General features: G+C 72.3%; 77 protein-coding genes, 1 tRNA gene and 1 riboswitch (1 of these 79 running past the window's edge). Of the genes, 29 read left to right on the top strand and 49 right to left on the bottom strand.

The genetic code is table 11. The features are described from left to right. Positions 1–42 precede the first annotated feature (42 nt). Positions 43–1,314 carry an LCP family protein gene (locus tag ACZ4U1_RS11400; RefSeq protein ID WP_467902203.1) on the top strand — a complete coding sequence of 424 codons (1,272 nt, stop codon included), beginning with the start codon at positions 43–45 and terminating at the stop codon, positions 1,312–1,314. Positions 1,315–1,377: 63 nt separating this feature from the next. Here the strand turns inward: ACZ4U1_RS11400 and ACZ4U1_RS11395 are convergent, their stop codons facing one another. Then, on the bottom strand, positions 1,378–1,740 hold the full coding sequence (locus ACZ4U1_RS11395; RefSeq protein WP_467902202.1) for a four-helix bundle copper-binding protein: 363 nt from the start codon (positions 1,738–1,740) through the stop codon (positions 1,378–1,380). A gap of 166 nt (positions 1,741–1,906) precedes the next feature. Next, positions 1,907–3,064 carry an acyl-CoA dehydrogenase family protein gene (locus ACZ4U1_RS11390; RefSeq protein ID WP_365703170.1) on the bottom strand — a complete coding sequence of 386 codons (1,158 nt, stop codon included), beginning with the start codon at positions 3,062–3,064 and terminating at the stop codon, positions 1,907–1,909. 181 nt (positions 3,065–3,245) lie between these two features. Between ACZ4U1_RS11390 and ACZ4U1_RS11385 the strand changes: the two genes are divergently transcribed. Then, a complete protein-coding gene (locus ACZ4U1_RS11385; protein WP_467902201.1) occupies positions 3,246–4,589 on the top strand; it encodes a UDP-glucose dehydrogenase family protein in 1,344 nt (447 codons plus the stop codon). An 84-nt stretch (positions 4,590–4,673) separates the two neighbouring features. Here the strand turns inward: ACZ4U1_RS11385 and ACZ4U1_RS11380 are convergent, their stop codons facing one another. Then, entirely contained in the window at positions 4,674–5,180 is a 507-nt protein-coding gene (locus tag ACZ4U1_RS11380; RefSeq protein WP_467902199.1) for a CGNR zinc finger domain-containing protein, read from the bottom strand. Positions 5,181–5,266: 86 nt separating this feature from the next. On the opposite strand from ACZ4U1_RS11380, the gene ACZ4U1_RS11375 reads away from it, so the two are divergent. After that, the gene (locus ACZ4U1_RS11375) at positions 5,267–5,635 is read left to right on the top strand and encodes a VOC family protein (RefSeq protein ID WP_467902197.1); all 369 of its coding nucleotides are present in this window, start codon (positions 5,267–5,269) and stop codon (positions 5,633–5,635) included. 21 nt (positions 5,636–5,656) lie between these two features. Beyond that, positions 5,657–6,049 carry a VOC family protein gene (locus tag ACZ4U1_RS11370; protein ID WP_467902195.1) on the top strand — a complete coding sequence of 131 codons (393 nt, stop codon included), beginning with the start codon at positions 5,657–5,659 and terminating at the stop codon, positions 6,047–6,049. 4 nt (positions 6,050–6,053) lie between these two features. Here ACZ4U1_RS11370 and ACZ4U1_RS11365 read toward each other — a convergent pair whose 3' ends face one another. The 4 genes from ACZ4U1_RS11365 to ACZ4U1_RS11350 form a co-directional block, all read right to left on the bottom strand. Continuing rightward, the gene (locus tag ACZ4U1_RS11365; protein WP_467902193.1) at positions 6,054–7,157 is read right to left on the bottom strand and encodes a dipeptidase; all 1,104 of its coding nucleotides are present in this window, start codon (positions 7,155–7,157) and stop codon (positions 6,054–6,056) included. A 114-nt stretch (positions 7,158–7,271) separates the two neighbouring features. Then, positions 7,272–8,465 (bottom strand): dipeptidase, encoded by a 1,194-nt coding sequence (locus tag ACZ4U1_RS11360; RefSeq protein ID WP_467902286.1) that lies wholly within the window; start codon positions 8,463–8,465, stop codon positions 7,272–7,274. Positions 8,466–8,470: 5 nt separating this feature from the next. Further along, positions 8,471–8,995 carry a 5-(carboxyamino)imidazole ribonucleotide mutase gene (purE, locus tag ACZ4U1_RS11355; RefSeq protein WP_467902191.1) on the bottom strand — a complete coding sequence of 175 codons (525 nt, stop codon included), beginning with the start codon at positions 8,993–8,995 and terminating at the stop codon, positions 8,471–8,473. After that, positions 8,992–10,131: a 5-(carboxyamino)imidazole ribonucleotide synthase gene (locus ACZ4U1_RS11350; protein WP_467902189.1), complete on the bottom strand. Its 1,140-nt coding sequence runs from the start codon at positions 10,129–10,131 to the stop codon at positions 8,992–8,994. The genes purE and ACZ4U1_RS11350 overlap by 4 nt, the downstream gene beginning before the upstream one ends. 182 nt (positions 10,132–10,313) lie before the next feature. Between ACZ4U1_RS11350 and ACZ4U1_RS11345 the strand changes: the two genes are divergently transcribed. Continuing rightward, a complete protein-coding gene (locus ACZ4U1_RS11345) occupies positions 10,314–10,817 on the top strand; it encodes a GtrA family protein (protein WP_467902187.1) in 504 nt (167 codons plus the stop codon). Positions 10,818–10,865: 48 nt separating this feature from the next. Here ACZ4U1_RS11345 and ACZ4U1_RS11340 read toward each other — a convergent pair whose 3' ends face one another. Both ACZ4U1_RS11340 and ACZ4U1_RS11335 read right to left on the bottom strand, forming a co-directional pair. After that, on the bottom strand, positions 10,866–12,137 hold the full coding sequence (locus ACZ4U1_RS11340; protein WP_467902186.1) for an ATP-binding protein: 1,272 nt from the start codon (positions 12,135–12,137) through the stop codon (positions 10,866–10,868). 36 nt (positions 12,138–12,173) lie between these two features. Then, positions 12,174–12,851, bottom strand: coding sequence for a response regulator transcription factor (locus ACZ4U1_RS11335; RefSeq protein ID WP_189294696.1), 678 nt, complete (start codon positions 12,849–12,851; stop codon positions 12,174–12,176). A gap of 531 nt (positions 12,852–13,382) precedes the next feature. Here ACZ4U1_RS11335 and ACZ4U1_RS11330 point away from each other — a divergent pair. After that, positions 13,383–14,888 carry a peptide MFS transporter gene (locus ACZ4U1_RS11330; protein WP_467902184.1) on the top strand — a complete coding sequence of 502 codons (1,506 nt, stop codon included), beginning with the start codon at positions 13,383–13,385 and terminating at the stop codon, positions 14,886–14,888. A gap of 73 nt (positions 14,889–14,961) precedes the next feature. On the opposite strand, the gene ACZ4U1_RS11325 is transcribed toward ACZ4U1_RS11330, so the two are convergent. From ACZ4U1_RS11325 to ACZ4U1_RS11300, 6 genes are all read right to left on the bottom strand, one after another. Continuing rightward, a complete protein-coding gene (locus ACZ4U1_RS11325) occupies positions 14,962–16,266 on the bottom strand; it encodes a hypothetical protein (RefSeq protein WP_467902182.1) in 1,305 nt (434 codons plus the stop codon). Positions 16,267–16,268: 2 nt separating this feature from the next. Next, complete coding sequence (locus ACZ4U1_RS11320) at positions 16,269–17,408, bottom strand: hypothetical protein (protein WP_467902180.1); 1,140 nt, start codon at positions 17,406–17,408, stop codon at positions 16,269–16,271. Continuing rightward, positions 17,405–18,283 carry a COG1470 family protein gene (locus tag ACZ4U1_RS11315; protein ID WP_467902179.1) on the bottom strand — a complete coding sequence of 293 codons (879 nt, stop codon included), beginning with the start codon at positions 18,281–18,283 and terminating at the stop codon, positions 17,405–17,407. The genes ACZ4U1_RS11320 and ACZ4U1_RS11315 overlap by 4 nt, the downstream gene beginning before the upstream one ends. Before the next feature lie 975 nt (positions 18,284–19,258). Next, entirely contained in the window at positions 19,259–19,945 is a 687-nt protein-coding gene (locus tag ACZ4U1_RS11310; RefSeq protein ID WP_467902178.1) for an LPXTG cell wall anchor domain-containing protein, read from the bottom strand. 165 nt (positions 19,946–20,110) lie between these two features. Next, entirely contained in the window at positions 20,111–20,680 is a 570-nt protein-coding gene (locus ACZ4U1_RS11305) for an ATP-binding protein (protein ID WP_467902176.1), read from the bottom strand. Positions 20,681–21,096: 416 nt separating this feature from the next. Continuing rightward, the gene (locus tag ACZ4U1_RS11300; protein WP_014673130.1) at positions 21,097–21,474 is read right to left on the bottom strand and encodes an STAS domain-containing protein; all 378 of its coding nucleotides are present in this window, start codon (positions 21,472–21,474) and stop codon (positions 21,097–21,099) included. 248 nt (positions 21,475–21,722) lie between these two features. Between ACZ4U1_RS11300 and ACZ4U1_RS11295 the strand changes: the two genes are divergently transcribed. Both ACZ4U1_RS11295 and ACZ4U1_RS11290 read left to right on the top strand, forming a co-directional pair. Further along, positions 21,723–22,619 carry an RNA polymerase sigma factor SigF gene (locus ACZ4U1_RS11295; RefSeq protein WP_467902173.1) on the top strand — a complete coding sequence of 299 codons (897 nt, stop codon included), beginning with the start codon at positions 21,723–21,725 and terminating at the stop codon, positions 22,617–22,619. Between the two features lie 206 nt (positions 22,620–22,825). After that, on the top strand, positions 22,826–24,361 hold the full coding sequence (locus tag ACZ4U1_RS11290; protein WP_467902171.1) for a ricin-type beta-trefoil lectin domain protein: 1,536 nt from the start codon (positions 22,826–22,828) through the stop codon (positions 24,359–24,361). Positions 24,362–24,387: 26 nt separating this feature from the next. Here the strand turns inward: ACZ4U1_RS11290 and hutI are convergent, their stop codons facing one another. The 4 genes from hutI to hutU are packed head-to-tail and all read right to left on the bottom strand — an operon-like array spanning position 24,388 to position 29,796. Beyond that, a complete protein-coding gene (gene hutI, locus ACZ4U1_RS11285) occupies positions 24,388–25,563 on the bottom strand; it encodes an imidazolonepropionase (protein WP_467902169.1) in 1,176 nt (391 codons plus the stop codon). A 20-nt stretch (positions 25,564–25,583) separates the two neighbouring features. Next, positions 25,584–26,921: a formimidoylglutamate deiminase gene (locus tag ACZ4U1_RS11280; RefSeq protein WP_467902168.1), complete on the bottom strand. Its 1,338-nt coding sequence runs from the start codon at positions 26,919–26,921 to the stop codon at positions 25,584–25,586. Then, complete coding sequence (locus ACZ4U1_RS11275) at positions 26,918–28,135, bottom strand: allantoate amidohydrolase (RefSeq protein WP_467902167.1); 1,218 nt, start codon at positions 28,133–28,135, stop codon at positions 26,918–26,920. The genes ACZ4U1_RS11280 and ACZ4U1_RS11275 overlap by 4 nt, the downstream gene beginning before the upstream one ends. Next, a complete protein-coding gene (gene hutU, locus ACZ4U1_RS11270) occupies positions 28,132–29,796 on the bottom strand; it encodes a urocanate hydratase (RefSeq protein ID WP_467902166.1) in 1,665 nt (554 codons plus the stop codon). The genes ACZ4U1_RS11275 and hutU overlap by 4 nt, the downstream gene beginning before the upstream one ends. A 139-nt stretch (positions 29,797–29,935) precedes the next feature. Between hutU and ACZ4U1_RS11265 the strand changes: the two genes are divergently transcribed. From ACZ4U1_RS11265 to ACZ4U1_RS11245, 5 genes are all read left to right on the top strand, one after another. Further along, positions 29,936–31,324, top strand: coding sequence for a type III PLP-dependent enzyme domain-containing protein (locus ACZ4U1_RS11265; RefSeq protein WP_467902164.1), 1,389 nt, complete (start codon positions 29,936–29,938; stop codon positions 31,322–31,324). 178 nt (positions 31,325–31,502) lie between these two features. Continuing rightward, the gene (locus ACZ4U1_RS11260; protein WP_467902162.1) at positions 31,503–31,886 is read left to right on the top strand and encodes a roadblock/LC7 domain-containing protein; all 384 of its coding nucleotides are present in this window, start codon (positions 31,503–31,505) and stop codon (positions 31,884–31,886) included. After that, positions 31,883–32,782, top strand: a complete 900-nt coding sequence (locus ACZ4U1_RS11255; protein ID WP_467902160.1) for a transcriptional regulator — start codon at positions 31,883–31,885, stop codon at positions 32,780–32,782. The genes ACZ4U1_RS11260 and ACZ4U1_RS11255 overlap by 4 nt, the downstream gene beginning before the upstream one ends. 31 nt (positions 32,783–32,813) lie before the next feature. After that, positions 32,814–33,296 carry a roadblock/LC7 domain-containing protein gene (locus ACZ4U1_RS11250; protein WP_467902159.1) on the top strand — a complete coding sequence of 161 codons (483 nt, stop codon included), beginning with the start codon at positions 32,814–32,816 and terminating at the stop codon, positions 33,294–33,296. Between the two features lie 10 nt (positions 33,297–33,306). After that, positions 33,307–33,681 (top strand): roadblock/LC7 domain-containing protein, encoded by a 375-nt coding sequence (locus tag ACZ4U1_RS11245; RefSeq protein WP_356156195.1) that lies wholly within the window; start codon positions 33,307–33,309, stop codon positions 33,679–33,681. Between the two features lie 7 nt (positions 33,682–33,688). Here the strand turns inward: ACZ4U1_RS11245 and ACZ4U1_RS11240 are convergent, their stop codons facing one another. Further along, positions 33,689–34,273, bottom strand: a complete 585-nt coding sequence (locus tag ACZ4U1_RS11240; RefSeq protein WP_467902157.1) for a hypothetical protein — start codon at positions 34,271–34,273, stop codon at positions 33,689–33,691. A gap of 102 nt (positions 34,274–34,375) precedes the next feature. Then, the gene (locus ACZ4U1_RS11235; RefSeq protein WP_467902156.1) at positions 34,376–35,218 is read right to left on the bottom strand and encodes a MurR/RpiR family transcriptional regulator; all 843 of its coding nucleotides are present in this window, start codon (positions 35,216–35,218) and stop codon (positions 34,376–34,378) included. A gap of 130 nt (positions 35,219–35,348) precedes the next feature. On the opposite strand from ACZ4U1_RS11235, the gene ACZ4U1_RS11230 reads away from it, so the two are divergent. Beyond that, on the top strand, positions 35,349–36,761 hold the full coding sequence (locus ACZ4U1_RS11230) for a purine-cytosine permease family protein (RefSeq protein ID WP_467902154.1): 1,413 nt from the start codon (positions 35,349–35,351) through the stop codon (positions 36,759–36,761). 10 nt (positions 36,762–36,771) lie between these two features. Further along, positions 36,772–37,212: a hypothetical protein gene (locus ACZ4U1_RS11225; RefSeq protein WP_467902152.1), complete on the top strand. Its 441-nt coding sequence runs from the start codon at positions 36,772–36,774 to the stop codon at positions 37,210–37,212. 55 nt (positions 37,213–37,267) lie between these two features. Here the strand turns inward: ACZ4U1_RS11225 and ACZ4U1_RS11220 are convergent, their stop codons facing one another. Further along, positions 37,268–38,029: an SDR family oxidoreductase gene (locus tag ACZ4U1_RS11220; protein WP_467902150.1), complete on the bottom strand. Its 762-nt coding sequence runs from the start codon at positions 38,027–38,029 to the stop codon at positions 37,268–37,270. A gap of 146 nt (positions 38,030–38,175) precedes the next feature. Between ACZ4U1_RS11220 and ACZ4U1_RS11215 the strand changes: the two genes are divergently transcribed. After that, the gene (locus tag ACZ4U1_RS11215) at positions 38,176–39,024 is read left to right on the top strand and encodes a helix-turn-helix transcriptional regulator (RefSeq protein ID WP_467902149.1); all 849 of its coding nucleotides are present in this window, start codon (positions 38,176–38,178) and stop codon (positions 39,022–39,024) included. A gap of 288 nt (positions 39,025–39,312) precedes the next feature. On the opposite strand, the gene ACZ4U1_RS11210 is transcribed toward ACZ4U1_RS11215, so the two are convergent. Further along, positions 39,313–40,704 (bottom strand): cystathionine beta-synthase, encoded by a 1,392-nt coding sequence (locus ACZ4U1_RS11210; RefSeq protein ID WP_467902147.1) that lies wholly within the window; start codon positions 40,702–40,704, stop codon positions 39,313–39,315. A 157-nt stretch (positions 40,705–40,861) separates the two neighbouring features. Here ACZ4U1_RS11210 and ACZ4U1_RS11205 point away from each other — a divergent pair, with 157 nt between their 5' ends. The 3 genes from ACZ4U1_RS11205 (at position 40,862) to ACZ4U1_RS11195 (ending at position 44,360) form a co-directional block, all read left to right on the top strand. Beyond that, the gene (locus ACZ4U1_RS11205) at positions 40,862–41,881 is read left to right on the top strand and encodes an SGNH/GDSL hydrolase family protein (protein WP_467902145.1); all 1,020 of its coding nucleotides are present in this window, start codon (positions 40,862–40,864) and stop codon (positions 41,879–41,881) included. 141 nt (positions 41,882–42,022) lie between these two features. After that, positions 42,023–43,240, top strand: a complete 1,218-nt coding sequence (locus ACZ4U1_RS11200) for an acetyl-CoA C-acetyltransferase (RefSeq protein ID WP_467902143.1) — start codon at positions 42,023–42,025, stop codon at positions 43,238–43,240. A gap of 283 nt (positions 43,241–43,523) precedes the next feature. Then, positions 43,524–44,360 carry a hypothetical protein gene (locus tag ACZ4U1_RS11195; protein ID WP_467902141.1) on the top strand — a complete coding sequence of 279 codons (837 nt, stop codon included), beginning with the start codon at positions 43,524–43,526 and terminating at the stop codon, positions 44,358–44,360. A 10-nt stretch (positions 44,361–44,370) separates the two neighbouring features. On the opposite strand, the gene ACZ4U1_RS11190 is transcribed toward ACZ4U1_RS11195, so the two are convergent. Next, positions 44,371–44,652 (bottom strand): hypothetical protein, encoded by a 282-nt coding sequence (locus ACZ4U1_RS11190; protein ID WP_467902284.1) that lies wholly within the window; start codon positions 44,650–44,652, stop codon positions 44,371–44,373. 129 nt (positions 44,653–44,781) lie between these two features. Here ACZ4U1_RS11190 and ACZ4U1_RS11185 point away from each other — a divergent pair, with 129 nt between their 5' ends. Beyond that, a complete protein-coding gene (locus ACZ4U1_RS11185) occupies positions 44,782–45,012 on the top strand; it encodes a DUF4287 domain-containing protein (protein ID WP_189294721.1) in 231 nt (76 codons plus the stop codon). Between the two features lie 58 nt (positions 45,013–45,070). On the opposite strand, the gene ACZ4U1_RS11180 is transcribed toward ACZ4U1_RS11185, so the two are convergent. From ACZ4U1_RS11180 to ACZ4U1_RS11170, 3 genes are all read right to left on the bottom strand, one after another. After that, complete coding sequence (locus tag ACZ4U1_RS11180) at positions 45,071–45,946, bottom strand: Bax inhibitor-1/YccA family protein (RefSeq protein ID WP_467902138.1); 876 nt, start codon at positions 45,944–45,946, stop codon at positions 45,071–45,073. A 163-nt stretch (positions 45,947–46,109) separates the two neighbouring features. Continuing rightward, on the bottom strand, positions 46,110–47,285 hold the full coding sequence (locus ACZ4U1_RS11175) for a 4-hydroxybenzoate 3-monooxygenase (protein ID WP_467902136.1): 1,176 nt from the start codon (positions 47,283–47,285) through the stop codon (positions 46,110–46,112). Positions 47,286–47,439: 154 nt separating this feature from the next. Further along, a tRNA-Leu gene (locus ACZ4U1_RS11170) sits at positions 47,440–47,523 on the bottom strand. A gap of 391 nt (positions 47,524–47,914) precedes the next feature. Between ACZ4U1_RS11170 and ACZ4U1_RS11165 the strand changes: the two genes are divergently transcribed. Together ACZ4U1_RS11165 and ACZ4U1_RS11160 are read left to right on the top strand one after the other, a co-directional pair. Then, entirely contained in the window at positions 47,915–48,715 is an 801-nt protein-coding gene (locus tag ACZ4U1_RS11165; protein WP_467902134.1) for an ABC transporter ATP-binding protein, read from the top strand. Next, a complete protein-coding gene (locus ACZ4U1_RS11160; RefSeq protein WP_467902132.1) occupies positions 48,715–51,243 on the top strand; it encodes an ABC transporter permease in 2,529 nt (842 codons plus the stop codon). The genes ACZ4U1_RS11165 and ACZ4U1_RS11160 overlap by 1 nt, the downstream gene beginning before the upstream one ends. A gap of 106 nt (positions 51,244–51,349) precedes the next feature. Here ACZ4U1_RS11160 and ACZ4U1_RS11155 read toward each other — a convergent pair whose 3' ends face one another. Beyond that, positions 51,350–52,642, bottom strand: a complete 1,293-nt coding sequence (locus ACZ4U1_RS11155) for a class I SAM-dependent methyltransferase (protein ID WP_467902282.1) — start codon at positions 52,640–52,642, stop codon at positions 51,350–51,352. A gap of 301 nt (positions 52,643–52,943) precedes the next feature. Between ACZ4U1_RS11155 and ACZ4U1_RS11150 the strand changes: the two genes are divergently transcribed. Next, on the top strand, positions 52,944–53,606 hold the full coding sequence (locus tag ACZ4U1_RS11150) for a hypothetical protein (RefSeq protein WP_467902130.1): 663 nt from the start codon (positions 52,944–52,946) through the stop codon (positions 53,604–53,606). Positions 53,607–53,708: 102 nt separating this feature from the next. Here ACZ4U1_RS11150 and ACZ4U1_RS11145 read toward each other — a convergent pair whose 3' ends face one another. The 14 genes from ACZ4U1_RS11145 to ACZ4U1_RS11080 form a co-directional block, all read right to left on the bottom strand. Next, on the bottom strand, positions 53,709–55,088 hold the full coding sequence (locus tag ACZ4U1_RS11145; RefSeq protein WP_467902128.1) for an NAD(P)/FAD-dependent oxidoreductase: 1,380 nt from the start codon (positions 55,086–55,088) through the stop codon (positions 53,709–53,711). 445 nt (positions 55,089–55,533) lie between these two features. Then, complete coding sequence (locus ACZ4U1_RS11140; RefSeq protein WP_467902126.1) at positions 55,534–56,475, bottom strand: Ppx/GppA phosphatase family protein; 942 nt, start codon at positions 56,473–56,475, stop codon at positions 55,534–55,536. Beyond that, positions 56,472–57,008, bottom strand: a complete 537-nt coding sequence (locus ACZ4U1_RS11135; RefSeq protein ID WP_467902124.1) for a DUF501 domain-containing protein — start codon at positions 57,006–57,008, stop codon at positions 56,472–56,474. The genes ACZ4U1_RS11140 and ACZ4U1_RS11135 overlap by 4 nt, the downstream gene beginning before the upstream one ends. Positions 57,009–57,056: 48 nt before the next feature. Next, positions 57,057–57,533 (bottom strand): FtsB family cell division protein, encoded by a 477-nt coding sequence (locus ACZ4U1_RS11130; protein WP_467902123.1) that lies wholly within the window; start codon positions 57,531–57,533, stop codon positions 57,057–57,059. 119 nt (positions 57,534–57,652) lie between these two features. After that, a complete protein-coding gene (gene eno, locus ACZ4U1_RS11125) occupies positions 57,653–58,942 on the bottom strand; it encodes a phosphopyruvate hydratase (protein WP_467902121.1) in 1,290 nt (429 codons plus the stop codon). Positions 58,943–59,250: 308 nt separating this feature from the next. Next, complete coding sequence (locus ACZ4U1_RS11120; protein ID WP_467902119.1) at positions 59,251–59,934, bottom strand: transglycosylase family protein; 684 nt, start codon at positions 59,932–59,934, stop codon at positions 59,251–59,253. Between the two features lie 4 nt (positions 59,935–59,938). Beyond that, positions 59,939–60,114: riboswitch (cyclic di-AMP (ydaO/yuaA leader) on the bottom strand. A gap of 183 nt (positions 60,115–60,297) precedes the next feature. Then, a complete protein-coding gene (locus ACZ4U1_RS11115) occupies positions 60,298–61,365 on the bottom strand; it encodes a transglycosylase family protein (protein ID WP_467902118.1) in 1,068 nt (355 codons plus the stop codon). Positions 61,366–61,533: 168 nt separating this feature from the next. After that, positions 61,534–62,805, bottom strand: coding sequence for a cytochrome P450 family protein (locus ACZ4U1_RS11110; RefSeq protein ID WP_467902117.1), 1,272 nt, complete (start codon positions 62,803–62,805; stop codon positions 61,534–61,536). Then, positions 62,802–65,645 carry a hypothetical protein gene (locus ACZ4U1_RS11105; protein ID WP_467902116.1) on the bottom strand — a complete coding sequence of 948 codons (2,844 nt, stop codon included), beginning with the start codon at positions 65,643–65,645 and terminating at the stop codon, positions 62,802–62,804. The genes ACZ4U1_RS11110 and ACZ4U1_RS11105 overlap by 4 nt, the downstream gene beginning before the upstream one ends. A 42-nt stretch (positions 65,646–65,687) precedes the next feature. After that, positions 65,688–66,689, bottom strand: coding sequence for a nucleoside triphosphate pyrophosphohydrolase (locus tag ACZ4U1_RS11100; RefSeq protein ID WP_467902115.1), 1,002 nt, complete (start codon positions 66,687–66,689; stop codon positions 65,688–65,690). An 88-nt stretch (positions 66,690–66,777) separates the two neighbouring features. Then, positions 66,778–67,428, bottom strand: a complete 651-nt coding sequence (locus ACZ4U1_RS11095) for a SurA N-terminal domain-containing protein (RefSeq protein ID WP_467902114.1) — start codon at positions 67,426–67,428, stop codon at positions 66,778–66,780. 129 nt (positions 67,429–67,557) lie between these two features. After that, the gene (locus tag ACZ4U1_RS11090; RefSeq protein WP_467902280.1) at positions 67,558–69,072 is read right to left on the bottom strand and encodes a protein kinase domain-containing protein; all 1,515 of its coding nucleotides are present in this window, start codon (positions 69,070–69,072) and stop codon (positions 67,558–67,560) included. 17 nt (positions 69,073–69,089) lie between these two features. After that, the gene (locus ACZ4U1_RS11085; RefSeq protein WP_467902113.1) at positions 69,090–69,746 is read right to left on the bottom strand and encodes a hypothetical protein; all 657 of its coding nucleotides are present in this window, start codon (positions 69,744–69,746) and stop codon (positions 69,090–69,092) included. Positions 69,747–69,898: 152 nt separating this feature from the next. Continuing rightward, the gene (locus ACZ4U1_RS11080) at positions 69,899–72,364 is read right to left on the bottom strand and encodes an N-6 DNA methylase (protein ID WP_467902112.1); all 2,466 of its coding nucleotides are present in this window, start codon (positions 72,362–72,364) and stop codon (positions 69,899–69,901) included. 189 nt (positions 72,365–72,553) lie between these two features. Here ACZ4U1_RS11080 and ACZ4U1_RS11075 point away from each other — a divergent pair, with 189 nt between their 5' ends. Further along, positions 72,554–72,781 (top strand): hypothetical protein, encoded by a 228-nt coding sequence (locus ACZ4U1_RS11075; RefSeq protein ID WP_467902111.1) that lies wholly within the window; start codon positions 72,554–72,556, stop codon positions 72,779–72,781. A gap of 145 nt (positions 72,782–72,926) precedes the next feature. Next, positions 72,927–73,649, top strand: coding sequence for a hypothetical protein (locus ACZ4U1_RS11070; RefSeq protein ID WP_467902109.1), 723 nt, complete (start codon positions 72,927–72,929; stop codon positions 73,647–73,649). A 69-nt stretch (positions 73,650–73,718) separates the two neighbouring features. Here the strand turns inward: ACZ4U1_RS11070 and ACZ4U1_RS11065 are convergent, their stop codons facing one another. Together ACZ4U1_RS11065 and ACZ4U1_RS11060 are read right to left on the bottom strand one after the other, a co-directional pair. Continuing rightward, positions 73,719–74,462 carry a GNAT family N-acetyltransferase gene (locus ACZ4U1_RS11065; protein WP_467902107.1) on the bottom strand — a complete coding sequence of 248 codons (744 nt, stop codon included), beginning with the start codon at positions 74,460–74,462 and terminating at the stop codon, positions 73,719–73,721. Between the two features lie 60 nt (positions 74,463–74,522). After that, entirely contained in the window at positions 74,523–75,239 is a 717-nt protein-coding gene (locus ACZ4U1_RS11060; protein ID WP_467902106.1) for an HNH endonuclease family protein, read from the bottom strand. A gap of 118 nt (positions 75,240–75,357) precedes the next feature. Here ACZ4U1_RS11060 and ACZ4U1_RS11055 point away from each other — a divergent pair, with 118 nt between their 5' ends. Next, entirely contained in the window at positions 75,358–76,119 is a 762-nt protein-coding gene (locus ACZ4U1_RS11055; protein WP_467902104.1) for an SDR family NAD(P)-dependent oxidoreductase, read from the top strand. A 64-nt stretch (positions 76,120–76,183) separates the two neighbouring features. Here ACZ4U1_RS11055 and ACZ4U1_RS11050 read toward each other — a convergent pair whose 3' ends face one another. The 4 genes from ACZ4U1_RS11050 to ACZ4U1_RS11035 form a co-directional block, all read right to left on the bottom strand. Further along, complete coding sequence (locus ACZ4U1_RS11050) at positions 76,184–76,546, bottom strand: MerR family transcriptional regulator (protein ID WP_467902102.1); 363 nt, start codon at positions 76,544–76,546, stop codon at positions 76,184–76,186. Between the two features lie 28 nt (positions 76,547–76,574). Continuing rightward, complete coding sequence (gene mfd / locus ACZ4U1_RS11045) at positions 76,575–80,105, bottom strand: transcription-repair coupling factor (protein WP_467902101.1); 3,531 nt, start codon at positions 80,103–80,105, stop codon at positions 76,575–76,577. Positions 80,106–80,355: 250 nt separating this feature from the next. Further along, positions 80,356–82,935, bottom strand: coding sequence for an ABC transporter permease (locus ACZ4U1_RS11040; RefSeq protein ID WP_467902100.1), 2,580 nt, complete (start codon positions 82,933–82,935; stop codon positions 80,356–80,358). Beyond that, the gene (locus tag ACZ4U1_RS11035; RefSeq protein ID WP_467902098.1) at positions 82,932–83,720 is read right to left on the bottom strand and encodes an ABC transporter ATP-binding protein; all 789 of its coding nucleotides are present in this window, start codon (positions 83,718–83,720) and stop codon (positions 82,932–82,934) included. The genes ACZ4U1_RS11040 and ACZ4U1_RS11035 overlap by 4 nt, the downstream gene beginning before the upstream one ends. Positions 83,721–84,164: 444 nt before the next feature. Between ACZ4U1_RS11035 and ACZ4U1_RS11030 the strand changes: the two genes are divergently transcribed. From ACZ4U1_RS11030 to ACZ4U1_RS11020, 3 genes are all read left to right on the top strand, one after another. Continuing rightward, positions 84,165–85,661 (top strand): MFS transporter, encoded by a 1,497-nt coding sequence (locus ACZ4U1_RS11030; RefSeq protein ID WP_467902096.1) that lies wholly within the window; start codon positions 84,165–84,167, stop codon positions 85,659–85,661. 186 nt (positions 85,662–85,847) lie between these two features. Beyond that, positions 85,848–86,291 carry a DUF485 domain-containing protein gene (locus ACZ4U1_RS11025; RefSeq protein ID WP_467902094.1) on the top strand — a complete coding sequence of 148 codons (444 nt, stop codon included), beginning with the start codon at positions 85,848–85,850 and terminating at the stop codon, positions 86,289–86,291. Then, positions 86,288–87,922: a sodium/solute symporter gene (locus tag ACZ4U1_RS11020; RefSeq protein ID WP_467902092.1), complete on the top strand. Its 1,635-nt coding sequence runs from the start codon at positions 86,288–86,290 to the stop codon at positions 87,920–87,922. The genes ACZ4U1_RS11025 and ACZ4U1_RS11020 overlap by 4 nt, the downstream gene beginning before the upstream one ends. 18 nt (positions 87,923–87,940) lie before the next feature. Here ACZ4U1_RS11020 and ACZ4U1_RS11015 read toward each other — a convergent pair whose 3' ends face one another. Beyond that, a protein-coding gene (locus ACZ4U1_RS11015; RefSeq protein ID WP_467902090.1) for a DivIVA domain-containing protein crosses the window boundary here: on the bottom strand, positions 87,941–88,135 show its 3' portion. It continues 693 nt past the right edge of the window; 195 of the gene's 888 nt are visible here — the last part of the coding sequence; the start codon falls outside the window, past its right edge — the gene reads right to left on this strand; its stop codon occupies positions 87,941–87,943.

The raw sequence follows: 88,135 nt of genomic DNA, 5'->3' as shown, positions 1-88,135 counted from the left end.
TCCACCACAGATACCCCCTGTTACATAACCCCACCATAGCCATTGCACACTGCACCCCCGGGAGGGGTCTGCCCCGCCCCCTCCCCCAACCCCCCACCTCCCCCGCCACCCCCCCCCGCCCCCCGCTCGGCGTACGGCGAACCCGGCCCGGCGGCGCCGCCGTACGGGGCCGGTGTGCCGCGGCAGCCGTCGTACGTCGACGGCCAGGGGCACGAGGAGGGCGCCGGCTACGGCGACTACGACAGCGGCTACAACACGGGCCAGGTCTACGGCGCCCCCGGCGGCAGCGGACCGGGCACCCCGGCGGGTGGGTCCACCCGCTCCCCGCGCCCCGCGCCGAACTGGCGGCGCCGGATCAAGTGGACGGCGATCTCGCTGGCCACCGTGCTGGTCGTCACCTCGGTCGCGACCTACTTCTGGGCCGACTCCAAGCTGCGCCGCGAGGTGGACCTGTCGAAGGTCATCGACCGGCCGGAGGCGGGCGAGGGCACGAACTACCTGATCGTCGGCTCGGACAGCCGTGAGGGCATGTCCAAGGAGGACGAGAAGAAGCTGCACACCGGCGGTGCCGAGGGCAAGCGCACGGACTCGATGATGATCCTGCACGTCGGTGACAACGGCGACACGCTGATCTCGCTGCCGCGCGACTCGGACGTGGTGGTGCCGTCGTACCAGGGCTCGACGTCCGGGAAGACCTACCCGGCGCGGGGCCGGCACGCGAAGCTGAACGCGACCTACGCCGAGGACGGGCCGACGCTGCTGGTCCGCACGATCGAGGCCAACACCGGACTGCACATCGACCACTACGTGGAGATCGGCTTCCAGGGCTTCGCGAACATCGTGGACGCGGTGGGCGGTGTCGAGATCGACATCGACAAGGGTTTCAAGGACAAGTGGTCCGGCGCCGACTTCGAGGCCGGCAAGCAGACCCTGAACGGCCAGCAGGCGCTCGCGTTCGTCCGTACCCGGCACGCGTTCGCCGCGTCCGACCTGCAGCGCACCAAGAACCAGCAGAAGTTCCTGGCCGCGCTGGCCCACCAGGTGGCCACGCCGTCGACGGTGCTGAACCCGTTCAAGTTCTACCCGACCATGGGCGCGGGCCTGGACTCGCTGATCGTCGACAAGGACATGTCCCTGTGGGACCTGGCCTCGATGTTCTGGGCGATGAAGGGCGTCAGCGGCGGTGACGGCACCTCGATGAACATGCCGATCTCCGGCTCCTCCGGCGGCAACCTCGTCTGGGACAAGGCGAAGGTGAAGACGCTGGTGGACGAGCTGAACAAGGACGAGAAGGTCACCGTCTCCGGCAACTGACACCGTCACGCGCACCGGTCCGAGGGCACCCCGCGGGGTGCCCTCGGCCGTGTCGCGGTGGGATCACATGCTGGCGCCCGCCATCGCCCGGCAGGTCTCCGCGCAGCGGCGACACGCCTCGGCACAGCGCATCATCTGCTGGTCGTCCGGCATGGACATACACGCCTCGGCGCACATCTCACAGGCCCGCGCGCAGACGGCGCACATCTCGCCCGACATGGGCGAGCGCCGCATCATCATGTCGGCGCACATGCGGGTCGTCTCGGAGCAGTCCATGAGCGCGCGCATGACCTGCATCTGCGCCTGGCCGCCCTGCTGCATGCAGGAGCTCATGGTCTCCTCGCACATGTTGTGGCAGTTCATGCAGGCGTCGATGCAGTCCTGCATCTGCTGCGTCAGGGCAGGCATCATTCCGGACTGGGTCATGGCTCCTCCTGGGAGGCGATGGGACCCGGGGCGGGCCCCGTGTGCTTCCGTCCTACGACGGGGAGCGGTGTCCCGCATGTCGGGGGACGGCTGCCTGCCCCACGCCGGAACGGCGCCCGGCACGAAGAAGGCGCCCCGCAGGGCGCCTTTCCCGAAGCCCGGTGCCTTACGGCAGGTTGCGGGCCATGACGATGCGCTGGACCTGGTTGGTGCCCTCGTAGATCTGGGTGATCTTGGCGTCGCGCATCATGCGCTCCACCGGGTAGTCACGGGTGTAGCCGTAGCCGCCGAGGAGCTGGACGGCGTCGGTGGTGACCTCCATGGCGACGTCCGAGGCGAAGCACTTGGCGGCGGCGCCCAGGTAGGTGAGGTCGGCGTCGCCGCGCTCGGAGGCGGCGGCGGCCTGGTAGGTGAGGGCACGGGCCGCCGAGATCTTCATGGACATGTCGGCGAGCATGAACTGGATGCCCTGGAAGTCGGCGATCGGCTTGCCGAACTGCTTGCGCTCCTGGACGTAGCCCTTGGCGTAGTCGAAGGCGCCCTGGGCCACGCCGAGGGCCTGCGCCGCGATGGTGATGCGGGTGTGGTCCAGGGTCTTCATGGCCGTCATGAAGCCGGTGCCCTCCTCGCCGATCATGCGGTCGGCGGGGATGCGGACGTTGTCGAAGTAGACCTCGCGGGTCGGCGAGCCCTTGATGCCGAGCTTCTTCTCGGGGGCGCCGAAGGAGACGCCCTCGTCCGACTTCTCGACGACGAAGGCGGAGATGCCCTTCGAGCGCTTCGAGGGGTCCGTGACCGCCATGACCGTGTAGTACTCGGAGACGCCCGCGTTGGTGATCCAGCGCTTCACGCCGTTGAGGACCCAGTGGTCGCCGTCGCGGACGGCCTTGGTCTTCATGCCGGCCGCGTCCGAGCCCGCCTCCGGCTCGGAGAGGCAGTACGAGAACATCGCGTCGCCCTTGGCGAGCGGGGTCAGGTACTTCTTCTTCAGCTCCTCGCCGCCGGAGAGGATCACCGGGAGGGAGCCGAGCTTGTTCACCGCGGGGATGAGGGAGGAGGAGACGCAGGCGCGGGCGACCTCCTCGATCACGATGACCGTGGCGAGCGCGTCGGCGCCGGCGCCGCCGTACTCCTCCGGTACGTGCACGGCGTGCAGGTCGCCTGCGACGAGGGCGTCGAGGGCCTCCTGCGGGAAGCGGGCCTCCTCGTCCACCGCCGCGGCGTACGGCGCGATCTTCGCCTCGACCAGGGAACGGACGGCGTCCCGGAGCATGTCGTGCTCCTCGGACGGGCGGTACAGGTCGAAGTCAGCCGATCCGGCCACGGTCTCTCACGCTCCAAAGACGCAGTGATACTGAGGCTAATTACCGTTAAGTAACTCAAATTTTAGAGCCCTGGCCCTGACCCGCCTACGTGAGCTACACGACAGCGGGGAAATTGCCCGCCGAGGGGCCCGACTATGCTCAGGGGCCGCATCACCGACGTACCCGAGCTGGAGCGCATCCATGAGCCTGAAGATCACCGTGATCGGCACCGGCTACCTCGGCGCCACGCACGCCGCGGCCATGGCCGAGCTGGGCTTCGAGGTGCTGGGCCTGGACGTCGTACCCGAGAAGATCGCCATGCTGGAGCGCGGCGAGACACCGATGTACGAGCCGGGGCTCCAGGAACTGCTGCGCAGGCACGTCGCCGGGATCGAGGGGTCCACCGGGCGGCTGCGGTTCACCATGGACTGGGCCGAGGCCGGCGCCTTCGGCGATGTGCACTTCGTGTGCGTGAACACCCCGCAGAAGCACGGCGAGTACGCGTGCGACATGTCGTACGTCGACTCCGCGATCGCCTCCCTCGCCCCGCATCTGCACGGCCCGGCCCTCGTCGTCGGCAAGTCGACGGTGCCGGTGGGCTCCGCCGACCGGCTGGCCGCCTACCTCGCCGAACACGCCCCGGCCGGCGGCGACGCCGAGCTGGCCTGGAACCCGGAGTTCCTGCGCGAGGGCTTCGCCGTCCAGGACACCCTGCACCCGGACCGGATCGTCGTGGGTGTGCGCAGCGAGCGTGCGGAGAAGCTGCTGCGCGAGGTGTACGCCGGCCCGATCGGCGACGGCACGCCCTTCGTGGTCACCGACTTCCCGACCGCGGAGCTGGTGAAGACGGCCGCGAACTCCTTCCTCGCCACCAAGATCTCCTTCATCAACGCGATGGCCGAGGTGTGCGAGGCCGGCGGCGGTGACGTGGCGAAGCTCGCGGAGGCCATCGGGTACGACGACCGGATCGGCCGCAAGTTCCTGCGCGCCGGCATCGGCTTCGGCGGCGGCTGCCTGCCCAAGGACATCCGGGCGTTCATGGCCCGCGCCGGTGAGCTGGGCGCCGACCAGGCGCTGACCTTCCTGCGCGAGATCGACTCCATCAACATGCGCCGGCGCGGCGCGATGGTCGAGATGGCCCGGGAGGCGCTCGGCGGCGGCTCCTTCCTCGGCAAGCGGGTCGCGGTGCTCGGCGCCACCTTCAAGCCCGACTCGGACGACGTCCGCGACTCGCCCGCGCTGAACGTGGCCGGCCAGATCCACCTCCAGGGCGGCCAGGTGACCGTGTACGACCCGAAGGGCATGGACAACGCCCGCAAGGTCTTTCCGACGCTGGGCTACGCCGACTCGGCACTGGCGGCCGTCCGGGGCGCCGACATCGTGCTGCACCTGACCGAGTGGCAGGAGTTCCGCGAGCTGGACCCGGCCGCGCTCGGCGAGGCGGCGACGGCCCGGGTGATCCTCGACGGCCGCAACACCCTCGACCCGGAGCTGTGGCGGCGGGCCGGGTGGACGTACCGGGCGATGGGCCGCCCCACGGCATAGCCGTGGAAACGGGCGACGCCGGTTCGGCCGAGGCTCAGTCGGCCGAACCGGCGTCTGTTCGCATTCTGCACCACGCCGTGCGGCTCACGCGCCCTTCGCCCGGTACCGCCGCATCTTCGCGCGGGCGCCGCACACCTGCATCGAGCACCAGCGGCCGCGGCCGGCGGGACTGCGGTCGTAGTACGCCCAGTGGCAGGTCTCGGCCTCGCACGCCTTGAGCCTGGCCCAGGTGCCGGCCACCAGCGCCTCGGCGACGGCGGCGGCGACCCGGGAGAGCAGCGGGTCCGTGTCGGCGGGGGCCAGACGGGCCGAACCGTCCTCTTCGTCCACGGCGACGTACAGCGGGGCCCGCGCCAGCAGGGCGTTCAGCGGGGTCACCGCGCGGTGCGGCGGGTGGCCGGCGTGGGCGAGCAGCGTGGCCCGCAGCGACTCGCGCAGTTCCCGGGCCTCGGCCAGGCCGGCCTCCGTGATCCCGAGGCGAGCGCGGCCCTCCGGCGTGTCCAGCGCGTCGGCGCCCGTCTCGATGTCCAGCGTGTTCACCAGGGACTCGATCAGGGCCAGGCCGCCGGGAGCGGCCGATCTCTCGCTCATGCTTGCGACGTTACCTCCGATGCGGGAGTATGCAGTAACCGTTACCGGTTGCCCGCCTCTGCGGGTAACGCATGGAGGAGGTAGTCATGGCTCTCGCCAAGCTCGGTGCCGTGGTGCTGGACTGTCCCGACCCCCGCGCGCTGGCCGGCTTCTACGCCGGTGTGCTCGGCGGCACGGTGGAGGCGGACCCCGAGGACAGCGCGTGGGTCGACCTGAAGGTGCCCGGCGGGCCGACGCTGGCCTTCCAGCGGGCGCCCGGGTTCGTGCCGCCGCGGTGGCCCGCGGCGGACCACTCGCAGCAGTTCCACCTGGACGTGCTCGTGGAGGATCTGGACGCGGCCGAGAAGGGGGTGCTGGAGCTGGGCGCCCGGCCGCTGGACGCGGAGGACCGGGAGCGGACCTTCCGTGTCTATGCCGACCCGGCTGGGCACCCGTTCTGTCTCTGTGCCTGCTGACTCGTTCTGGAGGAGAACACCATGACGTCCGTGGCCCGGCTCCGTAACGTCGTGCTCGACTGTCCCGATCCGCACCAGCTGGCCGCCTTCTACGCGGCGGTGGCCGGAGGGACGCCGCAGCCCGAGGACGACGACTGGGTCACCCTCCAGGTCCCGGACGGGCCGCGGCTGGCCTTCCAGCGGGCCGAGGGCCACACCCCGCCGGAGTGGCCGCGCGCGGACCACAACGGCCAGCAGCTCCATCTGGACTTCGACGCGGGCCCGACCTGGGCGGACATCGACGCGGCCCACGAACGGGTGCTCGCGCTCGGCGCCCGCCCGCTGGACCTGGAGAACCGGGAGACGAAGGACTTCCAGGTGTACGCCGACCCGGCCGGGCATCCGTTCTGCCTGTGCCGGATCGAACGGCCGTGACGCCCTAGGAGCCGTCCAGCTCGGTGATGCGTGCGTTCGAGGCCTCCCGGCGTTGCTGCGCGGCCCGGGCCGTGAAGTCCGCGCTGCGCAGGACCCGCTGCACGTTCCGCCAGGTCAGGAGGGAGAGTTCGGTCTCGGACCAGCCGCGGCGGAGCAGTTCGGCGATCAGGTGGGGGTAGCGGGAGGTGTCGGCCAGGTCCCGGGGGTGGACGGCGCCGGAGTCGTAGGTGCCGGACAGGCCGACGCACTCGGGGCCGGCCACGTCGCGGACGTGGTCGAGGTGGTCGGCGACGTCCCGGACGGTCGGGCCGGTCTGCTCGGCGGTCAGCGGGACCATGCACAGCCCCTTGGCCTCGCCCAGGGCGGCGAGCAGCCCGTCGCCCAGGTTGGCCGGGTGCGGGCGCAGGGCCTGGGCGGCCGAGCGGCTGCACAGGACCGGGGTCTTGGACAGGGCGATGGTCCGCTCGACGGTGTCGGGTGAGGCGCCGGAGACGTCGGCGAGCACGCCGAGCCGGTTCATCTCGCGCACCACCTCCTCCCCGAACCGGGTCAGCCCGGACTCGCCCGCCCAGGCGGTGCCGGCGAGGGTGAGCACGCGCAGCCCGAGGGTGTGCAGGATGCGCAGGAGGCCGAGGGAGTCGTCCAGGGCGGCACCGGGCGCGGGGCCCAGCACCACGGCGACCCGGCCGCAGTTGCGGGCGTCGATGATCTGCCCGGCGGTGCGCACCAGCCGCAGGCCCTCCGGGTGGCTCTCGACCACCGTGCGCACCAGGTCCAGCTGCTCCAGGGCCGCCGTCACCGCACGCTCGGGGCCCGGCTGCTCGGGCAGGTGCAGCGACCAGAACAGGGCGCCGACGTGCCCCTCGCGCAGCCTGGGCACATCGGTGTCGATGGCGGCCTCGCCCAGCTCCAGGTCGTACCAGGGCAGATGGCGCAGTGCCCAGGGCAGGCCGCTGTAGCCGTCGGCGACCGGGTGGGCGTCGAGCAGGGCGTGCGCCCGCTCCAGCAGCTCGCCGTCCGGCTGCTGCCGGACGAAGGGGTCGTCCGGCAGGCCGTCGACCTCGCCGACCTCGGTCGTGGTGGGGATGTCGTCCTGGAGGTCGGCCATGGCGGGCTCCGTGCGTCGTCGTGGGCTACGGCGGGCTGTGGCTGGCGTACCGACACGGTCGCACGGAGCGCGGGGACCCTTCCTGGTGAGTGGGGCGTTCGGGGGTACCCCCGGTCAGCTGCCCCCGTCCGTGCCGTCCAGCGCCTCGATGGTGGCGAGGGAGGGCGCCCGGGTGGCCTGCAGATCCCGGGCCACGTCCTCCGCCGCACCCAGCACACGGGCCGCGTTCTGCCAGGTCAGCTTGGCCAGGTCGGTCTTGGACCAGCCGCGGTCCAGCAGCTCGGCGAGCAGGTTCGGGTAGCCGGAGACGTCGTTCAGGCCGTCCGGGGTGAACGCGGTGCCGTCGTAGTCGCCGCCGATGCCCAGATGGTCGATGCCGGCCACCTCGCGCATGTGGTCCAGGTGGTCCGCGACCGTGGAGACGGTGGCGACCGGGCGCGGGTTGCGCTCCTCGAAGGCGCGGTGGACCTTCATCGCCTCGGCGCTGGTGTCCAGGTGGTGCAGTCCGTGGGCGCGCAGGTTCTCGTCGGCCGCGGCCGTCCAGTCCACGGCGGCCTGGAGGACGAACTTGGGCACGAACGTGACCATGGCCACGCCGCCGTTGGCGGGCAGGCGCTCCAGGACGTCGTCGGGGATGTTGCGGGGGTGGTCGCACACCGCGCGGGAGGAGGAGTGCGAGAAGATCACCGGCGCGGAAGTGGCGTCCAGCGCGTCCCGCATCGTCGTCGCCGCCACATGGGAGAGGTCGACCAGCATGCCGAGCCGGTTCATCTCCCGGACGACCTCGCGGCCGAACGCGGACAGGCCGCCCACGTTCGGTTCGTCGGTCGCGGAGTCCGCCCAGTCCACGTTGTCGTTGTGGGTGAGCGTCATGTAGCGCACGCCGAGCGCGTAGAGGCCGCGCAGCGTGCCGAGGGAGTTGGCGATGGAGTGGCCGCCCTCGGCGCCCATGAGCGAGGCGATACGGCCGTCCCGGCGGGCCGTCTCCAGGTCCGCGGCGGTCAGCGCGGGCGCCAGCTCGGCCGGGTAGCGGTCCAGCAGCCGGCGGACGCAGTCGATCTGCTCCAGCGTCGCCGCGACCGGCTCGGGCTCCTCGCAGGGGACGTACACCGACCAGTACTGGGCGCCGACGCCGCCCGCGCGCAGCCGCGGCAGGTCGGTGTGCAGGTGCTGGTGCTGGTCGCCCGCGATGTCCAGGGCGTCCAGGTCGTAACCGGCCTGCTTGCGCAGGGCCCAGGGCAGGTCGTTGTGCCCGTCGACCACGGGGAACTCGCGCAGCAGCGCGTGGGCTTCGTCCAGGGCGGCCACGGCGGTCACTTCCCGAAGCCGAAGCCGCTGCCCGCGCCCTCGACCTTGGCGCGCAGCCGCTTGCCCTTCTCGGTGGCCTGGTCGTTGAGGTCCTGCTGGAAGTCGCGCATCTTGTGCAGCAGGTCCTCGTCGTGCGCGGCGAGCATGCGGGCCGCGAGGAGACCGGCGTTGCGGGCACCGGCGACGGAGACCGTGGCGACCGGGACACCGGCCGGCATCTGCACGATGGAGAGCAGCGAGTCCATGCCGTCCAGGTACTTCAGCGGCACGGGCACGCCGATGACCGGCAGCGGGGTGACGGAGGCCAGCATGCCGGGCAGGTGGGCGGCACCGCCCGCGCCCGCGATGATCACCTTCAGGCCGCGGTCGGCGGCCTGCTCGCCGTACGAGATCATCTCGCGGGGCATGCGGTGCGCGGAGACGACGTCGACCTCGTAGGAGATCTCGAACTCGTCCAGGGCCTTGGCGGCGGCTTCCATGACGGGCCAGTCGGAGTCCGACCCCATGACGATGCCAACAAGGGGGCTCATTCGGTGATGGTGCCTCTCAGATAGCCGGCTGCGTGACGGGCGCGCTCCAGCACGTCGTCCAGGTCGTCGCCGTAGGTGTTGACGTGTCCGACCTTGCGGCCGGGCTTCACGTCCTTGCCGTACATGTGGATCTTGAGCTTGGGGTCACGGGCCATGCAGTGCAAGTACGCGGAGTACATGTCCGGGAAGTCGCCGCCCAGGACGTTGACCATCACCGTCCACTTGGCCCGCGGGCGCGGGTCGCCCAGCGGCAGGTCCAGGACCGCGCGGACGTGGTTGGCGAACTGCGAGGTGATCGCGCCGTCCTGGGTCCAGTGGCCGGAGTTGTGCGGGCGCATCGCCAGCTCGTTGACGAGGACGCGGCCGTCGCGGGTCTGGAACAGCTCGACGGCGAGGTGTCCCACGACGCCGAGTTCCTTGGCGATGGTCAGGGCCATCTGCTCGGCGTGCAGGGCCAGGCCCTCGTCCAGGTCGGGGGCGGGCGCGATCACGGTGTCACAGACGCCGGCCACCTGCCGGGACTCCACCACCGGGTAGGCGACGGCCTGGCCGTGCGGGGAGCGTACGACGTTGGCGGCCAGCTCGCGGACGTAGTCGACCTTCTCCTCGGCGAGGACGGGGACGCCGGCCCGGAACGGCTCGGCGGCCTCCTCGGCCGACTCCACGACCCACACGCCCTTGCCGTCGTACCCGCCGCGGACCGTCTTGAGCACGACGGGGAAGCCGTCGCCCTCGGCCGCGAACCGGACGACATCCTCCGGGTCGCTGACGATGCGGTGCCGCGGGCACGGGATGCCGATCGCGTCGAGTTTCGCCCGCATCACGCCCTTGTCCTGGGCGTGCACCAGCGCGTCCGGCCCGGGGCGCACGGGGATGCCGTCCGCCTCCAGGGCGCGCAGGTGCTCGGTGGGCACGTGCTCGTGATCGAAGGTGATCACGTCACAGCCGCGTGCGAACTCGCGCAGCGTGTCCAGGTCGCGGTAGTCGCCGATGACGACATCGCTCACCACCTGCGCCGCGGAATCCTGAGGAGTGTCACTGAGAAGCTTGAACCTGATGCCCAACGGGATGCCCGCTTCGTGCGTCATACGCGCGAGCTGCCCCCCGCCGACCATGCCGACTACCGGGAACGTCACACCCCTAGCGTATCGGCCATGTGGAGGAGGCCGGATCGCGTCCCTCCCGCGATCTCTTACCCAGGGCTTCCCCGACTCTTTCCGACCTGTTTCCGGGCCGTGGCCCGGTCCACAGGCACGGGAGGGTCCGCACGGCTAGCATGGCAAGGTCGACAAAACCTACCGACGGGAGCTGCACAGCCATGGAACCTCGTTCCTCGGGGCTGCAACGGCTCGTACGCGAGGTGGTCAAGTTCGGGGCCGTCGGCGGCGCCGGCGTCCTCGTCAATCTCGGCGTGTTCAACCTGGTCCGGCACGTGTCCGACCTGCCGGTGGTGCGGGCCAGCATCATCGCGACCGTCGTGGCGATCGCCTTCAACTACGTCGGCTTCCGTTACTGGACGTACCGGGACCGCGACAAGAGCGGGCGCACCAAGGAACTGACGCTGTTCCTGCTGTTCAGCGCGGTCGGCCTGGTGATCGAGAACGGCGTGCTGTACCTGGCGACCTACGGCTTCGGCTGGGACAGCCCGCTGCAGAGCAACATCTTCAAGTTCGTCGGCATCGGCGTCGCGACCCTGTTCCGCTTCTGGTCGTACCGCAGCTGGGTGTTCAAGGCGCTGCCCGCCCGGGATGCCGTGGCCGGCGCGGAATCGATTCTCGAGCAGGAGTCGAAGAAGCAGGCGCCGCGGCAGCGCGTGCCGTAGGGCCGCGTGCCGTAGGGCCGCGCGCCGTAGGCCGTCGCCGGGTCCCGGCTAGCGGACCGTGGGCCGCTCCTCGTCCGCCTTGCGTGCCGGGGGCGTGCGCGACAGGAACAGGCCGAAGACCGGGGGCTGCGCCTGGAGCAGCTCCAGCCGGCCGCCGTCGGCCTCCGCGAGGTCCCGGGCGACGGCCAGGCCGATCCCCGTGGAGTTCCGCCCGCTGATCGTGCGCTCGAAGATCCGCGCCCCGAGGTCCGCCGGCACCCCCGGCCCCTCGTCGGTGACCTCGATGACGGCCTGGTTGCCGGTGACCCGGGTGCGCAGGGCGACGGTGCCGCCGCCGTGCATGAGCGAGTTCTCGATCAGCGCGGCCAGCACCTGGGCGACCGCGCCCGGCGTGCCCACCGCCTTCAGGTGCCGTTTGCCGGAGCTGACGATGGCCCGGCCGGCGCTGCGGTAGGCGGGCCGCCACTCGGCGAGCTGCTGCTGGATGACCTCGTCCAGGTCGAAGGTGACGGCGGAGCCGGTCCGCGGGTCGCGGGAGTTCGTCAGCAGCCGCTGCACGACGTCCGTCAGCCGCTCGACCTGGGTCAGCGCGATGGTCGCCTCCTCCTTCACCGTCTCCGGGTCGTCGGTGAGGGTGATCTCCTCCAGCCGCATGGACAGGGCGGTCAGCGGTGTACGGAGCTGGTGGGAGGCGTCGGCGGCGAGGCGCCGCTCGGCCGTCAGCATGCGTCCGATCCGCTCGGCGGAGGCGTCCAGGACATCGGCGACCCGGTCCAGCTCGGGGACGCCGTACCGCTTGTGCCGGGGGCGCGGGTCGCCGGAGCCGAGGCGTTCGGCGGTCTCGGCGAGGTCGGTCAGCGGGGAGGCGAGCCGGTTGGCCTGCCGTACGGCGAGCAGCACGGCCGCGACCACCGCGAGCAGCGCGACCAGGCCGATGATCAGCAGGGTCCGGCCGACCTCGCGGGTCACCGAGGAGCGGGGCTCCTGCACGGTGACCGTCTCGCCCTCCTCGCCGCGCTGCGTGGAGTGGATGGTGTCGCCCTCGGGCTTGCTGCCGATCTCGATGGGCGGCTTGCCGGGCATGCGGATGACCGCGTACTGGTCCTTGCTGACCGGGTTGCGCAGGACGTCCGCGTTGACGTTCTCGGCGGCGAGGAGCCGGCTGTCCACGATGCTGGCCAGCCGCACCGCCTCCGACTCCACCCGTTCCTGGGCGCTGTTGCTGATCGTCCGCGTCTCGACGATCACGAGGGAGACGCCGAATACCGCGATCACCACGAGGACGACGGCGAGGGTGGACTGGATGAGACGTCGGCGCATGGTCCGTTACCTGTGGGGAATCGCCGGGGCCCGGACTCAGCTCTTCTCGAAGCGGAAGCCCACGCCGCGCACCGTCGCGATGTACCGGGGGTTCGCCGCGTCGTCGCCGAGCTTCTTGCGCAGCCAGGAGATGTGCATGTCCAGGGTCTTGGTGGACGACCACCACGTGGTGTCCCAGACCTCGCGCATCAGCTGGTCCCGGGTCACCACCCGGCCGGCGTCCCGCACCAGCACCCGCAGCAGGTCGAACTCCTTGGCGGTGAGCTGGAGTTCCTCCTCGCCCATCCACGCCCGGTGCGACTCGACGTCGATCCGCACCCCGTGCGTGGCCGGCGGCTGCTGCGGCTCGGCGGCACCGCGCCGGAGCAGGGCCCGCACCCGGGCGAGCAGTTCGGCGAGCCGGAAGGGCTTGGTGACGTAGTCGTCGGCGCCCGCGTCCAGGCCGACGACGGTGTCCACCTCGTCGGCCCGCGCGGTCAGGATGAGGATCGGCACGGTGTGGCCGTCGGCGCGCAGCCTGCGGGCGACCTCCAGGCCGTCCATGCCGGGCAGGCCGAGGTCCAGCACGACCAGGTCGACGCCGCCCTGCATTCCGGCGTCGAGCGCGGCGGGTCCGTCCTCGCGCACCTCGACCTCGTAACCTTCCCGGCGCAGGGCGCGGGCCAGCGGCTCCGAGATGGACGCGTCGTCCTCGGCGAGCAGTACACGGGTCATGAGGTGATGGTAGACCGCCCGGGTGCGGTGCCGGGGTGTGATCGGTTCCCCTGCCTCTTACCTTCGCACGCTGCTGGTACGAACCATTGACCTGGGGATGCGATCGTAGGAGAGACCTTCGAATCCGGTCCCGTGGTTCCCGCGACACCTGTGATCCGCGTCTCAAGTCCTTCCATATCCGGCAGTGTCCTGCCGTATGGTGACCTGAACGCCTGTAGTACACCGGGGACCTTTGGCGGGCAGTGGACGCTGAAGGTCTCTTTCGTGTGCGGGCCGGTCAAGATCACCTTGATCGGCCTTGAAAGGAATGACCTCTGGCCGGGCTCCGGACGCACGTCGCGTCGAGGGGCGTGGATCCCGGTGGTCGCCGTCCGCCACTCCGTGATCCGGAGCGGACTCCCCCTGGGCGTGGGGGTGGACGACCGACCTGCCGGTGCCGGCCGCACCCCCACCGGGCGCGCACTCCCCCAAGCTCGGCTTCGCCGAGCAGGGGGACCCCCAATCGCGCGTCCCGACCAGCAAGGAACGACCATGGCGTCCAGCCTGACGAAGGACTCGGTCCGCCCGGGCACCCCCGGTTCCGAGAAGACCTTCTTCGGCCACCCCCGCGGCCTGGCCACTCTCTTCATGACCGAGATGTGGGAGCGCTTCTCCTACTACGGCATGAGGGCTCTTCTCCCGCTGTACCTGGTGGCCCCGGGTGGCCTGCACCTGAGTGCGGGTACGGCGAGCGCCATCTACGCGGTGTACCTGTCGCTCGTGTACCTGCTCGCCCTGCCCGGCGGCTGGTTCGCCGACCGTCTGCTCGGCCCCCGCAAGACGGTCGCCGTCGCGGGCGGGATCATCATGCTGGGCCACCTGTGCCTGGCGCTGCCGGCCGCCGCGAGCTTCTACGTCGGCCTGGTGCTCGTCGCCATCGGTTCGGGTCTGCTGAAGGCCAACATCTCCACGATGGTCGGCCACCTCTACAACGGCCCGGAGGACCCGCGCCGCGACGGTGGCTTCACGCTCTTCTACATCGGCATCAACCTCGGTGCCTTCGTCGCCCCGCTGGTCATCGGCACCGTCGGTGAGAACGTCAACTGGCACCTGGGCTTCGCGCTGGCCGCGCTCGGCATGGCGCTGGGCCTCGCCCAGTACCTGCTCGGCGGACGCCACCTGAGCGCCAGGAGCAGCGAGGTCCCGACCCCGCTGACGCCCGCCGAGAAGGCCGCCACCCTGCGCAAGGGCCTGATCTGGCTCGCCATCGCCGTGGTCTTCTACGGCATCGTCGGCGGCACCGGCCACTTCACCCTGAACTGGGCGCTGATCCCGCTCACCCTCATCGGCCTGATCGTGCCGATCCTGGTCATCTCCCGCATCCTGCGCGACAAGGACCTGGACACCGCCGAGCGGTCGAAGGTGTCGGCGTACATCTGGTTCTTCGTCGCCGCCGCCGTCTTCTGGATGATCTACGACCAGGGCGGCTCGACCCTGTCGCTGTTCGCCGAGAGCAGCGCCAAGAACTCGGTCCTCGGCTGGGAGTTCCCGGTCTCCTGGTACCAGTCGGTCAACCCGGTCATGATCATGGCCCTGGCGCCGGTCTTCGCCTGGGCGTGGCTGTGGCTGAACCGCCGCGGCAAGGAGCCGAGCACGATCGTGAAGTTCGCCTCCGGCCTGGTGCTGGTGGGTGTGTCCTTCTTCGTCTTCCTCGCCCCGCTGTCGATCGCCGAGGGCGGTCACAAGGCCGCGGCGATGTGGCTGGTCGCGATCTACTTCGCGCAGACCATCGGTGAGCTGACGCTGTCTCCGGTCGGTCTGTCCGTGACGACGAAGATGGCGCCGAAGAAGTACGCCTCGCAGATGATGGGCGTCTGGTTCCTCGCGGTGACCGCGGGCGACTCCGTCACCGCCCTGCTGTCCAACCCCGCCGTGGGGGGCGTCAACCTCGACAGGATGGGCTTCGTCGCCCTGGAGGCCGCGCTCGCCGTGGTCGCCGGTGTCGCGGTGTGGATGTACCGCGGCAAGGTGAAGAAGCTGATGGGCAGCGTCAACTAGTCGCTGGGACCTGGCCGGCGGAGGGCCACCGCATCCGTGGGATGTGGTGGCCCTCCGCCGTGTGCGGGGCCGGCTAGCGCGTCCTCCGTCGTGGCAGCAGCGTGAACACCGCGGCGCCCAGGAGGATCGCCGTGCCCGCGACCAGGCCGAGGGCCTTCAGGGCGCCGTGGTCGTTCGCACCGGTCTCGGCCAGGCCTCCGGAGCCGGAGGTGCTGGTGCCGCCGGCCGAGGTGGAGCCTCCTGACGTGGACGTGCCGCCCGCGGCACCGCCCGGCTGCCCGGTGGTGTCCAGGCTGAGCGAGACCTGCGTCCTGGTCGGCGTGCACGTCGTGGTCGTACCGAGCGCCTTGACCGTCAGCACGCCCGGGGACAGCGTCGAGGTGCCGCTCGCGCCGGGCTTGTAGGTGCCGGTGAGGTCGGGGATCTCGATCGGGTCGCCGGACTTGACCGGGTTCGCGTTCGTCGGCCCCTCCACATGCACGGTGCCCTTGTCGGCGCCGCCCAGCACCACCTCCATGGAGGGCTTCACGGAGTCCTTCGGGATCTCGGCGGGGCTGTTCATCACCGACTTCTTGAACTGCACCGTGAGGGCGTAACTCCCGCCGTCCTTCTTCGCGTTGATCTGTACCGGCGAGGTCGCGCCCTTGTCGCCGATCGGGGTCTTGCAGGCGTACGGGATCTGCACCTCCTTGCCGGTGAAGTCGGTCTGCCCGGTGCCGCCGGTGGCCGTGGGAGTGGCCGTCGCCGTGGCGGTGCTCGTCGAGGTCGCCGACTTGGTCGGGGTCGACGACTTGGTCGGGGTCGACGACTTGGTCGGGGTCGCGGTCGAGGTGCCGCCGCCCGCCGTCACCTGGATCGTCGCCGCCTTCGGCACGGTCTCCTTCGGCGCGCACCTGGTGTCGGTCGACATCGCGTTGACGGTGTACGCGTCCGGCGTCAGCGTCACCTCGCCGGCCGCCGTCAGCTCCAGGCTGCCCTTCATGTCGGACAGCACCATCGCGCCGCCCTTGGGGATCGCGGGGTTCTCCCGGGGGCCCCGCATCGCGATGTCGGCGGTCTGCGCGCCGGCCGCCTTCAGGACGCCGGACGGCTGGACCGAGTTCGCGGGCAGGTCGATGATGTCCGGGTTCTTGGACGCGGCCTGGACGAACTTCCACACGACGTCCACCGTGTCGCCCACCTTGGCCGTGGCCGGCGCGGTGATCTCGACCTTGGTGGTGCCGTCTACGGGGTCGATGCCGGCGGGCGGCACGCAGTGGGTGGCGTACGACACCTCGGCCGCCCGCGCGGGAGCCACCGCCGCGCCCAGCAGGACGCCCGCCGCACAGAACACCAGCAGGGCGCCCGTGCCCCCGGCCGCTGTGCCTCTCCTTCGCATGCTCACGTGGGTCCCTTCGTGGTGGGAGTCGTAGGACTCGTCGGGCTGTCGTCGTGCGGTGCGGAGGTCCGGCCGGCCGGGCCGCCCGGAGCGGAGTCCGGGGCGAACCACGGCAGGGTCGGAGTCGGGGCGGCCGAGCGGGCCGCGGGCGCTGTGGGGGCCGCGGGGGCAGTGGGCGCCGTGGCGGAGGGGGGCCCGGCGGTACGGGACCTCGGGAACGGCAGGCGCAAGGGTGACGGCAGGCGGGGGCGCGGGGCGGGCCGGTGGCGGGCACCGCCGGGGCGGCGCGGGCGGACACGGTCCACCACGGCCATGCCGACGCGGAACAGCGCGGCCGGTACGACCAGGCAGAGCAGGATCCAGAACAGCGTCACGCCCCACGGCCGGCTCACGCCCCACGGCTGCTCGGCGAGCACCCGGCCGCCGTACTTCAGCGTCACGGTGTACTCGCCGTGCGCCCCCGCCGACAGTTCGACCGGGAGCTTGACCTGCGCCTTCTTCCCGGGAGCCAGGGTGCCGTGCCACTGCCGCTCGTCCCACTCGGGGGCGAAGACGCCGTGCGCGGTGCCGACCTGGAACACCGGGTCCTGGATCGGGCTCGTGCCGGTGTTGCCGACGGTGAGGACCAGGGTGCGGCTCGGCGGCGCCCCGAACCAGGTCAGCAGCCCGCTCGACCCGGTGAGCCGGGTGTCGGACAGCACCGCGAGCCGGCCGGCGGAGCGCTCGGCGGGCAGCGGGGCCACGGGGTGCCCGGCGACCTCCAGGACGGCGTCCGCCTCGGCCTCGGCACCGGTGACGGTGGCGACGTGCACCACGCAGGGGCAGGGTACGGGCGGCTCGGCGACCGGCAGTCTCCGGCTGAAGGCACCGTCGGCGTCGGTGGTCACGGCCCGCCCGTCGCCGTTGGCGCAGGAGTTGGTGCCGCCGAGGACGCCCCGGGCCGGGGTGGCCCGCCCGCACACCAGCACCATCAGCAGCGTACGAGGCCGCCAGCCGCTGCCGCTGACGGTGACCGCCCCGCCGGCTCCGGCCTGCCCCGCCGACAACCGCACCCGCGGCCCGTCCGCCGCCCGCCCCACCCCGGCCGTCTGGGCCAGGGCCAGCAGCAGGACGACGACCACCAACGGCACGCCCCGCCTCACGACACCGCTCCCGCCGTGTCCGGCCGGTGCGCGGCGCGGGCACGCCGTCTCCGCAGGACTACGGCCGTACCCGCCGTCACCGCCGCCGCGCCGGCCACCGCGCCCCAGGGGACGTACGCGGCCGAGGTGCTCGCGGTGTCGCGCGCGCCGCCCGCCGCCGTGACCGTCAGCCGTACCCGTGCCTCACCCAGCAGCGGCCGGTCGGGCCACGGCTCGCTGAACGTGCGCCGGGCGCCCGGGGGCAGCCGGGCCGGCAGGGTGCGCGGGGCGCGGTCCAGGACCCGGCCGAAGACTCCGTCGGCACGCACCGCGAGCTTCGGCACGAGGACGGTCGTACCGCGGTTGACCAGGTCGTACGTGATCCGGTCGGCGTGTACGGCGAGGTGCTCGACGGTCAGCGCGGCGAGCGCGGGGCCGCCGACGCGCAGCCGGACCGGCACGGACGCGGTACGGCCGTGCGTGTCCCGCGCGAGGATCGCGCCGGTACGGTCGCCGGGTGCGGCGCCCTGCGGCACGGTCATCGTGAAGGGCACCTCGGCACGGGTGCGGGCCGGAACGGTGACGGCGGTCCGGGCGAGGGTCGCCGGCACACCGGTGCCGCGCAGCCGGACCGTGACCGGTGTCCGGCCGCGGTTGGTCACGGCCACCGTGTCCTCCAGCACCGCCCCGGGCCCGCCCTCGGCGTAGAACGCGGGGCGCGCGTCCCCCGACGGCGCCAGCGACCAGCCACCGGCCCCCGCGAGCGCGGGCGGGGCGGCGGCCGGCACCGCAGGCGGAAGACTCAGCAACAGGCTCGCCAGCGCGAGCGGCGTGCGCAGGGATGACGGTGACAGTCGGGGTGGGGGTACCCCGGGGACGCGGACGGCGGTCGGCATGGGCAGCTCCAGCGGTGGTGACCGGACGGTTCAACGGGGGCGCCGGGGCGGTGGGGTGGGGTGGGTGACTGGGGCGGTGACCGGGGCGGGTGAGCGACGGGCTGACCGGGGTGCGGTCTGCGGCGGGGGCTGACCGGGTCCGGTCTGCGGGCGGGGCGGGTCATGCGTGCGGGGTTGGCTCGAGGCGGGTCTCCCGGAGGGGTATCTGGCGTGGCCCGGGTCTGCGGCGGCGGGTCTCCCTCCGGGTGGATCTGCGGACGGGCGTCTGGCCTGGGCCGGGTCTGCGGCGGCGGGTCTCCCTCCGGGTGGATCTGCGGACGGGCGTCTGGCCTGGGTCGGGTCTGCGGCGGGGGGTCTCCCTCCGAGTGGGTCTCCGGACGGGGGCCTGGCCTGGGCCGGGTCTGCGGCGGGAGCCTCCCTCGGGTCTGCGGCGGAGCCTTTTCGGGGTCGGTCTGCGGCGGGCGTCTGACCTGGGTCGGGCCTGCGGCCGGCGGGTCTCCCTCCGGGTGGATCTGCGGACGGGGGCCTGGCCTGGACCGGGTCTGCGGCGGGGGCCTCCCCCCGGGGTCGGTTTGCGGCGGAGTCTTTTCGGGGTCGGTCTGCGGCGGGCGTCTGACCTGGGCCGGGTCTGCGGCCGGCGAGTCTGCCTCCGGGTGGATCTGCGGACGGGGCCTGGCCTGGACCGGGTCCGCGGCGGGAGCCTCCCTCCGTGTCGGTCTGCGGCGGGTCTCCTCGAGGTCGGTCTGCGGACGGGGGCCGGGGCTGCGGCGGCGGGTCTCCCTCCGGGCTGGTCTGCGGGGGCTGGGCCGGGCCTGTGGGGGCTGGCTCGGGCCGGGCCTGTGGGGCGTCTGGCTTGGGCTGGGTCTACGGCGGACGGTCTGATCTGGGTCAGGTCGGCGGGGGCCAGCGGGGTCCGCGGCGGGCGGTTCGTCCCGGGGCCGGTCAGACCTGCCGGGGCGGGCCGGCCCGGTCCGGTCAGCGGCGGGCCGGCTGTCCCCGTCGGGTCAGCCACAGGGCGCCCGCCGCTCCGGCGAGGAGGACCGTGCCGCCGAGTGTGCCGAGGGCGACCGCGGAGTCCGCGGGGCCGGTCTGCGGAAGCTGCCCGGCGGACTCGGTGCCGCCCGAGGACGAGGACGAGGAGGAGGAGCCGCCGGCCGCTTTCACTTCCAGGGTCAGGGACGGCTTCGGGCTGTTGGTCGGCGTGCACGTCGTCGTCGTACCGAGCGCCTTGATGGTGAGCGTGCCCGCCGTGAAGGTCACCTTGCCGCTCTTCTTCGGCGTGTACGCAGCGCTCAGGTCACTGATCTTGATCGGGGTGTCGGCCGGGATCGCGGCGGAGTTGGCGGGGCCGGTGACGGCGAGCGTGCCGCTGTCGGCGCCGCCCAGTTCGATGGTGGCGCTCGGGCTCATCGCCCCCTTGCCCAGCTCGACCGGGCTGGAGGAGACGCCCTTCTGCCAGGACATGGTGATCTTGTAGCCGCTGCCGCTCCTGGTGCTCTTGATGTCGATGGGCGAGACGGCGCTCTTGACGCCGATCGGGGTCTGACAGCGGTAGTTGACGTCGACGACGTCGGCATGCGCGGCCGGCGCGGCCAGCAGCACCGCCGAGCCGGCCAGGGCCGCGGCGGACGCGAGCGCGGCGGTTCGCTTCGGGTACGACACGTTCGGTCCACCCCATTCATTCCTGACGGCACATCAGATTCGGCCGTCAAGGTACGCCCGGGGTCGTGAGGAAGGAAGACACGGCGCACGCCGGAGTTGTGGCGATCCGGCGTGCGCCGAGGGGTGTTGGAGTGGAGACCGTGGCCCGGGTGGTCGTACGGAGCGTCAGGCGGGGGCGCCCAGCTCCGCCCAGACCGTCTTGCCCGGGGCGTCCGGGGCGCGGACGACGCCCCAGTCCAGGCACAGCCGCTGCACGATGAACATGCCGTGCCCGCCGGGGCGGCCGGCGCGGTGCGGGGTGCGCGGGGCCGGCTGGCCGGCGCCCCGGTCGGAGACCTCCAGCCGGATCACCTTGTTGTCGCAGGCGAGCCGCAGTTCGTCGGGCCCCTCGGCGTGCAGGCAGGCGTTGGTCACCAGTTCGGAGACCACGAGCAGCACGTCCTCGGCCGCGGCCCGCTGGTCGGCGCCGGCGGCGGGCAGCCAGCCCCACGCGTACAGCGCCTGGCGGGTGAAGTCGCGGGCGAGCGGGACGACCCCGCTCTCGCCTTCGAGGCGGAGTCTGCGGACCTGCCGCCCCCGCGCCTGGGGCGTGCCGTCGGCCGGCACGGTCGGCGCGGACGGCGCGGCTGCCCCCGTGGCTGCGCCGACAGCCGGCGCCTCCCCCTCGGACACCCCGGAAGCGCCGCTGGGCTCCGGGCCGCGGTCGCCCGGCGAGTAAGGCCGGGTGGTGCTCATCAGCGCTTCACCTCACCGATTCACCAGTTCACGATTCAATAGTCCGGTCAATTGTCCGGTCGGCAGCCCGGTGAGCGGTCCGGTCGGCCGTCCGGCCGGAGGGCCGTACGACGTCGGTGCCGGCCGGTCGTACGCCGTCCGCGGGTTGTGTGCACCCCGTCCGCCGCGGGCCGCCGCCCGGGCGAGGTCCCGTACCCGCCCGTCCGCCGGACGCGTGTTCCGTCCGGGTCGTACGTTCCGTCCAGGTCGTTCTCCGGCCTCCGTCGGGTTCCGGCGGCCGGTGGCCGGCGAAGGCCTCCTGCGTTCTTCTGCCCTCTCCTGCCCGGCCGATCCGGCGGAACACCCCCGTATTGGACGTGACGCACGCGACGCCCACGGGGGCCGGTGCGCGGACCGGTCCCGGCGGGGTCGGCGGATCAGTCGGCACCGTCGGCCAGGGCCGCCTCCAGGGAGTCATGGACGGTGAAGACCGCCTCGGCCCCGGTGATCTCGAACACGCGGGCGACGACGGGCAGCATCCCGGCGAGATGGACCCCGCCTCCGGCGGCCTCCGCCTTCAGCCGGGCGCCGAGCAGGACGTTCAGCCCCGTGGAGTCGCAGAACTCCAGACGTGAACAGTCCACCACGAGCCGCGAGAAGCCCTTGGCCAGGAGGTCGTCGAGGGGCTCACGCAAAAGATCGGCGGTGTGGTGATCGAGCTCACCCGCCGGTGTCACAACGGCGCTGGAGCCCTCTTCCCGCACCTCCACCAGAAGCCGGCCCGACTGTGCGCTGCCGACCGTCCCGTGGTCCATGCCGTCTCTCTCTCCCGAGGTCGTGGCTGCTGATGCCCTCGAACATTACGCCTTCTATGCGCACTCCGACACCCGAACATCCGCACACAATCGGACATATCACCACAGAACGCACTTGCGACCCGCTCGGTGCACCGGGTAGGGCTAGTAAGGACACACACCCCTACACGCCGGCTTCGGAGGCGCCGCACACCGCAGTGCACGTTCTGGCTTCGGCAGCCATATGCCGAGAACGATGGAGGACACCCATGTCACCCCGGCTCGACGCATCGCATACCCCGATCGCGACGTCGACACCCCCACCGGAACAACTGGATCATCCCATCGACACCCTCGACCTCTTCGAGGGACTCCCGGAGATCCCCCCGTACGACGAGATCGGCCCGGTCGACGCGCGGGCCCTGTCCAAGACCCTCTTCGAGCGCCTGGAGTCGCTGGAGGAAGGGACGCACGAATACTCGTACGTCCGCAACACCCTGGTCGAGCTGAACCTCGCGCTCGTCAAGTTCGCCGCCTCCCGCTTCCGCTCCCGCAGCGAGCCGATGGAGGACATCATCCAGGTCGGCACCATCGGCCTGATCAAGGCGATCGACCGCTTCGAACTCTCCCGCGGCGTCGAGTTCCCCACCTTCGCGATGCCGACCATCATCGGCGAGATCAAGCGGTTCTTCCGTGACACCTCGTGGTCCGTGCGCGTCCCGCGCCGGCTCCAGGAGCTGCGGCTCGACCTCGCCAAGGCCGGCGACGAGCTGGCGCAGCAGCTGGACCGCGCCCCCACGGTCGCGGAACTCGCCGAGCGCCTCGGCCTCTCCAACGAGGAGGTCGTCGAGGGCATGGCGGCCTCGAACGCCTACACCGCCTCCTCGCTGGACGCCCAGCCCGAGGAGGACGAGTCCGAGGGCGCGCTCGCGGACCGCATCGGGTACGAGGACCACGGGCTGGAGGGCATCGAGTACATCGAGTCGCTCAAGCCCCTGATCGCCGAACTCCCGCCCCGGGACCGGAAGATCCTCTCCCTGCGCTTCGTGGCGAACATGACCCAGTCGGAGATCGGCGAGGAACTCGGCATCTCCCAGATGCACGTGTCCCGGCTGCTGTCGCGCACGCTGGGACGGCTGCGCAAGGGGCTGACGCTGGAGGAGTGACCCTCCGTCCATGAGGCGGCTCGGCAGACGGCGCCGGGCCGCTTCGCCGTGCCCGGGGCCTGCCCCACCGGCCACCGGGTGCCCCGCGCCCCAACCGTTATGCGGTTACCGGCGGAAACCTCTTTGCAGCGCCCGCCCCCTCCACCACTATGGCCCCCCGAACCGGCTGGTATGTCAGCCGGTTCGGGGCAGCCGGAGGGGGTCGCATGGCCGAGGGGGAGCACGCCGGGGCGGGGAGCCACGAGGACGCTCCGGACGCACGGCTGACCGAGCTGCTGCGCTCCCCCACGCACACGGCGTACCCGGCGCTCCAGGAGCTGCGCCGCCGGCACCACCCGGCGGTCCTCGGCTACGCCCGGCTGTGCGCGGCGAGCGAGCCCGTGGCCCGCCGGCTGGCGGCGGAGACGTTCACCACGGCGGCCCGCGAGACGGCCAGGGGCGTCGAGCCGGCCGTCGCCCTGCGCCACCGGCTCCTGCTGCTCACCGCCCGGCTGGCGGCCGGCTGGGCGCGCGACGAACGCTCCGTGGGCGTCGACCCGGGTCTGCTGCTGGCCCTGAACGCGGCCGGCCGCCCCGAGGGCCCGACCCCGCCGCTCCTCCCCGCTTTCCGCTCGCTGCCGTCCCGCACCCAGGGCCTGCTCTGGTACGGCGTCGTGGACGCGGAACCCGCGGAGCGCGCCGCCGCCTTCCTCGGCCTGCACCCCGCTGACGTCGTCCACGGCACCCCGCAGGCCCTCAAGGTGCTGGCCCAGGCCTGTCTCCGGCACCGTCTGGCGGCCTCGGACGACCCGCGCTGCGCGGACTTCCGGCGGCTGATCGAGGAGGCGGTACGGCCGGACGCCCCGCGCCGCAGCGCCGGCCTGGACGCCCACATGGCGCACTGCCCGCACTGCACGGCCGCGTTCGAGGACCTGCGGGCGCTGCGGGACGCACCGCGGCAGACCCTGGCCGAGGGCCTGCTGCCCTGGCGCGGAACGGCGTACCTGCACCAGGCCGAGCCCCCCGCCCCCACCACGGCGGACGCACCGGAACGCCCGCCCCGGCGTCGCGTCCTGCTCGGTTCGGCGGCCCTGGGTGTGGCCCTGGCCCCGCTCCTGGTCCTCCTCCTGACCCCGTCGGACACCTCCGACCGGCAGCCGACGGCGGCGGCCCCCGCACCCCCGCCGGTGACGGTGACGGCAACGGTCTCCCTCACCCCGTCCCCCACCGCCGCGTCCCCGTCTGCGAAGTCCCCTTCCCCGAGGCCGACCTCACACCGCCCGGCCCCGAGCCCGACCCCCACGCCGACCCGCCGCAAGCCCCCGAGCCCGACGCCCCCACCCGTCCCGCCCGCCCCGCCGGGCACCGCCTACGCGCAGGTGGTGAACCTCGCCACGGGCCGCTGCCTGGACATCCGCGACGGCGACCTGTCCCAGGGCAATGACGTCGTCACGGCCCCCTGCGGCCCCTCCGCCACCCAGCGCTGGCGCGTCGACCCCTACCTGAGCGTCCTCCGCTCGGCGGCCGACGAGGACTACTGCCTGGACAGCCGGGGCTCGGCCGACCGGGGCGTGGGCATCTGGGAGTGCGACTCGGTCTACGGCCGCAACGGCGTCAACCTGCGCTTCACCGTCGACCCCGACGGCACGATCCGCCCGTACATCGCCGTCGGGCGGGCGGTGACCCCGGACGGCCGGCAGGGGGTGTCCCTGGAACCGCTGGACGACGACGTCGACCAGCGGTGGCGGGCCGGGGCGGGGTGAGGTGGGGGGAAGTGACGTGGGACCGCTCAGACCACCCGGACCCCGCGCCGCCACACCCCGCTGACCAGCGGAACGCCCGGGCGGTAGGCCAGGTGGACGTGGCTGGGGGCGTCGAGGAGGGTCAGGTCGGCGCGGGCGCCCGGGGTGAGGCGGCCGATGTCGGTGCGGCGGAGGGCGGCGGCACCGCCTGCCGTGGCCGACCAGACGGCCTCGTCCGGGGTCATCCGCATGTCGCGGACGGCCAGGGCGATGCAGAAGGGCACGGAGGAGGTGAAGGACGAGCCGGGGTTGCAGTCCGTGGAGAGGGCGACCGTCACGCCGGCGTCCAGGAGACGGCGGGCGTCCGGCCACGCGGCGCGGGTGGAGAACTCGGCGCCGGGGAGGAGCGTGGCGACGGTGTCGCTGTTCGCGAGGGCGTCGACGTCCGCGTCCGTGACGTGGGTGCAGTGGTCGGCGCTGGCCGCGTCCAGTTCGACGGCCAGCTGGACGCCGGGGCCGTACGAGAGCTGGTTGGCGTGGATGCGGGGGTGCAGGCCCTTCGCCTTGCCCGCCGCCAGGATCGCGCGGGCCTGGTCGCCGTCGAAGGCGCCCTTCTCGCAGAAGACGTCGATCCAGCGGGCGTGCGGCGCGCAGGCGTCCAGCATCTCGCCGGTGACCAGGGCGACATAGGCCGCCGGGTCGTCGGCGTAGTCGGGGCTGACGATGTGCGCGCCGAGGTACGTCACCTCGTCGGTGTGCTTCGCCGCGAGGCGCAGGGCGCGGAACTCGTCCTCGACGGTCAGGCCGTAGCCCGACTTGGTCTCGAAGGTGGTGGTGCCCTGGCGGAGGGCCTCGGTGAGGTAACGGGTGAGGTTCGCCTCCAGTTCCGCGTCGCTCGCGGCCCGGGTGGCGGCGACCGTGGTGCGGATGCCGCCGGCTGTGTAGGAGCGGCCGGACATGCGGGCGTTGAACTCCTGCGTCCGGTCGCCCGCGAAGACCAGGTGGGAGTGCGAGTCCACGAAGCCCGGCAGCACCGCCCGGCCGCCCGCGTCGACCCGGTTGTCAGTGGCGGGTGCTTTGCTTGACTCACCGGTCCACACGACACGGTCGCCGTCGATGACGACGGCCGCGTCCTGGATCAGACCGAGAGGGGAGCCGTCACCGAGGGAGGGGTCGTTGGTGACCAGCGTGGCGATGTTGGTGATGACGGTGCTGCTGCTCATGGTGTCCTCGTGGGTGATCGTCAGGCGCGGAGGGCTTCGACCGCCCGCGCGAGGGCGTGCGGCACGTCGGGTACGAGCGTGTGCGCCCCGTCGCGTACGACATGCCGGCCGCCCACGACCGTATGCCGCACGTCCGCCGCGCTCGCCGCGAATACGGCCGTCTCGGCGCCCAGCCCGGGCAGCGGCCCGGCCGTCCTGACCGAGTCCAGGGCGATCGTCGTCAGATCGGCGAGCGCGCCGGCCTCGATGGTGCCGGCCTCGTCCCAGCCGAGGGCGGCGTGGCCGTCGGCGGTGGCGGCCCGCAGCAGGGCGGCGGCCGTCCAGTGGCCCCGGGTGCGGGTGCGCAGCCGCTCGTTCAGCTCCATCGCGCGCGCCTCTTCGAACAGGTCGATGACGGCGTGGCTGTCGGAGCCGAGGGAGAGCGGGGAGCCGGCCCGCTGCAGGGCGACGGCCGGTCCGATGCCGTCGGCCAGGTCCCGCTCGGTCGTGGGGCACATGCAGGTGCCGGTGCCCGAGCCGCCGAGCAGCGCGATGTCCTCGTCGGTGAGGTGGGTGTTGTGCACCCCGGTGGTGCGCGGTCCGAGGACACCGTGGTCGGCGAGCAGCCGGGTGGGCGTGCGGCCGTGTGCGGCGAGGCAGGCGTCGTTCTCGGCGGTCTGCTCCGACAGGTGCACGTGCAGCGGGGCCCGCCGCTCCTGGGCCCAGCCCGCCACGGTCGCCAACTGCCCCGCGGGCACGGCCCGTACCGAGTGGATCGCCGCCCCGATCCGCGCGTGGTCCCGCTCCTTGAGAACTGCACAGCGTTCGGCCCAGGCCTCCGCGCTGCCGTCGGAGAACCGCAGCTGGTGGGTGTTGGGCGGCTCCCCGAAGCCGGAGGAGAGGTAGCAGGTGTCGAGGAGGGTGATCCGGACACCAGCCTCGGCGGCGGCCGCGATCAGCGCCTCGCCCATGGCGTTGGGGTCGGCGTAGGGGGTGCCGCCGGGGGCGTGGTGCACGTAGTGGAACTCGCCGACACAGGTGATGCCGGCGAGGGCCATCTCGGCGTACACCGCGCGGGCCAGGGCGTGGTAGGTCTCCGGGGTGAGGTGGTCGGCGACGGAGTACATCACCTCGCGCCAGGTCCAGAAGGTCCCGGAGCCGACCTGGACGGTGCCGCGCAGCGCCCGGTGGAAGGCGTGGCTGTGGGCGTTGGCGAGCCCCGGCAGCGTGAGCCCGCGCAGCACCTCGGCGCCGGGCGGCGGGGTGGGCACGCCGGTGCGGACGGCACTGATCCGCCCGTCCGCGACCTCGACGGCCACGCCCGGCTCGACGTGCGTGCCGAGCCAGGCGTGCTCCAACCAGTAGGTCCCCTTGGTCACCTGCAGGCCAGCCCTTCCAGTACGTCGGCGAGTGCGCGCACCCCGGCCACGCAGTCGTCCTCGGCCGCGAACTCGGCCGGGGAGTGCGAGACACCGGTGGGGTTGCGCACGAACAGCATGGCGGTCGGGATGCTCCCGGACAGGATCCCGGCGTCGTGTCCCGCACCGGTCCCGAGGACGGGCACCGTCAGGCCGGTGTCCTTGCCCAGGATGCGGCCGAGTTCGTCCCGCAGGGCGTGGTCGAACTCGACGACGGGGGTGAAGGACTCCCGGACGACGTCGAGGTCGATGCCGTGGGCGTCGGCGTACTCCCGGGCCGCCTTCTCGATGCCGCCCACCACCGTGTCCAGGGTGTCCTGGTCGGCGGCGCGGGAGTCGAGCCACCCGCGCACGAGGGACGGGATCGCGTTGACCCCGTTGGGCTCCACGGCGATCTTCCCGAAGGTGGCGACGGCACCGGCGAGTTCGGCCTCGCGGCGGGCGGCGAGCACGGTCTCGGCGTACGACAGCATGGGGTCGCGCCGGTCCACCAGCCGGGTGGTGCCGGCGTGGTTGGCCTCGCCTCGGAAGTCGAACCGCCACCGGCCGTGCGGCCAGATGGCGCTGGCGATACCGACCCGGTCGCCGGACAGGTCCAGCGCGCGGCCCTGTTCGACGTGCAGCTCCACGAAGGCGCCGATCCGGGCCAGCCGCTCGGGGTCGGGCCCGATGGCCTCGGGGTCGTATCCGGCGGCTTCCATGGCCCGGGGCAGGCTGATCCCGTCCCCGTCGGTGAGCCGGTGCGCCTGCTCCACGGTCAGCTGCCCGGCGGTGAGCCGGGAACCGACACAGGCGAGCCCGAAGCGGGCCCCCTCCTCGTCCCCGAAGTTGACGATGGCGAGCGGCCTCGCGAACTCCGCTCCCCGGCCGCGCAGTTCGTCCAGCGCGGCGAAGGAGGACACGACGCCGAGGGGCCCGTCGAAGGCCCCGCCGTCCGGCACGGAGTCCAGATGCGACCCGGTGACGACAGCGTCCCCGGCCGCCGGGTCACCGAGCCACGCCCACTGGTTGCCGTTCCGGTCGACCTCGTAGGCCAGTCCCCGGTCTTCGGCCTGCTGCCGGAACCAGTCCCGGCAGTCGGCGTCGGCCCCGGTCCAGGCGTAGCGACGGTAGCCGCCGGAGGCGGAGCTGCGGCCGATCGGCAGCAGCTCCGCCCACATGCTGTGGAAGGTCACGCCTGGTCACCCTCGCGCATCGGCACCCGGACCCCGCGCTCCTGCGCCACCGACTCCGCGATGTCGTACCCGGCGTCCACGTGCCGGATGACGCCCATACCGGGGTCGTTCGTCAGCACCCGCCGGATCTTCTCGCCGCCCAGCTTCGTGCCGTCGGCCACCGTCACCTGGCCGGCGTGGATGGACCGCCCCATCCCCACGCCGCCACCGTGGTGGATGGAGACCCAGGACGCACCGGAAGCGACGTTGACCATGGCGTTCAGCAGCGGCCAGTCGGCGATCGCGTCGGACCCGTCGAGCATGGCCTCGGTCTCCCGGTACGGAGAGGCGACGGACCCGCAGTCGAGGTGGTCGCGGCCGATGGCCAGCGGCGCGGCCAGCTCTCCGCTCGCCACCATGTCGTTGAACCGCTCGCCGGCCTTGTCCCGCTCGCCGTAGCCGAGCCAGCAGATGCGCGCGGGCAGCCCCTGGAAGTGGACGCGCTCGCCGGCCATCTTGATCCAGCGGGCGAGGGACTCGTTCTCGGGGAACAGCTCCAGGATCGCCTTGTCGGTCTTGGCGATGTCGGCCGGGTCGCCGGACAGGGCCGCCCAGCGGAAGGGGCCCTTGCCCTCGCAGAACAGCGGGCGGATGTAGGCGGGGACGAAGCCGGGGAAGGCGAACGCCCGGTCGTAGCCGGCCAGCTGGGCCTCGCCGCGGATGGAGTTGCCGTAGTCGAAGACCTCGGCGCCGGCGTCCATGAAGCCGACCATGGCCTCCACGTGCCGTGCCATCGACTCACGCGCGCGCGTGGTGAAGCCGGCCGGGTCCTTCGCTGCCTCGGCGGCCATGTCCTCGAAGGCGACGCCCACCGGGAGGTACGACAGCGGGTCGTGGGCGGAGGTCTGGTCGGTGACGATGTCGATGGGGGCGTTCATCGCGAGCAGCTGCGGGACCAGCTCGGCGGCGTTGCCGAGGACGCCGATGGAGAGCGGGCGCCGGGCGTCGCGGGCCTCGACCGCCAGCTGGAGCGCGTGGTCGAGACTGTCGGCCCTGACGTCGAGGTAGCGGTGCTCGATGCGGCGCTCGATGGCGCGCGGGTCGCAGTCGATGCAGATCGCGACGCCGTCGTTCATGGTGACCGCGAGCGGCTGGGCACCGCCCATGCCGCCGAGGCCGGCGGTCAGGGTGATGGTGCCGGCCAGGGTGCCGTCGAACTTCTTCGCGGCGACGGCGGCGAAGGTCTCGTAGGTGCCCTGGAGGATGCCCTGGGTGCCGATGTAGATCCAGGAGCCGGCGGTCATCTGGCCGTACATGGTCAGGCCGAGGGCCTCCAGACGGCGGAACTCCTCCCAGTTGGCCCAGTCGCCGACCAGGTTGGAGTTGGCGATGAGGACGCGCGGGGCCCACTCGTGGGTCTGCATGACGCCGACCGGGCGACCGGACTGGACCAGCATGGTCTCGTCCTGCTTGAGGGTCCTCAGGGTGCGGACCATGGCGTCGAAGGAGCGCCAGTCACGGGCGGCCTTGCCGGTGCCGCCGTAGACGACCAGCTTGTCGGGGTGCTCGGCGACCTCCGGGTCGAGGTTGTTCTGCAGCATGCGCAGAGCGGCTTCCTGCTGCCATCCCAGAGCGCTGAGTTCCGTGCCGCGCGGTGCTCGTACGGGGCGGGGTCCCGACATCGTCTGCCTCCTCCTGTGCCTACGTCTATTCACATCCTGTCGGTCTGAATAGAGCTAGTCAATACATCGGCCCGGCCACGTCCGCGCGCGGACGGTGTTTGGCTGGAAGCACCGGTAGCCGAGACAGGACGGAGAAGCCGTGGCGGAGATCGAGACGGTCGAGGACATCGGCAGCGGGGCCCGGGGCCGGGCGGCGCGGCGGGACCGGGCCGTGCGGGCGGCCGTCGCACAGGGGCTGCTGGGCCCGGACGCGGCCGTGGTGGGCCTGCTGGACGTCACCGGCATCCGGGAGTCGGCGGCGGCGCTGCGGGCGGCGTTCGAGGCGGTGACGGCGCCCGGCACCCCGGTGCTGCACGCCTTCGCGGTGAAGGCGACCCCGCTGGTGCCGGTGGTGCGACTGCTGCACGAGGCGGGCGTCGGCGCCGAGGTGGCGAGCCCCGGGGAGCTGGCCCTGGCCCGGGCGGCCGGGGTGCCGCCCGCCCGGACCGTGCTGGACTCGCCCGCGAAGACCCCGGCGGAGCTGCGCGAGGCACTGGCCCTGGGCATCGCGGTGAACGCCGACAACCCGCAGGAGCTGGACCGGCTGGACGCCCTCGTCGGCTCCGGCCCCGCCCGGTCCCCGCTCGGGCTCCGGGTCAACCCGCAGATCGGCGCCGGCGCGATCGGGGCGACCTCCACGGCGACGCGGACCTCGAAGTTCGGGGTGGCGCTGCGGGACGAGGGGGCGCGGGAGTGGGTCGTACGGGCGTACACGGAGCGGCCGTGGCTGACCCGGCTGCACGCCCACACCGGCTCGCAGGGCATCCCGCTGCCGCTGCTGGCGCGGGGTGTGGCGGAGGTGTACGCGCTGGCGGAGGAGATCAACGCGGCGGTCGGGCGGCGGCAGGTCGACACGGTCGACATCGGCGGCGGGCTGCCGGTGAACGTCGCGTCGGAGGCGACGGCACCGACGTACGCCGAGTACGCGCGCATGCTGGCCGATCAGGTGCCGGGGCTGTTCGACGGGCGGTACGGGCTGGTGACCGAGTTCGGGCGGTCGCTGCTGGCCAAGCACGGGACGGTGGTGGCCCGGGTGGAGTACACCAAGAGCGCGGGCGGGCGGCGGATCGCGGTGACGCACGCGGGCGTGCAGGTGGCGACGCGGACGGTGTACGTGCCGGGGGCGTGGCCGCTCAGGATCGCCGCGTACGACGCCGAGGGCCGGCCGAAGACGGGGCCGGAGGTGGTGCAGGACGTGGCCGGGCCGGCCTGCTTCTCGGGCGACCTGCTCGCCGAGGGGCGCGCGCTGCCGCTGCTGGAGCAGGGCGACTACGCGGCGGCGCTGGACACGGGCGCGTACTACTTCGCCCACCACTACGCCTACAACTCCCTGGCCCGGCCCGGCATCTACGGCTACGCGCCGGACGGCGCCGGGGGCGTCGCCTTCGGGGCCGTACGGGAGCCGCAGAGCCTCGCGGAGGTGGTGGCCGAATCCGGAGGGGCGCACGCGTCCGCGCTCACCACCCTCGGTGCGCCCGAGAGCCGTTGACGCGCCCCGGTCGCCCTCGAACAAATGGATCAACGGCCCTGGAACACACGTCAGTTGAGCCACACTAGTACGCCGGACGCATGTTCCACCGGAAAATGCCAAAGGCCTCACCTCCCGCACACACGTTGCGTAGTGTCGGCGTCACTCAGCCGGAGTCCCAGGCGGGAGGGGAGCCACGGTGCCCGGAATCGACGAGTGCTTGCTGGAAGCGATGCGGTTGCCCGGTGCCCGGGGAGCCGCGCTGGTGGACTGGACGAGCGGACTGGCCCTCGGCACGGTCGGGGAGGCACCCGGCGGCGATCACGAGACGATGGCCGCCGAGGCCGCCGAACTGGCCCGGATGGCCGCCGAGCACGGCACCTTCGCGGCGCGCGGTGATGAGTCGCCCCCGGTGGAGGACGTGATCATCAGCAACGGGGACAGCTACCACCTGCTGCGCTTCGTGGACACCTCCTTCGACAGCAGCGTGTTCCTGCACCTGTGGCTCGGCCGCGAGGAGGGCAACCTCGCGCTCGCCCGGATACGGCTCGGCGAGATGGCCGCCCGGCTGGTGCTGGGATGACCGTGGTCAGGACCCCTCCGCCGGCCCTGCCGGTACGGGACCGGGGAGCCACCCGCGCCCTGTCCCCGATGCTGACCCGGCTCGCCGAGGAGCGGGCCACCGGCGTCCTGGTCCGCGAACACGGCGTCCTGCACCTGGCCGAGGGCCGGGTGGTGCACGCCGAGAGCCCGCTCGCCCCCGGCCTCGACGTGCTCCTCACGGCCCACGGCACGCTCGCGGCCACCGCCTGGCAGCGGGCCGCCGCACAGACCCCGGGCCCGCTGCACGCGGCCGAACTGCTGCTGCGCTCCGGGGTGCTGCCCACGGGCGCGCTGGAGCTGTGCCACCTGGACGCGCTGTACGACGCCGGGTACTTCGCGCTGGCGCCGAGCAGCACCCCGGGCCAGTTCCGGTACGACCACACGCCCCGTCTCGGCCCGCTGCCCTCGGTCCCGGTCGTGGCGCTGGAGCGCGAGACGCTGCGCCGCCGCCTGCTGCTGCACCGGCTGTGGCCCGACCCGGCCGCCGACGGCGCCCCGCTGATCCGCGCGGACCCGGCCCCCCGCCGGGCACCGGAAGCCCGCCGGGCACCGGCGGCCCCGGAATCCCCCGGAGCCCCAAAAGCCCGGCCCGCCCAGGCCCCGGGCGGGCCCCCCGTCACCCCCCGCCAGCGCGCCGTCCTGGACCGCGTGGACGGTGTCCGCACGGCCGCCGACATCGCCCGGAACCTGGGCCGGCAGGCGTTCCACACGCTGGTCGACGTGCGCCGGCTCACGGCGGCCGGGCTGGTCGCGCCCGTGCCCACGGCATCCGCGCCGCCACCCCCGGCACCGGCACCGGCACCGGCCCACCCGGTCGTCACCGACCCCGACATCGCGCTGCTGAAGAGGCTCAGGGATGCGCTGGAGGCGCTTTGAACGGCACCGCCCCGCCGAGAGGAGACAGCTGATGGTGGCCGAAGACGACCTGCGGACCGTCCTGGAGGAGCTGCACCGGCTGCGCACCCGGGTGCCCCAGCTCACCGGCGCCCTCGCGGCCGGCGTGGACGGCCTCGTCGTCGCCCACGACACCCCCGGGGTCGACCCGGAGGGCCTGGCCGCGCTCACCGCCGCCGCGCTCGGCGTCGCCGTGCGGATCAGCGACCACACCGGGCACGGCGGCTTCCGGGAGCTGCTGGTGCGCGGCGAGCGCGGCTACGTCGCCACCTACGCGGCCGGCCGCACCGCCGTACTGACGCTGCTCGCCCAGGACCGGGTCAACGTCGGCCGGCTGCACCTGGAGGGCCGCCGGGCCGGCGCCCGCATCGGGGAGCTGCTGGACGCCGCCGAGGCCGTACGCCCGCTCCCGGGAACCACCGCCCCCGCACGCACCCGCACTCCTCGCGCGTCCCGCACCACGGCCGCCGAGGCGCGCACCGCAACCGACATCTGAGAGGACCACCATGGCCAACACCGAGACCGCGCTGAAGGAAGCCCTCACCTCCATCGAGGGCGCCACCGGCGTCGCACTCGTCGACTACACCAGCGGAATGGCGCTGGGCACGATGGGCGGCAGCAAGACCTTCGACCTGAACGTGGCCGCCGCCGGCAACACCGACGTCATCCGCGCCAAGATGCGCACGATGGAGATGCTGGGCCTCAAGGGCGGCATCGAGGACATCCTGATCACCCTGTCCGACCAGTACCACCTGATCCGCCTGCTCAGCAGCCGTGGCGGCAACGGCCTGTTCCTGTACCTGGTCCTCGACTCCGGCCGGGCCAACCTGGCGATGGCCCGGCACCAGTTGAAGAAGATCGAGGAGGAACTGGAGGTCTGACGGCGGCTCAGACGAGCGCCGCGGTACGGCGGCGGGCCCCGCCCGGGGCCGCGTCGCCGGCCGCGATGCCCGTACCGCGCAGACCCTTCACGGCCTTGCCGGCCGGACGCCCGCCGCGCCGGTCGAGCCAGTCGACGCGCACCCACAGCAGCGTCTCCCCGGTCCGCTCCAGCCGCCCGAGCCAGGCGGCCTTCAGCCGCAGTCCGGTGCCGAGCCCGGCCAGCAGCATGCCGCCGGCCGCGGGCACCGCGAAGGCGGAGCCCAGCGCGGCCGCCCAGCCCAGCAGCAGCCACCAGCGGTGCCCCCGGCGCCAGGTGCGCACGGTCACCGCCCGGTCCTGCAGCACGTCGTACTTGCCCGCGCGGGCCGCTCCGCGGGCGAGGGCGGTGTACCGGCCACGCCGGACCAGCGCCACGGCGGCCGCGCCGGCCAGGAACAGCACGGCCCCGGCCAGCACGCCGATCCGGCGCCCGGTCACTCCCTGCGGTACGGCCCCGATCCCCGCGGCGACCACACCGAGCCACCACAGCGGGGCCGCGCCCGCCCGTACGACGACGGCCACCCGAGCCAGTCCCTGTCCTCCGCGCGCCACGTCAGCCTCCCGTGTCACGTGTCCACAGCGCTTGTGTCCCGTAGGGAAGCTAATAGCAGAACGTGAGACGAATCTGAGAGCGGCGGGGCCCGGTCATCCGGCTCACTCGACGAACAGCCCGCGGGCCGCCGCCTTCGCGTCGAACTCCTCCAGGCGGGCCTGGGCCTCCGGCAGGTCGTCACAGAGGGCCTCCAGCAGCACCCGGCCGAGCAGCATCGGCGCGCACGCGGTGTCGAAGGCCAGCCCGGTGCCGACGGCGGCGGGCAGCAGCAGGTCGGAGTACTTGGCGACCGGCGCGAACGCCGAGTCGGCGACCGTGACCACGGTCAGGCCCGCGTCCTTGGCGTAGGCGAGGGTGTCCACGACCTCGCGGGGATGCCGGGGCAGGGCGAAGCAGAGCAGGGCGGTGGCGCCCGCGCGGACGGCGGCGTCGACGCGGTCCTGGATCATCGTGCCGCCCTCGTGGAGCAGCCGGACGTCCGGGTGGACCTTGGCGGCGAAGTACGCGAAGCCGTAGGCCTGGGAGGCGGCGGCGCGCAGGCCCAGCACCGGCAGCGGGCGGGAGGCGGCGAGGATCCGGCCGGCCTTCTGCACCGGGCGCGGGTCCGCGAGCAGCTCGGCGAGGTGCTTCAGGTTCTCGATCTCGGCCTCGACGGCCTGCTGGTACTCGTTGTACGCGGAGGCCTCGGCGGCCGGCTCGGCCGGGACGACCTCGCGCAGGTGCCGGCGCAGCGCCGGGTAGCCGTCGAAGCCAAGGGCGACCGCGAACCGGGTCACCGACGGCTGGCTGACCCCGGCCAGTTCGGCCAGCTCCACGCTGGACAGAAAGGGCACGTCGGCGGCCCGGCGCACCATGCTGTGCGCGATGCGGCGCTGGGTCGGCGTGAGCCGGTGGCCCTCGAAGAGCGCCTGCAAACGGTTGGCAGGGCTGTCGCTCGCGCTCATGACGTACTCCCCCTCCAGATCTCCTCGACGCCCCGGGAGAGTACAGCGCCGAGGCATTGACAAACACCGGCCGTCTATTCAGACAGTGTGTCGCTGCATACCGTTATACAGCCCAGCGTGGGGAGTACGCATGGCACAGCTCGTGGAACTGCGCTCCATCGACGTCGTCCCGGACGAGGAACGGCACGGCACGGCGTTCAGTCAGTTCACGCTCTGGCTCGGCGCCAACCTGCAGATCACGGCCGTCGTCACGGGCGCCTTGGCGGTCGTCTTCGGCGGGGACGTGGTCTGGTCGGTCGTCGGCCTGCTGCTCGGCAACCTGCTCGGCGGCGCCGTGATGGCCCTGCACTCCGCGCAGGGCCCGCGCCTCGGCCTGCCGCAGATGATCCAGTCGCGGGCCCAGTTCGGGGTGCGCGGGGCGGTCGTACCGCTGCTGCTGGTGATCGTCATGTACGTCGGCTTCTTCGCGTCCGGCAGTGTGCTCGCCGGGCAGGCGGTGGGCGAGCTGACGCACACGAACGACACCACCGGGATCATCGTCTTCGCGGCCGTCACGGCGGTCACGGCGACCGTCGGCTACCGGGTCATCCATGCCCTCGGCCGCGTCGCGAGCTTCATCTGCGCGCTCGCCTTCGTCTATCTCGCCGTACGCCTCCTGGACCGCGCCGACGCCTCCGCGCTGCTGCACGACGCGCACTTCTCGCTGCCGGTGTTCCTGCTGGCGATGTCCCTGTCGGCGTCCTGGCAGCTGGCGTTCGGGCCGTACGTGGCGGACTACTCGCGCTATCTGCCGCGTACGACGTCCACGAAGGCCACCTTCTGGTGGACGCTGTCCGGCTCGGCCCTGGGCAGCCAGTGGTCCATGACCTTCGGGGTGCTGGTCGCGGCCACGGCCGGCGAGAAGTTCCTGGACAGCCAGGTCGGTTATGTCGTCGCCCTCGGCGGCACCGGCCTGGCCGCGTCGTTCTTCTCCTTCGTCATCGCGCTCGGCAAGCTCACCGTCAACGTCCTCAACACCTACGGCGGTTTCATGTCGATGGTGACGAGCGTGAGCGGCTTCCGCGGGCAGCGGCGGCTGTCCCGGGCGGGCCGTGCGGCGTACATCGGGCTGGTGATGGTCGCCGGCACCGCGGTGGCCCTGCTGGGCAAGGACGGCTTCCTGTCCTCCTTCAAGGAGTTCCTGCTGTTCCTGCTGACGTTCTTCACGCCCTGGTCGGCGATCAACCTGGTCGACTACTACCTGATCTCCAGGGAGCGGTACGACCTCGAGGCCCTCGCCGACCCCGATGGCCGCTACGGCTCCTGGCGCTGGGACGCCCTCGCCGTCTACGCGGCCGGACTCCTCGCCCAGCTCCCGTTCCTCGCCACGGGCTTCTACACCGGCCCGCTGGTGGACCCGCTGGGCGGCGCGGACATCTCCTGGATCGTCGGCCTGGCCGTACCCGCGCTGCTGTACTGGCTGGTCGCGCGCGGGAACGCGGAGACCCTCCCGGGCCCCGACCGGGGGGTTAGCCCCAGTGCGGCGGAGCGGACCGCTCCCTAGGCTGACCGGTATGAGCACACTCGATCCGCGGGACGCCGATCTCAGGACGGACCCCGACCTCCGGAAGGACCTGGACGCGACCGTGCGGGTCCGCCGGGAGCTGGGCGACGACTACGACTCCGCCCTGGTGGAGTCCTTCCTGGAGAAGGCCGGGCAGCGGATCGACGACGCGGTGGACCGCCGGGTGCGCAGGCAGCTGGCCGAACGGCAGATGGCGACGGCCCGCGAGACCCGGCGCCCGGCGCCGGCCGACTCCTGGACCGAGCGCTACGGCTTCGCCCTGATCACGCTGGTCCTGGCGATCCCGCTGTCCGCGATCGCCGGCGCCTTCGCCGGGCTCACCGGGATGGTGGTCACCTGGATCGGCATCGTCGGCGTCAACGCGGTCCAGGCGGTGCGGCTCAACCCGGAGCTGTTCGCCGGCCGCGACCGTTCCGCAGCGGACGACTGACCGCCCCCGGACGTCACGTGACCGCCCCCGGACGTCACGTGACCGCCCCGGGACGTCACGCCTGCCGGGTCGGCAGCACCATGATCTGGCGCAGGTTGACGTGCCGGGGCCGGCTGGTGGCGTAGGCGACGACGTCGGCGACCTCCGCCGCGGAGAGCCCGCCGATCGCCCCGAACATCTCCTCCAGCTGCCCGGACAGCTCCGCGCTGCCGACGTGCGTCTTCAGCTCGGTCTCCGTCAGCCCCGGCTCGATGTTGGTGACCCGGACGTCCCGCGGGCCCAGCTCGCCGCGCAGCGACTGCGACAGATAGGTGACGGCCGCCTTGGTCGCCCCGTACACCGCGTAGTTGGGGAAGGTGACGTGGGCGCCGATGGAGGAGATGTTCACCAGGTCGGCGGTGCGTCCCTGGGCCGCGGCGGCCAGCAGGTCGGCGGTGAAGGCGCGGATCATCCGCAGCACCCCGGTGACGTTGGTGTCGAGCATCCGCTGCCACTCCTCGATCCGGCCTTCCTCGACCGGGTTCGGCAGCATGACGCCGGCGTTGTTGACGACGAGGTCGACGGCGCCGAACGCCTCGTGGATCCGGTCCCGGGCAGCCTCCACGGAGCCGTCGTCGGTGACGTCGGCGGCCACCGCGAGCGCCTCGCCGCCCTCCGCCCGGATCTTCTCCACCAGCGCCTGGAGCCGGTCCGCGCGCCGGGCGAGCAGCGCCACCCGGGCGCCCTCCGCGGCCAGTTGCAGGGCGACGGCCTCGCCGATCCCGCTGGCGGCTCCGGTGACGACGGCGGTACGGCCGGACAGGTTCTCGTACGACATGGTGTCCCCTCGGTAGCGCTCGCCGGGGCGGCTCCCCGGCGGCTGACACCACTCTCACCGCGGCCGGCCGTCGTACCCAGGGATGTGCTTTTCCTGGGTCTGCCAGTACCAGGATGGCACCGGCCCGCTCCCCTACGATCGGGCCCATGGACGGGGACTGGACCGAAGCAGAGGTGGGCGACTTCCTGCGCTCACGCCGCGCCCGCATCCGGCCGGAGGAGGTCGGGCTGCCCGCGTACGGGCGGCGCCGGGTGCCGGGCCTGCGCCGCGAGGAGGTGGCCCAGCTCGCGGGCGTGAGCGTCGACTACTACATCCGGCTGGAACAGGGCCGGGGCACGAGCGTGTCGGACGCCGTCCTGGACGCGGTCGCGCGGGTGCTGCGGCTGGACGAGACCGAGCACACCTACCTGCGTACGGTGGCCCGCCCCCGCCGGCGCCGGCGCAACCCCGCGCCCGCCGCGCCCCGCGTCCGCCCCGGCGTCCAGATCCTCCTCGACGGCATGGAGCGCAACCCGGCGTTCGTGATCGGCCGCCGTATGGAGGTGCTGGCCTGGAACGCGCTCGGCGACGCGGTGAACGGCTTCAGCCGCCTGGCAGCGGCCGAACGGAACATGCCCCGGCAGGTCTTCCTCGACCCCGCCGCCCGGGACCTCTACCCCGAGTGGGCCGCCGTGGCCGCGCAGACGGTCTCCCACCTGCGCCTCAACGCGGGCCGGTACGCCGACGACCCGGGCCTGTGCGCACTGGTCGGCGAACTCTCCCTGAAGAGCGAGGACTTCCGCCGGCTGTGGGCGGACCACGAGGTCAAGGAGTGCGCGTACGGCGTGAAAAAGGTACGGCACCCGGTCGCGGGCCTGCTGACCCTGCCGTACGAGACCCTGACCGTCCCGGCGGACCCGGACCAGACGATCGTGGTGTACACACCGGAGCCGGGCTCGGAGACGGCGGAACGGCTCGCCCTGCTGGGCAGTTGGGAATCGAGCACCGCTCGCTGAGAGGAATTGCGCGGGGACCGCCGCACCCCCGTTGCCGGGGGGCGGGACGACGGCGGTCCCCGCGAGGGACGCGGGCCGGGTCAGAACCGGGCCCCCGCGTCCGTGGCGTCCTTGGAGGTCCGGGAGCCGCTCCGGAGGTCCTTGGCGCCGTTCGGCGCCGGCCGGGGAGGGGAGCCGCTCCCTCCCTGCCGACACCCACTAATGTGCCGGACCCGTGTTAAGCCGGTGCTGCGTGCACGTGACACGCTCGTACACCTTCCGCGAACCCCGCGCCTCGCCCCAAGTCGGCTACTTGTTGCCGCCCTTGGCGAGGAAGGCCAGCAGGTCCTGACGGCTGATCACACCGGTGGGCTTGCCCTCGACCAGGACGATCGCCGCGTCCGCCGAGCCCAGCACCTGCATCAGGTCGCCGACCGGCTCACCGGAGCCGACCTGCGGCAGCGGGGGGCACATGTGCTTCTCCAGCGGGTCCTCCAGCGAGGCCCGCTTGCTGAACAGGGCGTCGAGCAGCTCCCGTTCCACGACCGAGCCGACGACCTCGGCGGCCATGACGTCCGGGTGGCCGGCGCCCGGCTTGACGACGGGCATCTGCGAGACGCCGTACTCGCGCAGCACCTCGATGGCCTGGCCGACGGTTTCGTCCGGATGCATGTGCACCAGGGACGGGATGGTGCCGCCCGCCTTGTCGTTCAGCACGTCGGCGACGCGGGCACTCGGGCCCTCGTCCTCCAGGAAGCCGTAGTCGGCCATCCACTCGTCGTTGAAGATCTTGCTGAGGTAACCGCGGCCGCTGTCCGGCAGGAGCACCACCACGACGTCGTCCGGGCCGAGCCGTTCGGCGACCTTCAGCGCGGCCACGACGGCCATGCCGCAGGAGCCGCCCACCAGCAGGCCCTCCTCCTTGGCCAGCCGGCGGGTCATCTGGAAGGAGTCCTTGTCGGAGACGGCGACGATCTCGTCCGCCACGGTGCGGTCGTAGGCGGTCGGCCAGAAGTCCTCGCCCACGCCCTCGACCAGGTACGGCCGGCCGGAGCCGCCGGAGTACACCGAGCCCTCGGGGTCGGCGCCGATGACCTTGACCTTCCCCTGGCTGGCCTCCTTCAGGTAGCGGCCGGTGCCGGAGATGGTGCCGCCGGTGCCGACGCCCGCCACGAAGTGGGTGATCTTCCCCTCGGTCTGCTCCCACAGCTCGGGGCCGGTCGAGTGGTAGTGCGAGAGCGGGTTGTTGGGGTTGGAGTACTGGTCGGGCTTCCAGGCGCCCGGGGTCTCACGGACGAGCCGGTCGGACACGTTGTAGTAGGAGTCCGGGTGCTCCGGCGCCACGGCGGTCGGGCACACGACGACCTCGGCGCCGTACGCGCGCAGCACGTTGATCTTGTCGGTGCTCACCTTGTCGGGGCAGACGAAGATGCACTTGTAGCCCTTCTGCTGGGCCACGATGGCAAGCCCCACACCGGTGTTGCCACTGGTCGGCTCGACGATCGTGCCGCCCGGCTTCAGCTCGCCGCTCTGCTCGGCGGCCTCGATCATGCGCAGGGCGATACGGTCCTTCACCGATCCGCCGGGGTTGAAGTACTCCACCTTCGCCAGGACGGTCGCCTGGATTCCCTTGGTCACGCTGTTGAGCTTCACCAGCGGGGTGTTGCCGACGAGGCTGATCATCGAGTCGTGGAACTGCACCGTTGTCTCCGGTCGCTGCAAAAGAAGTGTTCGTAGTGGTGCCGCCAGCCTACGGCCCCGCGTGCGGCGGGGGAGGTCGTTCACTCCCGGTTGAGATTGACGCACGGTCCGTACGGGGCAAGGAGTGTGTACGGCTACGAGGAGGTGGCGGCGACGCATGACGAGCATGTCGAGGGCGCGGGTGGCCCGGCGCATCGCGGCCGGGGCGGCGTACGGCGGGGGCGGGGTCGGACTGGTCGGCGCGGCCGTCGTCGGGCTGGTGCTGGCGGAGGTACGGCTCGCGCGGCGCCATGTGGGCAACGGCAGCGGCGGCCGGGTTCCGGTGGCCGACGGGGTGTACGGCCACGCGTACGACATCCCCGGCGAGCAGCCCCTCCGCCTGACCATGCTCGGCGACTCCACGGCGGCGGGGCAGGGCGTGCACCGGGCGGGGCAGACCCCGGGGGCGCTGCTGGCCTCCGGTCTCGCGGCGGTGGCCGAACGCCCGGTGGAGCTGCGGAACGTGGCGGTGCCCGGGGCCCAGTCCGACGACCTGGACCGCCAGGTGGCCCTCGTCCTGTCCTCTCCCACCCCCGTCCCGGACATCTGCGTGATCATGATCGGGGCGAACGACGTGACCCACCGGATGCCGCCGACCCGCTCGGTACGGCACCTGTCGGCGGCGGTACGACGGCTGCGCACGGCCGGTGCGGAGGTGGTGGTCGGCACCTGTCCCGACCTCGGCACGATCGAGCCGGTGCAGCAGCCGCTGCGGTGGCTGGCCCGGCGGGCGTCCCGGCAACTGGCGGCGGCGCAGACGATCGGGGTGGTGGAGCAGGGCGGGCGCACGGTGTCGCTGGGCGACCTGCTCGGCCCCGAGTTCGAGGCGAACCCGCGGGAATTGTTCGGGCCGGACAACTACCACCCCTCGGCCGAGGGCTACGCGACCGCGGCGATGGCGGTCCTCCCGACGGTGTGCGCCGCGCTGGGTCTGTGGCCGGCGGAGGAGGAGCGGCCGGACGTGTCGCGCCGCGAGGGCTTCCTGCCGGTGGCGCGGGCGGCGGCGGAGGCCGCGTCGGAGGCGGGCACGGAGGTGACGGCGGCGATGCCGACGGGCCCGCGGGGACCGTGGGCGTTGCTGAAGCGCAGGCGCCGGCGGCGGGTACCCGAGGCGGAGCCGGCCACCCGGCCGCTCTGACCGCGCTCCCCACGGCGGCCGGAGCCAAGCAAGCGCTTAGACAATTGCGGTCAGTGTCACACCGCCACACCGGTGACCTGGGCCATACGTACGGGTAACTTCCCAACCAGCCCTGCCCAACCCCCTTCCACTGGAGCCGTGATGCCCGAAGCCGTCATCGTCTCGACCGCCCGCTCCCCCATCGGCCGCGCGAACAAGGGCTCCCTGAAGGACCTGCGCCCCGACGACCTCACCGCCACGATCATCCAGGCCGCGCTCGCCAAGATCCCCGAGCTGGACCCCCGGGAGATCGACGACCTGATGCTCGGCTGCGGCCTCCCCGGCGGCGAGCAGGGCCACAACCTCGGCCGGATCGTCGCCGTACAGATGGGCATGGACCACCTGCCGGGCTGCACGATCACCCGGTACTGCTCGTCCTCCCTGCAGACCTCCCGCATGGCGCTGCACGCCATCAAGGCCGGCGAGGGCGACGTCTTCATCTCGGCCGGTGTCGAGATGGTCTCCAGCTACCGCAACGGCAGCTCCGACATGCCGGGCACCTACAACCCGCTGTTCGCCGAGGCGCAGGCCCGCACCGAGTCCGTCGCCCAGCAGGAGGGCACGACCTGGCACGACCCGCGCGAGGACGGCCTGCTGCCCGACCCGTACATCGCCATGGGCCAGACCGCCGAGAACCTGGCCCGCGCCAAGGGCGTCACCCGCCAGGAGATGGACGAGTTCGGCGTCCGCTCGCAGAACCTCGCCGAGGAAGCCATCAAGAACGGCTTCTGGGAGCGCGAGATCACCCCGGTCACGCTGCCCGACGGCACGGTGGTCAGCAAGGACGACGGCCCGCGCGCCGGCGTCACCCTGGAGGCCGTGCAGGGTCTGAAGCCGGTCTTCCGCCCGGACGGGCTCGTCACCGCCGGCAACTGCTGCCCGCTCAACGACGGCGCCGCCGCGCTCGTCATCATGTCCGACACCAAGGCCCGCGAGCTGGGCCTGACCCCGCTCGCCCGGATCGTCTCCACCGGTGTCTCCGGCCTCTCCCCCGAGATCATGGGCCTCGGCCCGGTCGAGGCGAGCAAGCAGGCCCTCCAGCGCGCCGGTCTGACCATCGACGACATCGACCTGGTCGAGATCAACGAGGCCTTCGCCGCCCAGGTGATCCCGTCGTACCGGGACCTCGGCATCGACATCGACAAGCTGAACGTCAACGGTGGCGCCATCGCCGTCGGCCACCCCTTCGGCATGACGGGCGCCCGCATCACCGGCACCCTCATCAACTCGCTCCAGTGGCACGACAAGCAGTTCGGCCTGGAGACGATGTGCGTCGGCGGCGGCCAGGGCATGGCGATGGTCATCGAGCGCCTCAGCTGACCCACCGTCCGTAGCGAGCCACGCACGGTACGTCGCAGAAGGGCCCGGAACCCGGGAAACACCACGGTTCTGGGCCTTTTCGTGATCCAATCTCCCCCAGGATGTGACCTATCTCGCTCGCCCTGCACATCGGTGCAGGTCAGCGCGGGTCGGCAGGGCGTACGGCGACAGCACGAACCCACAGTCCTGTCCGTTTCGTGACGTTACGCACTGACAGCTGGATAGTCCGCCCTTCAAGCTGATGTAGGAAGTCGGGGGTCGACTTTGAACCAGGAGTACGTCAGTGAGCGCCATGCCTATCGCCCTGCTGCTCACCACGGCAGCCACCGGCGCCGTGGGCGTCGCCGTCCTGCGCACCGTCTGGAAGCTGCGCCGCCAGCTCACCGAGCTGCAGCGGCAGCTCGCCGCTGACCAGGCGGCCACGACGCGCGCCCTGCTGCCGAACGCCCGTGGCACCGCCGACGCCGAGCAGATACGCGCGGCCGTGGCCGCGGCGCTCGCCGAGGAGCGGGAGCGCGAGCTGGCCGAGGCCCGTGCCTTCTGGGCGGCGCAGGAGGCCCGTGACGCCTCCGACACCCCCTCGCTGTACGGCCTGCCCGAGGTCGACGTCTTCCTGCCCCGGCAGGCGGACTTCGTGGGCCTGGAGCCGCTGGAGCCGGTGTCCGAGCCGGGCGTCGACGCCGACGACTTCGCCGGGGGCACCCCCTCCGGGGCGTCCGGGACCTCCGGGGTCTCCGGGGGCGAGTCACCCGAACTGGCCGCGGCCCGCCGTCGGCACCCCTCGCACCCCGACTTCGTCCCGGTGCAGTCGCCGGCCGTGAACGACCACGAGCGCACGGTGACCACCCTGGAGGAGCTGGCCGCCGACCGCGTCGAACTCTCCGACGTCCGCCCCGGCCCGCTCGGCACCCTCGACGTCTACGTCTTCGCCGACGGCACCACCCTGTGCATGACCCCCGGCCACCGCGAGACGGCGGAACAGCTGGCGGCGGCCCTGGAGTCGGGCGAGACCCCGTACCTCCTGGGCGGTTCGGGCATCTCGGGCGCGTACACGCTGACGTTCGCGTGCGGCGAGGAGATGGTCTACATCCTGGCGGACCGCGTCATCGCCTCCCTGTAGGGCAGCGCACTCAGACCCCCGCCCGCTGCCGCGCCTCCTCCACCAACCGCACGGCCTCGGCGACCTGGTCCTCACTGCGCAGCACGACCGCGAGGTCGTGCGCGGCGACGAGGATCTGATCGGCGGCGGCGAACATACCGGCGTCCGGCATCTCCCGGGGCTCGCGCTCCGGCTCTTCCATCAGCTGGGCCCGCCGGGAGAGTTCCCGGGCCACGGCCAAGGCCTCGGCGGCAGCGCCTCGTTGGAGCCGGCTCTGCGGCGCCGCCCGCAACCGGTCGGCGAAGTGATCCACTGCTTGGGTCAAGGGCGTCGTATCAACCACCCGCCGAGCGTAACGCGCCGCACTGTTGCCAATACGCGAACGCTCAGGCACGGTGACGTGAAGGACCGGCTTACATCCCCTTTGCGTTCGGAGGCGCCGATGTCCCACGTCTTCTCCGAGGAGACCCACCGCAATCTGCTCGCCCGCATCCCGCACTGCACCGGTCGTGAGATCTCCGACTGGCTGCGCACCGTCGAAGAAGGCCCGGCACTCTTCCGCTTCGAGGAGAAGGTCAGCTGGCTCCGGCACGAGTACGACCTGGCGTACGGCCACGCCAAGGCGATCGTGCACGAGTACGACCTGAGGAGGGCGGCGCGCAAGCTGCTCTGAACGGCACAGGGCCCCGGGCGGATCGCCCGGGGCCCTGCCGGTGACCGGCGCTCGCGCGCTAGTCGTTGCTGCTGAAGATCGCCACCAGCCGCAGCATCTCCACGTAGATCCACACCAGGGTCATGGTGAGGCCGAACGCGGCGAGCCAGGACTCCTTGCGCGGGGCGCCGTAGGCGATGCCGTCCTCGATCTGCTTGAAGTCGAGGGTCAGGAAGAACGCGCCGAGCAGGATCGCGATGATGCCGACGACCGCGCCGAGCGGCCCGAAGCTGCGCAGTCCGCCGTCCTCGGCGACGCCGAAGGCGACCAGCAGCAGGTTGATCGCCATGACCACCATGAAGGCGATCGCGATGGCGATACCGATGCGGGCGTAGCGCGCGGTGACGCGGATCCAGCCGGCCTTGTAGACCAGCAGGGTGGCACCGGAGACCGCCATGGTGCCGAGCACCGCCTGGAAGGGCGCGCCGCTCCACCGGCTGTTGAACATCTCGCTGAAGACGCCGAGGAAGACGCCCTCGAAGGCGGCGTACCCGAGGATCAGCGCGGGGGACGGGGTGCGCTTGAAGCTCTGGACCATCGCCAGGACGAACGCGATGAGCGCGGCGCCGACGGCCAGGCCGTAGCTGGTGCCCGAGACCGGCAGCAGCGCCCAGGCGAGGACGGCGCCGACGGCGACCGTGCCGAGCGTGATGGCCGAGCGGACGACGACGTCGTCCATGGTCATCCGGTCGGTGGTGGCCGGGGCCTGCGGCGGGGCGCCGTACTGGACGTCACCCTGCGCGTACGGGTTCTGGGCGTACGGATTCTGTGCGTAGGGGTTCTGCGCGTAGGGGTTGCCCTGTGCGTACCCGGCCTGCGGTGCGGTGTTGAAGCCGGCGTAGCCGTTGTCGCGGCTGAACCCCCGTCGCGAGAAGACCGGGTTGCTGCTCCTCATTTCACTCCTCCATGGCTGCCGAGCGCAGCCTTGGCTCAAGAGTAATGGATTGGCAAAGGATCGACCATGATACTTGAGTAGGATCTTCCCTCTCCGGATCTTTCCCCTGCCATGCTGCGCAACACGCTACGCGCAGGCCTGATTCCCGGCCACGGACGGACGGCTAACCGAGCGGAAACCCTGTGTACGCCTCGGCCAGATCGGTCTCGGCCGCCCGGGAGGAGGTGATCCGCTCCAGCCGGGCCAGCTGGAGGCGGGCGTCGAAGGCGGTGGCGTCCGGGGCGCGGTGCAGCAGGGTCGTCATGTCGTGGGAGAACCGCTCGGCCTGCCAGACCCGGCGCAGACAGGTGGCGGAGTAGGCGTCGAGGAGGTCCGGGGAGCCGGTCTCCTTCTCGTGGACGAGGGCCCGGGCGAGGGTGACGACGTCGCCGACGGCGAGGTTCAGCCCCTTGGCACCGGTGGGCGGCACGATGTGGGCGGCGTCGCCGGCGAGGAAGAGCCGGCCGTGCCGCATCGGCTCGTGCACGAAGGAGCGCATGGGCGTGACCGACTTCTGGGTGACGGGCCCGCGCTCCAGCCGCCAGCCGTCGTCCGTCTCGAACCGCCGCTCCAGCTCGTCCCAGATCGCCTCGTCGTCCCACTCCTCGGCCTTCGTCCCCGCGGGCACCTGGAGATAGAGCCGGGAGACGGCGGGCGACCGCATCGACAGCAGGGCGAAGCCGCGCTCGTGGCGGGCGTAGATGAGTTCGTCGTGCGAGGGGGCGACGTCGGCGAGGATGCCGAGCCAGGCGTAGGGGTAGGCCCGCTCGAACACCCGGGACACCTCGCTCGGGAACGCCTTGCGGGCCACCCCCCAGAACCCGTCACAGCCCACGACGTACTCGCACTCCAGCACGTCCTCGCTCCCCCGGTACCGAAAGGGGACCCGCACCCGCTCTCCCTCCGCCCCCTCCACCGCGAGCGCCTCGGCCCCGAACAACAGCGTCCCGCCCTCCCGCACCTGGAACGCGATCAGGTCCTTGCAGACCTCGGTCTGGGCGTAGACGGTCACGGACCGCCCGCCGGTGAGCGCGGGAAAGTCGACACGGTGCCGACGCCTCCCGAACCGGAGCTCGATGCCGTCGTGCCGCATCCCCTCCCGCTCCATCCGCTCCCCGGCCCTCACGGCTCGCAGCACATCGACGGTCCCCTGCTCCAGGATCCCGGCCCGCTGCCGCTGCTCGACATAGCCCCGGTCCCGGCTCTCCAGCACGACCGACTCGACCCCGGCCCGGTACAGCAACCGCGCGAGCAACAGCCCGGCGGGCCCCGCCCCGATGATCCCCACGGTGGTACGCATCGCCCGTCCCCTTCTCCGCCACCGACCCCGCCGGTGTTCGTAGAGTGAAATTTCTTTCACTGACGTTCGGGCGTGAGTCTCCGACCACACGGGCCCGCTGTCAACGGTCGTGCGGCGGATCGGGAAGGAATGAGGAAGGACGAGGGGAGGAAGGTGCCCGGAGCCGGACTTGAACCGGCACGCCCGCGAAGGGGCAGCGAGGTTTAAGCTCGCCGTGTCTGCATTCCACCATCCGGGCAGGCCATGGGCTCCGCTTCGAGGTTCGAGCCTATCGGGAGCCATCCCCCGAACAGCGGAAGGGTGGACCGATGTTGTCTTATTTTATTGACGTCTGAGGGTGCATCAGCCGCCGGAACGCGCCATCCGCACTTGCCAATAGCGTGACGTGAGGGCTTTGCGCGCGTACGTGAAATGACGGAATTTCACCGTCCGAACGAGGGCGTTCCACCTGTTCTCTGCACGACGGGAGTCAGGGTCGCCCGTCCTCCCCAGGTATGACACCGGGCCGCTCCGTCCGACCCGAGTCGCCCTCCGGAACCGGAACAGCGACTGACTACACGCGTGCTCCGCGCCGGGACGATGGATCGGTCCCCAACGAACAGACGTCGTACCGACAGGAGCGCCCTCCCGTGACCACCACACCCACCGCCGGCCGGACCACCGCCGTGGCCGCACGCGCCACGGAGCTGTCGAAGATCTACGGGCAGGGTGAGACCCGGGTGGTCGCCTTGGACCGGGTCTCCGTCGACTTCCGGCAGGCCGAGTTCACCGCGATCATGGGCCCGTCCGGTTCCGGCAAGTCCACGCTGATGCACTGCGTCGCCGGTCTGGACACCTTCTCCTCCGGATCCGTCAGGATCGGCGACACCGAGCTGGGGTCGCTGAAGGACAAGCAGCTCACCAAGCTGCGCCGGGACAAGATCGGCTTCATCTTCCAGGCGTTCAACCTGCTGCCCACGCTGACCGCCCTGGAGAACATCACCCTGCCGATGGACATCGCCGGCCGGAAGCCGGACAAGGCGTGGCTGGACCAGGTCATCCAGATGGTCGGACTGTCCGGACGGCTCGGCCACCGGCCCTCCCAGCTCTCCGGCGGCCAGCAGCAGCGTGTCGCCGTCGCCCGTGCCCTCGCCTCCCGGCCCGAGATCATCTTCGGTGACGAGCCGACCGGAAACCTGGACTCCCGCTCCGGCGCCGAGGTCCTCGGCTTCCTGCGCAACTCCGTGCGCGAGCTGGGCCAGACCGTCGTCATGGTCACGCACGACCCGGTCGCGGCCGCCTATGCCGACCGGGTGATCTTCCTGGCCGACGGGCGCATCGTCGACGAGATGTACGGCCCCACCGCCGACTCCGTCCTCGACCTCATGCGCCATCTTCCTGGGGGGAACCCCCAGACCCCCGAGTTCGACGCGAAGGGCCGTACCAGCTGATGTTCCGCACCGCCCTGCGCAACGTCTTCGCGCACAAGGCCCGGCTCCTGATGACCGTGCTCGCCGTCATGCTCGGCGTCGCGTTCGTCTCCGGGACGCTGGTCTTCACCAACACCATCTCCGACGCCTACCAGAAGAGTTCCGCCAAGGGCTTCGACCGGGTCGACGTCGCCGTACAGCCCGAGTACCAGGACTCCGAGGGCAACAAGGTCGGCAGGACGCCCCAGTTGACCCGGGCCCTGCTCGACAAGGCCGCCAAGGTCCCCGGCGCCGCCTCCGCCACCGGTGTCGTCACCGGCTTCACCGCCGTCGCCGACAAGGACGGCAAGCTCGTCGGCGGCGACTGGCAGTCCGCCGGCGGCAACTACTGGGGTGCCAAGGACCCCCGTTACCCGCTGGTCAGCGGCCATGCCCCGCGCAACGGGCACGAGGTGGCGATCGACTCCGCGACCGCGAAGCGGACCGGCTACCAGGTCGGCGACACCGTGCGCCTCTCCGTCGACGGCCCGGTCCTGACGCCCACCATCAGCGGCATCTTCACCACCGACGACGGCAACGTGGCCGCGGGCGGCAGCCTCACCCTGTTCGACACCGCGACCGCGCAGACCCTGTTCGGCAAGAAGGGCACGTACGACGAGATCGACGTGCAGGCCGCGCCCGGCACCAGCCAGGCGGCGCTCAAGGCCGAGCTGGACAAGGCCCTGCCCGCGAAGCTGGTGGACACCACCACCGGCGAGCAGCTCGCCGACGACCAGGCCCAGATGATCTCCTCGTCCATGAGCGGCCTGAAGCAGATGCTGCTGGTGTTCGCCGGCATCGCCCTGTTCGTCGGCACGTTCATCATCGCCAACACCTTCACCATGCTGGTCGCCCAGCGCACCCGCGAACTGGCCCTGCTGCGGGCGGTCGGCGCCTCCCGCCGCCAGGTCACCCGCTCGGTGCTCATCGAGGCGTTCGCGGTCGGCGCGGTCGCCGGTGCGGCCGGTCTGGCCGCCGGTGTCGGCATCGGCGCGGGCCTGCGCTCCCTGCTCAGCTCGCTCGGCGAGACCGTGCCCGACGGGCCGCTGGTGATCAGCCCCGGCACGGTGGTCACCGCCCTCGCGGTCGGCATCCTCATCACCATGCTGGCCGCCTGGCTGCCCGCCCGCCGGGCCGCGAAGACACCGCCGGTCGCGGCGATGAGCAGCGTCCACGCCAAGGCCACCACCAGGTCGCTGGTGCTGCGCAACACGCTGGGCGCGCTGTTCGCGGCAGCCGGCATCGCGGTGGTCCTCGCGGCCACCTCGATGGACGCGGACGCGGCCCAGGGCCCGATGGGCATCGGCGCCGTCCTGCTGATCATCGGCGTGTTCATCCTGACCCCGCTGCTGTCCCGCCCGCTGATCGCCGCCGCCGCGCCGCTGCTGCGCGCCTTCGGGGTGTCGGGCAGGCTGGCCCGCCAGAACTCGGTGCGCAACCCGCGCCGTACCGCGGCCACCGCCTCCGCGCTGATGATCGGCCTGACCCTGATCACCGGCATGACGGTGATGGCGGGCAGCCTGCAGACGTCCATCGACAAGATGGCCAGCTCCGCGATCCGCGCCGACTACGTCGTCTCGATGGCCAACCGCGGTCCGCTCTCCCCCGAGGTGGAGAAGAAGCTCGCCGCCGCCGACGGGGTCACCGACAGCAGCCCGCTGCGCAACGGCGAGTCCCGCATCGACGGCGACACGGAGTGGCTGACCGGCGTCGACGGCGCGGCCATCGGCAAGCTGACCGACCTGAAGGTGACCGACGGCTCCTTCACCGTGGGCGGCACGCGGGTCGTCGTGGACGAGGACCGGGCCAAGGCGTACGGCTGGAAGGCCGGTTCGCGCTTCACCGCGCACTTCGAGGACGGCAAGGCGCGGCGGCTGACGGTCGCGGGGGTCTACGAGGGCAACGACATGTTCAACGGGATCATCCTCGACAACAAGGTGCTCACCCCGCACCTGGCCGACCCGGCCGACATGCAGGTCATGGTCAAGACCGCGGGCGGCGCCTCCGACGCGGCCAAGGACAGGCTGGAGAAGACCCTCGGCTCCAACCCGGCGATCAAGGTCCAGGACAAGCAGGACATCTCGAACGAGATCGCGAAGATGTTCACCCTGATACTGAACATGGTCTACGGCCTGCTCGGCATGGCGGTGATCGTCGCCGTGCTCGGTGTCATCAACACGCTGGCCATGTCCGTCTTCGAGCGGGCGCAGGAGATCGGCATGCTCCGCGCGATCGGCCTGGACCGCCGGGCGGTCAAGCGGATGGTCCGCCTGGAGTCCCTGGTGATCTCCCTGTTCGGCGGGGTGCTGGGCATCGGCCTGGGCGTGTTCTTCGGCTGGGCGGCCGGCGAGCTGCTGGGCACCAAGATGCCGACGTACGAGCTGGTGCTGCCCTGGGGCCGGATGACGGTGTTCCTGCTGCTGGCGGGCACGGTCGGCGTCCTGGCCGCGCTGTGGCCGGCCCGCCGCGCGGCCCGGCTGAACATGCTGACGGCCATCAAGGCCGAGTAGGGCTGAGCAGGGCCGAGTAGGGCCGAGGAGACGGTCGTACGACGGTGAAGGGGGCCCCTCGGGAAGGGGCTCCCTTCTGCCGTGGCCCTGGCAGCCCTACCGCTGCTCAGCCGTGCCAGGTGCGCGGGCGCAGCGGGAGGCCGGAGGCACCGGACTCGGGGGTGCGGACCGCGAGGACCTGGTTGACGCCGATGCGGTTGCGTTCGAAGGCGAGCGCGGAGGCGGCCATGTACAGCCGCCAGACCCGGGCCCGGCCGGGGCTGGTGAGCCGGACCGCGCGGCCGAAGTCGGACTCCAGGTTTTCGACCCAGCGGCGCAGGGTGCGGGCGTAGTGCTCGCGGATGGACTCGACGTCCCGGACCTCGAAGCCGGCCCGTTCCAGCTGGGTGACGGTGGTGCCGATGGGGGCGAGTTCGCCGTCCGGGAAGACGTAGGAGTCGATGAACGGGTCGACCTCGTACGCCGACTCGTCGCGCTGCGGGCGGCGGGCGATCTGGTGGTTGAGCAGCCGGCCGCCGGGCTTCAGCAGCTCGTGCAGCCGGCGGGCGTACTCCAGGTACCGTTCGGCGCCCACGTGTTCGGCCATGCCGATGGAGGAGATCGCGTCGAAGGGGCCGTCCGTGACGTCCCGGTAGTCCTGGACCCTGATCTCCACCCGGTCGGTCAGCCCCTCGTCGGCGACCCGCTTACGGGCGTACGCCGCCTGCTCCTGGGACAGCGTGACGCCGACGACGCTCACGCCGTACTCGCGGGCCGCGTGGATGGCCATGGAGCCCCAGCCGCAGCCGACGTCCAGCAGCCGCTGACCCTCCCTCAGGCCCAGCTTGGCGCAGACGAGTTCGAGCTTGTCGCGCTGGGCGGTCTCCAGGGTCCCGGCGTCCTCCCAGTAGGCACAGGAGTACACCATGGACGGGCCGAGGACGAGCTCGTAGAAGTCGTTGCCGACGTCGTAGTGATGGCTGATGGCCCGCCTGTCCGTGCGGCGCGTGTGCAGGTTCCGGCGGGGCCTGCGGATCTCCTCGCGCGGCGGGGCGGGCGGGATCGGCGGGCCGGCCAGTTTCAGCAGCTCGCGGGCGGCGGCCCGGACACCGGGGTCGCGCATGGCCTGGACGAGGCCGGGGGCGTCCTCGCCGCGCTCCCAGACGAGGCCCGCCATCACGTCGAGGGTGGTGTAGAGGTCGCCCTCGATCTCCAGGTCCCCGGAGACCCAGGCGCGGGCGAGGCCCAGCTCGCCCGGTTTGAACAGCATGCGGCGCAGGGCGCGGCGGTTGCGCACGACGAGCGCCGGCGCGTCCGGCGGCCCGTCCTGTGATCCGTCCCAGGCTTTCAAGCGCACCGGGAGCGGGGCTCCCAGCATCTGCTCGGCAAGACTCCTCAGCCGCCGCGCGGCGTCGGCCATGGCGCACACCTCCGTCTTGAGACGTCTCACACCGTCTACCGGAAAACGATCGCCTACGGCGTGGTCATTCCCCTCCGTGTGCGGATGCCGACACTCCGCGGCCATGTCGCCCGGCACTCCGCCGCCCCATCACCCGTGCGGCGGGGGCGGACGCGCGGGGGCGCGGAAGTGTGCGCCGTACGCCCTCCCGGGTCAAGTCCCGAGTTCGCGTGTCACGGGAAGCCGGGGCATGACCCACCCCCGGGCGCCGGGCCCTAATGGAGACATCCCCACTTCCCCTCTTCCAAGGATGTGCATCCCGATGACCCGTCTCTCCCGCTTCCAGCGCCTCACCCTCCTCGCCGCCTCCACCACGGTGATCACCGGCGGCGTGCTGCTGCCCGGCACCGCGTTCGCCGCCCCGGCGCCGCAGACCGCGGCCGTCGCCGAGGCCGCCGCGCAGTGGACGCAGACCACCGACTCCCCGAGCGGCATCTCGGTCCAGCTTCCGGGCAAGGCCCAGGCGGACAAGGCGACCGAGAACGGGGTGAACAGCCGCTCCTACGTGGTGCAGACCCCGTACGGGGCCATGGGCTTCGGCGTGGACGACGTGCCCGGCACGGATCCGTCCGCTCCCTGGGACCTCAAGGGCAGCCTCAAGGCAGCCGTGGACGGCTACAACACCGACTCCAAGTCCTCCGACGACGTGCTGCGCAGCACCGATGTCAAGGAGGGCGTCACCGCGGACGGCCACCGCGAACTCAGTGCGGAGCTGACGGCACCCGACGGCACCCAGGGCCACATCCACCTCATCGACCAGGGCAAGTACCTGGTCACCGTGGTCACTCTCTCCATGGACGGCCACCTGGACCAGATGGACCGCGACCACCAGCGCGCCCTGGACAGCGTCAAGGTGCCGGACAACCACGCCGGGCAGTCCGCCGACCGCGCCGACCGGTCCAGCGAGGCCCCGCGCTCCGTCTGACCGACGCGAGGACCCGCGGTGAAGGACCGCGCACAGCCCGAAGGGGCCGCCCGCACCACGGATGGCAGGCGGCCCCTTCGGGCTGTGCTGGTGGACCGGAGGTCAGGAGGCCTTGGCCTTCTCCTCGGACTTGCTCGCGGCGACCGGCGCCGGCTTGGCGGCCTCGTAGAACTCCTCGCGGGGGTTCTCCATGGCGCCCAGCGACACGACCTCGCGCTTGAGGAACATGCCGAGGGTCCAGTCGGCGAAGACGCGGATCTTGCGGTTCCAGGTCGGCATCGCCAGACCGTGGTAGCCACGGTGCATGTACCAGGCGAGGCGGCCCTTGAGCTTGATCTTCATCTTGCCCATGACGATCATCGCCACGCCCTTGTGCAGGCCGAGACCGGCGACCGCACCCTTGTTGGCGTGCTCGTACTCCTTCTGCGGGAAGCCCCGCATACCGGAGACCACGTTGTCGCCGAGGACGCGGGCCTGGCGCAGCGCGTGCTGGGCGTTCGGCGGGCACCAGGCGTTCTCGTTGCCCGCCTTGCGGCCGACGAGGTCCGGGACCTGCGCGTTGTCACCGGCGGCCCAGATGTAGTCGGTGCCCTTGACCTGGAGCGTGGGCTCGCAGTCGACGTGGCCGCGCGGGCCGAGCGGCAGACCGAAGCGGGCGAGGGCCGGGTTCGGCTTGACGCCGGCCGTCCACACGATCGTGTTGGCGTCGACCTCGAGGCCGTTCTTCAGCACCACGTGACCGTCGACGCAGGAGTCCATCGAGGTGGAGAGGTAGATCTCCACGCCCCGGCTCTCCAGGTGCTCCTTGCCGTACTGGCCGAGCTTGGGGCCGACCTCGGGCAGGATCTTGTCGGCGGCGTCGACCAGGATGAAGCGCATGTCCTCGCGGGACACGTTCTTGTAGTACTTGGCGGCGTCCCGGGCCATGTCCTCGACCTCGCCGATGGTCTCCGCGCCCGCGAAGCCACCGCCGATGAAGACGAAGGTGAGCGCCTTGCGGCGGATCTCCTCGTCGTTCGTGGAGTCGGCCTTGTCCAGCTGCTCCAGCACGTGGTTGCGCAGGCCGATGGACTCCTCGATGCCCTTCATGCCGATGCCCTGCTCGGCGAGGCCGGGGATCGGGAAGGTGCGGGAGACCGCGCCCATCGCGATGACCAGGTAGTCGAAGGGCAGCTCGTACGCCTCGCCCACCAGCGGGGCGATCGTGGCGACCTTGCGGTCCTGGTCGATGGTGGTGACCCGGCCGGTGAGGACCTCCGCCTTCGGCAGCACGCGTCGCAGCGGGACGACGACGTGGCGAGGGGAGATGTTGCCGGCGGCGGCTTCGGGGAGGAAGGGCTGGTAGGTCATGTACGACCGGGGGTCGACGACCGTGACGGTCGCCTCGCCGTAGCGCATCTTCTTGAGAATGCGCCGAGCTGCGTACAGGCCTACGTACCCACCGCCTACTACGAGGATCCTGGGACGCTCCGTGGTGCTCATGCCATCGAGTATCCACCCGCCATCGGGGGGTCGCTCGTGCGCCCCTTCACAAGGTCTGACAGGCCCTGTGTTAAACTCCGCGGCCCGCGTGACGCAGGTCATGCGGGCGAGGGGGAACCGCGGGGCGCTTCGCCCCGTTGTCAAGGCCGCGTGAGCTGCCTCTCCGGGTCGCCGGGGTGACCGTGAGGGCGTCGTGACACCCCCGGAACAACCCCCTCCGGGCCCCTCCCGCGCCCTTCATCTGAACATGTTCAACCGGCTCTTGACCCCCCGGAAGGGCCCATGGGCCCCATTCCGGGGTCCGGCGGGAGGGAATTCCTTGTGAAGAACTTCACGAACTTTTCCGCGCCGACATGACCAAGGGCCCCTCAAGGGGGCCCCGGACGCCGCTCAAACGGTATCCAACCTGCTCAGCAGTTGACTACCAGCGAGTAACAAAAGAGAGCTACGCCACCGACCAGGCGATGCCGTCGAGGATGTCGTGCTCGCTCACCACGACCTCCTCCGCCCCGATCCGCTCCATGATCGCGAGCAGGACGAGGGCACCCGCGCCGATGACGTCGACCCGGCCCGGGTGCATGGACGGGACCGCGGCGCGCTCGGCGTGCGTGGAGTGCAGCAGCCACTCGGTGATCTCGCGGACCCGGTCCCGGGAGACCCGGGAGTGGTGGATGCGCGCGGAGTCGTACTCGGGCAGCTCCTGGGCGATCGCGGACACCGTGGTGACGGAACCGGCGAGGCCCACCAGGGTGTGCGCCTCGCGCAGCGGGACCGTCCGCTCGGCGAGGTCCAGGGCGGCCTCGATGTCGGCCCTCATGGCGGCGATCTGCTCCTCGGTGGGCGGGTCGCTCACCTTTCCCTCGTGCACCAGGTGCCGCTCGGTCATCCGCACGCAGCCGACGTCCACCGACCGGGCGGCGCGCACGTGGTCGTCGCCGACGACGAACTCGGTGGAGCCGCCGCCGATGTCCACGACCAGGTAGGGCCGGGCCAGGTCGGTACGGCCGGTGAGTTCCTTCGTGGCGCCGGTGAAGGAGAACTCGGCCTCCTGGTCGCCGGTGATGACCTCCGGCTCGACCCCGAGGATGTCCAGCACACCGCGCACGAAGTCGTCCCGGTTCTCGGCGTCGCGGGAGGCGGAGGTGGCGACGAAGCGGAGCCGCTCGGCGCCGTACTCCTTGATCACGGCCGCGTACTCACGGCAGGCCGCGAAGGTGCGCTCCAGCGCCTCGGGGGCGAGCCGGCCGGTGCGGTCGACGCCCTGGCCGAGCCGCACGATGGTCATCCGGCGGTCCAGCTCGGTCAGTTCGCCCGTCTCCGGGTCGGCGTCGGCGACCAGCAGACGGATGGAGTTGGTGCCGCAGTCGACGGCGGCGACGCGGGTCACTGCCGGTCCCCCTCGGTCTCGTCGGACGTCACGCACGCGCCCTTGCGCCACCACTCCGGCAGCATCGCCAGGGCCTCGTCGCCGAGCGGGTTCACGCCCGGGCCGGCGGCCAGGGAGTGGGCGACGAGCACGTGCAGGCACTTCACCCGGTCCGGCATGCCGCCCGCGCTCGGGAAGCCCCGCAGGACCTCGATCTCGTCGCGGCGCCGGATGTAGTCCTCGTGCGCGGCCCGGTAGGCGGCGGCCAGCTCGGGATCGCGCTGCAGCCGCTCGGTCATCTCCTTCATCACGCCGTTCGCCTCCAGCGTGCCGATGGCGGAGGACGCCTTCGGGCACGTCAGGTAGTACAGCGTCGGGAAGGGCGTGCCGTCGGGCAGGCGCGGCGCCGTCTCCACGACGTCCGGCTGACCGCACGGGCAGCGGTGCGCGATGGCCCTCAGGCCCCGCGGCGGGCGGCCCAGCTGCTGCTTGAAGGCCTCTACGTCCGCGTCGGTGGGCTCGGTGCGCGGAGTGGGCGGCGGAGGCGTTTCCATGACTGCTTTCAGGGTGGCTTTCTGTCGGTTACCGGCCCGGCGGACCGGTCACTGGTCGGAGGCGTCGGACTTGTCGACGCCGTCCCAGACGTTCGCGTACCAGGGCCGGTGGGCGGCCCCGAGGTCGGCGCGGGACTTCCTGGCCGCGCCCGGGTCGATGACCACGTACCCGGTCTCGCCCGGCCTCACGTAGTGCAGCCGGCGGCGGATCTGCTGCTCGGCGTAGGCGTCGTCCTGCCAGCGCGCCTTCAGGTCGCGCAGCTGCTCGACCCGCTGGCGGGCCTGCTCCCGCTGCCGCTGGAGGTCGGCGATCTCCGCGCGCTGGGAGACGTACTGCCGCATCGGGTAGGCGAGGGCGACGACCAGGGAGCAGAGCACCAGCGCGAGCAGCGCCGCGCGGCCGGTGAGCCGCGAGCGGCGGGCCTGCCGCTTGGTCTGGGAGCGGTAGACCCGGGCGGCCGTCTGCTCGCCGAGCAGCCGCAGCCTGGTCGCGGTGGAGAACCGGTCACGGTCCTTCACTGCCATCTTCCCCGCCTCCCGTTCACACACGCGCGTACGTCCCCGGACACGGTACGGGACCGGGTACGGGGACGTACGTACGACTGGCTAAGGCTTAGCCCAGGTTGGCTCAGCCCTTGCTGTGCCTACTGGTTCGCAGAGCGGAACCGCGGGAAGGCGCTGCGGCCGGCGTACACCGCGGCGTCGTCGAGGATCTCCTCGATGCGCAGCAGCTGGTTGTACTTGGCGACGCGCTCGGAGCGGGCCGGGGCGCCGGTCTTGATCTGGCCGCAGTTGGTGGCGACGGCCAGGTCGGCGATGGTGACGTCCTCGGTCTCGCCGGAGCGGTGGGACATCATGCACTTGAAGCCGTTGCGCTGGGCCAGCTCGACGGCGTCCAGGGTCTCGGTCAGCGAGCCGATCTGGTTGACCTTGACCAGCAGGGCGTTGGCGGCGCCCTCCTCGATGCCCTTGGCCAGGCGCTCGGGGTTGGTGACGAACAGGTCGTCGCCGACGAGCTGGACCTTGTCACCGAGCTGGGCGGTGATGGTCTTCCAGCCCTCCCAGTCGTCCTCGAACAGCGGGTCCTCGATGGAGACCAGCGGGTACGCCTCGACCAGCTCGGCGTAGTACTCGGTCATCTCGGCGGCCGTGCGGTTCTTGCCCTCGAAGACGTACGAGCCGTCCTTGTAGAACTCGGACGCGGCGACGTCGAGGGCGAGGGCGATCTGCTCGCCGGGGGTGTAGCCGGCCTCCTTGATCGCCTCCAGGATGAGGTCGAGGGCCTCACGGTTGGAGCCGAGGTTCGGGGCGAAGCCGCCCTCGTCGCCGAGGCCGGTGGACAGGCCCTTGTTCTTCAGGACCTTCTTCAGGGTGTGGTAGACCTCGGTGCCCCAGCGCAGGGCCTCGGAGAAGGACTCCGCGCCGATCGGGGCGATCATGAACTCCTGGATGTCCACGTTGGAGTCGGCGTGCGAGCCGCCGTTCAGGATGTTCATCATCGGCACCGGGAGCAGGTGCGCGTTCGGGCCGCCCAGGTAGCGGAAGAGGGGCAGGTCGCTGGCCTCGGAGGCGGCGTGGGCGACGGCGAGCGAGACGCCGAGGATGGCGTTGGCGCCGAGCGAGCCCTTGTTGTCGGTGGCGTCCAGGTCGAACATGGCCTGGTCGATCAGGCGCTGCTCGGTGGCGTCGTAGCCGACCAGCTCCGGGCCGATCTGCTCGATGACGGCGAGGACGGCCTTCTCGACGCCCTTGCCCTGGTAGCGGTTCGGGTCACCGTCGCGCAGCTCGATGGCCTCGAAGGCGCCGGTCGAGGCGCCGGACGGAACGGCGGCACGACCCGTGCTGCCGTCGTCGAGGCCGACCTCGACCTCGACCGTGGGGTTGCCTCGGGAGTCCAGGATTTCCCGGGCTACGACGACGTCGATGGACGGCACGAGCATCTCCTTCTTGGATGTGACGCTGGAAGTGCGGGGCTGGTGTGCCTTGCGCCTAGAGCCTAACCGTCCCGGGGGCGTCGGCCACCGACCGACCGTCCCGTGGACATGCCGACGGTACCTTTTGTTTCTGCCCGAAACAAAGGGGGGCGGGGCACTCCGGGCAGAAAAAACCCCGCCCCGGTGCGTACGGGGGAACACGCACCGGGGCGGGGGGCCCGTGGGGACGGGGGGTGGCCCGCACGGGGTCCGGGGGGCCTGCACGGAGGCCGTGGGGGCCTGCACGGAGGCCGTGGGGGCCTGCCCGCTTACTTCAGGTGGAGCTGCTGGCCCGGGTAGATGAGGTTCGCGTCCTCGACGATGTCCTTGTTCAGCTCGAACAGCTTCTCCCAGCCGCCCTTGACGCCGTGCTTCTCGGCGATGGTGCTGAGGGTGTCACCCGCGACGACCTTGTACTCGCCGTCGCCCTTCTTGACCTTCTTGCCGGTCGGGGTGGTGACGGTCTTGCCCGCCGACGGGGCCGTCCGCGTGGTGGAGCGGGAGGCGGACTGCTCGTCGGTGGAGCGGGTGGTGGTGCTGGTCGAGGCCGAGGGGGCGCTCGGGGCGGAGCCGTTGTACGGGGTGCTGGACAGGCCCGTGCCGCAGACCGGCCAGGCGCCCTTGCCCTGCGCGGCGAGGACCTTCTCGGCGACGGCGATCTGCTGCGACTTGCTCGCCTTGTCGGCGGTGGCGGCGTACTGCGTGCCGCCGTACGCGGCCCAGGTGGAGGCGGAGAACTGCAGACCGCCGTAGTAGCCGTTGCCGGTGTTGATGGACCAGTTGCCGCCGGACTCGCACTGGGCGACCTTGTCCCACTCGGCGGAGGTGGCGGCGGAGGCGTTGCCGGCCGCCATCAGCGGGGCGGCGACGGCCGCGCCGGTGACACCGGCGAGCGCGAGGACGCGGGTGGCCTTGGACGGACGGCGGTGCTTGCCCTTGCCGGTAAACAGCATGGATCGATCCCCTCACCGACGCCTGCGAGGTGAGCTGTCGGGTTCGGGCCGGTTGAGTTGCCCGGCCGCGCTCCCGCTTGCGCGGAAGTCGCGGCTTCACCCCCAGCCGGTTCCAGCCTCAACTGCTGGTCCCGGCACTTACCTTGGGTCCCCCGCTCCTGCCTACGGCGCTTGACGCGACGACTGTTCCCGGGCAACCGCTGGCAGGATTCGGCGTTGCGGATGCCGGGGCTCGCGGTGACGAGCGGCCTTGACCGTAGACACGCGCCGCGCGGAATTTCAAAGACGATCAGGGCTTCTGAGACTCATCCCACACTTTCGCCAAACCGGACATTACGGCGTTAAGTGGGGCGTCAACTACCGCTACTTCGCGCCCGTTTCACCCACGACGTCCAGTGTCTGACCGGCGGTGATGCGGTTCGGGTCGGACCCGATGGCCTTCTTGTTGTCCGCGTAGAGCGCGCGCCACCCGCCGTCGACGTCAAGGGAGTCGGCGATGGAGGCGAGGGAGTCGCCCTGACGGACGGTGTACGTGTCCGTTCCGCGCGATGCGTGCCGACCCGAAGAGTTGGGGTTCTGACCGTTTGTCACGCTTTCGTCCGCGCTCGCCCCGCGGTGGCGTCCGCCACCGAGGGCGCCGGTGTCGACCAGGCTCCAGGAACCGGCGGCCTGCTGCGGGTTGTTCTCCACGCCGGCGTCCGGGGTGGCCGTGGGAGAGCTGTCGGCCCCCTGGGAGTCCCCGGTGCCCGGCGTGGTGGACTTGTCGGACTTGGGGGTGTTGGTCCCCGTGGAGCCGGTGTCCGTACCGGCGTCCTTGCCCGGCTTGCCGCCCGGCGTGGTCGCCGGGTCCGTGGAGGAACCGGCGCCGGAGCCGGAGTCGGCGTCGGATCCGGTACCGGTGGAGGACGGCGAATCCGGCGAACCGGACGTGCCGGACCCTTCGGAGGTGTCGGAGCCGCCGGAGGTGCCGGACTTCTCGGGCGATCCGGACGAGCCGCCCGAACCACTCTCGTCGTCGGAGCCGCCGACGCCCGTGTCGACGTCCACGGAGCCCGAGTCGGTGGTCAGGCCGGACAGCAGGGCGCAGGTGGCCCACGGCGTGGTGCCCTTGTCGGCGAGGATCTTCTCGGCGACGGCGATCTGCTGGTTGCGGCTGGCCTGGTCGGGGCTGGCCGCGTACTGCCCGCCGCCGTACGTGTTCCAGTCCTCCTGGGAGATCTGGAGGCCGCCGTAGTAGCCGTTGCCGGTGTCCGCGCTCCAGGAGCCGCCGCTCTCGCACTCGGCCACCTTGTCCCACGTGCCGCCGTCGGCCGCGCTGGCGCTGGCCGCGCCGAGGAGCGGGATGGCGATGGCGGAGCCGGTCACTCCGGCCGCGACGAGGAGCGCCGGGGCCTGACGGGGGCGACGGTGTCGACCGTTCCCGGAGAGCATGCAGAAGCCTTTCGAGCGACAGCAGGGCCGGCGCGGCGGATGGAGCCGGTCGCCGCGCTGATGGGTGAACGTATCGGCAGACGATCACTTGTCACAAGTTCATGCCGCGCAGATCACGTGAAGATCACAGAGTTGAACGTCTGTCATCTTCCTCTGCAGGGCCTGTGTTCAGGCGGTGGGCGTGAACTCGACCGGCAGCGTGCGCAGGCCGCGCATGATGAGTCCGCCGCGCCAGCGCAGCTCGGCCGGATCGGCGGCGAGGCGCAGGTCGGGCAGGCGGGTGAGCAGGGTGGCGAGCGCGGTCTGGCCCTCCAGGCGGGCGAGCGGCGCGCCGAGGCAGTAGTGGATGCCGTGGCCGTAACCGAGGTGCTGGTTGTCGCGGCGGCCGAGGTCCAGCACGTCCGGGTCGGCGAACCGCTCCGGGTCCCGGTCGGCGGCGGCGAGGACGACGAGCACCGGATCGCCCGGCGCGATGTCCTGCCCGCCGATGGTGAGCGGCTCGGTGGCGAACCGCCAGGTGGCCAGCTCCACCGGGCCGTCGTAGCGCAGGAGTTCCTCGACCCCCGTTTCCAGGAGCTCCCGTTCGCCCCGGGCCAGGGAGTTCTGCAGCCGCGCGCGCTGGTCGGGGTGGGTGAGCAGGGCGTAGGTGCCGTTGCCGATGAGGTTGACGGTCGTCTCGAAGCCGGCGAAGAGCAGGATGAAGGCCATGGCGGCGGCCTCGTTCTCGGTGAGGTGCTCGCCGTGGTCGGAGGCGCGGATGAGGCCGGAGATCAGGTCCTCGCCGGGCGTGGGCGCGGCGGGCAGCGCCTCGCGCTTCTTGTGGATCAGCTCGGCGAGGTAGCCGCGCATCTTCTTCACCGACCGGGCGACCCCGCCCCGGGGCCCACCGCCGTGCCGGATCATCATGCCCGCCCAGTCCCGGAAGTCGTCCTGGTCCTCGCGCGGGACGCCGAGCAGGTCGCAGATGGCGTAGATGGGCAGCGGGAAGGCGAACTCGTGGATGAGGTCGGCGGAACCCGTCTTCGCGAACTGGTCGATGAGGTGGTCGGTCAACTCCTGCACCCGGGGCGCGAACTCGGCGACCCGCCGGGGCGTGAACGCCTTGCTGACGAGCCTCCTGAGCCGGGTGTGGTCCGGCGGGTCGATGTTCAGCAGATGCGTCATCAGCTCGGCCTTGCGCTCGCCCGGGATGCCCGTCTTGCCCTTGGCGTGCTCGGGCTCGTCGTGATGCGCCGGGTTCTTGCTCAGCCGCTGGTCGGCCAGGGCCTGCCGGGCGTCGGCGTACCGGGTGACCAGCCAGGCCTCGACCCCGCTCGGCAGCCGCGTCCGGTGCACGGGGGCGTGCTCGCGCAGCCAGGCGTACGCCGGGTAGGGGTCGGCGGCGAACTCCCAGGTGAAGAGAGCGGGAGCGGGCTGATCGGGGCGGTGCTGCTCGGTCACTCCTCGACGGTATCCGGCTCACCGGCGGAGATCCGACCGGGTGAGTGACCGGGGGGTTGGTCGGGGGGCTGACCGGGGAGCCGGTCGGCCGCGGTGCGCGTGGGCGGCTGGCCGGAGAGCCGGTCGGCGGACTCGTCGGAGAGCCAGTCGGGGAGCCGGTTGGTGGGCTGGTCGGTCACGGACCGGGTGGGTGACCGGCCGGGTGACCCGCCGGAAAGCTGACCCGGGAGCCGGTTGGTGGGCTGGTCGGCCACGGACCGGTCAGGTGACCCGTCGGAAAGCTGACCCGGGAGCCCGCTGGCGGGGTGGTCGGCCACGGACCGGCCGGGTGACCGGTCGGAAAGCTGGCCGGAGAGCCCGTCAGGGACCTGGCCCGCGAGGTCGGCGGGCTGGTCCTGGCCGGGGAGCCGGGCGGGGGGCTGGGCGGGGGGCTGGTCCGGGGGCGGGGGGAGGGCCGGGGAGAGGCCCGGTGGGTCTGCGGCGGTCGCCTTGCGGAGCCATTCCTCGGCCTCCGCGTCCCTGCCCCGCTTGCGCAGCAGCTGGGCTATGTACCGCTCGGCGTACACGGCCCCCCGCTCATGCCCCGTGAGATACCAGGAAAGCGCCTCCTCGTCCCGGCCGAGGAACTCCAGCGTGACGCCGAGGTTCACCATCGCCGAGGCGTCGCCGCCCTCCGCCGCCTGCCGGTACAGCGGCTCCTTCTCGGCCTCGGCGGCCTTCTTCACGTTGGCGAGGAAGACGCCGAGGTCGTTCGCGGCGCGCGGGTCACCCCAGGCCGTGGCGTAGCGGAGCCATTCCTCCGCCTCCTGCTCGCCCCATCTGCCCAGCAGGCTCCCGAGGCTGCCGGCGACCTCCCGGTGACCGGCCGCCGCCGACCTGCGGTACCAGCGGACCGCCTCGTCCTCGTGTCCGGGTCCCACCAGCATGTCGCCCAGCTCGTGCGCCGCCGCGCCGTCGCCCGCCTCGGCTGCCGCCCGCAGCCACCGCTCGGCGCGGGCCCGGTGGATCCGGCCGAGGCGCAGCGCGGCCGCGGCGACCCCGGCCTCCGCGGCCACCTCCAGATAGGGAACCGCCTCCTCTTCCTCTTCGTTCCACAGCAGGATCATCGCGATGTCGGCCGCCGCCTCCGGGTGGCCCGCGTCGGCCGCGCGGCGCAGCAGGGACAGCCGCTCCTCGCCGCGGGTGTGCCGCGCGAGCTGGAACATCACCTCCGCGTCCGCGGCCTCGACGCGTGCGCGCAGGGCCGCGCGGGCCGCGCCGAGGATCACGCCGTGGTCCAGCGGCGGCCCGGACTCCGCCTCGTCCAGCAGCGTCCACCACACCCCGTCCGGCACCGGCTCCAGGTCCTCCGACGCCAGCGCGTGGGCGACCAGCGCCCCGTACGCCCGCCAGGTGTCCTGCTCCTCGCCGGCCACGACCAGCCCGGAGACGCCGAACATCGGTGTCGTCGCCCAGTCGACCGCCTCGTCGAGCGACTCCTGTGCCGCCGCTTCACCGACCTCCGGTCCGTACCGCGCGAGCACCTGGGTGAGCAGCCGTTCCGACACCGCCGCCGTGACCCCGCACCGGGCGACGTCGACCGCCGCCCGGACCAGTAACCGTCCCAGCGGGTGCTCCTGCCGGGTCCCCGGCCGCCGCCACTCGTCGAACAGCAGGTGCCCGACCGCGAAGTACGACCCCACCCCCTCCCTGCCGCTCCACATGTACGCCGGGTACGCCCGCGGGTCGTCCCGCGCCGACAGCCGCGCCAGCTCGGCCTCGCTCCACTCGCGGCGCAGCTCCACCGTGCGGGCCGCGGCGACGACCCGGTCGCCGGAGGCGGTCCCGGCGCGCCGCCGGTAGTACTCGGCGGGGCGCATCGTGGCGAGCACGACGGCACCGAGGTCGTTGAGCCGCCCGAGCAGCCGCAGGTCCAGCCGGCCCGGGCCGAGGTGCTCGGTCAGCTCGTCCAGCCAGACCACGTATCTGCCGGGGCTGCCCCGCAGCGCGGCCACCAGGGGGCGCAGGTCCTCCCCGGGATCCGGCGCGTACACACGGTGGCCCTCCAGGGAGCGCACGGCGTGCCAGGCGGTGTACGACGTGCCCGCGTACGGCTCGCCGAGGACCAGCACCAGGCTGGGGCGGGCCAGCAGGGCGCGCAGCTTCTCGTCGCAGTCGCGCGGCACGTACGGCGGCACGTCGGGCAGCCCTGGCACCGGCCGCGTCGGCCACACCCCGAACTCCAGTGGTCCCACGCCGTCGGCCGGCCGCCACTCCGCCGGCACCGGGGCCGTGCCGTAGTGGTGGTGCTGCACCCCGACCGTGGGTCCGTGGAAGGTGCCGTCGCGGAAGTCGACGTGGTCGCCGGTGCCGCGGGGGTGGTCGCCGGGCTGTCCGGGTGCCTGCGCTCGGGGTGCGGGCTCCTGGGGCGCGGGCTCCTGGGGTGTCCGCTCTTTGCGTGGCTGCTCTTCGGGTGCGTGTTCTTCTGTTCCGGGCTTCTCGGGTGCCTCCTCCGCGGTGTCTTCGGGTCCGGGCGTTTCGAAGGCGGCGGCGAACGTCGTGCCGGGGGTGCGGAGGGTGGTGCCGGCGGATCCGGGGCGGGTCGGCGGGGAGGCCGTGCAGGGGGCCGTGGCGACTTCCAGCAACTCCTCGAACTCGTCCGGGTGTTCGCCGCGCAGCAGAACCAGGGAGGCGAGCTGGAGATGGCTCGTGAGCCGGTCGTCGCCCCACCGGGTCCAGGCCTCCGCCGCATAGGCCATGCCCGCCCGCGCCAGCGCCTCCTCGACCCGCAGCGCCACGGCCGGTGAGCGGCGGACTGCCCCCAGCAGCGCGCGCCTCAGCTCCTCCAGCTCCGCTGTCACGCCGGCCCCCACGCCTCGCACCCGCCCGTCGGGGCAACGGTACTAAGCTGACAGCCCCTCAGCAGCCCGTATCGCGTCCCGGTACACCCGTGCCGCCGCCCGCAGGGCCGCCTCCGGGTCGACGCCGGACGCCTCGGCGCGGACCGCCAGCGCCAGCAGTTCGTACCCGATGCCCTCGCCCTCGGGCAGGGGCACCGCCAGGCCCGCCGTACGGGTGCGGGAGGCGAGCTTGGCGGCGAGGGCCAGGCCGGGCTGGCCGAGCGGGACGCCCTCCGTGACCGAGGTGCGCTGCTTCTCCTCGGCCTTGGTGCGCAGCCAGTGTTCCTTGACGTCCTCGGGGGTCTCGGCCTCCTCGTCGCCGAAGACGTGCGGGTGCCGGTGGATGAGCTTGGCGACGATGCCGCCGGCGACATCGTCGATGGAGAACGGCGCGTCCGGGTCCTCCTCGGCGATCCGGGAGTGGAAGACGACCTGGAGGAGGACGTCGCCCAGCTCTTCGCGCAGCTCCGCGCGGTCGCCGGCCTCGATCGCCTCGACCAGTTCATAGGCCTCCTCGATGCCGTACTTCGCCAGGCCCTCGTGGGTCTGCCGGGAGGACCAGGGGCACTCGGCGCGGATGCGGTCCATGACCTGCACGAGGTCCAGCAGGCGGGCGCCGGGCAGGTCGTAGGAGGCGGGGAGCAGCTCCAGCTCGGGCATGGCGACCCGGCCGGAGCCGGCCAGCCGGGCGAGGCCGTCGGTGAGCGCCGGCTCGCCCTCGCCCGTCGCCACGACCACCACGGTGCGCCCGCCGGCGCAGGCGTCGACCAGCTCCTGCGCGGTGGGGGACGCCTCCGCCACCGCTATCCCGGCCTCGCGCAGATACGGCAGCTGCGGATGGGCGCCGTCCGCGCACAGCACGGCGTCGGCGGCGCGCAGGGCCTGCCAGGCGGGCCAGGACAGCAGGCCGGGCGCGACGCGGTGGCTGGTGGTGAGCAGGACGATGCGGCCGGGGGCGGCTTCCTGGCGGGCTTCGGCGCGGGGTTCGGGGCTGGTTTCGTTCACGATCCGAACGTAACCCACGGCGCGAGGCAGCGGATCTGGTTGTCCACAGGGCCGAGAGATCCTGGGATCACGTGATCGTATGACCGGTCTACGCCGACACCGGCAGCCCGCCGGCCGTCGTGACCTCCCGCACCCACGGCGTCTCGGCGTCCACCCGGCTGCTCTTCTGGACGTCCCAGGAGCCGTAGCGCGGGTTGAGGTCGACGCGGAGTTCCTCGGACGCCTTGGACAGGGCTTTCCAGAAGGCGGGCCGGCTGGTGTCGGTGCCGAGCTTCTCGGCGAGCTTCTGCGCCTCCAGCTGCAGGCGCAGGTTGTCGTCGAGGCGGGCGGGGGCGATGCCGTACTTCTGCAGCCAGGCCGTCTCCAGTCCCTTGCTGCCGCCGGCCTGCCGCTCCAGGTCCGCGCGCATCTGCTGGATCTCCTTGCGCGTGACCGAGATGCCCTGGTCCTGCGCGGCGCGGTGCAGCACCCGGTCGAGCACCATGTTGTGCAGGGTGTCGCGGGTGAGACTGCTGGTGGAGGAGACGACCTGCTGGTACTGCGTCTCGTCCGGCACCGTGGCCCGCTGGGCCCGGCGTACCTCGTCGACCCGGTTCTCCAGCTGGGCGACGGTGATCCGCTGCCCGCCGACGACGGCCGCGGCGCCCGGATGCGCATCGTTTCCGCAGGCGGTCAGCAGGGGTGCCGCGGCGGCGATCGCGGCGGTGAGGACGAGCGCGGTGCGACGGCGGCGGTGCAAGGAGACCTCCAGGGGAGATTGTGCGACGGTGCACAAAGTCTTGCGGTGATCGATGGTAGGCAGTGGGCAGGCCGTGGCCAACCCATTCGACCAACGATTCGCGCGCCCTTCGGGCACCGCCGTCCGCCTCTACCCGCGCACCTGCCCCAGCCACTGCAGCGTCCGCCGGACCTCCGCGGCCAGCGGATGGCCGGGCCCGTGCAGCCGCTCGACGTCCATGACCAGCCGCGCGAGCGTGTCGTGGGCGGCCGACCGGTCGCCGAGGGCCAGCAGCAGATGGCCGATGCGGCGGCGGACGTCATGGGCGAGCTGCGGGTCCCCGGAGACGTACTGGTTCTCGTAGTACGGCAGCAGCGCGCGGTACTCGGCGAGCGCCGCCGCCGGTTCGCCCAGCTGCTCCAGGCACTGCGCGGCCTCGTAGCGGTAGCGCAGCGACTGCGGGTCGGCCTGGCCGGCCTCGGCGGCGCGTTCGTCGGCGAGCCGGCGCAGTTCGGGCAGCGCCCGCCGGTACTGGCCGTCGTCCATGAGCGTGGCCGCGTACTGCTTGCGCAGGGTGCGCACCACCGGGGAGCGCTCGCCGTGCTGCTCGGCGGCGGCCGGCAGGATCGCGCCCAGGATGTCGACGGCCTGCGTGATGCGGCCCTCCCCCAGCAGGCGCTTGACCTCGTCCACGGCGGCCGCGACATCGGGCTTCTCGGCCACCGGCGGCGCCGGCGCGACCGGGGCCGGTTGGGGCGCGGGAGTCCGCGCGCGGTCCGGCCAGGGGGCGTGCGGGCGCAGGAAGGGGCGCGTGGGGTCCAGGGGCGCCCCGGTGGGCGTCCCGCGCGCGGGCAGGAGCAGCGCCAGGTCCTCGTACACCTCCTGCGCGGACGCCGGCCGGTGCTGCGGGTCCTTGGCGAGCAGCCGCAGCACCAGGGTCTCCAGCGCCTCGGGCACCTCGGGGCGGATCCGGCGCACGGGCAGCGGGGGCTCGTACAGGTGCCGGTGCAGCACACCGAGCGCCGTCGAGCCGGCGAACGGCACCTCGCCGCTGAGGAGCTCGTGCAGCAGCACCCCGAGCGCGTACAGGTCGGTGTACGGGCCGACCGCGCCGCCCATCGCCTGCTCCGGCGCCATGTAGGCGGGCGAGCCGATCGGGGAGCCGGTGTGGGTCAGGCGCGTGGTGTCGGTGTCCATCACCGAGGCCACGCCCAGGTCGAGGACGGTGACCGTGCCGTCCTGCTTCACCATCACGTTGCGCGGCTTCAGGTCGCGGTGCACGATCGGCACGGCGTGCACGGCGCTCAGCACGGCGCACAGTTGCGCGGCCACCGCGACGGCCCAGGGCCACGGGTACGGGTCGTGCTCGGCGAGGTGGTCGGAGAGGTCGGCGCCGTCGACGTACTGCATGACGAGGAACAGCTCCTCGCCCTCGCTGCCCGCGTCGTGCACCGTCACCAGGCCGGGGTGGTCCACCTGCGCGGTCACCCGGCACTCGCGCATGAACCGGCGGCGCAGCTCGTCCGCCTCCTGGCCCGCCACCTTGTCGGGGCGCAGCAGCTTCACGGCCACGCGCCGGTCGAGCCTGCGGTCGTACGCCGTCCAGACCTGGCCCATGCCACCCTGCCCGATGAGCGTGGACAGTTCGTAACGGCCGGCGATCATGCGCCCCGTCGTCACCGTCACCGTCCGCCCTCGCCGCGGCCGCCCTCGTGCCCGTCGTGCCGGCGCAGATAGTCGCTCAGTTCGTCGAGTTCGGCACGCACCTGGTCGATACGGGCGGGCGCGGGACGCTGGGGCGGCTCGGCCCGCGGCACGGGGGCCGGGGGCACGGGGGCCGGGGACACGACCGGCCCGGTGTGGGGCGGCTGGGGTATCGGAGTGTGGTGCGCGGGCGGCACGGGCGGCTGCGGGCCCGGCCCGAGCGTCGTCGCGTACGGCGACGGCGCCGCGTGCCCGCAGCCGTAGGGTCCGTGCACGGTCGGGGCGTGCGGATGGGCGTACCCCGCGAACAGCTGCCGCTGGTGCACCCGGATGTCCACGACCAGGTAGTAGATCGCGGACACCACGCCGAGGAGCAGCAGCAGCGCCAGCGCGAGGTCGCTGCGCCAGTCCTCCTCGGGCAGTTCACCGATCACCGCGAGCCCGGTGATGGACAGCGGCAGGCTCAGCCAGGCGATCAGCCAGTCGAACCAGCGGCCCCGCACGAAGGCGACCCGGAACAGCGGGAGGCAGGACAGCAGTCCGCACGTGAGCGCCCCGGCCGCCGCGAACATCACGCGCAGGGAGATGACCTTTCCCGCGCTGCGGGGAGGCGGCACCACGCCGTGGCCGTACATGACTGCTCCTGGACCGAGTGGGACCGATGGGGACGGACGCCGACGGGACGGTGTCCGAGTCGGAGTCCGAGCGTATAGGCCGACAAGGACAACCGGTCCCGGGTTGTACCGAACCGTTGTCGCACTGATCACTTGTCACGGTTCGGGCGGGGTCAGTCGGGGGCGACCGTGCCGTCGGTCAGTCCGTCGTACATCCCGCGTACGAGCTGCTCCCCGAGCCGGCTCGCGTGCCGGAGCGCCCGCTCGAACTCGTCCAGCGCGCGGAACCGTGCGCCGTAGCGCCGCTGTTCCTCCAGCGGGAGCCGGGGCAGTTGCAGCCGGCGCACGTCCAGGCGGGTCGCCGTGGAGGCGTAGCTGCTGGCCTGCCGGTTGTTGGCGGTCCCGCGCAGGAACCCGGCGAGGAACCACGGGTCGAGCGCCGTGGCATCGGGGCGCAGCAGCACGAGGTTGCGCCCCAGGGCGGCGCCCCCCGTCGCATCGTCGATCACGCGCGCCACCGAACCCCCGCCGAGCACGGGTACGACGACGTCGCCCGGCTCGGTCAGCACGGCCTCCTCCTCGCTCTCCGGGAGCGAGCCCGAGGGCGCCGTTCCGGCGAGGACGTCATGGTCGGTGAGGACCGGCACGCGCGCGGGGCCGCCGTTTCCGCCGGTGCGCATCACCAGCGCGCCTCCACGCGCGAGTTCACCGACCGTGGTGAGCGGCCAGCGCGCGGGCGGCGCGGGGTCGGCGGGGGGCGGGGTGAGGTCGGCGGTCAGGCGCAGGGTCGCGCCGAGCCGTTCGCGCACCTGCGTGAGCTGCTCCGCACCGTCGGCGCCCGCGGCCGGCGGCAGATGGCGGGCGGGCGCGAGGTCCACGTCGTCGTCGAGGAGTTCGATGACCGGCACCGAACGGGCGAGCCCCGGCCGATCCGCCAGCCGCCCCGCGCGCGTGAAGGCGCGCCAGGCGTCCGTCACGGCCTCCCGCACCGCCTCCCAGTCCGGCCCGCCCCGCCCCTCCCCGGCGAACCTCCCGGAGTCCACGAGCAGCACCTCGGGCGTCGTCGGCGTCCGGTCGGGCCGGCGCAGCACCCACAGGTGCAGCGGGATGTTGTACGGCGGTGCCGCGCCGACCGGCAGCGCGACGACGGCCCGCAGCGCGCCCCGGCGCAGCAGGTCGGCGCGGATCCGGCGCCCGGAACGGCGGGAGGCGGCGGCCGGCGGCATGAGCAGCACGGCGGTGCCGCCGTCGGTCAGCCGGGCCAGCGCGTGCTGCACCCAGGCCAGCTCGGACTCGGTGCGCGCCGGGAAGCCGTACTCCCAGCGGGGGTCGTAGGCGAGTTCGTCGTGTCCCCAGTTGCGCTCGTTGAACGGTGGATGGCACAGGACGACGTCGGCGTGCAGCCCGGGGTGCGCGTCGGCGCGCAGGGTGTCGCCGGCGGCGCCGCGCACGGTGGCCCGGCTGTGCAGCGCGAGCCGCAGCGTGCTGAGGGCGGCGAGTTCGGGGGCGCTGTCCTGGGCGTACAGCTCCTGGTCCGGGCGTGGGTCCACGGCGCGCAGCAGGGCGCCGGTGCCGCAGGCGGGGTCCAGGGCGGTTCGGGCCGGTCCGGCGAGGTCGGCCATGAGACCGGCGAGTTCGGCGGGGGTGAGCGTGTACTGGCGGGGGCTCGCGTCCAGGTGCCGGCCCAGCAGGAACTCGAACGTCTGCCGCGCCCCCATCTCGGCGGCCAGTTCGGCGGCACCGCGGAGGAGGGGGACGGAGGGGAGGAGTTGGGGGCCGGTGGGGGTGCGGAGGGCGGGGGCCGGGGCGGTCGTGGGGGCCGGGGCGGTCGTGGGGGCCGTGGCTGCTGTGAGCGACGTGGCGGCTGTGATTGATGTGACTGCTGTGGCTGGCAAGACGTTCGCGGCAGGCGTGGTCGCTGTGGCCGCCGTGAGGGCGGGCTCGTGAACCTTCGGTGTGCTGTGAACAGCGGGCGCGGGGTTCACACGCGGCGGAGTCGGTGCCGAGTTCACAGCCGGAGGCGTGACAGATGCGTTCACACCGCCCGCGCCGACCGCAGCGTTCACACCACCCACGCCGACCGCAGCGTTCACACCGCCGACGCCGACCGCAGTGTTCACAGCGCCGCCGTCGGCCAAAGGGTTCACACCGTCGGTGCCGGCCACGGCGTTCACACCAGCGGCGCCGACCGCAGCGTTCACACTGCCCGCCCTCGCCCCCGAGTTCACGCCCCGCCCCGACGTCCCCCCGAGCCGTGGCGTGAGCACCTCCTCCAAGACCCCCGGCAGCACCGCCGCCAGCCGCGCGTCCGAGCCCGCGCTCGCGTCGAGCCAGACGGTGGGCCGTTCATGGATCAGCAGCAGGACGCAACCGGCGTGCACCAGCGCCGTGAGCGGGCCCTCGGGATGGCCGGCGAGCTGCTGCCAGACGCGTTCGCGCAGCGGGACTTCGGCGAGCTTGCCCTGCTTGCGCAGCCAGGCCTCGACCTCGGCGAGTGCGAAGGACGGGCTGGTCTCGGTACCGCCGACCGGCTTCGGGAAGTCGGCGTGCCGGCGGCGCCAGTTGCTGACGGCGGCGCGGCCCACTCCGGCGAGCCGCGCGATACCGGCTGCGGTCACCTCTGTCGCGTTGTCCTGCACCGGCCTTGCTCCCCTCGTCCCGTGTGTGCGCCGAGCATACCGGCGTACACAAGATCTGCTGATTCACGGGCGTGTACTGACCTCCCTCAGTGAACCGTGTTGACTCGGTTCACAGCCTCTGGTCTTATTGACCCAGCGAACGAGCGGCCACCCAGGGGGAGGCCGCAACACTCGGGGAGGGGTTCGCCCATGGGTATGAAGGCCAGAGTCGTCTTCGGCGCCGTCGTGTGGCTCGTCGTCATCGGCACCGTGTCCGCGAACGCCGGCGGCGACGGCAAGAGCGGCGGTTCGAAAGGCGGCGACAAGGGCTCCTCGGCCTCGGCCGAGCCCACGTCCGGCGGCACGAAGGAATCGGGCGACACGAAGGCTGCCGAGGAGAAGAAGGCCGCCACCCGGGGCTTCAGGACGAACGACTGAGGCGACCGGAAGCAGGCCTGACCGCCGCCCCCAAGCCCGTTCCAGACGCCGTTCCATGCCCCGTTCCACCGCACCCCCCCCGCACCCCCACACTCCGTTTCACCCCCCGTTCAACACCCCGCTTCATCACCTCTGAAGGACTGTCATGCGTCTCTCGTCCCGTGCCGCAACGCTGCTCGCCGTCGCGGTGCTTCCTCTGGCCCTGTCCGCCTGTTCCTCGGACTCGTCCTCCGGCACCGGCACCGGCGCGAGCGCCAAGCCGGCCAAGGCGAAGAACCCCAACGCCGGTCTGCTGACCGGTACGCAGCTGAAGAAGGCGCTGGCGCCCGCGTCGGCCTTCCCGGCCGGGTTCACCCTGGAGGCCGACGGCGCCTCGGACAGCGGCGGCAAGTTCCTCGCTCCGTCCAGCCGGAAGACCGCGAAGCCGGACTGCACCCGGCTGGAGGGCACGTCCTGGATCCAGGTGACCGGTTTCGAGGGAGGCGTGTCCTTCGCGCAGGACGACTACGTCAACCAGGACAAGACCGAGGAGGTGGCCCAGGAGATCGACGCGTTCCAGGGCACCACGGCGAAGACGGTGATGCAGCAGATGCAGTCCGTCGCGGCCGAGTGCGCCACCTTCACGGACACGGACACCCACGCCAAGGTGAAGGTGAAGGGCAAGTCCACGGCCGGGCTCGGCGACGAGGCGTACACGATGACGCTGACGAGCGGCGCCTGGGAGACCGGCACCACGCTCATCGCGGCCCGCTCCGGCAACACCGTGGTCACCGTGCTGTCCACCGCGGGCAGCGACGACGGTGCCGCCGCCGCGAAGAAGGTCACGACCCGGATCCTCGGCTCGCTGAAGGGCATGTCGGCCGCGTGACCCGCGCGGGCGGCGGGTCCGCCCGACCACGTGTGACCTGGACCCCGGGGCCCCGCCCCGGGGTTCGGGTCACAGCGGGTGCCGCATCCATACGTTGGGCTCGACGTAGACGGCGTACCCGTGCTCCGCGTCGCAGCGGACCGGGACCAGTGCGCCGGGCACCTCGACGTCACCCGAGGTGTCGAAGGGCAGCCCGGTCCAGCGGCGCCACTCCTCCAGCGAGCCGCTCACGGTCATGGAGGCCGGGGCGATGGAGTCGATGGTGGCGCCGGCCCGGGCGTGGACGCGCAGCCACGGGTCCTCGGGCAGTCCGTCGGGGCGGACCCGGTGGGCGTACTCGGTGATCGGGGTGTGCGGTTCGCGGTGCTTGGCGTTGGGACGTACCGGGGCGACGACCTCGCGGAAGCCACGGGCGCGGGCGTTGTCGCGCATCGCCGAGAGCATGACGGCCGACAGGCCGTGGCCCTGGGCGTGCGGGGCGATGGTGACCGAGATGGCGCTCACGGTGTCCGGGCGGGTGCCGCGGCGCAGGTCGGCGAAGGCCCACGCGAGGACCTGGTCCCAGCCCCGGGCGGGCAGGGTGCGCCGGCCCTCCACGTCGAGGGCGAACGGCACGCTGTAGGCGTGGGCGACGACCCGGCCCTCCTCGTCCTCGGCGAACAGCGCGTACTCGGGCAGTTCGGTGGGGATGCGGCCGTAGTGGGTGGTGCCCACGGGGTCGTTGGTGACGAACTCGGGCCAGGTGTCGGTCATGCCGAACACCGCCGGCAGCCGGTCGGGCCGCTCGGCGAGGCTGCTCACCTTGATGTCCATGCAGGTCAAGGTAGGCGGTGTTCACCTGACGAGACAGTGATTTACCCGGCCGACGGCGGGTCAGCGGGCCCGGAAACGCTCCGGTGCCTTCGTCGGGTTGCCGCCGGTGGGGAGCTTCTGGTCCGGGCAGCCGGCGAGGACCTTCTTCATGGCGGCCTGCTCTGCGGACGTGACCCACAGGCCGTACTTCTTCTTGACGGCGACCTGGGCGGCGACATAGGTGCACCGGTAGGCCTTGTTGGGCGGGAGCCAGGTCGCCGCGTCGCCGTCTCCCTTGCCGCGGTTGGTGCCGGCGTCGACGGCGAGGAGGTTGAGGGGGTCGTTGGCCAGCGCTATGCGCTTGCTGGGGTCCCAGTACTTGGCGCCCTTCTGCCAGGCGTCGGACAGGGCGACGACGTGGTCGATGTCGACCTCGCTGCGGCCGCGCCGGTAGGTGATCTCCTTGCCGGAGTAGGGGTCGGGCTCCAGCAGGCCGTAGGAGACCTTGCAGCTGCCGCCGGTGAACCGGACCTGCTTCAGGTCGCGTTTGAGGATGTCGTCGCGGGTGTCGCAGGAGTTGGAGTCGGTGTCCGCCCAGGCGGTGCCGAACCGGGCCCGGGAGTAACCGGTCTTCGGCGCGCGTCCCTTGACGGTCAGTGAGCCGGCCGCGGTCAGGGCCGCGCCTTTGCCGCCGGTCTCCTCGGGCCCCTGCGCTCCCCCGGTCTGCTCGGCCGTACAACCGGTCACGGCGACCAGCACGGCCACGGCGGTGACCGCTCCGCCCCTCACACGCGTCACGGTACGTCCCCCTCGCTCGCCTTCTGGTGATGACCCGGGCAAGTCAGGCTACACCTGGGCTGTTGACGGCCCATCGGGCTTGACCCTGTCACTGGCGTCAGGGTCGGACGATCCCCGCATGAGCGAGAACCACAACGCCCACAGCCCCCGTACCGTCCTCGTGACCGGCGCCGGCACCGGCATCGGCCGTGCCACCGCGCGCGCGTTCGCCGCCGAGGGCGCCCGGGTCGTCGCCGTCGGCCGCCGGGCCGCGCCGCTGGCCGAGACCGCCGAAGGGCACCCCGGCATCACGCCCCTGTCCGCCGACCTGACCGCCGAGGACGGGCCCCGGACCGTGGTGCGGGCCGCCCTGGAGCGGTACGGCAGGATCGACGTGCTCGTCAACAACGCGGCCGTCGTCACCGCCGACTCCCTGCGCAGCTACACCCGCGCATCGGTACGGCCGCTGCTGGAGACCAACCTCCTCGCGCCCGTGCTGCTCACCCAGGCCGCGTTGCCCGCGCTGACGGAGAGCCGGGGCGTGGTGGTGAACGTGACCACCTCGGTCGGCCAGCGGGGCTGGCCCGGCAACTCCCTGTACGCGGCGGGCAAGGCGGCCCTGGAGGTGCTGACCCGCAGCTGGGCGGTGGAACTGGCGCCGCAGGGGATCCGGGTGGTCGCCGTGGCCCCGGGCGCGATCGAGACGCCGATCGCCGACCACTCCCGCTACACCCCCGAGCAGCGGGCCGCCATCCGCAAGTGGCAGCTCGACCACACCCCGCTCGGCCGGATCGGCCGCCCCGAGGAGGTGGCCTGGGCCATCACCCGCCTCGCCTCGCCGCAGGCGTCGTTCGTGACGGGGGTGGTGCTGCCCGTGGACGGCGGGGCGGTCGTCGCCTGACCCCGGCCCGTCAGCTCCTCCCCTGACCCCGGCCCGCCCACTCGTCCCCTGACCCCAGTCCCGTTCAGGGGACCTCGTCGCCCGCCGCCCGCAGCGCCGACGCCAGGCGGTCGCGTATCGCCGTCTGGGCGGCGATACGGGCGTCGAGTACGGACAGCCGGTCCCGGGCGACCTTGAGCGCCACGGGGGAGACAGGGCCGGTGGTGACATCGCCGCCGTCCAGGCAGGGCAGGAAGACCCGTACGTCGTCCAGGGTCAGGCCCGCCTCCAGCAGCCGGCGGATGTTGCGGACGCGGACCGTCGTACCGGGGTCGTACGCGCGGTAGCCGTTGGCCGCGCGCACGGACGTGATCAGGCCCTGCTGCTCGTAGTGGCGCAGGGCGCGCGGTGTCGTCCCGGTCGCCTCGGCCAGCTCACCGATCCGCACGCGCGCCCCCGTCCCCGTACACCAGCCGTCAGCCCAGGATGGTGGTGAGGAACTCACCGACCCAGGCCAGCAGTTCCCGGCCGATCAGCGGCTTGCCGCCGACCTTCGCGGTCTTCGGGCGCGGGACCAGCACCTGGTGCACGGCGGGCTTGATGACCGTGCCCGGGTAGAGCCGCTTGAGGCGCAGCTCCTGCGACTCGCGCAGCTCCACCGGCGCGAAGCGGATGTTGGTGCCCTGCAGGACGATCTCGCCGACGCCGCACGCGCGCGCGAGCATCCGCAGCCCGGCCACCAGCAGCAGGTTCTCCACCGGTTCGGGCAGCTTGCCGTAGCGGTCGGTGAGTTCCTCGCGGACGGCCTTGATGTCCTCCTCGCTGTTGGCGGAGGCGATCGCCCGGTACGCCTGGAGGCGCAGCCGCTCGCCGGGGGCGTAGTCGTGCGGGACGTGCGCGTCGACCGGCAGCTCGATCTTGACCTCGAGCGGCGCCTCTTCCTCGATCTCGCCGGTCTCCAGCTGCCGGCGGTAGTCCGCGACCGCCTCGCCGACCATCCGTACGTACAGGTCGAACCCGACGCCCGCGATGTGCCCGGACTGTTCGCCGCCCAGCAGATTGCCGGCGCCGCGGATCTCCAGGTCCTTCATCGCGACGTACATGCCGGCGCCCATCTCGGTGTGCTGGGCGATGGTCGCCAGCCGTTCGTGGGCGGTCTCCGTCAGCGGCTTCTCCGGCGGGTACAGGAAGTAGGCGTAGCCGCGCTCGCGGCCCCGGCCGACGCGGCCGCGCAGCTGGTGCAGCTGGGACAGGCCGAAGGTGTCGCCGCGCTCCACGATCAGCGTGTTGGCGTTGGAGATGTCGATGCCGGACTCCACGATCGTGGTCGACACCAGCACGTCGAACTTCTTCTCCCAGAAGTCGACCACGACCTGTTCCAGTGCCGATTCCGACATCTGGCCGTGGGCCGTCGCGATGCGCGCCTCGGGGACGATCTCGCGGAGCCTGGCCGCGGCGCGGTCGATGGACTCGACGCGGTTGTGGATGTAGAAGACCTGGCCCTCACGGAGCAGTTCACGGCGGATGGCGGCGCCGATCTGCTTCTCCTCGTACGGCCCGACGAAGGTGAGTACCGGGTGGCGCTCCTCCGGGGGCGTGGTGATCGTGGACATCTCGCGGATGCCGGTGACCGCCATCTCCAGGGTGCGCGGGATCGGGGTCGCGGACATCGTCAGCACGTCGACGTTGGCGCGGAGCTTCTTCAGCTGCTCCTTGTGCTCGACGCCGAAGCGCTGCTCCTCGTCGACGATGACCAGGCCCAGGTCCTTGAACTTGGTCTCCGAGGAGAACAGGCGGTGGGTGCCGATGACGACGTCCACCGAGCCGTCCTTCAGGCCCTCCAGGACGGCCTTGGCCTCGGTGTCGGTCTGGAAGCGGGAGAGCGCCCGCACGTTCACCGGGAACTGCCCGTACCGCTCGGAGAACGTGCCGAAGTGCTGCTGCACCAGCAGGGTCGTGGGGACGAGTACGGCGACCTGCTTGCCGTCCTGTACGGCCTTGAAGGCGGCCCGCACCGCGATCTCGGTCTTGCCGTAGCCGACGTCGCCGCAGATCAGGCGGTCCATGGGGACCGACTTCTCCATGTCCTCCTTCACCTCGGCAATGGTGGTGAGCTGGTCGGGGGTCTCCGCGTAGGGGAAGGCGTCCTCCAGCTCGCGCTGCCAGGGGGTGTCGGCGCCGAAGGCGTGGCCGGGGGCGGCCATGCGCGCGCTGTACAGCTTGATCAGGTCGGCGGCGATCTCCTTGACGGCCTTCTTCGCGCGGGCCTTGGTCTTCGTCCAGTCGGCGCCGCCGAGGCGGTGCAGGGTGGGTGCCTCGCCGCCGACGTACTTGGTGATCTGCTCGAGCTGGTCGGTCGGGATGTACAGCCGGTCGCCGGGCTGGCCGCGCTTGGCGGGGGCGTACTCCACGACCAGGTACTCGCGGGTGGCGCCCTGGACGGTGCGCTGCACCATCTCGATGTAGCGGCCGACGCCGTGCTGTTCGTGGACGATGTAGTCGCCCGGCTCCAGGGTGAGCGGGTCGATGGTCTTGCGGCGGCGGGCCGGCATGCGGGTGCCGTCGCGGCCGGCTGCGCGCTGGCCGGACAGGTCGGTCTCGGTGAGCACGGCGAGCCCCAGCGCCGGGTCCACGAAGCCGTACTCGATCGAGCCGCAGGAGACGTGCACGAGGGAGGGGCTCAGCTCGCCGAGGTCGGAGTCGAGGCGGGCCGCGATGCCCTCGCCGCCGAGGACCTCTACCGTGCGGGCGGCCGGGCCGTGGCCCTCGGTGACGAACACCGTGCGCCAGCCGTCGGCGAGCCAGCCCTTGGTGTCGGCGAGGGCCCGCGCGGTGTCGCCGCGGTAGCTCTCGGGGGCGTGCATGCCGAGCTTGAGGGTGTCCGTGTCGAGTTCCTCGTCGGCGGCGAACGGGGACACCGACCACCACATCATGTCCAGCTCGCGCGCGCGGTCGCGGACGTCGGCGATGGACCACAGGGAGGCGGCGCCGACGTCGATCGGCGCCTCGCCGCCGCCGGCGGTGGCCGCCCAGGACGCCTGGAGGAACTCCTGGCTGGTGGCGACGAGGTCGGCGGCGCGGGTGCGGACGCGTTCGGGGTCGCAGACGACGGCCATGGCGCCCTTGGGCAGCACGTCGAGCAGCAGCTCCATGTCGTCCACCAGGACCGGGGCGAGGGACTCCATGCCCTCGACCGCGATGCCCTCGGCGATCTTGTTCAGCAGCTCGCCCAGCTCCGGGTGCTCCTCGGCGAGGGCACGCGCGCGTGCGCGGACGTCGTCGGTGAGCAGCAGCTCGCGGCACGGGGGTGCCCACAGGCCGTGCTCGGCGACTTCGAGGGAGCGCTGGTCGGCGACCTTGAAGTAGCGGATCTCCTCGACGTCGTCGCCCCAGAACTCGATGCGCAGGGGGTGTTCCTCGGTGGGCGGGAACACGTCCAGGATGCCGCCGCGTACGGCGAACTCGCCGCGCTTCTCGACCAGCTCCACGCGCGCGTAGGCGGCGGCCGCGAGGGCTTCCACGACGTCGTTCAGGTCGGCGGTCTGGCCGGTCCTCAGCGCTACCGGTTCCAGGTCGCCGAGGCCCTTGACCTGCGGCTGGAGCACGGAACGGACGGGTGCTACGACGACGGAGACCGGGCCGGTCTCGGGGTCGTCGGGGCTGGGGTGGGCGAGGCGGCGCAGGACGGCGAGGCGGCGGCCGACGGTGTCGCTGCGGGGGCTGAGCCGCTCGTGCGGGAGGGTCTCCCAGGAGGGGTACTCCACGACGCCCTGTTCGGGCAGCAGGGAGCGCAGGGCGGCGGCCAGGTCCTCGGCCTCGCGGCCGGTCGCGGTGACCGCCAGCACCGGGCGGCCGGCCTCGCGGGCCAGGGCGGCGACCGCGAAGGGGCGGGCGGCCGGGGGACCGACGAGGTCGATGTGCGGGCGGTTGCCGTCCGCCGCCGCCTGGATCGCTTCCGCGAGGGCGGGGTCCTTGACTACGGCGTCGAGCAGACCGTGCAGGCTCATGGAGGGGCTTTCCGTCCAGGGGGTCGGCAACACGAAGGGCCCGACTCGAACGACGGGCCGGGGCTGTCCAGCGTACGACGGTGCGGGCGGCGGTGCGGGAGGCTGTGGACAACGCGGGGCGGAGGCTGTGGACAACCCGGGCGACCGCACAGCGCGGAAACCCGGTGCCGGGAAGTCCCCCAGGACTCCCCGGCACCGGATCCTCCTCCGCAACCCCCGTATGCGGTGGCCGTCGGCCCAGCCCGCTTGGCTAGTCCGTCGCGATCGCGTTCAGTACGTTCATCCGGCCCGCCCGGAACGCCGGGATCAGCGCGGCGAACAGGCCCACGAAGGCCGAGCCGACGAAGACGCCGGTGATCGTCGGCCAGGGGATCTCCAGGACGTTCAGGCCCTCCAGGGCGAGGAGCTTCTGGGCGGTGGCGCCCCAGCCCATGCCGAGGCCGAGGCCCAGCAGCGCGCCGAAGACGGCGATCACCACGGACTCCAGCCGGATCATGCGGCGCAGCTGGCGGCGGGAGAGGCCGATGGCCCGCATGAGGCCGATCTCCCGGGTCCGCTCGACCACGGACAGGGCGAGGGTGTTCACGACACCCAGGACCGCGACGATGATCGCGAGGGCGAGCAGGCCGTAGATCATGTTCAGCAGCTGGCCGATCTGGTCCTTCAGCTCCTGCTTGTAGTCGGTCTGGTCGCGCACGGTGTACTGCGGGAACTCGTGCAGGGCCGACTTCAGCGCCGTGTAGGCGGTCTTCTCCCGGCCGTCCTCCGCCGTGGCGAAGAGCAGGTCGTCCAGCGGCATGTCGGCGGCGGGGATGTACTTCGCGGCCGTGGCGATGGACGCGTACATCGCGCCCTTGTCGATGACGGCCTCGTCGCTGGTGATCGCGCGGACGGTCAGCCTGGCCGTGCGGCCGTCCTTGAAGTGGACGGCGACCGTGGAGCCCAGCTTGATGCCGTGGTCCTTGGCGAAGCCCTCGAAGACGGACATCGAGTCGGGCTTGTAGGCGTCGGCGAGGGTGCCGGCGACGGTCTCGGTGCGCACGTCCCGCGCGTAGGTCGGGTCGGCCGCGTTGATCGTCTCGTTCCTGGTGGTGCGGCCGTCCGGCGTGGTCAGGGAGGCGTCCAGGACCTTGTACTCGGTGACCCGGGCGAGGCCCGGGGTGTCCTTGACGGCCTGGACCGCCTGCTTGTTGATGACCTGGCCGTTGTCCTCCTGGACGATGAAGTCCGCGCCGACGGTCTTGTCCAGCTGCTCGGTGGCGGAGGCCACCATGGAGGAGCCGACCACCGACAGGCAGGCCACCAGGGCGAGGCCGATCATCAGGGCGGCGCCGGTGGCGCCGGTGCGGCGCGGGTTGCGCAGCGCGTTGCGCTCGGCCATGCGGCCCACGGGCCCGAAGACCCGCAGGATGACCGCGCCGAGGATCCGGACCAGTCCGGCGGCGAGCAGCGGGCCGATGACGACGAAGCCGATGAGTGTGAGCACCACGCCCAGGCCCAGCCAGCCCGAGCCGGTCTTGGCCTCGTCGGTGGTGGCGGCGACGTACAGGCTCCAGCCGCCGGCGGCGGTCAGGAGCAGGCCGATCACGGCCCGGACGGCGCCGGCCCTGGCGTCGGCCGGGGCGCCCGCGTCGCGCAGGGCGGCCATCGGGGAGACCTTGCCGGCGCGCCGGGCGGGCAGGTAGGCGGCGAGGACGGTGACGACCACGCCGAGGAGCAGGCCGAGCGCGGGGGTGGTCCAGGCGACGGTGAGGTCGTCGGTGGAGAGGTTCATGCCGATCTGGCCCATGAGCTTCATCAGGCCGATCGCGATGCCGACGCCCGCGCCGACGCCGAGCACCGAGCCGAGCACGCCGAGCAGCAGCGCCTCGACCAGCACGGACCGGTTGACCTGCTTGCGGGAGGAGCCGATGGCGCGCAGCAGGCCGATCTCGCGGGTGCGCTGGGCGACCAGCATGGAGAAGGTGTTGATGATCAGGAAGATGCCGACGAGGAAGGCGATCCCGGCGAAGCCGAGCATCGCGTACTTCATGACGTTCAGGAAGCTCTGGACGTTCTTCTGGTTGGCGTCGGCGACCTCCTTGGCGGTCTGCACCTTGTAGTCGTGTCCGAGGACGGCGGTGACGTTCTTCTTCAGCTGGTCGTCGGTCACGCCCTTGGCGGCCATGACGTTGACGTTGGTGTAGACACCGGTCCGGCCGACGAGGGTCTGCTGGGCGGTCTTCGTGTCCAGGTAGAAGATGGCCGCGCCGGGGTTGGTGACCTTGAAGGCGGCGATGCCGGACACGTGCGCGTGGTGCGTACCGACGGCCGTGATCACGCCGATCTCGTCGCCGAGCTTCAGGCCGTGCTTGTCGGCGGTGTCGGCGTCGATCATCACCTGGTCCGGGCCCTTGGGCGCCGTACCGGAGGTGATCTCCATGGTGCGGGCGTCGTTGCCGTTCCAGTTGCCGACGATGGTGGGCGCGCCGCTGCTGGGCGACAGCTTGTCCTTGTCGGCGTCGATCACGGTCACCGAGGTGGAGAACACCGTGCCCTCGGCCGACCTGACGCCCTGGGCCGTGCGGACCTCCCCGACCACGGAGGCGGGCAGCACGGGCGGCTTGCCGGTGCGGGAGGTGGTCTCCCCGGTGTCGGAGGAGCCCTTGGCGCTGACCTGCACGTCCGACGAGGTGGCCTGGAACAGCTTGTCGAAGGTGGTGTTCATGGTGTCGGTGAACACGAGCGTGCCGCACACGAACGCCACCGACAGCAGGACCGCGACCGCCGACAGCGCCATGCGGCCCTTGTGCGCGACGAAGTTGCGCATCGAGGTCTTCAGGACGGTCATGACGTACGCCCCCGGGCGTCGAAGTCCTTCATGCGGTCCAGGACCTGATCGGCCGTCGGGTTGTACATCTCGTCGACGATCCGGCCGTCGGCGAGGTAGAGCACGCGGTCGGCGTAGGAGGCGGCCACCGGGTCGTGGGTGACCATGACGATGGTCTGGCCGAGTTCGTCCACCGAGCGGCGCAGGAAGCCGAGTACTTCGGCGCCCGCGCGCGAGTCGAGGTTCCCGGTCGGCTCGTCCCCGAAGATGATCTCCGGGCGGGCGGCGAGCGCGCGGGCCACGGCGACGCGCTGCTGCTGGCCGCCGGAGAGCTGGGTGGGGCGGTGCTTGAGCCGCCCGGCGAGCCCGACGGTCTCCACCACGCGGTCCAGCCAGGCCCGGTCGGGCTTGCGGCCGGCGATGTCCATGGGGAGTGTGATGTTCTCGATCGCGTTCAGCGTCGGCAGCAGGTTGAACGCCTGGAAGATGAAGCCGATCCGGTCCCGGCGCAGCTGGGTGAGCTTCTTGTCCTTCAGGCCGGTGATCTCGGTGTCGGCCAGGTGGATGTGACCGCTCGTCACCGTGTCCAGGCCGGCGAGGCAGTGCATCAGGGTGGACTTGCCGGACCCGGAGGGGCCCATGATCGCGGTGAACTGGCCCCGGGCGATGTCCACGTCCACGTGGTCCAGGGCGACGACGCGGGTCTCGCCGGACCCGTACGCCTTCACGACCTGCCGCGCCCGCGCGGCAACGGCCGTAGGCCCTCCAGTGCCCCCGTGCCTGGGAATGGTCACAGCCGATGTCACGGTATATCTCCTATGTCGGGTTGCAGATCGGTGCGGAGCGCCCGGTCTCCCGGGACGTCGTTCTGGGTACGTCGATGAGTCTCGCGGTCGGGGAGGGCCTCGCGCGCTGGTGCGAAGCCCCGTCTTTCCGGGGGGTAAACCCCACCCCCGCCGGTGCGGTCCGCCGCCCCCCAGCGGCGTAGAGCCAGGTTAAGGACGGACCCCGGCCGGTCTCGTCCTCCGCCGGGACGAACCCTCCCCGAGCCGTTGTGCGGAGGAACCCCTAGGGGTGCTCCACCGCCGGGTGGAGCCGTTCTCGGGCTCGCCTCCACCCTTCGGTGCGGAAAGCCTCCACCCTTCCGCCGCGTCAGGGTCAACTCCGCCGCCCGTGGGAAGCTGTCGTCCCGGACATAGGTGCAGGGGGCACCTGGGTAGCTTCCGGCGGGGAGCACGGGAGGGATTGCGGTGGGGAGCACGACACCGGCGATACGCGGCGGAACCGAACGGCGGCAGGACACCCGGCGGCGGGGTGCGGTGGTCGCCGCGCTCATGCTGGCGATGGCACTGGCGGCACTCGACTCCACCGTGGTCTCCACGGCCGTACCGCAGATCGTGGGCGACCTCGGCGGCTTCTCCGTCTTCTCGTGGCTGTTCTCCGGCTATCTGCTCGCCGTCACCGTCACGCTCCCCGTCTACGGCAAGCTGTCCGACACCTTCGGCCGCAAGCCGGTGCTGGTGGTGGGCGCGGCCGTGTTCCTGCTGGGCTCGCTGCTGTGCGCCGTGGCCTGGAACATGGGCGCGCTGATCGCGTTCCGGATCGTGCAGGGCCTGGGCGGCGGGGCGTTGCAGGGCACGGTGCAGACGCTGGCCGCCGATCTCTACCCGCTGGCGGAGCGCCCGAAGATCCAGTCGAAGCTGTCCACGGTGTGGGCGGTGTCCGCGGTGGCCGGTCCCGGGCTCGGCGGCGTCCTCGCCGCGTACGCGGACTGGCGCTGGATCTTCCTGATCAACCTGCCGATCGGTGCCGCCGCCCTGTGGCTGATCGTCCGTCACCTGCACGAGCCGGAGCGGGAAAGCGCCCGCCACGCGCGCGTGGACTGGGCCGGCGCGCTCGCGGTGTTCGCGTGCGGCGGGGTGCTGCTGACCGCGCTGGTGCAGGGCGGGGTCGCGTGGCCGTGGCTGTCGGTGCCCTCGCTGGCCCTCTTCGGCACGGGCCTGGCCCTGGCCGCCGTGGTGGTGTGGGTGGAGCGACGGGCCTCGGATCCGATCATTCCGGGGTGGGTGTGGCGGCGCCGGACCATCGCGGCCGTCAATCTGGCGCTCGGCGCGCTGGGCCTGCTGATGGTGGCGCCCTCTGTGTTCCTGCCGACGTACGCGCAGTCGGTGCTCGGACTGGCCCCGGTGACCGCCGGGTTCGTGCTGTCGGTGTGGACGCTCAGCTGGCCGGTGTCGGCCGCGTTCAGCCAGCACGTCTACCGGCGGATCGGCTTCCGGGACACCGCGCTGCTCGGTATCGGCCTGGCGGCGCTGATCCTGTGTGCGTTCCCGTTCCTGCCGTACCCCGGGTCGTGGTGGCAGCCGATGCTGCTGATGCTGCTGCTGGGCGGCGCGCTGGGCCTGTTCCAGCTGCCGCTGATCATCGGGGTGCAGTCGACCGTGGGCTGGTCGGAGCGGGGCACCACGACCGCGTCGGTGCTGTTCTGCCGGCAGACCGGCCAGACCCTCGGCGCCTCCCTGTTCGGCGCCGTCGCCAACGGGGTGCTGGCCGCGCGGCTCGGCGGGGCGGGCGACCTGGACTCCGTCACGCGCGCGCTGGACGCCGGTACGGCCCCGGAGGCGACCCGGCGGGCCATCGCGGAGGCGGTGCAGGCGGTCTATCTGGGGGCGGCGGCCGCGGCGGCCCTGGCGTTCGTCGTGCTCCTGCTGGTGGCGCCCCGGCGGTTCCCGGTGCTCCAGGACTGAACCCGGAAGGGTTAACGCGGGTAACACCCCAGGTCGGACCCGTTTTCGCGGGGAAAGCGCATACCGACCGGCCAGTTCGGTGAAAACGCCGCGCGGGTCGCACCTCGCGAGTAGCGTGCGTGGCTCAGCTCCCCCACCTCCCTGCGGTCCGCCGCCACGGACCCGAGCCACGCAAGGAGCCCCGGGATGTCCTACGACACGCCGCACCCGTCGTACCCGTCGCACGCCGCACAGCCGTCGTCCCCGTCGTACCCGACCTACCCCTGGCAGCCGCCCGCACCGCCCGAACCCGTCCCTCCGGTCCGCCGGCCGCCCCGTGAACCCCTCGGCCACCACAGCGACCTGCGGGTGCTGCGCAGCGCCTACCGCTGGCAGCGGCGCACCGCCACGCTCACCGCGCTCGGCTACTTCACGCTGTTCCTGATCCTGTCCGCGTACGCCCCCGGCGTCATGACGAGCACCGTCGCCGACGGCATCCCCGCCGGCCTGCTCCTCGCCCTCCTCCAACTCCCCGTCACGTGGCTCGCGATCGCCCTGTACGAGCACACCGCGCGCCGGCGCGTCGACCCGCTCGCCGACCGGATCCGCCGGCAGGCCGAACTGGACGCGCGGCGGGGAGCGACGCGATGACCGGCGCCGCCGCCCCGGGGTTCACCGGCTTCAGCGACTCCGCGCAGACCATGTCGCTGGTCGCCTTCTCCACCGCCGCCACCGTCACCCTGCTGCTGTGCGTGATGACCGGCCCCGACCAGGACGACCTGGACGAGTTCTACACCGGCTACGGCTCCCTCTCCCCGCTGCGCAACGGCCTCGCCATCGCCGGCGACTACATCTCCGCCGCCACCGTCCTCGGCACCGGCGGAGTGATCGCCCTGTGCGGCTACGACGGTGTGGTCCTCGCCCTCAGTACGGCGCTGTCGCTGATGCTGATGATGTTCCTGCTGGCCGAACCGCTGCGCAACGCGGGCCGGTTCACCATGGGCGACGCGCTCGCCCGCCGGCTGCCGGGCCGCTGCGTGCGCGTCACGGCGTGCGCGGTGACCATCGCCGCGCTGCTGCCGCTGATGCTGGTCCAACTGGCCGGGACCGGACAGCTGATGGCCTTCATCCTCGGCTTCACAGGCGAGTCCCTGAAGACCGGGTGCGTCGTGGGGCTCGGCATCCTCATGATCGCCTACGCGGCGATCGGCGGCATGAAGGGCACCGCGCTCATCCAGATCGTCAAGATCGTGATGCTGCTCGGATCGGGCGCCGTGGTCGCCCTCCTGGTGCTGCGCCGCTTCGACTGGGACCCGGGCGCCCTGTTCACCGCCGCCGCCCGGCAGAGCGGCGCCGGACCCGCCTTCCTCCACTCCGGGCTGCAGTTCGGCACCACGCCCGCCGCCCGCGTCGACATGATCGCCTCCGAGCTGACCGTCGTCCTCGGCGGCGCCTGCCTGCCCCACATCACCATGCGCATGTACACCGCCTCCAGCGCCCGCCAGGTGCGCCGCTCGATGTCCTGGGCGGTGTCGCTGGTCGCCCTGTTCGTCCTCGTCATCACCGTGGTGGGGTTGGGCGCGACGGCCCTGCTCGGGCGTACGGCGGTCTCGGCGGCCGACCCGCAGGGCAACACGGCGTACCTGCTGGGCTCGCGCGCGGTGTTCGGCGCCGAGGTGACGACGGCGGAGACCTTCCTGTTCACCCTGGTCACCACCGCCATCTTCCTGACCGTGCTCGCCTCGGTGGCCGGAATGATCCTCGCCTGCGCCAACTCCCTCGCGCACGACGTGTTCGCGGCCCGGGTGCAGGAGATGCCGGCCCGCCGCGAGATGACCCTGGCCCGCGTCTCGGCGCTCGCCGTAGGGATACCGACGATCCTGCTCGCCACCCTGGTCCAGCACCACAGCCTGCAGCCCCTGGTCACGCTCTCCTTCTGCCTGGGCGCCTCGGCCCTCGCCCCCGCCCTGGTCTACGGCCTCTTCTGGCGCCGCTACACCCGCAGCGGGCTCCTGGCCACGCTGATCGGGGGCTCGCTGACCGTGCTGCTGCTCATGCCGGGCACCAAGCTCGTCTCCGGCTCGCCCGTGTCGGCGTTCCCGGACGCCGACTTCACCTGGTTCCCGTTCACCACCACCGGCATCGTCTCCATCCCGGCCGGCTTCCTCTTCGGCTGGCTGGGCACGGTGCTGTCGGGCCGCGCGAAAGCGGAACAGCAGCGGCACCAGTACGAGGCGGTGGAGGGGTGGATCCTGGCGGGGGCGGTGCGCAAGGGGAGGTGACGGCGTATCCGGCCCGCGCTACTCCAGCACAGCCCGGCCGGTCAGGGTGATGAGGCTGTCGCGTACGGAGTCCATGTGCGCCTGCATGTCGTCCCAGACCTCGCCGTGCTCGCGCAGCACCCGTTCCGTCTCCCGGGCGATGCGCTCCTCGCGCACGCGCGCGTCGGCGATGATCTCGGCGGCACGCGCGCGTGCCTCCTCCTGGGAGCGCCG

The sequence above is a fragment of the Streptomyces sp. NPDC028928 genome, from assembly GCF_055564915.1.
This window is presented reverse-complemented; position numbering and strand designations above follow the sequence as displayed.

Coding starts and splice junctions, on each gene's coding strand:
- ACZ4U1_RS11380 (WP_467902199.1), bottom strand. CDS start 5,180: ATGAGCGAGAGATCGGCCGCTCCCGGCGGCCTGGCCCTGATCGAGTCC.
- mfd (WP_467902101.1), bottom strand. CDS start 80,105: ATGAGCCTGCACGGTCTGCTCGACGCCGTAGTCAAGGACCCCGCCCTC.
- ACZ4U1_RS11120 (WP_467902119.1), bottom strand. CDS start 59,934: ATGCTGTTTACCGGCAAGGGCAAGCACCGCCGTCCGTCCAAGGCCACC.
- ACZ4U1_RS11345 (WP_467902187.1), top strand. CDS start 10,314: ATGGAACCTCGTTCCTCGGGGCTGCAACGGCTCGTACGCGAGGTGGTC.
- ACZ4U1_RS11290 (WP_467902171.1), top strand. CDS start 22,826: ATGGCCGAGGGGGAGCACGCCGGGGCGGGGAGCCACGAGGACGCTCCG.
- ACZ4U1_RS11200 (WP_467902143.1), top strand. CDS start 42,023: ATGCCCGAAGCCGTCATCGTCTCGACCGCCCGCTCCCCCATCGGCCGC.
- ACZ4U1_RS11375 (WP_467902197.1), top strand. CDS start 5,267: ATGGCTCTCGCCAAGCTCGGTGCCGTGGTGCTGGACTGTCCCGACCCC.
- ACZ4U1_RS11130 (WP_467902123.1), bottom strand. CDS start 57,533: ATGGCAGTGAAGGACCGTGACCGGTTCTCCACCGCGACCAGGCTGCGG.
- ACZ4U1_RS11205 (WP_467902145.1), top strand. CDS start 40,862: ATGACGAGCATGTCGAGGGCGCGGGTGGCCCGGCGCATCGCGGCCGGG.
- ACZ4U1_RS11175 (WP_467902136.1), bottom strand. CDS start 47,285: ATGCGTACCACCGTGGGGATCATCGGGGCGGGGCCCGCCGGGCTGTTG.
- ACZ4U1_RS11330 (WP_467902184.1), top strand. CDS start 13,383: ATGGCGTCCAGCCTGACGAAGGACTCGGTCCGCCCGGGCACCCCCGGT.
- ACZ4U1_RS11185 (WP_189294721.1), top strand. CDS start 44,782: ATGTCCCACGTCTTCTCCGAGGAGACCCACCGCAATCTGCTCGCCCGC.
- ACZ4U1_RS11155 (WP_467902282.1), bottom strand. CDS start 52,642: ATGGCCGACGCCGCGCGGCGGCTGAGGAGTCTTGCCGAGCAGATGCTG.
- ACZ4U1_RS11180 (WP_467902138.1), bottom strand. CDS start 45,946: ATGAGGAGCAGCAACCCGGTCTTCTCGCGACGGGGGTTCAGCCGCGAC.
- ACZ4U1_RS11160 (WP_467902132.1), top strand. CDS start 48,715: ATGTTCCGCACCGCCCTGCGCAACGTCTTCGCGCACAAGGCCCGGCTC.
- hutI (WP_467902169.1), bottom strand. CDS start 25,563: ATGAGCAGCAGCACCGTCATCACCAACATCGCCACGCTGGTCACCAAC.
- ACZ4U1_RS11215 (WP_467902149.1), top strand. CDS start 38,176: ATGGACGGGGACTGGACCGAAGCAGAGGTGGGCGACTTCCTGCGCTCA.
- ACZ4U1_RS11325 (WP_467902182.1), bottom strand. CDS start 16,266: ATGCGAAGGAGAGGCACAGCGGCCGGGGGCACGGGCGCCCTGCTGGTG.
- ACZ4U1_RS11300 (WP_014673130.1), bottom strand. CDS start 21,474: ATGGACCACGGGACGGTCGGCAGCGCACAGTCGGGCCGGCTTCTGGTG.
- purE (WP_467902191.1), bottom strand. CDS start 8,995: ATGAGCCCCCTTGTTGGCATCGTCATGGGGTCGGACTCCGACTGGCCC.
- ACZ4U1_RS11065 (WP_467902107.1), bottom strand. CDS start 74,462: ATGGACATCAAGGTGAGCAGCCTCGCCGAGCGGCCCGACCGGCTGCCG.
- ACZ4U1_RS11250 (WP_467902159.1), top strand. CDS start 32,814: ATGGTGGCCGAAGACGACCTGCGGACCGTCCTGGAGGAGCTGCACCGG.
- ACZ4U1_RS11115 (WP_467902118.1), bottom strand. CDS start 61,365: ATGCTCTCCGGGAACGGTCGACACCGTCGCCCCCGTCAGGCCCCGGCG.
- ACZ4U1_RS11335 (WP_189294696.1), bottom strand. CDS start 12,851: ATGACCCGTGTACTGCTCGCCGAGGACGACGCGTCCATCTCGGAGCCG.
- ACZ4U1_RS11055 (WP_467902104.1), top strand. CDS start 75,358: ATGAGCGAGAACCACAACGCCCACAGCCCCCGTACCGTCCTCGTGACC.
- ACZ4U1_RS11385 (WP_467902201.1), top strand. CDS start 3,246: ATGAGCCTGAAGATCACCGTGATCGGCACCGGCTACCTCGGCGCCACG.
- ACZ4U1_RS11235 (WP_467902156.1), bottom strand. CDS start 35,218: ATGAGCGCGAGCGACAGCCCTGCCAACCGTTTGCAGGCGCTCTTCGAG.
- ACZ4U1_RS11295 (WP_467902173.1), top strand. CDS start 21,723: ATGTCACCCCGGCTCGACGCATCGCATACCCCGATCGCGACGTCGACA.
- ACZ4U1_RS11025 (WP_467902094.1), top strand. CDS start 85,848: ATGTCCTACGACACGCCGCACCCGTCGTACCCGTCGCACGCCGCACAG.
- ACZ4U1_RS11230 (WP_467902154.1), top strand. CDS start 35,349: ATGGCACAGCTCGTGGAACTGCGCTCCATCGACGTCGTCCCGGACGAG.
- ACZ4U1_RS11305 (WP_467902176.1), bottom strand. CDS start 20,680: ATGAGCACCACCCGGCCTTACTCGCCGGGCGACCGCGGCCCGGAGCCC.
- ACZ4U1_RS11085 (WP_467902113.1), bottom strand. CDS start 69,746: ATGTACGGCCACGGCGTGGTGCCGCCTCCCCGCAGCGCGGGAAAGGTC.
- ACZ4U1_RS11220 (WP_467902150.1), bottom strand. CDS start 38,029: ATGTCGTACGAGAACCTGTCCGGCCGTACCGCCGTCGTCACCGGAGCC.
- ACZ4U1_RS11370 (WP_467902195.1), top strand. CDS start 5,657: ATGACGTCCGTGGCCCGGCTCCGTAACGTCGTGCTCGACTGTCCCGAT.
- ACZ4U1_RS11145 (WP_467902128.1), bottom strand. CDS start 55,088: ATGAGCACCACGGAGCGTCCCAGGATCCTCGTAGTAGGCGGTGGGTAC.
- ACZ4U1_RS11070 (WP_467902109.1), top strand. CDS start 72,927: ATGCGTCTCTCGTCCCGTGCCGCAACGCTGCTCGCCGTCGCGGTGCTT.
- ACZ4U1_RS11395 (WP_467902202.1), bottom strand. CDS start 1,740: ATGACCCAGTCCGGAATGATGCCTGCCCTGACGCAGCAGATGCAGGAC.
- ACZ4U1_RS11040 (WP_467902100.1), bottom strand. CDS start 82,935: ATGACCGTCCTGAAGACCTCGATGCGCAACTTCGTCGCGCACAAGGGC.
- ACZ4U1_RS11315 (WP_467902179.1), bottom strand. CDS start 18,283: ATGCCGACCGCCGTCCGCGTCCCCGGGGTACCCCCACCCCGACTGTCA.
- ACZ4U1_RS11365 (WP_467902193.1), bottom strand. CDS start 7,157: ATGGCCGACCTCCAGGACGACATCCCCACCACGACCGAGGTCGGCGAG.
- ACZ4U1_RS11225 (WP_467902152.1), top strand. CDS start 36,772: ATGAGCACACTCGATCCGCGGGACGCCGATCTCAGGACGGACCCCGAC.
- ACZ4U1_RS11255 (WP_467902160.1), top strand. CDS start 31,883: ATGACCGTGGTCAGGACCCCTCCGCCGGCCCTGCCGGTACGGGACCGG.
- ACZ4U1_RS11020 (WP_467902092.1), top strand. CDS start 86,288: ATGACCGGCGCCGCCGCCCCGGGGTTCACCGGCTTCAGCGACTCCGCG.
- hutU (WP_467902166.1), bottom strand. CDS start 29,796: ATGTCGGGACCCCGCCCCGTACGAGCACCGCGCGGCACGGAACTCAGC.
- ACZ4U1_RS11150 (WP_467902130.1), top strand. CDS start 52,944: ATGACCCGTCTCTCCCGCTTCCAGCGCCTCACCCTCCTCGCCGCCTCC.
- ACZ4U1_RS11245 (WP_356156195.1), top strand. CDS start 33,307: ATGGCCAACACCGAGACCGCGCTGAAGGAAGCCCTCACCTCCATCGAG.
- ACZ4U1_RS11340 (WP_467902186.1), bottom strand. CDS start 12,137: ATGCGCCGACGTCTCATCCAGTCCACCCTCGCCGTCGTCCTCGTGGTG.
- ACZ4U1_RS11090 (WP_467902280.1), bottom strand. CDS start 69,072: ATGATCGCCGGCCGTTACGAACTGTCCACGCTCATCGGGCAGGGTGGC.
- ACZ4U1_RS11075 (WP_467902111.1), top strand. CDS start 72,554: ATGGGTATGAAGGCCAGAGTCGTCTTCGGCGCCGTCGTGTGGCTCGTC.
- ACZ4U1_RS11135 (WP_467902124.1), bottom strand. CDS start 57,008: ATGGAAACGCCTCCGCCGCCCACTCCGCGCACCGAGCCCACCGACGCG.